The 92122-nt window shown below is 67.9% G+C and carries 80 protein-coding genes and 16 pseudogenes (1 of these 96 cut by a window edge); 51 read left to right on the top strand and 45 right to left on the bottom strand.

Translation table 11 applies throughout. The features are described from left to right. The 5 genes from OG206_RS32515 to OG206_RS32495 all read left to right on the top strand — a co-directional run. A partial coding sequence (locus tag OG206_RS32515; protein ID WP_327110825.1) for a DEAD/DEAH box helicase occupies nt 1-2461 on the top strand: 2461 nt, incomplete at its 5' end. Between the two features lie 292 nt (nt 2462-2753). Next, entirely contained in the window at nt 2754-3785 is a 1032-nt protein-coding gene (locus OG206_RS32510) for a YaaC family protein (protein WP_442805929.1), read from the top strand. 268 nt (nt 3786-4053) lie between these two features. Further along, a complete protein-coding gene (locus OG206_RS32505; RefSeq protein ID WP_327110831.1) occupies nt 4054-4989 on the top strand; it encodes an ABC-three component system protein in 936 nt (311 codons plus the stop codon). Then, nucleotides 4986-5252, top strand: coding sequence for an ABC-three component system middle component 6 (locus OG206_RS32500; protein ID WP_285573716.1), 267 nt, complete (start codon nt 4986-4988; stop codon nt 5250-5252). The genes OG206_RS32505 and OG206_RS32500 overlap by 4 nt, the downstream gene beginning before the upstream one ends. Further along, nucleotides 5230-6990, top strand: a complete 1761-nt coding sequence (locus tag OG206_RS32495) for an ABC-three component system protein (protein WP_327110834.1) — start codon at nt 5230-5232, stop codon at nt 6988-6990. The genes OG206_RS32500 and OG206_RS32495 overlap by 23 nt, the downstream gene beginning before the upstream one ends. 153 nt (nt 6991-7143) lie before the next feature. Here the strand turns inward: OG206_RS32495 and OG206_RS32490 are convergent, their stop codons facing one another. The 3 genes from OG206_RS32490 to OG206_RS32480 form a co-directional block, all read right to left on the bottom strand. Next, a complete protein-coding gene (locus OG206_RS32490) occupies nt 7144-7464 on the bottom strand; it encodes a hypothetical protein (protein ID WP_327110836.1) in 321 nt (106 codons plus the stop codon). A 6-nt stretch (nt 7465-7470) separates the two neighbouring features. Then, nucleotides 7471-7779, bottom strand: a complete 309-nt coding sequence (locus tag OG206_RS32485; RefSeq protein WP_327110838.1) for a hypothetical protein — start codon at nt 7777-7779, stop codon at nt 7471-7473. 141 nt (nt 7780-7920) lie between these two features. Continuing rightward, complete coding sequence (locus tag OG206_RS32480) at nt 7921-8754, bottom strand: hypothetical protein (protein ID WP_327110840.1); 834 nt, start codon at nt 8752-8754, stop codon at nt 7921-7923. 678 nt (nt 8755-9432) lie between these two features. Here OG206_RS32480 and tpg (OG206_RS32475) point away from each other — a divergent pair. After that, a complete protein-coding gene (tpg, locus tag OG206_RS32475) occupies nt 9433-9990 on the top strand; it encodes a telomere-protecting terminal protein Tpg (RefSeq protein ID WP_111381700.1) in 558 nt (185 codons plus the stop codon). A gap of 32 nt (nt 9991-10022) precedes the next feature. Here the strand turns inward: tpg (OG206_RS32475) and OG206_RS32470 are convergent, their stop codons facing one another. The 4 genes from OG206_RS32470 to OG206_RS32455 form a co-directional block, all read right to left on the bottom strand. Next, nucleotides 10023-11135 carry a hypothetical protein gene (locus OG206_RS32470; RefSeq protein WP_327110846.1) on the bottom strand — a complete coding sequence of 371 codons (1113 nt, stop codon included), beginning with the start codon at nt 11133-11135 and terminating at the stop codon, nt 10023-10025. Nucleotides 11136-11148: 13 nt separating this feature from the next. After that, nucleotides 11149-11892, bottom strand: coding sequence for an AAA family ATPase (locus OG206_RS32465; RefSeq protein WP_181493997.1), 744 nt, complete (start codon nt 11890-11892; stop codon nt 11149-11151). Beyond that, nucleotides 11892-13502 carry a Mu transposase C-terminal domain-containing protein gene (locus tag OG206_RS32460; RefSeq protein ID WP_442805931.1) on the bottom strand — a complete coding sequence of 537 codons (1611 nt, stop codon included), beginning with the start codon at nt 13500-13502 and terminating at the stop codon, nt 11892-11894. Before OG206_RS32460 ends, OG206_RS32465 begins: the two co-directional genes overlap by 1 nt. 137 nt (nt 13503-13639) lie before the next feature. Continuing rightward, the gene (locus tag OG206_RS32455; protein ID WP_327110850.1) at nt 13640-14947 is read right to left on the bottom strand and encodes an AAA family ATPase; all 1308 of its coding nucleotides are present in this window, start codon (nt 14945-14947) and stop codon (nt 13640-13642) included. A gap of 246 nt (nt 14948-15193) precedes the next feature. Here OG206_RS32455 and OG206_RS32450 point away from each other — a divergent pair, with 246 nt between their 5' ends. Further along, a complete protein-coding gene (locus OG206_RS32450; RefSeq protein ID WP_327122136.1) occupies nt 15194-15580 on the top strand; it encodes a fic family toxin-antitoxin system, toxin component in 387 nt (128 codons plus the stop codon). 106 nt (nt 15581-15686) lie between these two features. On the opposite strand, the gene OG206_RS32445 is transcribed toward OG206_RS32450, so the two are convergent. Beyond that, nucleotides 15687-15959 carry a hypothetical protein gene (locus tag OG206_RS32445; protein WP_327122135.1) on the bottom strand — a complete coding sequence of 91 codons (273 nt, stop codon included), beginning with the start codon at nt 15957-15959 and terminating at the stop codon, nt 15687-15689. A 194-nt stretch (nt 15960-16153) separates the two neighbouring features. Here OG206_RS32445 and OG206_RS32440 point away from each other — a divergent pair, with 194 nt between their 5' ends. Both OG206_RS32440 and mihF read left to right on the top strand, forming a co-directional pair. Next, entirely contained in the window at nt 16154-16687 is a 534-nt protein-coding gene (locus OG206_RS32440) for a hypothetical protein (protein ID WP_327122134.1), read from the top strand. 115 nt (nt 16688-16802) lie between these two features. After that, nucleotides 16803-17123, top strand: coding sequence for an integration host factor, actinobacterial type (gene mihF, locus OG206_RS32435; RefSeq protein WP_327122133.1), 321 nt, complete (start codon nt 16803-16805; stop codon nt 17121-17123). Nucleotides 17124-17298: 175 nt separating this feature from the next. On the opposite strand, the gene OG206_RS32430 is transcribed toward mihF, so the two are convergent. Beyond that, the gene (locus OG206_RS32430; RefSeq protein ID WP_327122132.1) at nt 17299-17670 is read right to left on the bottom strand and encodes a hypothetical protein; all 372 of its coding nucleotides are present in this window, start codon (nt 17668-17670) and stop codon (nt 17299-17301) included. 242 nt (nt 17671-17912) lie between these two features. On the opposite strand from OG206_RS32430, the gene OG206_RS32425 reads away from it, so the two are divergent. Both OG206_RS32425 and OG206_RS32420 read left to right on the top strand, forming a co-directional pair. Further along, the gene (locus OG206_RS32425; RefSeq protein WP_327122131.1) at nt 17913-18734 is read left to right on the top strand and encodes a TIGR02391 family protein; all 822 of its coding nucleotides are present in this window, start codon (nt 17913-17915) and stop codon (nt 18732-18734) included. A 934-nt stretch (nt 18735-19668) separates the two neighbouring features. Then, on the top strand, nt 19669-20319 hold the full coding sequence (locus OG206_RS32420; protein ID WP_327122130.1) for a GNAT family N-acetyltransferase: 651 nt from the start codon (nt 19669-19671) through the stop codon (nt 20317-20319). 572 nt (nt 20320-20891) lie between these two features. Here OG206_RS32420 and OG206_RS32415 read toward each other — a convergent pair. The 4 genes from OG206_RS32415 to OG206_RS32400 all read right to left on the bottom strand — a co-directional run bounded on the left by OG206_RS32415 (nt 20892) and on the right by OG206_RS32400 (nt 25375). After that, the gene (locus OG206_RS32415; protein ID WP_327122129.1) at nt 20892-23075 is read right to left on the bottom strand and encodes a HEAT repeat domain-containing protein; all 2184 of its coding nucleotides are present in this window, start codon (nt 23073-23075) and stop codon (nt 20892-20894) included. Nucleotides 23076-23359: 284 nt separating this feature from the next. Further along, nucleotides 23360-23716, bottom strand: coding sequence for a hypothetical protein (locus OG206_RS32410; protein WP_327122128.1), 357 nt, complete (start codon nt 23714-23716; stop codon nt 23360-23362). After that, entirely contained in the window at nt 23701-24768 is a 1068-nt protein-coding gene (locus OG206_RS32405; protein WP_327122127.1) for a hypothetical protein, read from the bottom strand. The genes OG206_RS32410 and OG206_RS32405 overlap by 16 nt, the downstream gene beginning before the upstream one ends. After that, entirely contained in the window at nt 24743-25375 is a 633-nt protein-coding gene (locus tag OG206_RS32400) for a helicase associated domain-containing protein (RefSeq protein ID WP_327122126.1), read from the bottom strand. The genes OG206_RS32405 and OG206_RS32400 overlap by 26 nt, the downstream gene beginning before the upstream one ends. Nucleotides 25376-25457: 82 nt before the next feature. Between OG206_RS32400 and OG206_RS32395 the strand changes: the two genes are divergently transcribed. Beyond that, on the top strand, nt 25458-25742 hold the full coding sequence (locus tag OG206_RS32395) for a hypothetical protein (RefSeq protein WP_327122125.1): 285 nt from the start codon (nt 25458-25460) through the stop codon (nt 25740-25742). A gap of 76 nt (nt 25743-25818) precedes the next feature. Here OG206_RS32395 and OG206_RS32390 read toward each other — a convergent pair whose 3' ends face one another. From OG206_RS32390 to OG206_RS32690, 3 genes and pseudogenes are all read right to left on the bottom strand, one after another. Next, the gene (locus tag OG206_RS32390; RefSeq protein ID WP_327122124.1) at nt 25819-26223 is read right to left on the bottom strand and encodes a hypothetical protein; all 405 of its coding nucleotides are present in this window, start codon (nt 26221-26223) and stop codon (nt 25819-25821) included. Further along, nucleotides 26220-26702, bottom strand: a pseudogene (locus tag OG206_RS32385) (transposase); the annotation flags it as partial. The pseudogene OG206_RS32385 and the gene OG206_RS32390, both read right to left, overlap by 4 nt. A gap of 212 nt (nt 26703-26914) precedes the next feature. After that, nucleotides 26915-27460 (bottom strand): annotated as a pseudogene (locus OG206_RS32690) (DUF4158 domain-containing protein); the annotation flags it as partial. Nucleotides 27461-28013: 553 nt separating this feature from the next. Here OG206_RS32690 and OG206_RS32380 point away from each other — a divergent pair. From OG206_RS32380 to OG206_RS32330, 11 genes and pseudogenes are all read left to right on the top strand, one after another. After that, nucleotides 28014-28442: a TnsA-like heteromeric transposase endonuclease subunit gene (locus OG206_RS32380; RefSeq protein WP_327122465.1), complete on the top strand. Its 429-nt coding sequence runs from the start codon at nt 28014-28016 to the stop codon at nt 28440-28442. Beyond that, nucleotides 28435-30513, top strand: a complete 2079-nt coding sequence (locus OG206_RS32375) for a Mu transposase C-terminal domain-containing protein (protein WP_327122123.1) — start codon at nt 28435-28437, stop codon at nt 30511-30513. Before OG206_RS32380 ends, OG206_RS32375 begins: the two co-directional genes overlap by 8 nt. Further along, nucleotides 30507-30911 (top strand): hypothetical protein, encoded by a 405-nt coding sequence (locus tag OG206_RS32370; protein WP_327122122.1) that lies wholly within the window; start codon nt 30507-30509, stop codon nt 30909-30911. Before OG206_RS32375 ends, OG206_RS32370 begins: the two co-directional genes overlap by 7 nt. A 30-nt stretch (nt 30912-30941) precedes the next feature. Then, nucleotides 30942-31454 (top strand): hypothetical protein, encoded by a 513-nt coding sequence (locus OG206_RS32365; protein ID WP_327122121.1) that lies wholly within the window; start codon nt 30942-30944, stop codon nt 31452-31454. Further along, on the top strand, nt 31438-32325 hold the full coding sequence (locus OG206_RS32360; RefSeq protein ID WP_327122120.1) for a hypothetical protein: 888 nt from the start codon (nt 31438-31440) through the stop codon (nt 32323-32325). The genes OG206_RS32365 and OG206_RS32360 overlap by 17 nt, the downstream gene beginning before the upstream one ends. 12 nt (nt 32326-32337) lie before the next feature. Continuing rightward, nucleotides 32338-32748 (top strand): VOC family protein, encoded by a 411-nt coding sequence (locus tag OG206_RS32355; protein ID WP_327122119.1) that lies wholly within the window; start codon nt 32338-32340, stop codon nt 32746-32748. 94 nt (nt 32749-32842) lie between these two features. Further along, nucleotides 32843-33025, top strand: coding sequence for a hypothetical protein (locus tag OG206_RS32350; RefSeq protein ID WP_327122118.1), 183 nt, complete (start codon nt 32843-32845; stop codon nt 33023-33025). Nucleotides 33026-33151: 126 nt separating this feature from the next. Further along, nucleotides 33152-33625, top strand: a pseudogene (locus OG206_RS32345) (helicase associated domain-containing protein); the annotation flags it as partial. A 165-nt stretch (nt 33626-33790) separates the two neighbouring features. Beyond that, nucleotides 33791-34519: a hypothetical protein gene (locus tag OG206_RS32340; protein WP_327122117.1), complete on the top strand. Its 729-nt coding sequence runs from the start codon at nt 33791-33793 to the stop codon at nt 34517-34519. A 47-nt stretch (nt 34520-34566) separates the two neighbouring features. Then, a complete protein-coding gene (locus OG206_RS32335) occupies nt 34567-34779 on the top strand; it encodes a hypothetical protein (protein WP_327122116.1) in 213 nt (70 codons plus the stop codon). 37 nt (nt 34780-34816) lie between these two features. Beyond that, on the top strand, nt 34817-35143 hold the full coding sequence (locus OG206_RS32330) for a helicase associated domain-containing protein (RefSeq protein ID WP_327122464.1): 327 nt from the start codon (nt 34817-34819) through the stop codon (nt 35141-35143). Between the two features lie 77 nt (nt 35144-35220). On the opposite strand, the gene OG206_RS32325 is transcribed toward OG206_RS32330, so the two are convergent. Next, on the bottom strand, nt 35221-36063 hold the full coding sequence (locus tag OG206_RS32325) for a hypothetical protein (protein WP_327122115.1): 843 nt from the start codon (nt 36061-36063) through the stop codon (nt 35221-35223). Between the two features lie 1291 nt (nt 36064-37354). On the opposite strand from OG206_RS32325, the gene OG206_RS32320 reads away from it, so the two are divergent. Further along, complete coding sequence (locus tag OG206_RS32320) at nt 37355-39043, top strand: SpoIIE family protein phosphatase (RefSeq protein WP_327122114.1); 1689 nt, start codon at nt 37355-37357, stop codon at nt 39041-39043. Between the two features lie 95 nt (nt 39044-39138). Here the strand turns inward: OG206_RS32320 and OG206_RS32315 are convergent, their stop codons facing one another. The 7 genes from OG206_RS32315 to OG206_RS32285 form a co-directional block, all read right to left on the bottom strand. Continuing rightward, nucleotides 39139-39387 (bottom strand): hypothetical protein, encoded by a 249-nt coding sequence (locus OG206_RS32315; RefSeq protein WP_327122113.1) that lies wholly within the window; start codon nt 39385-39387, stop codon nt 39139-39141. Continuing rightward, nucleotides 39377-39781 carry a restriction endonuclease gene (locus OG206_RS32310; RefSeq protein WP_327122112.1) on the bottom strand — a complete coding sequence of 135 codons (405 nt, stop codon included), beginning with the start codon at nt 39779-39781 and terminating at the stop codon, nt 39377-39379. Before OG206_RS32310 ends, OG206_RS32315 begins: the two co-directional genes overlap by 11 nt. Before the next feature lie 422 nt (nt 39782-40203). Then, a complete protein-coding gene (locus OG206_RS32305; protein WP_327122111.1) occupies nt 40204-40596 on the bottom strand; it encodes a carboxymuconolactone decarboxylase family protein in 393 nt (130 codons plus the stop codon). Nucleotides 40597-41431: 835 nt separating this feature from the next. Then, nucleotides 41432-42817 (bottom strand): MFS transporter, encoded by a 1386-nt coding sequence (locus OG206_RS32300; RefSeq protein ID WP_327122110.1) that lies wholly within the window; start codon nt 42815-42817, stop codon nt 41432-41434. A gap of 466 nt (nt 42818-43283) precedes the next feature. Beyond that, a complete protein-coding gene (locus OG206_RS32295; RefSeq protein ID WP_327122109.1) occupies nt 43284-44735 on the bottom strand; it encodes an aldehyde dehydrogenase in 1452 nt (483 codons plus the stop codon). 216 nt (nt 44736-44951) lie between these two features. Further along, nucleotides 44952-45836 carry an SDR family NAD(P)-dependent oxidoreductase gene (locus tag OG206_RS32290; protein WP_327122108.1) on the bottom strand — a complete coding sequence of 295 codons (885 nt, stop codon included), beginning with the start codon at nt 45834-45836 and terminating at the stop codon, nt 44952-44954. Between the two features lie 85 nt (nt 45837-45921). After that, nucleotides 45922-46761 (bottom strand): oxidoreductase, encoded by an 840-nt coding sequence (locus OG206_RS32285; RefSeq protein WP_327122107.1) that lies wholly within the window; start codon nt 46759-46761, stop codon nt 45922-45924. Between the two features lie 171 nt (nt 46762-46932). Here OG206_RS32285 and OG206_RS32280 point away from each other — a divergent pair, with 171 nt between their 5' ends. Together OG206_RS32280 and OG206_RS32275 are read left to right on the top strand one after the other, a co-directional pair. After that, nucleotides 46933-47478: a TetR/AcrR family transcriptional regulator gene (locus tag OG206_RS32280; RefSeq protein ID WP_327122106.1), complete on the top strand. Its 546-nt coding sequence runs from the start codon at nt 46933-46935 to the stop codon at nt 47476-47478. A gap of 409 nt (nt 47479-47887) precedes the next feature. After that, nucleotides 47888-48185, top strand: a pseudogene (locus tag OG206_RS32275) (transposase); the annotation flags it as partial. Nucleotides 48186-48916: 731 nt separating this feature from the next. Here OG206_RS32275 and OG206_RS32270 read toward each other — a convergent pair. Beyond that, nucleotides 48917-49432 (bottom strand): DinB family protein, encoded by a 516-nt coding sequence (locus OG206_RS32270; protein WP_327122105.1) that lies wholly within the window; start codon nt 49430-49432, stop codon nt 48917-48919. A gap of 120 nt (nt 49433-49552) precedes the next feature. Between OG206_RS32270 and OG206_RS32265 the strand changes: the two genes are divergently transcribed. Next, nucleotides 49553-50509: a transposase family protein gene (locus tag OG206_RS32265; protein WP_327122104.1), complete on the top strand. Its 957-nt coding sequence runs from the start codon at nt 49553-49555 to the stop codon at nt 50507-50509. Nucleotides 50510-50595: 86 nt separating this feature from the next. Here OG206_RS32265 and OG206_RS32260 read toward each other — a convergent pair whose 3' ends face one another. Both OG206_RS32260 and OG206_RS32255 read right to left on the bottom strand, forming a co-directional pair. Next, a complete protein-coding gene (locus tag OG206_RS32260; RefSeq protein ID WP_327122103.1) occupies nt 50596-50895 on the bottom strand; it encodes a transposase in 300 nt (99 codons plus the stop codon). A 1167-nt stretch (nt 50896-52062) separates the two neighbouring features. Further along, nucleotides 52063-52265: pseudogene (locus tag OG206_RS32255) on the bottom strand (transposase); the annotation flags it as partial. A 137-nt stretch (nt 52266-52402) separates the two neighbouring features. On the opposite strand from OG206_RS32255, the pseudogene OG206_RS32250 reads away from it, so the two are divergent. Continuing rightward, nucleotides 52403-53601, top strand: a pseudogene (locus OG206_RS32250) (IS3 family transposase). A 235-nt stretch (nt 53602-53836) separates the two neighbouring features. Here OG206_RS32250 and OG206_RS32685 read toward each other — a convergent pair. The 3 genes and pseudogenes from OG206_RS32685 to OG206_RS32240 form a co-directional block, all read right to left on the bottom strand. Beyond that, nucleotides 53837-54412 carry a transposase family protein gene (locus tag OG206_RS32685; protein ID WP_442805928.1) on the bottom strand — a complete coding sequence of 192 codons (576 nt, stop codon included), beginning with the start codon at nt 54410-54412 and terminating at the stop codon, nt 53837-53839. A 133-nt stretch (nt 54413-54545) separates the two neighbouring features. Beyond that, nucleotides 54546-54638: pseudogene (locus OG206_RS32680) on the bottom strand (transposase family protein); the annotation flags it as partial. 235 nt (nt 54639-54873) lie between these two features. Continuing rightward, nucleotides 54874-55680, bottom strand: a complete 807-nt coding sequence (locus tag OG206_RS32240; RefSeq protein WP_327122102.1) for an SDR family NAD(P)-dependent oxidoreductase — start codon at nt 55678-55680, stop codon at nt 54874-54876. A 436-nt stretch (nt 55681-56116) separates the two neighbouring features. On the opposite strand from OG206_RS32240, the gene OG206_RS32235 reads away from it, so the two are divergent. The 3 genes from OG206_RS32235 to OG206_RS32225 all read left to right on the top strand — a co-directional run bounded on the left by OG206_RS32235 (nt 56117) and on the right by OG206_RS32225 (nt 60790). After that, nucleotides 56117-57496: a CoA transferase gene (locus OG206_RS32235; protein ID WP_327122101.1), complete on the top strand. Its 1380-nt coding sequence runs from the start codon at nt 56117-56119 to the stop codon at nt 57494-57496. A 486-nt stretch (nt 57497-57982) separates the two neighbouring features. Further along, a complete protein-coding gene (locus OG206_RS32230; protein ID WP_327122100.1) occupies nt 57983-59758 on the top strand; it encodes a PP2C family protein-serine/threonine phosphatase in 1776 nt (591 codons plus the stop codon). Between the two features lie 660 nt (nt 59759-60418). Continuing rightward, nucleotides 60419-60790, top strand: a complete 372-nt coding sequence (locus OG206_RS32225; RefSeq protein ID WP_327122099.1) for a hypothetical protein — start codon at nt 60419-60421, stop codon at nt 60788-60790. A 77-nt stretch (nt 60791-60867) separates the two neighbouring features. Here OG206_RS32225 and tpg (OG206_RS32220) read toward each other — a convergent pair. Beyond that, nucleotides 60868-61302 (bottom strand): annotated as a pseudogene (gene tpg / locus OG206_RS32220) (telomere-protecting terminal protein Tpg); the annotation flags it as partial. On the opposite strand from tpg (OG206_RS32220), the gene OG206_RS32215 reads away from it, so the two are divergent. Then, on the top strand, nt 61283-61522 hold the full coding sequence (locus OG206_RS32215) for a trypsin-like serine protease (protein WP_327122098.1): 240 nt from the start codon (nt 61283-61285) through the stop codon (nt 61520-61522). The pseudogene tpg (OG206_RS32220) and the gene OG206_RS32215 sit on opposite strands and share 20 nt — an antisense overlap. A 56-nt stretch (nt 61523-61578) precedes the next feature. Here the strand turns inward: OG206_RS32215 and OG206_RS32210 are convergent, their stop codons facing one another. Together OG206_RS32210 and OG206_RS32205 are read right to left on the bottom strand one after the other, a co-directional pair. Next, a complete protein-coding gene (locus tag OG206_RS32210) occupies nt 61579-61989 on the bottom strand; it encodes a hypothetical protein (RefSeq protein WP_327122097.1) in 411 nt (136 codons plus the stop codon). Between the two features lie 41 nt (nt 61990-62030). After that, on the bottom strand, nt 62031-63095 hold the full coding sequence (locus OG206_RS32205; RefSeq protein ID WP_327122096.1) for a transposase: 1065 nt from the start codon (nt 63093-63095) through the stop codon (nt 62031-62033). Nucleotides 63096-63389: 294 nt separating this feature from the next. Here OG206_RS32205 and OG206_RS32200 point away from each other — a divergent pair, with 294 nt between their 5' ends. Then, nucleotides 63390-63569, top strand: a complete 180-nt coding sequence (locus OG206_RS32200; protein WP_327122475.1) for a hypothetical protein — start codon at nt 63390-63392, stop codon at nt 63567-63569. 141 nt (nt 63570-63710) lie between these two features. Here the strand turns inward: OG206_RS32200 and OG206_RS32195 are convergent, their stop codons facing one another. Further along, nucleotides 63711-65129 carry an MFS transporter gene (locus OG206_RS32195; RefSeq protein WP_327122095.1) on the bottom strand — a complete coding sequence of 473 codons (1419 nt, stop codon included), beginning with the start codon at nt 65127-65129 and terminating at the stop codon, nt 63711-63713. Nucleotides 65130-65201: 72 nt separating this feature from the next. Here OG206_RS32195 and OG206_RS32190 point away from each other — a divergent pair, with 72 nt between their 5' ends. Then, nucleotides 65202-66188, top strand: coding sequence for a GlxA family transcriptional regulator (locus tag OG206_RS32190; protein WP_327122094.1), 987 nt, complete (start codon nt 65202-65204; stop codon nt 66186-66188). Between the two features lie 43 nt (nt 66189-66231). Here OG206_RS32190 and ectA read toward each other — a convergent pair whose 3' ends face one another. Continuing rightward, nucleotides 66232-66765: a diaminobutyrate acetyltransferase gene (gene ectA / locus OG206_RS32185; protein WP_327122093.1), complete on the bottom strand. Its 534-nt coding sequence runs from the start codon at nt 66763-66765 to the stop codon at nt 66232-66234. Then, nucleotides 66762-66923: pseudogene (locus tag OG206_RS32180) on the bottom strand (ectoine synthase); the annotation flags it as partial. The pseudogene OG206_RS32180 and the gene ectA, both read right to left, overlap by 4 nt. Nucleotides 66924-67018: 95 nt before the next feature. On the opposite strand from OG206_RS32180, the pseudogene OG206_RS32175 reads away from it, so the two are divergent. From OG206_RS32175 to OG206_RS32160, 4 genes and pseudogenes are all read left to right on the top strand, one after another. Beyond that, nucleotides 67019-67720: pseudogene (locus OG206_RS32175) on the top strand (IS3 family transposase); the annotation flags it as partial. A gap of 12 nt (nt 67721-67732) precedes the next feature. Next, nucleotides 67733-68173: pseudogene (locus tag OG206_RS32675) on the top strand (transposase); the annotation flags it as partial. Between the two features lie 20 nt (nt 68174-68193). Then, a pseudogene (locus OG206_RS32165) lies at nt 68194-68400 on the top strand (IS30 family transposase); the annotation flags it as partial. Nucleotides 68401-69003: 603 nt separating this feature from the next. Next, nucleotides 69004-71565 carry a hypothetical protein gene (locus OG206_RS32160; protein ID WP_327122092.1) on the top strand — a complete coding sequence of 854 codons (2562 nt, stop codon included), beginning with the start codon at nt 69004-69006 and terminating at the stop codon, nt 71563-71565. A gap of 134 nt (nt 71566-71699) precedes the next feature. On the opposite strand, the pseudogene OG206_RS32155 reads toward OG206_RS32160, so the two are convergent. Further along, nucleotides 71700-71825: pseudogene (locus OG206_RS32155) on the bottom strand (IS5 family transposase); the annotation flags it as partial. On the opposite strand from OG206_RS32155, the pseudogene OG206_RS32150 reads away from it, so the two are divergent. Next, a pseudogene (locus OG206_RS32150) lies at nt 71817-72361 on the top strand (pentapeptide repeat-containing protein); the annotation flags it as partial. The pseudogenes OG206_RS32155 and OG206_RS32150 sit on opposite strands and share 9 nt — an antisense overlap. Nucleotides 72362-72689: 328 nt before the next feature. Here OG206_RS32150 and OG206_RS32145 read toward each other — a convergent pair. Continuing rightward, a complete protein-coding gene (locus OG206_RS32145) occupies nt 72690-74078 on the bottom strand; it encodes a replication-relaxation family protein (RefSeq protein WP_327122091.1) in 1389 nt (462 codons plus the stop codon). A gap of 1513 nt (nt 74079-75591) precedes the next feature. Here OG206_RS32145 and OG206_RS32140 point away from each other — a divergent pair. The 3 genes from OG206_RS32140 to OG206_RS32130 all read left to right on the top strand — a co-directional run bounded on the left by OG206_RS32140 (nt 75592) and on the right by OG206_RS32130 (nt 76856). After that, complete coding sequence (locus tag OG206_RS32140) at nt 75592-76032, top strand: hypothetical protein (RefSeq protein ID WP_327122090.1); 441 nt, start codon at nt 75592-75594, stop codon at nt 76030-76032. 181 nt (nt 76033-76213) lie between these two features. Continuing rightward, the gene (locus OG206_RS32135) at nt 76214-76348 is read left to right on the top strand and encodes a hypothetical protein (protein WP_327122089.1); all 135 of its coding nucleotides are present in this window, start codon (nt 76214-76216) and stop codon (nt 76346-76348) included. A gap of 37 nt (nt 76349-76385) precedes the next feature. Further along, entirely contained in the window at nt 76386-76856 is a 471-nt protein-coding gene (locus OG206_RS32130) for a hypothetical protein (RefSeq protein WP_327122088.1), read from the top strand. 161 nt (nt 76857-77017) lie between these two features. On the opposite strand, the gene OG206_RS32125 is transcribed toward OG206_RS32130, so the two are convergent. Then, nucleotides 77018-77272: a superinfection immunity protein gene (locus OG206_RS32125; protein ID WP_327122087.1), complete on the bottom strand. Its 255-nt coding sequence runs from the start codon at nt 77270-77272 to the stop codon at nt 77018-77020. Nucleotides 77273-77700: 428 nt separating this feature from the next. Between OG206_RS32125 and OG206_RS32120 the strand changes: the two genes are divergently transcribed. Next, entirely contained in the window at nt 77701-78084 is a 384-nt protein-coding gene (locus OG206_RS32120) for a hypothetical protein (RefSeq protein WP_327122086.1), read from the top strand. Between the two features lie 529 nt (nt 78085-78613). Continuing rightward, a pseudogene (locus OG206_RS32115) lies at nt 78614-80140 on the top strand (ISL3 family transposase); the annotation flags it as partial. 26 nt (nt 80141-80166) lie between these two features. On the opposite strand, the gene OG206_RS32110 reads toward OG206_RS32115, so the two are convergent. Genes OG206_RS32110 through OG206_RS32100 form a run of 3 tightly spaced genes read right to left on the bottom strand, consistent with a single transcriptional unit; the run spans nt 80167 to nt 84063 of the window. Further along, the gene (locus OG206_RS32110) at nt 80167-80655 is read right to left on the bottom strand and encodes a protein-tyrosine phosphatase family protein (RefSeq protein WP_327122085.1); all 489 of its coding nucleotides are present in this window, start codon (nt 80653-80655) and stop codon (nt 80167-80169) included. A gap of 1 nt (nt 80656) precedes the next feature. Continuing rightward, complete coding sequence (locus OG206_RS32105) at nt 80657-82996, bottom strand: tyrosine-type recombinase/integrase (protein ID WP_327122084.1); 2340 nt, start codon at nt 82994-82996, stop codon at nt 80657-80659. Beyond that, complete coding sequence (locus tag OG206_RS32100; protein WP_327122083.1) at nt 82993-84063, bottom strand: tyrosine-type recombinase/integrase; 1071 nt, start codon at nt 84061-84063, stop codon at nt 82993-82995. The genes OG206_RS32105 and OG206_RS32100 overlap by 4 nt, the downstream gene beginning before the upstream one ends. 196 nt (nt 84064-84259) lie before the next feature. Here OG206_RS32100 and OG206_RS32095 point away from each other — a divergent pair, with 196 nt between their 5' ends. After that, nucleotides 84260-84910: a hypothetical protein gene (locus tag OG206_RS32095; protein ID WP_327122082.1), complete on the top strand. Its 651-nt coding sequence runs from the start codon at nt 84260-84262 to the stop codon at nt 84908-84910. Nucleotides 84911-85507: 597 nt separating this feature from the next. Further along, nucleotides 85508-86056, top strand: coding sequence for a hypothetical protein (locus tag OG206_RS32090; protein WP_327122081.1), 549 nt, complete (start codon nt 85508-85510; stop codon nt 86054-86056). Here the strand turns inward: OG206_RS32090 and OG206_RS32085 are convergent. Next, nucleotides 86004-86852 carry an IS5 family transposase gene (locus tag OG206_RS32085; protein WP_327122080.1) on the bottom strand — a complete coding sequence of 283 codons (849 nt, stop codon included), beginning with the start codon at nt 86850-86852 and terminating at the stop codon, nt 86004-86006. The two genes, OG206_RS32090 and OG206_RS32085, sit on opposite strands and share 53 nt — an antisense overlap. A gap of 214 nt (nt 86853-87066) precedes the next feature. Then, nucleotides 87067-87468: a hypothetical protein gene (locus OG206_RS32080; protein ID WP_327122079.1), complete on the bottom strand. Its 402-nt coding sequence runs from the start codon at nt 87466-87468 to the stop codon at nt 87067-87069. Between the two features lie 717 nt (nt 87469-88185). On the opposite strand from OG206_RS32080, the gene OG206_RS32075 reads away from it, so the two are divergent. The 5 genes and pseudogenes from OG206_RS32075 (at nt 88186) to OG206_RS32055 (ending at nt 90987) form a co-directional block, all read left to right on the top strand. Beyond that, nucleotides 88186-89067: a hypothetical protein gene (locus OG206_RS32075; protein ID WP_327122078.1), complete on the top strand. Its 882-nt coding sequence runs from the start codon at nt 88186-88188 to the stop codon at nt 89065-89067. Beyond that, nucleotides 89019-89699 (top strand): restriction endonuclease, encoded by a 681-nt coding sequence (locus OG206_RS32070; protein WP_327122077.1) that lies wholly within the window; start codon nt 89019-89021, stop codon nt 89697-89699. The genes OG206_RS32075 and OG206_RS32070 overlap by 49 nt, the downstream gene beginning before the upstream one ends. A gap of 280 nt (nt 89700-89979) precedes the next feature. Further along, nucleotides 89980-90141, top strand: a pseudogene (cutA, locus tag OG206_RS32065) (divalent cation tolerance protein CutA); the annotation flags it as partial. After that, nucleotides 90119-90430 carry a hypothetical protein gene (locus tag OG206_RS32060; protein ID WP_327122474.1) on the top strand — a complete coding sequence of 104 codons (312 nt, stop codon included), beginning with the start codon at nt 90119-90121 and terminating at the stop codon, nt 90428-90430. The pseudogene cutA and the gene OG206_RS32060, both read left to right, overlap by 23 nt. Nucleotides 90431-90603: 173 nt before the next feature. After that, the gene (locus OG206_RS32055) at nt 90604-90987 is read left to right on the top strand and encodes a hypothetical protein (RefSeq protein WP_327122076.1); all 384 of its coding nucleotides are present in this window, start codon (nt 90604-90606) and stop codon (nt 90985-90987) included. 50 nt (nt 90988-91037) lie between these two features. On the opposite strand, the gene OG206_RS32050 is transcribed toward OG206_RS32055, so the two are convergent. Next, nucleotides 91038-92122 carry the 3' portion of an ATP-grasp domain-containing protein gene (locus tag OG206_RS32050; RefSeq protein ID WP_327122075.1) on the bottom strand. Its footprint extends 187 nt past the window's final position, so only the last 1085 of its 1272 coding nucleotides appear in the window; its start codon lies beyond the right edge, outside the window — the gene reads right to left on this strand; it ends in the stop codon at nt 91038-91040.

Here is a 92122-nt window from a genome sequence, read left to right as displayed (position 1 = left end):
GCCAACCCTGGACCTGCTCGCGCAGACCGCCCAGGCGTGGCGGCTGGTGGGCCACCGGGCTCCGATGGTCGCAGTGTGCTCGCTGGAGAACGACGCGGTGCTGAACGAGCTGGGGGTGCGCACCACCACGAACCCGATTCAGCTCGCCCTGTGGGCCGGGACCGGGCCGGTCGTCGTGCTCGCCACGTACGCCTCTCTCGTGGACCGCGAGGACACCGACGCACCCGGGGGCCAGCGGAAGGTTCGCGGGCCGCTGGAGACCGCTCTGGCGGGCGGAGAGCGCCTGTACGGGCAGCGCATGGCGGGCTTTGACCTTGCGATCGTGGATGAGGCACACGGAACCGCTGGTGATCTTGGTCGTCCGTGGGCGGCGATCCACGACAACCAGCGGATCCCGGCGGACTTCCGGCTCTATCTCACCGCGACCCCGCGCATCCTCGCCGCGGCCCGCCCGCAGCGGGGCGCCGGCGGCCAGGAGGCGGAGATCGCGAGCATGGCCGATGACCCGGACGGCACGTACGGCGCGTGGCTCGCAAAGCTCGGGCTCTCGGAGGCGATCGAGCGGGAGATCCTCGCCGGGTTCGAGATCGACGTCCTGGAGATCCGCGACCCCTCCCCCGTCCTCGGGGAGTCCGAGGAGGCCCGGCGCGGCCGGCGCCTGGCCCTGCTGCAGACCGCGCTCCTGGAGCACGCCGCGGCGTACAACCTGCGTACGGTCATGACGTTCCACCAGAAGGTCGAAGAGGCCCGCGCGTTCGCGGACAAGCTCCCGGAGACCGCTGCCGAGCTGTACCTGAACGACGCCTCCGACGCCGACCTGGCCGCCGCCGACAAGCTGCCGAAGTCCTCGATCGACGCGGAGTTCTACGAGCTGGAGGCCGGCCGTCACGTCCCGCCGGACCGGGTGTGGTCGGCGTGGCTGTGCGGCGACCACCTCGTCGCCGAACGGCGGGAGGCGCTGCGCCAGTTCGCCAACGGCATCGACGCGGCCGGCCGCCGGGTTCACCGCGCCTTCCTCGCCAGCGTCCGCGTCCTCGGGGAAGGCGTCGACATCACGGGCGAGCGGGGAGTGGAAGCCGTCTGCTTCGCGGACACCCGCGGCTCCCAGGTCGAGATCGTCCAGAACATCGGCCGTGCGCTCAGGTTGAACCGCGACGGCTCCACGAAGGTCGCCCGCATCATCGTGCCGGTCTTCCTGGAGCCCGGTGAGGACCCGACCGACATGGTGGCCAGTGCCTCGTTCCGCCCCCTTGTAGCGGTCCTCCAGGGCCTCCGCTCGCATGACGAGCGTCTGGTCGAGCAGCTCGCTTCCCGCGCGCTCACCAGCGGCAAGCGCAAGGTGCACGTCCAGCGCGACGACGACGGGCAGATCGTCGGCGCCGGCGGCGAGGGCGACGGCGCGGACCAGGAGGACGACGACACACAGGCCGCCGCCGAAGCCGCCCTACTCCACTTCTCCAGCCCGCGCGACGCCGCCACCATCGCGGCCTTCCTGCGGACCCGGGTCTACCGGCCGGAGTCCCTGGTGTGGCTCGAGGGCTACCAGGCCCTCATCCGCTGGCGGAAGGAGAACGAGATCACCGGCGTCCACGCCGTCCCGTACGACGTCGAGGTCGGGGCGACGAAGTCGTTTCCGCTTGGCCGGTGGGTGCACCAGCAGCGCAAGGCGCTGCGGGCCGGGGAGCTGGAGGAGCGGCGCAAGGTCCTGCTGGACGCCCCGGAGGCCGGGATGGTCTGGGAGCCGGGCGAGGAGGCGTGGGAGAACAAGCTCGCCGCGCTGCGGTCCTACCGGCGGGCCATGGGGCACCTCGCGCCGCGTCAGGACGCGGTGTGGGGCGAGGGTCAGGCGATGGTGCCGGTCGGGCAGCACATGGCGAACCTGCGCCGGAAGGGCGGCCTAGGGAAGGACGTGGATAGGGCAGCGGAGCGCGCGCAGCAGCTGGCCGCGGTCGATGAGGACTGGAACTGCCCCTGGCCACTGGACTGGCAGCGGCACTACCGCGTCCTCGCCGACCTGATCGACGCCGACGGTGTCCTGCCCTACATCGCGCCGGGCGTCGTGTTCGAGGGTGATGACGTGGGCAAGTGGCGATGGCGGCAGCAGGAGCCGGGCACCTGGGCGCAGCTTCTCCCCGAGCAGCAGGAGCGGCTGTCGAAGCTGGGCGTGCAGCCCGCTGAGAGCGCGTCTCCCGCCCCGGCGGCCGCTCGTGCGGCGAAGGGCCCGAGCAAGGCGCAGGCGGCGTTCCAGCGGGGCCTGACGGCCCTCACGCAGTGGGTGGAGCGAGAGGGCGTGGACCGGCCCGTGCCAAGGGGTCACAGCGAAGAGATCGCGGTCGACGGCGAGGCGGAGCCGGTGACCGTGAAGCTGGGCGTATGGATCTCGAACACGAAATCGAGGAAAGACCGGCTGGACGCCGACCAACTCGCTGCGGTCCGGGAACTAGGCGTGGACTGGGTGTGACACGCCCCTCGCCCGTCGTTGACCTGGGAGGTCAGCGAAGTGGACGCCTCGGGACGTCGTGGCCCTGGGGCCTTCGTCTTGTCTTCCGGTAGCGAAGAGAGGTGCAACACGGGCTGCAACACAGGTCCCTTGACGGTAGTTGACTCATGTTTGCGCAGGTCAGGGCTGCAACGCACAGGCGCGTTGCAGCGCTGGTGTTGCACGGTCGAGGGAGGGCGTTGCAGTCGTTGGTCTCTTCGGCCACTGTGTGAACTCCCTCCAACCCCTGCCAACTGTTGGATAGCGTCCCTCCATGTACATGGAGATAGATCCCCTTGAGGCGTGGGAGAGACTGCGGGCCAGTCGTTCCAGCCGACCGGGTAGAGCGAGCAGTGGGGCGCGGGCCAAGACGTACGCCACGGCTTTGGAGCAGGCGCAGCAGATGTTCAAAGCCGCCGAGGTCGTGGGCCCGCAGACCCGTCCCTTGCTGGTGTTCTACGGACTGAGTCAGGCTGGCAGAGCGATTGCGGCTGCGGCCGTCGACCTGAAGGGCGAGGACTGGAACCTGACCTCTCACGGCATCCATGCCTCGGGCTACCACCTGGACTTCGCCGACATCGAGATCCGAACGGATCCCGCTGGCACGGCCGGCAGCTTCGTACGGCTCAGCAAGCTGCTGCGGTCACCGGTCTGGGGAAGTGACACGGTCGTGCGGCTGGAGAAAGTCTGGGACACCCTTCCTGTCAACTTGCAGTACCCGCTCACCGACCGGGAGCGGTTCACGCCTCTGTACGCCAGCACGGACGTGATCAGAGGCATTGATTTCCACCCGCTGCTCACCGTTGAAGTCGGCGACATCTTGGACCGCGTCGTGGACGCTGGCAGCCGCACGGCTCTGGATGAATTCCTGCAGAGCTATCCCGGCGCCGCCGGGTATGACGACTTCGCCCGTCGCCGGGCGGAAGCCGATGCCGGGCCGGACTTCGAGCGGCACCAGCCGAATGCCGGCTTGCTGGCCATGCACTGGGAGATGCCCGCGGAAACGGGCACCCGAGAGGAGCGCCTGGAGCGCCTGTCCGAGATGACCCGGAAGTACGCCGGGCATCGCTACTTCCTCCCCGCCGTCGCGGGCCTGCCGCGTGAACTCCACCCGCTGATGGCGTGGTGGGCGGTGCTGTACGCGCTGTCGATGCTCGCCCGCTACCAGCCCGCCCAGTGGGCGAACCACATCAACGTCGACGGCAGCCGACACGCGGTGCCCATCGAGAAGATTCTGGAACGGGCCATGGAACATCTGCCCGTCCTGATCGCGGACACCATCGAGGAAGTTGCCGCCTGGTCGTAGACGCTGAGCGGCATACTCCCGCCCCACCGACCGGCAAACTCCTCTCTCACCCCGACAGCACGAGACGAGGGCCGTGGCCGGATCTCGGTTCCAGTCCCTCGTCCGCGAGGGGTCTCCTACACGAAGAGTCGGCGCGACAAGCTCACCCGCTCCTCGGGGAGCCGGGCACGGACTGGGCGTGAGCAACCACAGGATCTGATCAAAGGGTGTTGGGTCGGGTCTAGTTACACACAGCTACGCTGACAGCTCTGTGCGCAAGGGGGGGTTCATGCTGTTTGAGCAGCGGATGTATGCACACGTCAAGTTCCTCGAGTTGATGGCGGAGCTCTACGAGAACGAGTTCGAGGACTTCTTCCATCGGCTGATGTGTTTGCGCTATCCAGACTTCCTCGACGTGCGCACGGCTGGCAGTCTGGGCGACAGGTCGGCCGATGGCCTCAGCCTGCATTCGCGAAAGCTGTACGCCTGCTACGCACCACAGACCGTGAAGCCGGACAAGATCCGCAAGAAGTTCGACGGAGACCTCTCCGGGGCGGTCACCAAGCGAAACGGAGAATTCGACACCTTTGTCTTCGTGCACAACGACAGGCGAGGTGTGCATCCGGAAGTGACATCTCTGCTGGCAAGCGCGCGGAACAGTGTGCCTTCGCTGCGATTCGAACAGATGGGCACCCGGCGGCTGTGGCACGAGTGCATGCAGCTTGATCAGATGGCGGCCGAGGACGTCCTCCGCTGCGAGATACCCATCAAGGACACGACTTTCGGCATCGGGATGGAGGACCTGGCGCCGTTGCTGAAGCAGCTGCAAGACATCCGCGCCGAGTCCAACCCCCTCATGTCCCTGCCCGACGTGCCGATAGAGAAGCTGGACTTCAACCGGATTGAAGGAGCGGATCGTGAGGACCTCCTCCGCGGCATGCGACAGAGCTACCTGGTAGACGCCTTCTACGCCGGCACCCGGAGCGAGCTGGAGCACGACGAGGTCGCGGAGGGCTTCCGCCTGTACTACCAGCAGGTACGTCGCGACTACAGCGACGCCGACGACGTCCTTTGGCAGCTCAAGATGTACTTCCTGGGGAACGCCCAGCCCCGGCCGAAGGTGCTGCGCGCCGCCCTTGTTGTCCTGGCGCACTTCTTCGAACGATGCGACATCTTCGAGACGCCACCCGCCGGCTGGCAGCCGAACATCGGGCTGACCGCATGATCACTCCGACGAAGGGAATCGCTCCTGACCGCTGCCTGCTCGCTGTCGGCGCGCAGGTTCTCCTCCAGCTCGATGAACCGCGGACCGTCAGCCAGGCATGGGCCAGGCTGAAGAGCTGGCGCGCTGATCAGGCCCATACCTCGCCGGTATCGTTCGAGTGGTTCGTTCTGGCCCTGGACATCCTTTTCGCCATGGGTGCTGTGGAGCTGGCCCAGGACGTTCTCATCGCAAGGAGTACAGATGCTGCGCCGTCTGAGCGCTGACGACGCGCGGTTCAGAACAGTGGAGTTCTCGCCGGGACTGAACCTGCTGGTCGCGGACACCACCTCGTCGTCGGCCGAGACCGACAGCCGTAACAGCGCCGGCAAGTCCAGCGTGATCGAGCTGATTCACTTCCTGCTGGGGGCAAAATCCTCCGGGTCCCTGGCCACGAACAAGGCGCTGCGCCACATCACCTTCGGCCTCGCCATGGACTGGCCGTGGCAGGACGATCCGCTTGAAGTACGACGGCGCGGAGACAATCCCAAGGTCGTGTCGCTGAGTCGGGACGTATCCGGCGTGCCGGCCGACACGCTCTTCACGGACGGTCAGGACGTCGAGCTGTCCGTGGAGCAGTGGAATCGCGTCATCGAGCGGGATCTCTTCGGGCTGGAGGGTGACCATCCCGGAGTGAGCGGTCGCACGCTCCTGTCGTTCCTCATCCGCCGTGTCTCCGCTCACGGCTTCAACGAACCGACCCGGACGTTCTCCCGGCAGGCCGCCGCCGAGGCATCGTCGAACCTGGCCTACCTCCTCGGGCTGGACTGGCAACTGGTCAACGGATACCGCGAGCTCAATGCCCGCAAGGCGACCAGAGACCAGCTGAGGAAGGCAGTCAACGATCCCGTATGGGGACGGATCGTCGGGTCCACGGCCGATCTGCGAGGCCAGATCACTCTCGCCGAGGCACAGGTCGAACGGCTGCGGACGCAGGTTGCCGCCTTCCAGGTTGTCCCTGAATACGAGCGCCTCAAAGACCGCGCAGACCAGGTAAGCCGCCGGATCAAGCAGCTCGCCCAAGACGACGTGATCGACCAGCACAACCTCGAAGAACTCCGGGGCGCGGTCACCGAGACCACCGACGTCGAGGTGTCCTACCTCGAGCCGGCCTACCGCGAGCTCGGGGTCATCCTCAACGACCAAGTCCGGCGTCGCTTCGAGGACGTCAAGGCGTTCCACCACTCCGTCGTACGCAACCGGCGCAGATTCCTGGAGGAAGAGATCCAGGAACTCACCGATCGCTTGGCCGCCCGGCGTCAGGAACGTGCCGACCTGGGCGAGGACCAGGCTCGCCTCCTGCGCGAGCTGGCGGAGGGTGGAGCTCTGGAAGCGCTGACCGCCCTACAGACAGCCCTGGGCCGGGAGGAGGCCGCTCTCGGTGCTCTTCGCCACCGCTTCGACGCAGCGCAAGCCCTGGAAGCCAGCGCCCGCCAGATCACCGCCAAGAGCGTTGAACTGCAACAGGCCGTCGACCTCGACCTCCGAGAGCGCCGGCAACAGACAGACGAAGCAATCCTGCTGTTCTCCCGGTACGCCCAGCGCCTCTACGGCGAGGGCCGCGAAGCCTATCTCGCCATCGAGGCCGGCCGGACCAGCCTCAGCATCACGCCCCGCATCGACGCCGACGACAGCCGCGGCATCAACAACATGGTCATCTTCTGCTTCGACCTCACCCTGGCCGTCCTCGCACACCGCCACGAGCGCGGCCCCGACTTCCTCGTCCACGACAGCCACCTCTACGACGGCGTCGATGAACGCCAGGTCGCACGAGCTCTCGCGCTCGCGGCCGAAGTCACGCAGGAAGAGCACATGCAGTACATCGTCACCCTCAACACCGACACCCTCAGCACCGCTGCCCAGCGCGGATTCAACCCCGAACCTCACATCCGTAGCCCCCGCCTCACCGACGACGAAGAGGGCGGCCTCTTCGGCTTCCGCTTCAAAGCCGCAGGCAAGGCGTAGCCACTCCCATACCGCACGCCCGGCCACGCTGCTCAGTCTGCCGCTGTGGCCGGGCCTCCGACGGAGAGATCTGACGTCGCTCACCACCTGCTCGGGTGCCGGACAGGCTGAAGGGGGAGATCAGCAATTGCTGATCTCCCCCTTCAGCCTGTTCTACGGGTGGGGGCCGATGACGAGGACGGTGATGACCGAGATGGTCTCCCCCGCCGCGTTCCTCTCGTCCGGCCCGTACATCCAGTAGATGCGCCAGGCGCTGGGGTTGTGGTTCTCCACGTAGGAGTCCCAGACCTTCTCCGAGGCGTGCCCGGGGAACTTCTCGTACTGGTGGGAGTGCAGGCCGGGGTGACGCGGGTTGGCCTGCAGGCGGGCGAGTGCGTTGTTGACCTTCTTGAGCTTGGCCGGGTCGGCCTTCGAGCCGACGGTCAGGCGGTTGAGGGTCTCGTCGGCGTCTTCGGTGAAGCGGAGGCTGTGCACCTGGTCCTAGTCCTCGTCGTCCTCGTCCTCGTCGAGGTAGTGCGAGAAGTCGCCGCGGTCGATGGTCTTGCCGGCCTTGGCCTGCTCGATCCCGGTGCGGATGCGCTCGGCGAGGTGCGGGTCGTTCCACACCTGCATCTCCCGCTCCGGGATGGAGACGACCGGGGTCAGCAACAGCACGCCGTCCGGGTTGCTCTCGACCCGGTACCGGCGGCCCGCACGAGCTCCGGCACGGCCGAGGGAAACTCGTCCGCGGCTGTCGACCTCAGTCTCGGCGACGGTCTCGAACTCCTCGCGCTCGTGAATGGCGGTCATGTGCGTGCTCCCTCGGTTCCGCCGGAGGGCTCTCCACGGCTCATGCCTCCTTCGAGCAGGAGGCACGCCCTCCGGCGCTTACTACCAAGGTACCCGCATTGGGGAAAGTGGGTAACGCCCACTTTCGTGATTCTCTTCTCCTCAATGCCCAAGGGCTTGGGCATCACCTGTGGTCGCGACGGTGCTCTGCGTGGAGGGCGCCTTCTTCTGCGCGGAGCGTGCGATGAACGGGTCGAGCAGCACGTAGCGGTTGACCTCGGCCGTCCCGGTCGGGCTGAGCGGGGCGGCGATGTAGGTCTTGTGGGCCTGGAGCACGCCCTCCTTCGCCAGCTGCCGGAAGCCGCGCTCGGCGGTATCGGGCGACCACCCGTACCACTCCTTCATCCGCTCAGTCGGAAGCTCGAAGAAGGCCAGCTCGCAGCTGGCCGTCAGCAGCATGGCCAGGGCCGGGAGGCCGAGCTGGTCGATCAGGCCGGTACGCCAAAGCTCGAAAGGGATCTTCAGGTAGGCGTCGCGGTTCTGGTTGCCGGGCCGGGTGTACGGATCGAGGCTTCCGTCCTCGCGCAGCAGCGTGACCTGGATGTCCCAGGTTCCCTTGGGCCGCTCGTAGGTGATCAGGCGGCGTTCCTCGAGACGCTTGAGGACTTTGGTCACCGCCGTGCGGGCGGAGGCCGGCGTCGCGTCCTCCGTGGTGCCGAAGGCCCTGGCCCACACCATGCCGGGGAGGGTGGTGCTCCACCCCGACTCGGCGGTCTCGGCGCTGGTGACCGCGACGATGAACAGGTAGGCGCGCAGACCGCGCACGTCTCCGTTGGTGACGAACTCGGCCAGTCGGCTGGACCGGTCCGCCTCGTCTCGCTTCTTCTGCACGAACGCCCGCCGGATGGGCGCGAAGTCGCGCGCGGCCCGCTCGAGGAGGGCTTCCCTCGTCTGGGCGGGAGAGGCGACCGGCTTCTGGGATGTCTGCTGCTTCACACCACAGAACATGCCGGACGGACACCCCGCAGGGCAAACAATCCAACTTCCGTAGTTCAGACGCTGTAGCGGGTGTCTGGAGGATACGAGTGACGATGACATCTGAACGATGACAGTGACGAGCTCAATGTCAATGACACTAGTAGGTGAGGTTCAGAAGGCGCAGCGCTGAACCCGTGGGTCCCCGGCACGGGAACCATCCTCCGAGGCAGAAACTGCCGCCCGCTTCGCCAGAAACCCGCGAAGGCCCCCTGAGGGGCCCAGGGGCCCCTCTCCCGCCCCCGGAACGTGCCCTCCGCCATCGGGCCCGCACAGGGGCCCTGTAGCCGCTCCAGCCGGCGCCGCCGAAGGCAGACAGGATGCCGATCTCGCTCGCGGACCGATCGTCCCGAGCGCCCGAGGCCTTGCCCTGAAGTCGCCCCGGATGCCGGCGGAGCTTAGCTCACCCGCCGCGCCCTGGGCTCGGTACCAGAAGGACAGCACTGGCATGCCGGTGGCGTCTGTCGTGACCCGTTCCTTCGGCTTATCGCTGATGCTCACCCAGAGGCTCGTAGCCTGCGTCAGCCAGCACTGTCTGGAGTTTGCAGAAACTGGCAGGCAGGGGCAACCGACATGGGAGAACTGACGCAACGGACTGCGTGTGTCGGCCCTGCCGGCTGGCCGCTTCGAGAGGCGGGCATGGGACAGATCGAGAAGGGTTTGGAGCGCGCGTTGCGTACCCGGCCCGTTCCCTCCAGCACCGGGGCCCGCCTGCGTTTTCTGCTGGCAGCGCATCGGGGTTCCACCCGGCAGGTGGCCGCCGTGCTGGGGGTCTCGCAGCGCACCGTGCAGCGGTGGGTGACGAGGAAGCCAGGAGCGCGTCGTCCCCCGGGTCCAACACAGGTGCGAGCGATCGAGGAAGCGGTCCTGGCTCGGTGGCAGCCGCGAGTACGGGCCCGTCGGCGTGCCCAGGCCGAGGCGGAGGGCTTCGTCTTCCATACCAGGGCGCGGTTCGGGTTCGCGGCTCCTGCGGGGTCCTCGGACGATCCGCGGGTGCGGTGGATCACCCAGGATCTGCCGGGAGAAGTGGCCCGGGAACTGTTCGCCGCCCGGGACGCCGGCGCGGGCGAGCAGCAGCAGACGGTGATCCTCGCCCGTGCGCTGGGACACACCTACTTCCGCGAATGGGGCCGCCGGGCCCACGGTCTACACATCGTCTTCAGCGACGTCGAGTTCGCCGACTTCTCGATCGACTGAGACTGCCCCTTCGAGCGACCGCGTCAGGGTGTTCAGCGTCGTGAGGGCCTGACGCGACTGATCGGCACCGCTTCGTACCGCTCGGCTTCCTGCCGCTCGCGCCAGTCCCACTCCACACGGCCGACCGGGCCTTCGCGGCGGGCTGCGGGCGGCTGGGGCGGGCGCAGCTTGGCCGTCTCCGCCACGCGCAGCAGGTGCGCACGGTCATCTGGCGCGGCGAGCAGTTCCTGGTCCTCGCCGGAGACGAGCCGGGTGAAGCAGGCCGCCGCTCGCAGGAAAACACCCGCCCAGGGTGGTACGGGGTGGGCGGCGCAGCCGTCGGTGTAGCGGGCGCGGTCATGGAGGGCGAGCGTGGCCGCGGCGGTGTCGTAGTCGCGGGGGCGTGCGGTAGCGAGTTGCTGGAAGGAGGCGCCGGTGAAAAGCGCAACGGCAACGGCCGCGGCCAGGCGAGGATGTGCGGTCGCCGCGTGCAGTCGGCGGGCGACTTTCTGGGCGGTGTGCGCGGTGAGAGGCACGGGCGGTGGGCGGTGCCGCCAGATGATCGAGGGCGGGGCGCACGGATCGATGCAGGGGCGGGGGCTGTCGTAAGAGATGAGGCGTTCCAGTGCGGGCAGGGTGAGCCACCGGCCGGCCGTCCCGGCGGACTCATCTGCGAGCGGGGGTTCGGCGATAGGCATGCCGTAGTAGTGGCGGCGGGCTGCGTCGAGGTCGGTGGTGAGGGAGTAGTCGGCCGTCTGGAGGGCCCGGTACAGGGCGGCGGGAAGGCGGGGACGGTGGCAGACCAGGGTCAAGTGGATACCCGTGAGGGCACGCAGCTCCAGGAGTCGCATTGTGCGGTGGGTGGTGAGGCGGTGGGCGCGCAGGACGGTCAGCCGGGTGACGGGCAGGGCGGTCATCCAGGCCGTGACGGCTGCCCAGGCGGGCTGACGACCGCCTGGAAAGCGGCCGGTGAGCAGGGGCGGTTTGTTCAGGGCGGCGAGAAGGTCGTGGGCGAGACCGGTCTCGCTGCTGGTGCCCGGTCCGGGGTGCAGGGTGACCCGGCCGGACGGCGGATGGTGGGCGGCCAGGGCGGTGTGGGTGTGGATGACGTCGTCATCGCGGTCGATGACCACGGTGACGGACGGCGGCCGCGTGGCGGGAGGCATGGCGGTGTGGTGGTCAGCCAAGGCGGCTGAAGGCCCAGCGCAGCAGTTCCTGATCCACGCGGGGGCGGCCGGTGCGTGCCAGGGCGGTGCGGGTGTGCGCGGTCAGCTGGGCCCAGGCGCGGAAGTTGCCGTGCGCGGCATGCTGGTCGGCGAACGTGATGTCGTCGGGGTCGGCATCGGCCCAGATCGGGTGGAACAGCGGGATGACGTCGAGGACCTCGCTGGGAGTGAGGCGGGTGAAGTGCTGCCAGATGAAGATGCGGGAGGAGAGCATCGGTTCGCGGCGCAGCACGGTGTGGCAGCCCTCACCGCCGACGAAGATGATCGCGAGCTGGGTGGAGGGTTCGTCCCACAGGTAACGGAAGTACTCGAACGCCTCCCCGTTGAGCCACTGGGCCTCATCCACGAGGAAGGTACGGGGGCGTTCGGCCAGAGCGGTCTTCAGCAGACGGTCGAATTCGCTGGGGTGGCGCGGTGGCTCGCCGGCCAGGTCGAGCGCGGTGAACAGTTCGTAGCGCACCGCTCGGGCGGTGGGACGGGCGCGGAAGGTGACCCGGCGGACATCCTCGCCCGGTTCGAGTTCGCGCAGGCAGGTGTTGACGGCGAGCGTCTTGCCGAAGCCGGCGCCGCCGTGGATACACATCATCGCGCGGGCAGCGACCGTATCGCCGATGTTCTCCCGCGCGGTGAGCAGAGCGCGGGTGGTGACCACGGAAGCGTCGGGCAAGTCGACGTACTGGTAGGTGGCCGCGGTCATCAGGCATCTCCATCTTCGTCGGTGGGGGGAGGTGCGGCCCGCCCGTCGCGGCCGCCCTGGGCGGAAGTGCCAGCACTGCCGGACGGGATCGGGGCGGGCATGCCTGGCGTGGTCAGCGCGGCCAGGGAAGCAGGGGTACGCCAGTCGGCCGGGGGCGCGGCGGGCGGGATGAGGTCCGGCATCGCCAGACCCGACAGGTCGGTGCCGGCGGCCTGGGCGAGCTCGGCCTCGGCCTGCGCGGTGGTCAGCGCGCCGAGCCGCCGGGGCGCCTCCGGCTGGTTCACGGCTGCATAGCGCTCGCGCTGTGAGGCCTGAAGGTCCTTCTTCAGGCGGCGGGCGCGGGCGGCCCGTGCCCGCCGTACGGCGCTGACCTGTTCCTCAGTGGCCTGGTCTGCCAGATCCGCGGGACCGAGGTAGCGGCCCGTGGTGGCGTGGTAGACCTCGATGCGGTGGTCGTGATGGGGCATGAAACGGACCCGGACCTGGATCCCGGCCTGCCCGGTCATCCACGGACCCACGTAGTCGCGGTTCTTGAAGCGGATACCGCTGCTTGTCAGCATGCGGGTGCCGGCGTCTTCCAGGGTGAACGTCCACAAATCTGCGGCCGGTACGTCCCGCAGCGGGGTGGGATCGTCCTGCCACGCCTCAAGCGGAGTCTTGCCCCGCAACGGCGCCGGACGGTGCTCGGTGTTCCACCACAGCGTCCAATCCAGCAGCCGGGCGGTGAAGTCCTCGAAGCCAAGCAGCACCTCGTCCTTCGGACGGGAAGCACGCTTACCGGGGCGCGGCTGGCGGGCGTAGCCGGGCAGCGCGGCCAGGAACATGCCTTCTACCGCCCGGTTCAGGCCCTCCACCGTGCCCTTGAGGTGCGGGGTGTAGGCGGGCAGGTCCTCCACCGTCACGTCCAGGAGATCGAACGCTGCGGTCACCGTCCGGGACAGGAAGTCCTTGCCACGGTCCACCCGCACCTTCTCGGGCAGGCCGCCGAACGGGCCGTAGGGGTCCTCGCGCAGGACAGCGGAGCGCAGCGCGGCCAGCACCGACTCCCGCGACGGATGCACCGGTGTCACCGCGACACCGGTGATCGCGTTGGTGGCGCAGTCGGTGAACCAGGTGATCCACGGCCTGCGAGCCCTGCCCTCGACATCGACCAGAACAGGTGCCTGCATGTGGTCGGTCTCCCACACCTGGTTCCGCCAGCCCCGCGGCCTGGCCAGGAACACATCATGCTTACGCGCCGCCCGCTCTCCACCCGCGAGCCCGGCCCGCTCCCCCGGCGTCAGATCACGGCGAATCGCCCGGTGCAACGTCGTCAGCGACGGCGCGTCTGCAGGCGGGGACTGCCTGGCAGCGCGCAGGACCAGCTCGCGATGAACCGCCCGCACGTTCCCCTTCCACAACGCCAGCAGTCCACGGATCTCGGGCGTGACCGTGAACCTCGCATCGGCCCGGGAGCGCGCACCGGGATAGGCGGCTGCAGTCTCATCGCTCTGAGCAGCGGCCAGCCAGCGCCACACCGTGCGCTCCGACGCCCCCAGCGCGTCCGCAGCCACTCGTACATGACCTGCTGTCAGGTTTCCCCCGGCCCGCAGGGCGAGCAGCCTCCGCACCGCAGGGCCACGCATTGCCGTCCTTGACGCCGCGGGCAGTCCGCCGACTGCGCGGACCGCGTCACCGTCCTCCATGTCAGCTCCCCTCACGCGGTTGGGACATCTACGTGTGCCGGCCGCCGGAGCGTGCGCTGGGTTCACAGCGGCGGCGCGACCCGCTGGCACAGCCGCCCCAGCAAGGCCCGGTCGGCGACCGCGTCAGCGGTGGTGAGCAACACGTTCTGCAGGTGTGTGGTCAAAGCGGCCCAAGTCCGGAGCGTGCCGTGTGTCGACGTCTGGTCGATCCATGTCAGGTCCTCGGCCGAGACAGTGCGCCACAGCGGATGGAAGCCGGTCACCACGGCTGTCACTTCCGTTGCGGCCAGACGTGGAACCTCCTGCCACGCGCCGATGCGTGACGCCAGCTGCGGCAGCCGGGCCAGCGCCCGCTCGGTGCCCGCCCCGCACAGCACCAGCGTGACCCGTGTGCCCGGGTGGTCCCACAGGCTCTGTAGGTACTCCAGGCACGGCACGGGCAGGCGCTGTGCCTCATCGACCACCAGCACCCGCGCCTCGCCCAGAGCCCCCGTAACTGCGGCGTCGGCGAGCGCCGATGTGTGCGGGAAGCGGCCCGGCAGTGCCAGAGCATCGAACACCGCCCGCCTCATTCCGGCCACCGACGGGCGCACCGGCACCGGCACCCACGTCACCTTCCAGCCCGCAGGCACTGCGCGGAGCGCCATCCGCACAGCCGCGGTCTTGCCCCGGCCCGGGTCACCGAACACACACACCGCGCCCTCGGCCGCCATTGCCTGCCCGACCGCCTCGGCCACCGCCCGCACCGACGACGTCTCCACCAGCCGAGCCCCCGCCGGCAACGCCACACCCTCCAGCGTGCCGCTCTCCCCCGACGGCACGCCCGAGACCGCCTCCGGCGCAGGGTGCGGCGGCCGGCGCGCAGCCACCTTCGCCGCGCCGCCCTCCCGCGGCCCGGCCAGAGCGAGGTCAGCCAGCGCCTGCCTCGTCTGCTGCTCCTCCCGCTCCCTGCGCACCACCGCACGGTCCGGCAATACCCTGCCGGCCTGAAGGTCCCGGTGCACCACCCGGTACAACGACGCCAGCGAAGGCACCTCGCCCCCGACCCGCTTCAAGTACCGGTGCAGCACCGCCACGTTCCCGCCCGCCTGCGCCAGCACCTCCCACGCCTGGTCGGACAACTCCAACCGGGCCCGACGCCTGCGCTCCACACGCCCCTCGGTCCGCGCCGCCTCCAGCCACCGCCACACCGTCCGTGCAGTCACCCCACCGACCTGTGCGCCCGCACGCACATGCGCCGTCGTCAACGCCCCGGCCGCATCGAGCTCCATCAGCCGCGCCACCAGCACGGGCCGGGACACCCTCAACCCCGCCGTGATCTCACCCCACACGCCCGGCTCGCCCACCGAAAAACCCTCCGCCGCAGACACCGACCCCACCACCGTGCAGCCGCGCAGCCCTCTAAAGGATCAGAAGTGCCGTTCCCGAGACAGCGGAGTGGAGTGGGGTGTACCGCCCCATGACAGCCATGAAGGCACCAGGTACCGCCCCGTGTCAGTGACCACACCCTCCCTCAACACCCGACCAGCGGAAACGGCTAGTCCTGACGTCCCGTCACTGACACCACACACCGACACCAACCCGGCACATCGCAAGCGGGAGCAGGGGCATGCCGCGTGACGCAGAACGAGCCGCTTCACCCGTTGGACGTGACCTTTCTGCTGCACGCTGCTGAGCTGTTGCCGGGTGATCCGCAGGGGGACGATTACGGCACGCTGTATGCGGCTGTGGCGCGGGTCAATGCGCGGGCGCTGGAGCATGACATCTACGGGTCGGTGTACTTCAAGGCTGCGGCGTTGTTGCAGACGCTGGTGCGGCTGCCATGTCTGGAGCACTCGAACGAGGCTTATGCGTGGCATTGCGCTGAGGCGTATCTGGCTTTGAATGGCTGTCGGCTGGAGTACCTGCCGAAGGAGGCCGTCGCTCTGGTGCGGGACGCAGCGTCCGGGGCGATGGGGGTAGGTCTGGTGGGGCGTCAGTTGTGTTCTTGGGGTTTTTCCTGACGGGCAGTCGGCGTGTGGGCGGCTGTGAGGACTGTCACCTGTCGGTTGCCGTCCGAAGCATGTGCGGGTGCCCCCGGTCCCGCGAGGGGTCCGGGGGCATTCCTCCTTACTTGTTCTGCTTCTTGTCCCGGGTTGCCCAGGCGATGGGGAGCAGGCCGACGATGCCTACCCACGCCGGTGCCAGGAGCATCAGTCCCACCGTCAGGCCTAGGGCCAGCGCCAGGTCGTGCGAGTAGTAGTCGTCTGTCTTCTCAACAACCCATAGGTAAGCCATAGTCCAGGCGGGTGCGAGCACCAGGGCTTTCAGTACGGCGCCCCGGTAGGCGTCCTTGACGAGGGCTGGCGCTACTTGTACGAACCTACAAATTTTCTTAAGCATCAAATTTCTCCTTGAGTTTTCATTGCCTCCCTTAATTGGTCCGTGATACTATGTCAGTAGCTGGACACTTAAGGTAAGTTGGTGTGTTATATGTGACGTTTTGCCACTAAGTCCAGTATAGCACATAGTTGACTCTCTGTCATGTCCGCATGTGCGAACACGTGTTGGGCGCGGCCTCGGTGATAGAACCGAGCATGGACCTGATCACCTCTGGCATAGCCACTGCCGGCATCAAGGCTGCTGGCAGTCCGCTCGGCGCCCTGATAGGCCGTTACCGGCCCACAGGTATCCCCCGGCTCGGCAGTAAGGAAGACCGGGCAGGCGCTTACCACCGGATGCTGGACACCTCCACCCGTGGCTTCGCCCACAGCTACCACTTCGCCAACCTGCACCGCGAAGCCGGACGGGCCTCACACAAACTGCTCGCTGCCCAGATGCCCACGATGTGGGAGATCAGCAGCGACCTGATCAGCGCGCTCAACGGTGTTCGCCTGTGCGGCAGCATCCAGTTCATCGACGCCGCAGAGAAGCTCGTCACGGCCGCCAGCGACCTGGACCTCAACGAGAAGAAGGCGGACCGCTTCCAGCTTCAGGCCGAGGCAGTGGTTGCCGCCCAGAAGACGTTCCTGGACACCTGCCGGGAAGAGCTCTCCTGCAACGCCCGCTGGTACCAAATCCTGCGCAAGCGCAAGGAGAAGCGCTTCCTCCAGCAGAGCGCAGTCGGCTGACCCCGCCCGCACAGCCCGGCCTCGCGGGCAACAGTGACCGGATCAGGGACCGCACCGCCCGTACGCGGAGCGGTCCCGTCGGCCATGATGGATGCCCCACCGACGAAGGAGCGCCATGCCGACCCCTCCGCCCACCCTGACTCCCGAGCAGCGGGCCGAAGCGCTCGCGAAGGCCGGCCGGATCCGCAAGGAGCGCGGCGAGATGCTCACGGCGTTGAAGACTGGACGTATCTCACTTCTCGACGTCCTGGACCGGGGCGACGACACCGCCCGGCAGACACGCGCGCTTCAGCTCCTGCGGTCCCTCCCTGGCGTTGGCACGGTGAAAGCCCGCCGTCATCTCGTGGACCTCGGCATCTCGGAGACGCGAAGAATCCGGGGTCTCGGTGAACGGCAGCGCGCGCGCCTGATCGAACTGTTCCCGCCCCGGGACTGACTGGGGGCTCTGCGCTTCCCGCCCGGAACTGAGCGGGATCCGGCGGGCGGCGGCGAAGGGGCGGACGCCCCCGGAGCTCACCCGGCTGAACAAGACGTCGACTCCGCCCGGAGTCAATCAGCCTGCTGCTCGCCCGCAACGACCGGATTGAGGCGGGCGCGCAGGGAGGGCTGCCTTACAGACGGCTCAGCCGCCTTGCCGCCTCATCGGCGGCCTCGGCCGCATCGCGGTGTTCAACCGGGCCCCAACGGTCGCTGTAGTCGTCGTCCTGGTGCCATTCATACGTCAGGCGGGTCAACTTGTTCCACTGCCGCAACCGGGCTTCAAGGAGTTCCTTGGTGAGCGGAGTCGCGGCGAACACGGTCCGCGTGTCCTTCGCCTGAGATGTCAGCAGGTACGCCACGGTGCCCAGGGCCCGGTAGGCCTCGCTGTCGTACGGAAGGCCATTCTTGGCTTCTTGAAGGCGGGGGGTGAGGTAGCGGACGAGTGCGTCGATGTCGCCAAGGGTGAGATCCTCGGCGGTGAGAGTCGAGTACAACGTGGTCACAGGCACAAGCCGGTCCGTTTCGCTCGGGAAGCCGGTACCTACCGTGGCCGGCCTCCTGTCCTGGTTCGTCTCACCGATCAACGACCAAGAAGCCCATCCGACGCGCTCCACTTCCGCCGGCCAGGGCTGCCTACAGGGACCAGAGGATTCCAGGATGCTTCCTGGATCCGTCTGTTCGCATCGCATCGCTATGTCATCCTGATCGGCTGGCCTGCGCAGGACGGGTCTGGGAAGGGTGTGCGATGACCACTGCGAAGAAGACGTTCGATCCCTGGCCCGCCGCCACGGTTACCGCTGTCGCGGACATCCTCGCCGACACGGACGAGGGCCTGTCTGTTCGCGAGATCGGCCTCCTTCTTGAGCGGATAGGCATCGCGGACGCCGACGGGCCGAACAAGCGCGAGCGCCTTGCCCGGGCGCTACTCATGCGGCAGAACCGCGACCGGGCCTCGAACTGTGTGGTCAGGTTCATCACCGAAGCGATGGCACCTGTGCGCTACGCCCGGCAGCCCGAAGTGTTCTCCCGGCGCCGCGACGACCTCAACGAAGTCCTCGTCCATGTCGGGCTTCGTGTCAACGACGCGGGCAAGCTGGCTCGCGGAACAGCCGCCAGCACCCTCGACGAGGCCGCTCGGCACGCCAACTCCCTGCGCGCGGAACTCCGCCGGCGTGGGACGCACCCGAAGGTCCTGGAGTACTGCACCCAGGAGATCCTCGCGAAGAACGCCTTCCACGCCAGCCTGCAGGCGGCCAAGTCCGTCTTCAACCGGCTGCGGCAGCTCACCGGCGAGCAGCTCGACGGGGCGCGGCTGGTCGACGCCGTCCTGATGCCCGGCGCCGCCGGGGCGCCGCGGGTCGCCATCAACACCGGCGTCACGGCGACGGAGCGGGATGAGCAGAAGGGCTTCGCCTCGCTGATCAAGGGGTTGGGCAGCATGTACCGGAATCCGGCGGCGCATGATCCCAGGCGCAGCCGCCCAGTCGGCGATGAGGAGCTGTTGGAGCTGCTGACCACCTTGTCGATGGTTCACCGGCGCCTGGATGCTGCCCGTACACAGCCCTGACCGTCCGCGAGGCCTTGTTATCGGCCGTCGGAGGCGCTCGGCTGCCCCGTGGCCAAGGCGCGGCCCGTCGCCGGGTGAGAGCCGTACACGGCGAGCTCGTCGGCCAGGTCGAGGCGATCGCCTGCGACTTCCCTGCGGCCGAACTCCCGTGCGGGTGGCTGCAGATGCAGGTGTCGTCGGTTGGTGGGCAGGCATCCGGTCGCGGCTTACGATCTGTCCTTGAGCGTTCAGACCGTGATCGAGGCCGAGGCATTCCCCCTCACTGTCTCTGTGGGGCCGGATTTGATGCTGATGCAGCCAGTGAGCCGGAACGCTGTCGAAGGGCTGGACGAGGCGTACACGGAGGCCTGCCTGGACTTCACCTCAGGCATCCAGACCACCGGCACCACCATCGATGCTCGGTGGAAGGTCGCGCCTGATCACAGCCATGTTCTGCTGCTACTTCACGGCAGGACGCCCAAGCCCTTCGAGCTCGCGGTCCGCTTCACGCTCGAGACAACCGGGGAGCGGGACCGGCGCTTCTTCGTGGAAGTGGCGCAGCACGCGGGGTCAGTCTGTGGATCTACCCCGACAAGGAGGATGCCGCGCGCGCCGCGGTCGCGCTGCAGAAGCAGGACCTGCTGCTCTTCGGCAGCCTGGGCATCGGGGTCGAGAGCGACCTGCACTGCCGCACCTTGCACCGGCTCGGCCGAGAGCCCCGCCCGGCCACCTGACCACCACCCCGGCCAGCAAGGCTCGCGGCCGCATCAAGCCCGCTCGCGGGCGAAGGGCCATGGCAGCCCCGTGCGCTCGCGAGGCGAAAGAAACGCGTCATCGTTGTCGCCTTCAGCGGCGTGATGACCGCTTTGGTCCTCATCACCAAGCGTCCTCCTGGCCTACTGGTAGCCGTGTTGCCGCACCGGCTCTCACAGACGTGCCCGGCTGGTGGGGCCGCATGGCCTACTTCAGACCGAGAGGACGCTCGTGGGACGCAACAAGCCCGGCAAGCCCCGACGAACTGCCCGACAGCATTAAGATCAGAGAGACCCGGCCCGGGGAGGGCAAAACGTTCACCGAGCTCGCCGCGCTCGCCATGGAGGGACACGGCGACTTCGACGACCGCGAGGCCATGTACGAAACCGTCGACGCAGCAGGGCCCTTCACCAGCCAGTTCGGCGCCGGACGGTTCGTCTTCCTGGTCGCCGAACATACGCCCACCGCGCGCATTGTCGGCGCCTGCTCCAGCATCCCGCCCCTATCCGTCCTCGGAGGCATGGAACGGGACGGGGCAGACCCCGTTTCCCTGGCAGCGACCGCTATGGCTTACGCCAAGCTCCGGGTCCTGGCCGTCGCGGACGACTGCCGGCGTCAGGGCATCGCCTCCGCACTGATCACCAGAGCCATGGCAATCCACCGTGAGCACCGGGCGTTCCTCATGTACGGGCAGTTCACCGCCGGAAACGCCGCCCTGGCACGGTTCTACCGACGCCACGGCTTCACCATCCATGCCCCAGGTGAGCCGGTCATCCTTCCCGGAAGTTCCAGGTACCGCGATGTCGGTGCCTCGCCGCTCCCCGGCGAGCAGATGTTCTCGCGCTCGATCTGACCCCGACGGCCCGGCTGCCCCCTGACCGGCGGACACGACACCTGGTGCGGTGCGGCCTGGGTGGGATTCGTCGCCGCTTCTGCCGGTCAGGCCCTGGAGGCCAAGCAGACCGCCTACGGCGACGCGCAGTACCTCGATCAGCTTTCCGCGGATCACCAGCAGGAGGTCATCGAGATCCGCGCGGCCCGGAGAGAGGCCGACAGAGCCGGAGATCTGATGTTGGCGGCCGTGTCCCGGCAGCCACGGGCTACCGGTACACGGCCAGGCAGTCACCATCGGCAGCACGGCCGGCTGAGACACACCACGAGGTCTGCCGCTGCGGGGCGGGCCTCTTGCGACTGCGCCCGAGGACGAGCATCAGCCCAAGTCGGGCTCCTCGGTAGTCCCCCACCCGACGTCGCGCTGCTGGGCGCCCCTGCCGTTCGTTCGTGGCCTGGCCGGAGTCGATGTACTGGGTCACGGTCTCTCCGCGTGGTGCGCGTGTGGCGCCGCCTTGCGCCGGTGAAGTGACCGTATGCGCAGGTCGCTTGCCGATCCAGATCTGCAGGCCTTGTGCACCGGTGTGGCCGGGCCTATTGCCCCCTGGCCGGCGCCGGGTCCGGAAGGTCTGTCAGGCCTGCGAGGATGGCCCGGCAGGTGTGCTCGACCTCAAGGTCGAAAGCGACGCCGTTCGACCACATCTGGTTGCCGCGATGAGGTTGCTCAAGTGCGGCCTGGATCTGGGGCAGGGCGGGACGTGCGGCCGTACCCATGCGATCGAGGCAGGCGATGACGTCGCGTGCGGTGGAGCCGTTGTCCTTCCAGGCGGCCAGCAGGGCCGGCACGACGGCGCTGGCCTCACTTGTGCCGCCTATGTCCCACAGGGCGGATGCGACGTGGACGAGGGTCCACGAGTCGTTCAGTACGGCCGAGCCGTTCCGCTCGTTGCGCGCGTTCTGTTCGACCCGCTCGCTCAGGATCTGCCGCAGGCGCGGCAGGGCGGCTGCGGCGCCAGGGCCGATTCGGCCGGCGAGGTCGATCGCGTGGAAGTTCCGGTGGTCGTCGAGGAGGCGGTGCAGCAGCGGCATGACGCTGTCGGGGCGGCGTTCGAGTTCCCAGACGGCGCCCGCCGCAGCTGTGCGGAGGGAGACATCGTCTGCGTCGGTGAGGGGGCGGACGACGTCCAGGGCGGATGCGGCGTGGGGGCCGAACGACGCGAGCGCTTTCAGGACAGGCTCTGCGGTACGCCATTGCTTGTGCCCGACGGAGGTTTGGACCGTTTCGGCGAGGGCGGGTACGGCCGCCGGATCACCGAGGTTGGCCAGTGCGGAGGCGAGCGTCGCAGGGCTGGCATCGGGCCACTCAAGGGAGTGGTCGACGTCGGCGAGGCGCCGGATCAGCCGGGGCGTGAGTTCCACGGCGCACTGGGGCAGATGGCCCACCGCGCCCAGGGCGCGCCAGGCGTCGGTGTCGGTGTCCAGCGCGGTCAGCAGGCTGGGCAGGGCCCGTTCGTCCTTGAGCCCTGCCAGCGCCACGACGGCCAGTTGGTGGGCTCGGCGGACGTTACGGTGCGGGCTCGCCCACGCATCCGGGTGGTGGGTGGTGACGTAGGTGGCGAGGGCCTCGCGGGCCGGTTCGGCAAGGGTCGCCAGGGAACCGAGGGCCTCGGCCGCGGCTGCGGCGGTGTAGGCGTCGTCCGGGAGGAGGCAGTGGCCGGTGAGCCGCACCAGGCGGGTGTGATCGCCCCGCAAAGAGGTGATCAGACTGCGTGCCATGTCGATGGCGTCGTAACGGATCCCCGGGTCCGGGCTGCACAGCTGCACGGTGAGCAGAGCCGTTCGGTCCTCGGCGCGCGCACCCAGTGCTGTGTGGAAAGCCGTCAGCAAAGGGGTGGTAGCGGCGTGGACGCGCCCGTGCCGTTCGAGGTCGGCGAAGGCGGCCGCAACGTACCCGGGGACGTTCGGGTCGGGATCGGGCTCGGCCTCGCACGCACACGGACGGGACGGGTCCCTGTCCCCCTTCTCGACCTCGACGGGCTGGGGCGCGGGAGTGAGCCGGCTGAGCAGGTCGATCGCGGTCGGCACCGTCTGGTCGTCGATGGAATCGGGAGCGCAGCGGGCCCGGTGGACGAGCGCCGTCAGACGGGTGTCCGGATCGGTGGTGTCGTTGTCGGCCAACGCATCCAGCCACGCTCGCGCCGGCGCAGCGGCTGCGGGCAGGCGGATCGCCAGGTCGGCCATCGTCCGCACCACCAGACCTCGCTCGGCAGTCCCGCTCTCTTGCCCGAGGCGGTCCCGCAGAAGCCCCGCCGCCCGTCCGGCGTCGTCCAGGAAGAGCCCGAGACCCTCGATCGACGCCCGGCGCACCTGCGGGTCGGGGTCACCGGCATAGGCGACGAAGGCGTCGGCGTGCTCGCGCATCAAGTTCGCGGTGTCCGGGTAGATCGTGGACTCTTCACCGCCCTCGCCGCAGATGACCGCGTAGTGCTCTTCGGCATCGACCGCTTCCCGCCCGATGCTGAGCAGCAGCGCGACGACGTCCCCGCGGCCAGGAGTCGCAGGGTCGTCTGCCATCGCGAACAGGAACGGCACACTGGCCACCGTGCTCGAATACACGCTCCCTTGATGGAGCGCTGCGCTGTAGAAGTTGCCGAACGCCTCCTCACGTATGTCGGGGTCGGGCGACACCATGCCCCGCAGCCACCCCGGCACATCATCGGCCGCCCCGTAGGCGTGTCCCAGGGACGCCCAGTCGGTCCTGTCCAAGTCATTGATCATGACCGGCACTATGCACGGCAGCACTGACACCCGGAACAGAACCGACCCTGACATCGTCCTGCGGCAGGACCCTGCCTCAGCGCTCTGGGGAGTCGGGGCGGGGCGGGTCCGCCGGCTCGTGGTGCGTGGGAGGACTGGCAGGCGTACGGGATGGCCGGGCCGTAGGAAACGGTCCAGGCAGCCCCGGGCGGAGCCGAGTGCCAGCCCGCCTGAATTCCGGCGGCAGGCTGCCGCCGGGACGCCGGGGGTATTGCGCGGGCGGGCGGCGGAGTTCCCTGCGGGGGTTAGGTGGCGGTGATGTCAGCGGGCTGACTGCTGGGCGGGGTGGTGGTGAAGAAGGCGCGCAGGGGGCGGCCGATGTGTTCCTCGCGTCCGGTGCCCTGGGCGGCGGCAGCGAGCAGGGGTGCGAGGTCGTCGGTGTCGGAGGGTGTCAGGACGAGCCAGCGCAGCATGATCTGCAGGGTCAGGCGCCTGAGAGTGCGCAGTTCCTCCTGCTTTTCCCTCTCCGTCTGGTTCTTGATCACCTTGCCGTGGACGTAGAGGGAGCGAGCGGTGTAAGCGTCATCGATGACGGTGTGAGCATGTTCCTGTTGGGCGGGGGTGAGGAACAGTGCGGAGGCGCGGGTCAGCAGGCTGCGCACGATTCCGCCACGGGGGTCGTTGGGGCTGCGGAGCAGGGCTTCCAGGGCGATGACGTAGTGAGAAGCAGTTCGTCGGCGTCCACTGGCCAGACGGCGTAGTCGTTGTAGGTGCGCTGGTAGGCGGCAAGGAGGTGTCGGGCGGCGCGGTTGAGGCGCCGGGCACGCTCTTTGGGGAGATCATCCTCATGGTTCTCGCCAGCCATGACCATGTCGATCTTCGACGAGATCGCGGTGCAGAAGGCGGTCAGGGCCGGAAGGTGCGTGGCCGGGACGTTAAAGTCGCCGGTCTCCCGGACCTCGGACTCTTGCGCTTTTCCGTACGGGTCTGCGTAGATCTTGATGGTGGTCGGGACGTCTCTGGGGTTCAGGTCGAAGCGGCGTCCGCGTGCGACGCTGAAGGCCGATTCCACGCGCAGGAGTTCGCAGTCCCACAGGATCAGTGGCAGGAGGGCCTGCCAGTGCTGGGCCTCTTCGCGCGGACCGGTGAAGTCGAACCAGGTCGGCCGGCGGGTGACCGTGCGGCCGGGGTCGGGGACGTGGAGGAAGGGCGCCTCGGTGATCAGGTCGAGGTCGAGGCTGTGGGGCTGCAGGCCGTGGAGCGCTGGCATCGGGACCGTCTGGCGCAGCTCCTCCAGGGTGAAGGTCTGCAGGGTGTACCGCCCCAGCTGGATCCGCGTTCCGCGGGGGAGCTCGGTGTTGAGGAGCAGCCATCGTTCGGGGACCGGTGCCGGGCCGGTGCAAAAGGCGACGAAGCTGTCGGCGACCTCAGCCAGTGGCACGTCCGCGCCTTGGGCGATCAGGCGGCTCGCCTCGCCCAGACCCGACTCCCCCAGCAGCGTCCGGTAGTCCGGTTTCCAGTCCCCGTCGGCCTTGGCATAGAGGTCGAGGTGTTCGTCCCGTGGTGCCGCGGAGGCCACCACTTCCTCCAGCGCGTCCCACTCGGGTCCGCCCGCCAGCTCCGCGTCGGTGATCGCTTGCGGGACCGGCGGCAGGGTGCGGGCGTACTCGAGCCACAACAGTGCGGCTTCACGCAGGGGGAGATGGGTGCTCATACGGCCTGAAAGTAGTTGGCCGCCGTGTCTGCGGGCAGCGAGTTTCCCACATTGGGGTGGTGGAGGGGGCGGCAAGGTGGCCGTGAGCGCGGTGGTAGTCGGTGGCGGCGGTGAGGCGGGCGCGCCAGGCGGCCTGGTGTTTGTCCCAGATCATGCCGAGCGCTTCGAGTTCGGCGGTGAAGTCCGGGTCAAGGTGATCGGCGTTATAGGCGTCGCGTATGGCGGTGATGAAGCGGCCAAGGTCGAAGCCGGCGGAGTCCAGGTGGTCGGTGGGGACGTCGAGGTGGCCGTGGGCATCGTGGAAGGTCTGGGCCGCATTGAGAGGGCGGTTCGTGACTCTCTGAGAAGATTCGTCGCCGTGTCCGCCACATCGAGGAGGGAGTATTGTTCGAGACCGACGTGGTCGAGAACTCCCCGGATTGGCAGACGACTTGGTGATGGTCGAAGAGCTGGAAGTCGCGCTGCCTTCGATGACACGGTGGCGTGTGCCAGGTGGACGCAGCGTGGACTGGGCCGCCCTCGAGGCGGGCCTCGGGACTGCGCTGCCCTCAGACTTCCGCTCTCTGGCGGAGGCGTACCCAGTGCTTGTTATCGATGACTTCCTCATGGTGTCCCTTCCGACGCCCGGCGCCGAGGCGCCATGGGCGTCCGAGTGCAGGGACGACGAAATCCTTCAGGATCTGTACGAGATGGGCGACACTGAGGACTACGTTCCCTACCCGCAGCCGGGAGGCCTGATCTCCTGGGCGTCGTCCAATTCGGGGGACACCTTCTATTGGAGGACGAGCCCTGCGGATCCGGACGCATGGCCGGTGGTCGTCCGCACGGACAACGCCGACTGGATCGAGTTCCCGGCCGGTGCTGTCGGGTTCCTGGCCGGCGTGTACGGCCGCACCATCGACGTGCCGGGCATGCCCGGCAACTTCCCCAGCGACGACCCGAAGGTGCTGGGCCTGAGCGACCGCATCGACTGATCGGCGACTCAGAGGGCGGTTCGAGTGATGTCCGTTTCGAGTTAAGGCTGGTGCCGTGTTGTGAGTCGCCGCTCGGTTACTGCTTCGTGGCGAAGCTACCGACGTCGTCCTCGCTGAGGAGGTCCAGTTTGACCAGGCGTTTCAGCTTGGCGCGGGTGCCTTCGATGTTCTTCGGCAACAGCTCGTGGTCGAGGGCCTCGCAGATGTCGCGGGCTCGGAGGGGGCCGGTTGCCTCGTTGAAGACGGCGAGGATGCGGGGGTAGTCCGGGTGCTCCGGCAAGTCCTGTGAGACGGCTTGGGTGGGGATCCGGTCGGCGAGGGCGGTGACGGTCTTGCGGGTGATCGCGAGGTGCTCGAGGTGGATTTCGGCCTCTCGTAGTCGGGCCCGCAGTTCCTCGGCCTGGGTGCGGAGGTCGTCGGTCAGGGTCCGGGCCGCGTTCTCCTGAAAATCCAGTGCTTCGAGCAGGGGTTGGATGTTCATGCGGTCACCGCTTGCGGGTTGCGCCAGGTGGGGGTGGTCGTGCCGGTGAGCCGGCGGGTCATGGTGTGGGTCATCGCCCAGTAGACGCGGGAGGCGGAGGAGGCCGGGTGGTGTTCGTAGTCGCGGACCAGGCGCCGGTGCAGTATCAGGATCCCGTAGGTCTGCTCGACCCTCCAGCGAATCAGCTGCGGGACGAATCCCTTGTCCTGCGGGTTGCGTTCAACGGTCTCGACGTCGATACCCATGCCGGTGCCGTGGACGGCGACCTGCTTCTTGAAGCCCTGGTCGACGAGCGCCTTGCGGACCGTGCCGTCGGTATGTTCGGCGACATGGTCCAGCAGGGCGATGCCCGCGGCGTTGTCGTGGGTGCTGGCGGCCAGGACGATGACGGCGATGACCAGGCCCAGAACATCCACCGCCAGTGCCCGCTTGCGGCCCGGCACCCGTTTCCCGGCAGCTCCAGCTGCCGCACCCGCTGCAGCTTGTTCACCTCCGTCAGCAGGCTGTCCAGGCCCAGCGCGCCGGAGTCCGCCTTCAGCTCGGTGAAGAACGTCCGGCCCCCGCCCGCGCTCCCCTCATCCCCGTCGTCATCAGCCACCAGGTCATCCAGCCGGGACCGCGAGGCCGCAGACAACCGCTCCACCGTCGTCGCGCAGAGACCCTCCTCGAAGGTGTTCACCGCCGATGCGGCCAGCCGAGTCACCTTCGCGGGTGCCGGCGGCTCCAGACGTTCGTTGCGGCACCGCGCGACCACCGCTTCAGCCAGCCGGTCCCGGTTCAGCTCCACCGGGCACAACTCGGCAGCCAACCACTGCGCGAGCTGGACCTGGTCCTCCTGCGTGCACTCGCGGAACCCGAACACCACCCGGACCTCCATCCGGTGCCGCTTGATCGCCCGCCCGGACCAGTCGTAGGCGCCCCACTCCTCGGCCGGCACCCTCACCTGCTGAGCCACGTACGACACCGCAGCGGCGGGGACCTCCGCCGCATCCTCCGGAAAACGCGCCTCCACCTCGAAGAAGTTCAACAGCAGCGCGAAGCCCAGCCGGTTCGCCCCCGACTTGTTCCGAAGCCGCTCCTGGTCCTCCTCCAGCAGCGTCCAGACCTCGATCAGGTCCTCCGGTTCCCACTCCCGACGCACGCCCCACTCCTCTCCTCGATCACCACAACGCGACCAAGGTGACGCGAGCACAACAGAGACAGGACCAGAACACCGGAAACCGTGACAACAGCCCATCAGATCGGCTACAGAGAGCTACTTGTCACTTCGCGGCAGCTTCGGGAGTAGAGGGCCTTACCGCGTGTGTCCTGTCGCACCGCGGTTGTCGGATTCTCACCGCTTCTCGTTCGTGGTGGCGGATTCTCATTGCGTCGCGCACTGAGCGATGACGTTTGCCCCGTACGTGGGGTTTGATCTCACTTCCCTGGTCCGGTTCTCGCTGTACCTGTCACGGTCGTTTTCGGCAGGTACGCGGAGCCGGGGGTGGCGATGGATCTGGGTCTGGTCGATGTCGAGTGGGCGGACGGTGAGGGTGGCGGGCTGCGGAAGTCCGTGCTGGAGGCGGTGTCCCGGGTTCGGTTCGAGTCGGTGCTCCCGGTGCGGCAGTTCCCGTCGTATCGCGGGCAGCGGCACTTCACGGGCTGGTACTGGGCTGCGACAACGCAGTCGCTGGTGGGGTTTGAGTCGTGGCTGGAGCGCGACGGGGCCATGCTCCTCGATCATGACCGGCGGGTGGTGGGGCTTGCCTCGCAGCCGTTCCGGGTGACATGGCAAGGAGAGAAAGCGCCGGATCTCGCATACGCCGGACTACTTCGCGCGTCTGGACGACGGCTCGGGCCTGGTCGTCGATGTCCGGCCGGCGGACCGGGTCGGCCCGGAGGACGCGGTGAAGTTCTCGGGGACCGAGGCGATGTGCCAGGAGATGGGCTGCTGGTCCTTCGCGCTGGTGCACGAGCCCGATCCGGTGGAGATGGCCAACGTCCGCTGGCTGTCGGGCTATCGGCATCCACGCAACCGGGTCGGCGACGTCGCGAGACGGCTCATGGACGCCTTCGACGACCCGCGGTTACTCATAGACGGTGCCCAAGCAGTGGGGGACCCGCTGTCCGTCCTGCCGACGCTTTACCACCTGCTGTGGTGTGGGGACCTGAGCCTTGACCTGGCGGTGCCGCTGGGAGACGGCTCCATGATCGGCTGCGCGGCGGTGAGTCATGGCTGAACTGGCACCACGCGGAGTTCTGCGGGTCGGGGACCGGATCCGGTTCGAGTGCCGGAACCAGCAGGTCATCGGGCTGGAGGGAACGGCCTTGCGACTGCTCAGCGACGAGGGCGACACCAGTGTCATGGCTGCCGGCTACGTGATGGCGGCCGCCGATTTCGAGGTGCTGGACCGGGGGCCGGAGGCGGTCCCGGAACAAGTCCTGCCGCCGTTTGCGTTGGTGGACGCGTTGCCGCCGTCGGCCGTCGAGCAGGCCCGGTTCTGGAAACAGCACGTGGTGGAAGTACTCACCGGGCTGCCTCCGGACGCTCCGGAGGGCACGACTCCTCGGCCCGAGTACGACCCGGCCTGGCGGACGCTGATGGAGCGAGAAGCTGCCAAAGTCGCCGAGCTGGCGGCCGGCGGGCAGCAGATAAGCAAGCGGACCTTTCTGCGGATGCGGCAGCGCTACGAGGCCGAGGGATTGTGGGGACTGGTGGACGGCCGGTCCCGGAAACCGCCGGCCCCGGTCCCCGGCACCGGACGGACGGACGAGCGCGTGGTCGAGGCGGTCACCGAGGCACTGGCCGGGCAGACGGACCTTTCGACGGGCGACCGCAAGCGGCTCATGCTGCAGGCCGAGCAGATCCTCGCCGCGAAGCACGGCGAGGAAGCAGTGAAGCTCCTGCCGACGAGGGCGACCTTCTACCGGCTGGTGAACAGCCTCGCCAAGAACAGCGAGTCCTTCGGGCCGGCCACGGTCCGCCGTCAGCGGGCTCTTCGGCCCGTGGGGCCGTTCACCCCCTCCATGGCCGCCCGACCCGGGGAGATCGTGCAGATCGACTCCACGCGGCTGGACGTGATGGCGGTGCTGGACGACGGAGTCGTGGCTCGTCCGGAACTGACGATCGCGGTCGATGTCACGACGCGCACGATCTGCGCGGCCCTGCTCAGGCCCGCGGGCACGAAAGGCGTCGACGCCGCGGTGCTGCTGGCGAGGATGCTGGTTCCCGAGCCGATGCGGCCGGGCTGGAGCCAGACCCTGGCGATGTCGGACTCGATCCTGCCGCACCAGCGGCTCATGGCGGTGGACGCCCGGTTGGAGAAAGCAGCGGCCAAGCCGGTCATCGTCCCGGACACCATCGTGATCGACCACGGAAAGGTGTTCGTCTCCGACACGTTCTCCTCCGCCTGCTCGCTGCTGGGGATCTCCCTGCAGCTCGCCCGGCCCAGGACTCCGACGGACAAGGCGATCGTGGAGAGGACGTTTGCGTCGATCAACTCGCTGTTCTGCCAGTACGTCGCGGGCTACACCGGCTCCGATGTCACCCGCCGCGGCAGCGACCCGGCCTCCGAGGCAGTCTGGACCCTCGCCCAGCTCCAGGATCTCCTGGACGAGTGGATCATCTGCTGGCAACAGCGTCCGCACGAGGGTCTGCGCAACCCCTATATGGCGGGGCGGACACTGTCGCCGAACGAGTCGTACGCCATCGCCGTCGCCCGCGCCGGATACTTGCCCGTCGCTCTGTCGGCGGAGGACTACATCGAACTGCTGCCCGCGGTCTGGAGGGCCGTCAACGACTACGGAATCAAGGTCAACTACCGCCCCTACGACAGCCTCGAGCTCAACCGGCTGCGGAGGCAGCTGTCCGGGGTGACGGGCAAGCAGGATCTGTGGGAGGTCCACTACGACCCCTACGACGTCTCCCGCGTCTGGGTACGGCGAAGCGACAGCCGCCGGTGGATCGAAGTCCCGTGGACCCATCTGCCTATGGTCCGGGCCCCGTTCGCCGACTTCACCTGGCGTCACGCACGCCAGCTTCTCGCCGACCAGGGACGCGACGACACCAGCGAGACGGCCGTCGCCCAGGTCCTGGCCAAGCTCCTGCGCAGGTCGGGGAAGCCACCGACCGGATCGGAGCAAGTCATGGCCCGCACCCGGGCAGCCCTTGAGGCCACCGGACTGCCTGCACTCCCGCCCGCCCGATCCGACGATGCACAGGACAGCGAGAACGAGGAGCCGGAAGAAGCACCGGTCACCCCGTTCGGTGTCTTCAACCCCCGGGAAGAGGAGGGAAATCCGCTGTGGTGACGCCGCCCGATGCCCATGACGACGAGCACAACCCGCTGACCACCAAGGACGGCTGGAGACAGTTCATCGACGCCGCCCCGGTCTGCCCGACCATGCTCTCGCTGCGGGCCTTCAAGGCCCTGACCGAGAATAGGCGGCTTGCCTACAACGAGCCCCGGCTGGACTACCACTCCCAGCTCGTGGTCGTGGCCACCCCGACCGTCCGCAACGTGTTCACCACCGGACGGCGCCTGGTCCTGCTCAACCGGCACCAGATCTCGGGCCGCCGCGGGCTGAACCGGCAGTCGCCCTGCGGCGGCCGGGCCGAGCCGTTTACGGACCAGGAGTTCGTGGTTGCGGCCGAGCTGGGCGATGGCAGTCGTCTTGCCGGTCCTGGCCTGGCCGGTGACGCCTGCTGATCAAGATGCGTGTCGAGCTCGCCCTGGTCGATGAGATCCACAACCTCAACCTCGCGACCCAGGCCGGGGCCGAAGCCTCTGACCAGCTCAAATACCTGTCCGAGAGGATCCCCGCCACCTTCGTACTCGCTGGCATCGACGTCGCCCGCGAGCGGCCTGTTCAGCGGCGTCCGGGGCCAACAAATCGCCGGCCGCTACACCGTCACCGACACCGAACCATTCGCCTACGGCACCACCGCACAGCGGCAGAGCTGGCGGAACCTGATCGCCTCGCTCGAAGACGCCCTACGACTCCACCGGCACAAGACAGGCAGCCTGGTCAAACTCGACGGCTACCTCCACGAACGCACCGACGGCGCGAACGGCAGCCTCTCCCAACTCGTCCGCGGTGCTGCCCTTGAGGCCATCATCAACGGCAGCGAGACCATCACCCGCAAGACGCTGGAGACCATCGAGGTCGACCAGGCCGCCGAGGACGCCCGTCAAGAACACCGCCGCAACCGTCGCCCACGCCGCCGGAGGCCGGATGCCGGCGCAGCCTGACCAACTCCGCCAGCTGCCCATCGCTCTCGGGCCCATCCACAACGAGACCCTCGGGTCCTATCTCCACCGCCTGGCCGTCACCAACAACCGCCCCGCGGGCTTCCTCGCCCGGCTCCTGGGCCCGCTGCCGCCGGAGTTCTCCCCACTCAGCAACACCACCACCGGCTGGACACCCCACTCACCCGGCCGTCTGGCCACACTCTCCGGACGTCCGAAGCCTCAACTCGCCAGGGCCCTGCCCGCGCTCGCCGACTTCCTCAGCCCACACAGCCCCGGGCCGCGAACGGAACAGCTGATCAGTCGCCCCTGCCGCTGCTGCACAGCCCGCCGCAGCCCCACCGCTTCCGTGGTCATCACTCTCTCGCCCGCCCACGTCCACCTCTGCCCGCGACATCAGCTCTGGACCCGCTCCACTCACGACATCCCGCTCGTCGCCCTGCCCGAAGTCATCGAGGCCCAGCGTCGACTCGACCGACTCGCCCGCCGCCACCGGCAGACCGGACGAGCACTCGACATGGCGCGGAAGATCGTCGAGGACTGGTCCGCCTCCGGAATGCCGATCGACCTTGGGAAGGAGTGGACCGATCGCCTCGACCGAGTCGAAGCTCTTGCCGTCAGCAAGAAGATCTCGGCTGAGGACCGCAGTCGCCTCGCGGCGTTCCCCGAGATCGTGATGCTGACGCACCTGATCCTCGACCCGCCCACAACCGCCCTCGACCCCAAAGAGCTCTACCTGGCAACAACCGCCGAGCTGAGCCGACGATTCGCGCGGATCTACACCACCCTCGGAACCCAGGACCCCCTCTACCGAAGGTTCTGCCTCTATCGAGATCGCGACTGGCCTGTCTCGAACTCGGGTGCGAGCTCGTGACAAGATCGGGGGATGCTGCGACTCACCGATTTCATTATCGACTGCCCGGACACGATGAAGCTGGCGGCCTTCTACTCCGAGGTGACGGGCCGTCCGATCAAGGAAGGCAGCTCCGAGGACTGGGCTGGCATCCAGTTCGGCGAGATCGAGCTGGCATTCATCCGGGTGGACGACTACCGCGCTCCGCAGTGGCCCGACAGCGAGCACCCCAAGCAGTTCCACCTCGACTTCGAAGTGGACGAGATCAAGTCCGAGCAGCTCCGCGTCCTCGACCTCGGCGCGACGCTGAGGCAGGACTTCATCGGCCCCAACGGCTACGGCTGGCAGGTCTACACCGACCCGATCGGCCACCCCTTCTGTCTGTGCCGCAACAAGGGCGTCATCTGGACCGACCAAGGCCCGATCTGGCCCAAGCGCGACTAATTAGTTCCGGTCATGGAGAAGAGCGACATCACGATCAAGCTCACCCCCGACGAGGCCGGCCCTGGTCCTCTCGGACTGGCTGGAGCGAGTACAGATGACAGATCTCAGCCGCCTGGTCGACTATCCGGCCGCATGGGCCCCGATCCACAAGATCGCGGGAACACTGGACAAAGCGCTTCCTGGAAACTTCGCCGCCGACTACGCCGAACGTCTGGAAGCGGCCTGGCACCGTCTCCGGACGGCCACGGGCAGCCTTGCCGAAGAGCGAGACGGCTGAGCTGTCCTTGCCCAACACCAGCGCGCTTCCGTGAAAGCCATGCCGTTTGAGAACGCCGGCCCGCGACGTTCTCAAACGACATGGCAACCCAGCAGGTCAGCGGCCCACGATCTGTCAGCTGCACTGCGACAGGACAGCGTGCTGGCGGACCTGGTCGACGCTGACGGTGTTCTGCCGGCCATCGCACCCGGGGTGCGATTCGAGGGCGATGACATCGGGCGGTGGCTGAAGCGGCAGAAGAACCCGGGCACCTGGACACAGCTTCTCCCCGAGCAGCAGGAACGGCTCTCGAAGCTGGGCATGCAGCCCGACCAGGCGCCGTCCCCCGCCCCGGCGGCGGCGCGTACGACGAAGGGCTCGAGCAAGGCACAGGCAGCGTTCCAACGCGGCCTGACGGCCCTCACGCAGTGGGTGGAACGGGAAGGCGCCCACCGGCCGGTACCCCGAGGCCACAGCGAAGAGATCACGGTCAACGGCGAGACGGAACCGGTGGTCGTCAAGCTCGGCGTACGGACATCCAACACCCGCGCGAGACGCGACAAGCTCACCCAGGAGCAGTTGGCCGCGCTACGGGAGCTCGGGGTGGAGTGGGCCGTGTAGCGTCCGGTGCTGGTTTCCATAGCAAGTCGCTTCCGCATCGGCAGACATCACCCTCGGAGAGCATGTGCACATGAGAGAAGCACGCAAGAGAATCATGGCCGTTTCCGGAATGCTGGCGGCTGTCGTCCAGGACGGCTTCGAGTTCCCGGCAGGAGTGGGCTCTCGGTGATACCCAAGATCCAGAGGGCGCGTTCGGGTGGCCGGACACGGGTCGCCCTCTGCGTTCCCGTCGTACTGATAACTCTCGTCGCCGGCGCGGTGGGAACCGCCTCCTGTGGCCAGGGCAGCCCCGGCGTGGCATCGCCACCAGCGCCGAGGACAGTGACGCCTCGTGCCGAGCCGTCCGCAACACAGACCCTGCCGCAGGCCTCCGAACTGCCCAAGCATGCGGTGACCAGCGACAAGAAACCCATGCTCAGCCCGGGCAGGACGATGGCCACGGGATACACCGGGAACGATTTCCTCACCGGACTGGCAAAGGACTGGAAGGTCCGACTCGAAAAGCCCGTCGAGCAGGAGATGCCCGGTGGGAAAATGAGGACGTACGTTCACGGGCGCGGCAAGAACGGGATGGCCATGTCAGCCGGCTACGCCGATCACAAGAACATGTCCTCCCTGCTGTGCTACGCCGGTACGAAGGAACCAGGCGATTTCGAGTTCCTGGCTTCCTGCACAGGTCTCGACGTCGCCGGAATCGACCATGCCAAGGCGTCCTCGTGGCTCGACCGGGCAAAGAAGGAGACCGACTCCTTATGTAAGAGGCAGGTGACCAAGACGGGAATCGAACAGAAGTACGTTGTCAGCGGAGTGTTGGTCTCGGGCCCGGTGAGGATGCTTCTGTACCGCACATACGAGCAGTACTCCCTGAGGATCCTCGGAGGCGCAGCGGTGTAGAGGCACCAGCAGGATTTTGGGGTCAAGGTCTCTCGTCCACCTCACATGTGGAGTGGGCAGCGCAGGACCCGGAGCGGGCGGCACAGCGCGCGGCGCAGCTCACCGCGATCGAACCGAACTGGAGTGGCCCCTGGCCGCTGAACTGGCAACGCCACTACCGGGTCCTTGCCGACCTCGCCGACACCGAGACCGAGACCGACGAGGTTGTGCCCGCCATCGAACCCGGGGTGCGGTTCGAGGGCGACGACCTGTGGAAATAGCTCCAGCGCCCAGAAGTAGCCGGTCACCTGGGCGCAGCTGTCGGGCGAGCAGCAGGAACGGCTCTCGAAGCTGGGCGTACAGCCCGCTGATGCCCCGGCTCCCGCCCCGGCAGCCGCTCGTACGACGAAGAGGCCGAGCAAGGCTCAGCAGACATTCCAACGCGGCCTGACGGCCCTCGCCCAGTACATCGCCCGCGAAGGAGAGTCCTCGGTGAAGCGGACTCACCGGGAGAAGGTCGTCATCGACCGCCAGGAGCACGACCTGGCGCTGGGGATTTGGTACTCCAACCAGAAGCAACGCCGCGACAAGCTCACCGCAGAACAACTGGACGCACTACGGAAGCTGGACGTGAGGTGGGCGTAGCTGAGCACGCGCGTGGGGTTGGGTGAGACGGAAGATGGTGCTGCGCCGGACACTCTAGGATGGGCCGCTCGCTCAGTTCAGACCCGGCTCGCGTCCTCATGGACGACCCGCGCGGAGCGGCCGGGATCCTCACCGGGCAGGCCCGGCGGGAGCACCGGGGCCAAGGCGCGGAACACCGCCGCCATGTGCCGGTCGTCGTATCCGGCGAGGGTCTGGCTGGCCTGGAGCAGCAAGCCGCCCGCACGCAGCGGGCGCACCGCGTGGAAGGCGCCGGTTGCCTCCAGCGCGGTTGGGCCGCCGAGCCGGTCAGCCAGTTCGGCGGGGACGCCAGTGACCCAGGAATAGCCGCGCAGCAGGGTCCGTGACTCCCGCAGGGAGCGGCGGCGCGGGCGCTTGAGCGCCGACTCCAGATCGGTGGTCTCGTGGAAGTTGCGGTGGTCGATCCGCGCGAAGGCCGGGTTGGCCTCGTCCAGGGCGGCGGCGAGGACGACGACCAAGCCCGCGCACCACGCGGCGTCGGCGACGTGCTCGGCGCCCCGCACCGCCGCCGACAACTCGGTGTGGCTACCGCCGCGGCCCGTCTGCGTGCCCCCCACGCGGCCCACGTCGTCGACCCAGGCGCCGCCGTCGTCGCGGGAGGGCGCGTGGAAGCCGGCCGCGGCGTAGAACGGCGACGGCCGCAGCACGTCGGCCAGTTGGCCCCAGTTGGCGCGAACGTCCCTCACACGGACGTTCCGGCCGCCGGTCATCGACTCTGTGACCAGGGCCCAGGACGCGGCCGACTCCTCGTCCCCGGCGGGGAAGAGCCGTTCGGTGGCGGTGCGGAACCAGTGGACGAGGAGGTCGCCGCGGGGCGCCGCCGCATGGTCGTCGAGCGTGGCCCAGAGGGTCACGTCCATGGTCGAGGTCTCGTCGTCCACCCGGTGCGTGCCTTTCTCGATGGTTCGGGACCCTTGGCCGTCGGCCCGACCCTACCGGGGCGGGACGGCGGCCAAGGGTGCTGGTTTCGGGCCCGGTGAGGATGGTTCTGTACCGCACATACGAGCAGTACTCCCTGAGGATCCTCGGAGGCGCAGCGGTGTAGAGGCATCAGCAGGATTTTGGGGTCAAGGTCTCTTGTCGACCTCGCATGTGGAGTGGGCAGCGCAGGACCCGGAGCGGGCGGCACAGCGCGCGGCGCAGCTCACCGCGATCGAACCGGACTGGAATGGCCCCTGGCCGCTGAACTGGCAGCGCCACTACCGGGTCCTCGCCGACCTCGCCGATGCCGACGGCCAGCTGCCCGGCGTCCTCATGGACTGGATTCCCGAGCTACGCCTTGGGTTCTCGCCCCTTCATCCAGCGCAGCATCGCCTGATCGACGCGCCGTACCGCCCCCCCGGGGGCAGCGCGCACATTGACGGCCAGGTGACTCCATCTGCGGGACGTGCGGGTCCCGCCTGTTTTGCATGGTGGGCTCCGCGTGCCAGGGTCCGCGGGGAGTCGCACCCTGGAGACATGGCCGCACTGGTAGTCATCCCCCGCGACTGGAGTCTCGCCCTTCTGGTGACGCAAGCGCAGAGGCTGGCCGTCGGTGTCAGCAGCGCAGGTCAGGCCGGTGGGTGTATCAGCTGGTCTCGTGAGGGCTGCGTTCGTCAGCGGAGGCAGGTGAAGTCGTGGAGGAGCCTGCAGGATCCAGCGCCGACTCCGGCACTGCCGTAGAGCGCCTGGATGCGTTGATGGCCGACCTGATCATGGATACCGGTGCGTCAATCGGTTTGCTGTACCTCTTGCCGCCCGGCGAGCGGGTGATGTCGCTGACGCTGCTGTCCGGCGCTTCACGTCAGCTGGCCGCGCCCTGGGCCCGTGTCCATGTGGACACATCCACCCCGGTCGCGGACGCCATGCGCCAGCAGAGACTGCTGTGGCTGAGCAGCCAGGAGGAGGTGGCCCCGCTGTTACCCGCAGCTGGGCGTCGTGCTGCCCTACGATTTTATGCTGGCTGCCGCGCCGCTCGCCGAAGGCTCCTCTACGCGGGGCGGGCTCGCACTGCTGTGGCCCGTTCAGCATCCGCCGCAGCTCAGCCGGTACGAGAAGGAAGCAATTACCTCATTTTGCCGGAACGCGGCATATCTACTTGGGCAGGCAGCCGATCACGGCCAACCACTACTGCCTCCGGAGGAGGCGCGGGTCCTGTCCGCGCCGGCGCACCCGGCCGACCCTGTGCACGCCATGGCCGCGCTTCGCTTCACCGAGCGGCTTCCCGTCGGCTGCTGCGCCCTCGATCTGGACGGCCGGCTTACCTTCATCAATCCCGCCGCTTCCGATCTCCTGGATACGGGCGCCGCGTCCCTCATGGGTAGGCGGCCGTGGGAAGTGCTGCTGTGGCTGCACACTCCGCTCTTCGAAGACCGCTGCCGGTCGGTGGCGATCACCCGCCAGCCCGCCTCGTTCACCGTAGTGCGCCCCCCGGACGTGTCACTGCTCTTCCGGCTCTACCCCAGCGACAGCGGGATCAGCGTCGCCATCACCCCCACTGCCGGCGATGGGCTTACCCCGCTTCCGCAAGGGCCGCCATCGCGTGAACCGGCCAGCGCGATGGCGCTCTACCACCTGACGCACCTCGCGGCAGCTCTGGCCGAAGCTGTGAGCTGCCAGGACGTCGTCGAACGGGTAGCCGACCAGGTCGTGCCGGCCTTCGGCCCTCAGGGCATGGTCCTCATGACCGCAGCGGAGGGGCGGCTTCACGTCCTGGGTCACTGCGGCTACAGCGACGAGTTCATCAACCGTGTCGACGGCACTCCCCTGGCCGACCGTACCCCCACCACGCAAACCATGGCCACCGGCGAGCCGGCCTTCTTCCCCACCTTCACCGACTTCCAGCAGCACTACCCCCAGGCGCCCCGTCACGAGAACAGAAATTCCTGGGCCTTCCTGCCCCTGACCGTCTCCGGCCGCACCATCGGCGCACTGGCCCTCTCCTACGACCAGCCCCACCCATTCACCCCAGCAGAGCGCGCCACACTCACCTCTCTGTCCGGCCTGATTGCCCAAGCACTCGACCGCGCCCGCCTCTACGACACACAACACACCCTCGCCCGCACCCTCCAGGCCGGCCTGCTGCCCCGCGCTCTGCCCCGCGTCCCCGGCCTGAACGTCGTCGCCCGCTACCTGCCCGCCGACCACAGCACGGACATCGGCGGCGACTTCTACGACCTCATCGAGACCGCACCCACCGCCACAGCCGCGATCGGCGACGTCCAGGGCCACAACACCACCGCCGCCGCTCTCATGGGACAGATCCGCACCACCGTCCACACCCACGCCACTACCGGCACACCCCCGGGCGACCTCCTCGCCCACACCAACCGCCTCCTCATCGACCTCGACACCGGGCTGTTCACCAGCTGCCTGATCGCCAGCATCGACCCCACCCGCCACCGCGCCCACCTCGCCACCGCCGGACACCCCCCACCCCTGCTCCGCCACCCCGACGGACACACCGAAGTACTCCGCCTGACACCCGGAATCCTGCTCGGCATCGACCCCGCCGCCGACTACCCCACCACCGACATCGACCTTCCGCCCGGCGCCGTACTCGTCCTGTACACCGACGGCCTCGTAGAAGTCCCGGGCACCGACATCGACGACACCACCACCAACCTCGCCCAGCACCTCGCACAAGCCCAGACCCACGACCTCGACGCACTCGCCGACACCCTTATCCGCCACGCCGGACGCCTCGGCCCCCGCCACGACGACATCGCCCTCCTCCTCATCCGCCCCCACGAGACCAACCACCGACAACACAACGCCACCCACTACGACGTCGGCAAAACCGTCAAACGCCCCGAGACCCCTCAAGGCCATCGGAGGGTCTGCCAAACAAGCGGTGTAACACGGGTTGTTAAGGGTTACTGACGTGCTGCGGAGAGCCGACCGTCGAAGGTGATGGGGAAGGCGTTAAGCGCGGTCTTCCAGCGCAGGAGGCAAAGGGCTGGCGGGGACCTCGCAGGTCAGCGCAGGAAGCCGAAGAGGCCATTCCTCCTGGCTTCCTCCCGCTCCTCTGCCTCCTCAGCGGCGCGGGCCGCGGCGTCCTCCTGCTCGCGTTTCCTGATGCTGGTGCAGACGCTGCAGTCACTGCCCGTGGGCCGGGTCTCCCAGTCGTCGTTGGGCCGGACTGCGCGGCCGCAGGTCGGGCACGGCCACGCCGCCGCCTCCCGCCGGCGCTCGGCCTCTTCCTCCTCCAGGCGCTCACGTTCCACCCGGGCATGGTGCTGAAGACGGCGCTGCTCCTCGCGAACGTCGTAGGCGCGGGAGTCGTCGGTGCCGGTCCACCAGATGCAGGCGCTGAGACCTAGCGAAGTCGGCGGCCGGCTTGGTGAAGCGACCGTTGGTGACCAGCACGACCACATCACCCTTGTGGACCGGGCGTCCGGTGCCGTTCAGCACCTGCAGGTCCTGCGTCCCGACCCCGGCTCCGGCGCGACCCGCGCGGCGGTGTTTGCACTGCATGACCCAGCGGCGCCCAAAGGGGTCGGTGGCCTTCACGTCCGCGCCGTTGTCGCCGGCCCCGCCGACCTGTACAGCGTCCGCGCAGCCGTCGCGAAGCATCAGGTCATCGAACTGCCGGTGCTGCAACTGGTCCAGGCTCTCCATCGGATACCGCACGGCCTGCGCTTGTACCTGCTGTTGCCTCCCTCCTGCACACGAAGCCGGAACCAGCAGAAGGCACCCGCACCAGCCGTCAGCAGAGTGAGCGGCAGGAACCAAGGGGTGGGCGGCGAGCCAGTCCATCACCGCGGACACCAGCCACACGAGGACGGCGACACCGACCAGCGCCTCGGTACCGATGTAGGCCTGCTTCCGTCTACGCGACCGGGACGGGGAACTGCCGGAAGGCCACGGCCGCGCAGGAGGGCGTCGGGCGCGCAGGAGGGCGTCGGGCGGGACGGCGCCGGGTGCTCATCGGCTGCTCCGGTCCCACGGGATCGGGTACTTCACCGTGGACCGGGGCGCCGACCGCGCTGGTGCCATCCGCACCTCGGAAACCTGATCGGACAGGAGACCGTTACCGGGTGTCAGGCGCGGCCGGAGGAAGCGCCCTCGGCAAAGACCGACAGGGCGACTTGGTACGTTTCAAAGGCGCGGGCCACTCCTGCGTATGCCGCGAGGTGGATGAAGAGGTCGACCATCTCGTCCTGGGTGACACCGTTGTTGAGCGCGATGCGCAGCTGCCCGCGCAGCGGTTCGAATGCGCCCAGCGTCGCGGTGATGGCGACGGAGACTAGGGCTCGGTCGTGCGTCGACAACGCGGTGCGGGTCCAGGAGTCCCCGAACGCGTGCACCGTCGCGACCTTGCGGAAATCCGCCCCGGAGGTAGGTTCACTGGGGCTCATCGGGAGCTCCAGGCGCTGCCCCAGAAGTTCACTTGCGGTATCCAGCGCCCGCTCGTAGGCGTCGTCCGTGGCCATCTCTACTCCTCGCCAATCGATCGTACGGGGCAGTGGCCAGTCGTTCCGACCACGACGCCGTTCACGGCTCGGCTGCGGATCAGGGTCGTGCGCCTCTCCCCAGTCGCCGCAGTTCGCGCCGCTCTGCGTCACAGGGCGACGGGGCGGCGGTTCACCGCACCAGGGCTCGTTACCACGCCCGCACAGCGTGCAATCCTTCTGGTCGGCTGGATGAACCGTCCGGGCTAGAGCTGGAACGAGAGTCTCGTCGCACTGCGACGCCAGCACCCCTCCAAGCTCACCGAGTGGGGTGTCCCTTGGCGAGTTTTCAGGTTCGTACCAGTACATCCAGTTCGAGGGCGGCATTCCGCCTTGCACTCAGCGCGCCGGGGTGGGGCCACTGGGAAGATTGTCACTTGCTCGCAACGTGCCCTGGAGTAATCCTGTTGTCCAGTGGACAATGGTTCTTTGCTGGTCGCCGTTGGCGGGACGACTCCGCTCAAAGATCCCACCTGCCGGTCCGCCGCTCACGCGATCGTTCCGATCGAGCGAGCCATGTGTTCGGAGTCTCCCGCGCCCAAGGGCCTCGGTCCCGTACGTGGCGCATTCGGGAGCAGGTTTCCGCGGGATCGGGGCGGGCCGGGAGCCACTGTGCCCGGGCAACGGACACGGAACAGTCGAGGGGTATTGGGTATCCCAGCGGGCTTGGGGGATCTCCGTCGCTGTGAGTCGGTGGAGACGAGTGCGAGAGCCATTGGCGCGGCCACCGCACTCGTCGGGAATTCAGTCCTTGCCGGTCAGCGTCACCACCCTGGCGGGGGTTTCGGCGGTGTGGGAGTTGGTTACGGCCTCGGCCTCAGTGGCGGCTGCGCGCGGCAAGCCGGGGCGGCACCAGGGTGGCTACGAGGGCGGCCGCGACAAGGAGTCCTGCGAGGAGGGTGAAGCCGTGGGTGTAGCCGGCGTTGTAGGGCAGGCCCGAGGGCTGCAGCCGACTAGTGACCAGCAGACTGGTCAAGGCGGTTCCGATGGAGCCGCCGATGGTGCGCAGGTTGGCGTTCATGCCCGTCGCGGCGCCGGTTTGCTCGGCAGGGACGCTGTGGACGATGAGGTTGGCCATCGAGGCGAAGGCAAGCCCGATGCCGAATCCGAACAGGCCCGCGACGAGCGCGACCTGCCACTGCTGCTCGCGCCAGAGCGAAAGGATGCCGCAGGCGACTGCGGCGAAGACGGAACCGGCGACAAGCAGGCGTTTGGACCCGACGATGGGCTCCAGGCGGCCGCTGAGAATGCCGGAGACGAACATGGCGATGAGCATCGGAACCATGAGCAGTCCGGAGCCGGTGACGCTTGCACCGAATCCGTATCCGGCGGATTTGGGCGTCTGGACGAACCCGGGTAGGAATGACCAGATCGCGAACATGCCTGCGCCGAACAGTAGACCTGCGGCGTTGGTGGTCCATACGGCGGGCAGGCGCATGATGCGCAGGTCGATCAGGGGGCTCTTGGAGCGGGATTCGGCGAACAGCCACAGCGCGCACAGCACAATGGCGGTGGCGAACAGACCACTCACCTGGGTAGAGCCCCAGCCCCAGCGGGTTCCCTGGGTGAGGGGCAGGAGCAGGGCGACCAGCCAGCCGGACAGCATTACCGCGCCGATCCAATTGACCGACCCGGCCGCCCGTTTCGGCGACTCCGGGACGTAGCGCAGGGCTATCAGCGCGGTCAGGGCGACGATGATGACGGGGATCCAGAAGAGCCAGTGATAGTCAAGCGCGCTGACGATGGGGCCGGCGGCGACGATGCCGAGGCCGCCACCAGCGGCGATCACGGCGGACAGGTTGCTGATGCTGGAGCTAACCTTGTCGGGCGCAAACTGGTCGCGGATGATGCCGAATGACAGTGGGAAGAGGGCACCTCCCGCGCCCTGGATGATCCGGGCGATGATCAGCACACCGATGTTCGGCGCGAGGGCGGCGAGCAGGCACCCCGCAAGAACAGCCAACAGGACGGCGATCATCGTCCGCTTCTTGCCGAGAAGGTCGCCGACGCGGCCCAGGATCGGCGTGAGCACTGAGGCGGACAGGAGGTAGGCGGTCATCACCCAGGTCACGGTGGACTGGGAGGTGTGCAGAGCGTGCTGGACCGTCGGCAAAGCTGGTGCGATTAGCGACTGCAGCATGGAGAAGACGCCCGCACCGGTCGCTAGGACCGCGAACGTGAGGCGGGAGGAGGGACGGGGCATGGGTGACTCTCTCTGAGACGGGCGGCCTGGTGGGGGCCGGACGTTGTCGTACCGGCATGTACGAGGGGCACACGCTGGTACGGCGACGGCTGCGTGGCAGTGTGGCGGATGCTTGAGGGGAGGTGGCCTCGGCCATCGAGAGGTCGGGCTGCCGGTCGCACGCGCTAGGTGCGCCTCGGCCGCACGGCGCACGGGCGTAGGGCCACTTGTCCAGCTGACGCGGCCGTCCCCGCAGGCAGACGGCGACCAGCCTGCGGGGACGGCCGCGTCACTCGCCACGTCATGTCGAGGTGTAGAACCTCGGTATGGGGAGGGCCTTCACCCCGATGACCTTTCCTTGCTCTGACACGGCCTTTCCTTGTGTCCGGAAGGCTTTTCGTGTCGGGTGGCTCACGGGAAGCGAGGTCTGACCGTGGAGGATGCGGTCGGACCTTCACTATCCAGTTCGGCCCGTACCGCTGGGGTTTTACCGGGCGCGAGTGATCGACTTGTGCTCCACGTAGCCGGTCAGACCGACCTTGCCGTACTCGCGGCCGAGGCCGCTCGCCTTGTAGCCGCCGAAAGGGCCGTCGAAGCTGATCGGCGATCCGTTCAAGGTGACCGTGCCGGTGCGCAGACGGCGGGCGACGGCCAGGGCGCGGTCGGGATCAGAAGTCCAGATGCCGCCGGACAGTCCGTACTCGGAGTCGTTGGCGATGCGGACGGCATCGTCATCATCGTCGTAGGCGATGACGACCAGAACCGGCCCGAAGATCTCCTCCTGCGCGATGCGCATGCTGTTTTCGACGTCGGCGAACACGGTCGGGGTGACGTAGTTGCCCTTCTCCAGGCCCTCAGGGACCCGCGGGCCGCCGGTCACCAGACGCGCCCCGTCCTCGATGCCGATGTTGATGTAGTCGATGACGCGCTGCTGCTGGTCACGGCGAATCATCGGGCCGATGAAGGTGTCGGGGGCGGAGGGGTCGCCGACCTTCAGCGATTCGACCATCTCCTTCACTGCGGCCACAACCTCCGCGTAGCGGCCGCGGGGGGCCAGGATGCGGGTCTGCAGGATGCAGGCCTCACCGTTGTTGCCCAGCGAGCCGAACCGCAGACCCTGCATCGCGGCCGTCACGTCCGCGTCGTCCAGGATCAGCGAGGCCGACTTGCCACCCAGCTCGAGGCCCACTCGCTTCAGCTGTTCGCCAGCTATGGAAGCGATACGACGGCCGGCCCGCGTCGAACCGGTGAAGGAGATCTTGTCCACCCCGGGGTGCGAGACGAGGTACTCGCTGGTCTCACGGTCCGCAGGAAGGACGCTGAGCACGCCCTCGGGCAAGCCGGCCTCGTGCCAGAGGTCCGCCAGCAGGGCCATGCTCAGTGAGTTCTCCTGGGAGACCTTCAGAACGACGGTGTTACCGGCCAGCAGGGCCGGGATCAGCTTGGCGGTGGCTGCAGAGAATGGCGAGTTCCAGGGGATGACCGCGGCAACCACACCTATCGCCTCACGGCGCACGATGGTGTCGAAGGCCACCGACGGGTCGGACGGTGTGAGGACCTCTTCCCAGCCGAACTCCTCGGCCGCCTTGAGGTAGGCATTGACCTGGCGGGTCAGGAAGGGCTGGCCGACCTTGGTGAACCAGCCGGCGGAACCGTTCTCTGCGGAGATCACCGCGGCGATCTCGTCCGCGCGGGCGGAACGCAGCGCGTCATAGCGACGCACGACCTCCTGACGTTCCTCCGGCGTGCTGTGCGGCCACGGGCCGTGATCGAAGGCCTCGCGGGCCGCGGCTACGGCCTTGTCCACGTCCGCCGGGGCGGCCTGCGCCACACGGCCGAGGACTGACTGGTCATGCGGGGAGAGGATGTCGAGGGTCAGCTCTGGGGCGCTGGGAGCCACCCAGTGACCACCGATGTACAGATCGTTGCGCACGGTCATGTCTGTCATTCCTTCAAGTGCAGTTTGGGGGGAAGGGAGGAAAGCTCTGGAGAAGACGCGCGGCGGGTGCGCGTCGCCGGTCGGTGCTGCGCAGGAGAGGAGCTGCACGCTCTACGGCGTGCGCCCTTCGCACAGAAGTTCGTTGTGATGATGTCGCCGGTCCTCCCGCGGCGGCGGCCGCGGCTGCGGGAGCTGGCGGGGCGGGCGGACCGCCGGTCAGCTCTTCTTGGGCGGGCGGACCATTTGGGCGACCGTGGAGTCGGCGAAGTCGCCGAGGCCGTCGAGGTCGGTGGACACGCTGAGGTCACGCCACTTCGCGTCCTCCGCTGCACGCGCATCGGTGATCTGCGGAGCGAGCCAGGCCGCGTCGGAGCCCAGAAGGAGCCGTGTCGGCGGGGCTGCCTCCTCAATGAGGCGCAGGATTACGGCGGCCATCTTGGCCGGGTCACCACGCTGCACGTCGGGGTTGTTGTTGTAGGTGCGGGCGAAGAAGCCTACTGTTTCCTGGTACTCGTCGTGAATGTCGGGCGTTGGCATCGGGGCGGCCGCCCAGGGGGTCTGGATGCCGCCCGTCTCGACCAGCGTGACGCGGACCCCGAAGGGGGCGACCTCACGCGCGAGGATCTCGGTGAACCCGCCCACCGCCCACTTCGACGACTGGTAGGCACTCAGGCCGGGCTGGTTGCGGCGGCCGCCGATGGTGGAGAGGTTGATGATGCTGCCCGAACGTCGCGGGCGCATCACCGGAAGCACGGCACGCACCATGTTGACCGCGCCGAAGAAGTTGACGTTCACATCACGGTGGAAATCATCCTCGGGCATGTCTTCGATCGAGCCGACGCTTCGGACACCTGCGCTGTTCACCAAAACGTCGACGGCTCCGAACTCGGCGACCGCGTGGGCGACCGCGTCACGGGCGGAAACCGGATCGGTTATATCCATGGCGCGTACACGCAGCCGGTCACGGTGCTCATTGGGGACGGGCACTGTGTCGGGTGCCAAGTCGGTTGCCACCACGTTATGGCCAGCGGCGAGCGCCGCCTCGACGACGTGGCCGCCCAGTCCTCCGGCCGCACCGGCTATCAGAAAGGTCTTGGACATTGCTTCTCACCTCTGCTGGGAATCGGTGGCAGGGCGGGCGGGGCCGGTACCTCGACCGGGCGACCGCCGGGCCCGCACGGTGCCGTCAGGCGGTGGGGTAGTCCGTGGAACGGCTTACCTCGGCCCACTTGTTGGCCTCGGCGAGACGGCCTTCCTCCGAGCTGATGGCGATGCCAAGGGCGTCACTGCCGAGCAGCAGCCGGCGCGGGGGCTCCTCGGCGTCTACCGCGCCGATGATCGCGCGGGCCATGCGGTCAGGGTCACCGGGCTCGTTGCCGGCGTAGTCAGCGAACCGGGCCAGCCACAGACCCACACTCTCCTCGTAGTCGGGGGTAATGGGACCTGAAGGCTTCGCCGCACCCGCGGCCCAACCGGTGCGGATGCCACCCGGCTCAATGATGGTGACCTTGACACCGAACGGAGCCACCTCGTTCGCCAGGGCCTCGGAGAACCCTTCGACGGCGAACTTTGCGGTCTGGTAGGCGCTCAGACCCGGCGTACCACCCACACGCCCGCCGATCGAGGAGATCTGGACAATATGCCCGGACCGCTGGCGGCGCATGACCGGAAGCACCGCCCGGGTCACGTTGACGACTCCGTACAGGTTGGCATCAACCTGCGCGCGAAACTCTTCCTCGGGAAAGTCCTCGATCGAGCCGCTGGTGGCGTAGCCGGCGTTGTTGACGACGACGTCGACCGAGCCGAACCGCTCCACCGCTGCGGCTACCACCTCCCGGGAGTGGGACGGAGAGGTGACGTCCAGCGCCACCGCCTCCAGCTGTTCCGGGTGCTCGGCCTTCAGGGAAGACAGTGCCTCCGGATTGCGGGAGGTCACCACGACGTTGTCGCCGGCCTCCAGGGCTGCGAGCACCAGCGCCTTGCCCAGGCCCTGCGAGCCCCCAGTGATCAGCCACGTCCTTGCCATTGCGCTCTCCTCGTTTCGTCACTTGCTTCACCGCTCCGGAATGAGGCAGCAACTCCACTGTAGAAGGAATGGCGCTAATTGCAACAGACATGATGCATTAACTGATCGTGTTGCATCTCACGTGAAGATGGTTGCCCGGTAAGTGAAGCTTTCGGATAGGCTCGCAGGACCATGAGAGCTGACGCTGCACGTAACCTGACTGCCGTCCTCCATGCCGGAGCTCGGCTCCTGGCCGAGGATCCGGGCACTTCCATGGCGGCCATCGCCGTCGCCGCCGGGGTGGACCGAACTACCGTCCACCGCCGCTTCGCAAACCGAGAAGCCCTGCTCAGCGCCGTCTTCCAGGCCAAGCTCGACTCCGCCGAACGTGTTCTGGACGAAGCCCGGCTGGTCGAGGCCCCCCTGCCGGTCGCCCTTCACCGCTACCTGGAGGGGATCATCCCCGTCAGCCGCGAATGGCCTCTCGACACGCGCGTCATGATGCAGAAGGACCCTGTCGCCCGTGTCCGCAGGCAGGAGCAGAGTGCGCGCCTCGACGCTTTCATCCATCGCGCGTTGGATGAGGGCTATCTGCGCTCCGACGTTGATCCCGCCTGGGCGCGGACGATCCTGGACGAACTCGTCGACGCTGTCGCCCACCGGTTCCCCGATCTGGAACCTCCGCAGGCCGCCGATCTTGTCGCCGCCACCCTGCTGAACGGCCTCAGCGCGGCCTGACACCTCCCCGACCGCAGATCTTGACGAGCCGCGCCCGGGTTCCCCCGCGCGCCCCTACGTCACCTGCGCGCCGCAACCACACATCACCGCCTTCCTGCCAACCCCCACCGCAGAGGCGTCAGGGATGGAATCGCGCTGCTCACGCCCGCATTTGAACAAACGGCAGGAAACACCATGGCCCTCGAACTCACAGGCCGCCGCACCCTTGTGACGGGATCCAGTTCCGGCCTCGGAGCCGCGATCGCCCGACTACTGGCTCCTCGATCAACAACAAGCCGTCCGCTGCCTGCCCCCACCCCACAACAATCACGCCCCGCACACCAAGAAGTCCCTGCTCATCGAACAGGGACTCCCCTTGCCACAACGCACTGAAGCGCATCCACCTGCTCTCGCACATCGCCAAGGCCCACCCAGAATTACCAAGGCATGGGCCGACAGCGGTTATCGAACCAAGGCCATCGACCACGGCGCCACCCTCGGCATCGACGTCGAAGTCACCCGCCGCGACCCTGGCCAGAAGGGCTTCAAGGTCATCCCCTGGCGCTGGGTCGTCGAGCGGACATTCGGTGGCTCATGAATCACCGCCGCCTCGCCCGCGACTACGAAACCCACCCGCACCGCTCCGAAGCCATGATCGCCTCGCGATGATCGACCTGATGAGCCGCAGGCTCACACGAGAGTCGACTACGAACTGGAAGCACTCATAGCCGCCGAGCCACGCTGACCCGCGCGTCCTTACCCCTCAACGCCTGCGGCCAGCGGCCATCAATGACACCCGCCATATCCCGGCAGGCGCCACAAGCGTTCTCCCGCCCTGGCAGCCACCAGTAATCCGACGATGACATGCCGGCGACCTGGATTCCGCACAGCGTCCTGTCGAAGATGCCGAAAGCATGGGAGACGTCGGCGGTGAGGCCGTCCGCGACGGCCCGCTCCCAACGCATGTCCACGGGCAAGTACGGCGGCCGCGGCCGCGCGACCTCGAACCACTCGCCACCCACATGGGTGGAGGCGTAGCACCAGGAACAGCCGCAGTGCGGGCCGCAGATTCACTGAGCCACCCAGCCAAAAGCCCGCTCACCCGAACCGCATAACACAAGGTCAGGCGGACGCCCAGCGGGACCCTGGACGGATCCCCGGGCATCTGTCCAGGGATCCCCGCCGCGAGCGGCTGCTGTGGCGCACCGTGTGGCCCGACACGCCCCGCGAGGGACACCCGCCGCTGGCCCTGGTGTTCACCAAAGCCGTCAGCGCTGAGCGATCAAGGCCGGCGGCGCGGCCCTCCAGGCCATCCTCGACGGCCGCCGCGCTTCGGCCAGGGCGGTGGTCACCGGTCGACGCCCAGGCGCACCCTGGAGACGTGACGGGCTCTCCCGCGATTGGTCGTGAGGCGTGTTGGCCTGGCCCCTGAGACAAGGACCCGCTACGCGGAGCCGCGCTAGTAATAGCCCTTCGTGCCGTCGAGCAACTCCCGGACGATGTCCGCGTGCCCCGCATGCCGCCCCGTCTCCTCGACGAGGTGGATCAGCATCCAGCGGAGGTTGGCGCTGCCGGATCGGAAGCCGGGGTGTCGGCCGATGTCGTCCGGGGAGGCCGTGGCAACGATCTCATTGCTGCGAACGCACTGGGCCTCGTACTCCGCGAGGAGCTCGGCGAGGGGGCGGCCGGCGGTGTGCCAGTCGGCGTCCTCGCTCGACTCGTCGAACGACGGGTTCTGCTTCTCGTCGCCGCCGAGGAACAACACCTCCAGCCACATGTGCTCGGTCCAGCGCATGTGGGAGATGAGACCGGCCATCGTCATGACCGGTGAGGTCGGGATGACCGGGCGGTGCGCATCCTCGTCGCTCAGCCCCTCGCATTTCCAGCGCAGGATCTGCCGCTGCAGGTCCAGCCAGCCGATGAGCGCGGTGCGTTCGTCCGCATGGAGCGGGGGGCGTTCCAGTTCCGATGTCATGCCGGCGCACGCTACCGGGGCGGTCGGAAGGGGACACCTGGATTTACGGGCTCTGCCGCGATTGATGATCTTCGTCACGGTTGGGACATCGGGATGGTGGTGCGCGTTATCCGAGTTGTGATGGCGCATCCCGCGTTCTGCGGTGTCCCGGAGTGGCTCTTGGGCGAGCTGGTCACAGAGCTCGCTGCGCGCTGGGAGGCCCGCTGCGAGTCCGAACGCCATGGCCGTCGTCAGGGTTCGCGCCGACGTGAGGCGGGGGCCGGGCCGAAGTACGAGCTGGTGTTCACCGACAGGCTGCTGGCCACGCTGGTGCACCTGCGGACCGGGCTCATCTATGAGGCGCTGGGCGTCATCTACCAGGTGGGCAAGTCGACGATCGGCCGGGCGGTGGCAGAGGTGAGGCCACTACTCGCGGCCCGCGGGTTCGCGGTGCCGCAGCGCCCCGGGCTGCGGCTGCGCACATTGGAGGACGTGTTCGCCTATGCCCAGGCCGAGGGGGTGACCCTGCGGATCGACGGGTTGGAGACCCAGGTGAGGCGCCCCAAAGCACACCGGCCCGGCCGACGTGCGTTTGTGTCGGGCAAGCGCAAGCAGAACACGGTCAAGACGACCACGATCAGCGATGGGCAGGGCCGGACCCTGTGGTCCGGAGCGGTGCGTCCGGGCCGGATGCATGACCAGACCTGCGTGCGCACCGAGAGCATCGCCGAGCAGTTCTGCCTCCACCCCGGCGTGAAGGCAGAGGTGGACGACGGCTACCGGGGCCTTGCGAACGAGTTCCCCAACCAGTTCTCCGCCCCGCCACGACGACCGAAGGACCTGGACGACCTGCCGGTCACCGAGTACTACGGCTGGCGCGAGCGCAAACGCCGCCAGTCCTCACGCCGGATCTGCGTCGAACACGCCAACGCCGAACACCGCCAGTGGCATCCGCTCCAGAGATACACCGGGCGACGTGACACCTACGGCGAAACCCACGCAGCGATCGCTGGCCTGGTCTCCGACCGCGCCGCCAAGCGCACCACCCAGCGGCAGACGAGCACCGAACTCGTGCCCGTCCGCCCAATGACCTGCTGAACCAACCACCAGCCGAACCTCCAGGGTGCTGCACAGCCGCTTCACGCCGTAGCGGCGCTGGAGGTCGGCGACACACTGGAAGCGGTTCACCAGCGCGTCTCCCCGGCGAAATACTTCGCCGCTTTGCGCAGGATCTCGCGTTCCTCCTCGAGCTCGCGGACCTTCTTCCGCAGGGCCGCGTTCTCCGCCTCCAGCGGAGCCGGCGGCTGGGCCGACTCTTGCGTCCGGCGTCCCCGGGGCCGGCTTGCTCCAGCCGCCCTCACCCAGTTCCGCAGCGTCTCCGGATTGATCCCCAGATCGGCGGCAACCGACCTGATCGTCGCTTCCGGCCGCGACTCGTACAGCGCGACCGCGTCCGCCTTGAACTCCGGCGGGTAGTTCTTCATGACCACGAGATGTCCGTTCTCAGATCCTCAGGATCCAGTGTCTCGTGTGTCCAACATCAGGGGTCAAGGCCCGACTTCTGTGTCCCGGTTGGCTCAGCCTCGGCCACAGCAGATCCCCGGTTTGGATCACCGGTGTGCCCATACGGGTCGCTTCCGGGAGTCCCCCGAGCGAAAGATGCTCGGTGGGGGTAGGTCGCTTCGCGCAAGGTGAACTTGGGATCTGTGAGGAGATCAGCTGTGTACGCAGTAATTCGGCGTTACGAAGGAGTGACTGACTCTGCCGAGGCAGGACGCCGAGTGGATGAGGGATTCGTGCCTCTCCTCCGCCGAGTCCCCGGATTCGTGGCCTACTACTGGGTGGACGCCGGGGACGGAGTGATGGTCTCTACCAGCGTCTTTGAAGACCAGTCCGGGGCCGGAGAGTCGATCGAGCGGGCGGCGGACTTCGTAAGGGACAACCTCGCGTCGCTGCTCCCCAACCGTCCTCAGGTCACGGCCGGCACGGTTGTGGCTGCTGGGTAGCGACCTACGAAGGGTGCCTCTGAATCCCAGCCACCTCCACTCCGACGACCTGGCCCTTCACGAAGTTCCGGTCAGAGCCCTGAAGGCTCTGACCGCGATTTCGGGAAGGGCAGGGTTGGCGGCTCTGCGTGTGTCGGAGGATGGGCTTCAGGAGTCTCTCGGCTTCGCTACGGACACCAGCGTAGTCATCGGCCGCCAGTTCCTGCAGTTGCTGGATGAGTCGGCTTTCGCCTTCCTCGGTCATCCAGTTGGGGTCACAATCCACTGCTGCGCTGAGTTGGTCCAAGGTCCACGTGTCTGCCGCACAGGAGAGGGCTGCCAGGACGGTACGCAGCCCCCGGATATCTCCTCGAGCCAACAATGCCTCCGACGTCTCCTGGGTCACCGCCGTGTCCTGAGCGTCTAGCAGCAGCTGGTGGAGAACGTCGGCTACCTCTACGAGTTCTGCCGAAGCTGCGAGCCGCCGACCCGCATCAGCTCTCACGGACCACAAAGGTGAGTCCGCATCCTCCATTCCGCATCCTCCATTGCTGCAGTCAGCTCTTGATCGGGACCGGTCGGTGTCATATCCCCATCATGACAGCGCAAGGCTCCGCTGAGCTGGGACTTTCTCCTCCCCCACCCGAGGGCGGCGTCCCATTCTCGGATGAGGATTCTCGTCCGAAGGAGAGCGAAGGAGGCCGGCCGTACATTGCTCTCTTGAGCGTTTTGACCCGGTTGACGTGGCCTTCCACGACGCCGGAGCTCCAGTGGAGGGTAAGTCCGGCGGTGACGGCGTCGAGGTCTTGGCGGAGGAAGCCAGCAAACCCGCTCATTGGTTTGGGGGCGTCCTGCTCGGCTTGTCGGATCCATTCGAGCAGGAAGGGTCCGTGGCGATTGCGGACCAGGTCGGTGAAGGCTCGGGCGAGGTCGCAGGGGGCCTTGACCCCGGATCTTGGACACCGGAGAGACTTGGATCTTGATGGTCCAGGAGAACCGAGTCCCCGTGGGGATGAAGCACTATCCCGCCGAGTTCAAGGCGGACGCGGTCGCGTTGTACCGGTCGAGGCCGGAAGCGACGATTAAGTAGGTCGCCGGTGATCTCGGGGTGAACACCGAGACACTGCGGAACTGGATCCGGGCCGCCGACGGGCGCCGCCCCGGCGCCCACTCCGCACCGACGTCCGCTTTGCAGGCCGACGGCGACGGTGTTGAGGCAGAGTTGGCCGCAGCCCGGAAGAGGATCCGTGAACTGGAGGAAGAGCGCGACATCCTGCGCAAGGCGGCCCGGTATTTCGCGACGGAGACGCGCTGGTGCACCGCTGCCAGTTCGTTGACGACCACCAGCGCCGGTTTGGCGTGAAGCGGCTCTGCGACATCCTTGGCATCTCCCGCTCGAGCTTCTACTACTGGCGTCGCACCGCGGCCGCAAGGGCAGTCCGGCAGACCGTCGAGGACGGGCTTGCAGCCCGGATACGCAAGGTCCACCAGGACTCCGACGGCACTTATGGAGCCCCCAGGATCACCGCCGAGCTCCGTAACGAGGGCGGCCAGGTTGTCAACCACAAGCGGGTCGCCAGGATCATGCGGACGATCGGGCTCCAGGGGTCCGTCTGCGCGGCCGACACAGCACCACCGTCGGGGGCCAGGCGTCGCCGAAGGCGCCGGATCTGATCGGCCGTGACTTCACCGCGGCCGCGGTGAACACGAAGTACGTCGGCGACATCACATACCTGCCGCGAAACCGCTCTATCTCGCGACCGTCATCGATCTCGCCTCACGACGGCTGGCCGGGTGGGCCATCGCCGATCACATGCGAACCGAGCTCGTCATCGACGCCCTCGCGGCCGCCGAGCGGACCCGCGGGAGCCTGGCCGGTGCGGTGATGCACACCGATCACTGCTCGCAATATACGAGCAGGGCCTTCGCTGAAACCTGCAGGTCAGCAGGGGTCCGGCAGAGCATGGGGGCGATCGGGACCAGCGCGGACAACGCTGCCGCGGAAAGCTACAACGCCGCCTTCAAGAGGGAGACACTCAAGGGCCGCAAAGGCTGGTCGAATGAGGATGAGGCACACTCGACGCCTTCCGCTGGCTGACCCGATACAACACCCGACGCCGACACTCCCGCCTCAGTCAGCGGTCCCCGATCGCCTACGAGAACGACTTCCAAGCAACAGCGACTACGCTGGTCCAAGCCGCATAGACGTGTTCAAAATCCGGGGTCAAGGCCCACGGGGCCGAGGCTAGGGATGCTCGCCCGGTTCCGGCACCTCAATTTCTGCATGTCCACACAGTCACCGCCAACGCAACCTCTTCGAGCCGGACCTCACGCCTTGATCTGATAGGTCCCACCCTGCGTCAACCCCCGAAGGATTTACGAGCTCGAGGACTTACGACCTTGGGAGCGATTGAGTCGGGACGGGCTGGCTGGTGGGTGGTCAGCAGGTGGCTTTCCGGACGAGCACCAGGTCGGTGCTCAGTTTGCTGCGGGTTTGCCGCTGGGCGGAACGGTCGGAGACCAGTCCGGCGATGGCGAGGTGCGTCTCGGTGTAGGTCTCGCGGCGGCCGGTGAACCGCTGTAAGGGGCGCCGCTGCTTGTACTCGGCGTTGGCGTGCTCCACGCAGATCCGAGCTGAAGACTGCTGGCGCCGCTGCTCGCGCCAGGCATACCGCTCGCCCGGCGGGGCATCGTCCTTCGGTTTCTTCGGCGGCGCGCTGACCTGGGCTGGGAACTCGTTCGCCAGGCCCCGGTAGCCTCCGTCCACCTCTGCCCTCACTTTCGGATAGTGGCAGAATTGCTCGGCGATGCCCTCGGTACGCACGGCCGTCTGGTCGTGCATCCGGCCCGGCCGCACCACCCCGCTGAACAGCGTGCGCCCCTGCCCGTCGCTGACGGTGGTGGTCTTGATCGTGTTTTGCTTCTTCCTCCCGGAGACGAAAGCTTTTGCGGCCGGGGCGGCCCGCGAGCGGGCGTCTGACCTGTACCTCAGTCCCGTCGATGCGCAGGTCCACATCCTCGGCGTCGGCGTAGGCGCACACATCCTCCAGCGTGCGGAGCCGTAGCCCCGGCCGGTTGGGGACTGCGTAGCCGCGCGTCGCCAGCAGCGGGCGGACCGTCCGGATTGCTGCGGAGACGGTGGAGCGGTCCACCCCATACAGCTGGGCCAAGGCAGCGTGGGGCAGTCCGAGTCGAAGGTGGACCAGCGTGATCAGGAGCCGGTCGATGAAGATGAGACGCACCTTGGGCCCCGCGCCGGCTGCACGTCTGCGATCTCCGCCTCTTCGCTCACGCAGGAACGACTCATGGGCGGCCTGCCACCGCGGGGCGAGTTCTTCGAGCAACTTGCCGAAGTGTGGGCGCGAGACCCCGGACAAGGCAGGATGCGAACAGCCGCACGGACCCAGGTAAGCATCACAACTCACCAACCCGTGCCGCCCATCGCACGTCACGGCGGCCGAACCAACCCCGTGTAAGTCAGAAGCTCTTGTGGAACCCGGCGTCAATGGCGAAGTCGGCACCAATGGTGCTTGCCGACCGTGGTGAAGCCAGGAGCAAGATGGCGTCAGCGACCTCTTGCGGATCGATCAGACGGCCTGTCACCTGCCCCATCATCTGCGGGGCCATGGTCTCCAGGACGGTCTCACGGTCGGTGCCGGCCATTCCGGCGATGACGTCTGCGGCTCCCCCCTTCTCCGTCCACCACGCGGTCCGCACCGCACCCGGGGATACTGTGTTGACCCGGATCCCCTGGGGGCCGAACTCCTCCGACAGTGCCTTGGTGAGATTGGACAGTCCTGCCTTGGCGGCTCCGTACTCGATGTTGACGCTCGCGGGCTGACGGGCCATACCGGTGGAGACGTTGACGATGGAACCGCCACCGCGCTCGATCATCCGGGGAATCGCGGCGCGGATCATACGGACGGTCGAGAACAGGTTGAACTCGAAAATGGCCTGCCACTCGGCGTCGTCACCGTCGAAGAAGCCGGTGCGAGGCATGGTGATGCCGGGTGGCGGCCCGCCCGCGTTGTTCACCAGGATGTCAAGCACACCGAAGTGTGCGATCGCGCGATCGACGACTCGACCCGCTGTATCCGGGTCCATCAAGTCGGCCGACACATGGAGGAGGCCGGCCCCCTTGAGGTCCTTCAGTTCCGGCGTCATCCGACGAGAGACTGCCACCACCTTGGCGCCCTCTTCCAGCAGGGAACGGGTGACAGCCAACCCGATGCCCTTGGACGCGCCGGTAACGATGGCGACTCGGTCTAAAAGCTTCAGGTCCACGGTTGCCCTTCTCTTGAAAGCGGATTCCCATCCCGCAGGGCACAGGAACGCACCCTTTTCCGAGCGGGTTCGAGAACTATGGTGCTCCGTCCCCAAGGGTCGTGCTGGCAGGATTCCGACATCACGTTCTGGGCAGGCACAGGCCTCAAGCACGCAAAGCCGGGGGCTGCCAGCAGCGCCGAAATGGTGCAGCGGTCTCCGCCGTAGAGTCCGACCAAAGCGGCGTGGAACAGTCCGAGCCGAACTTTCACCAACGTGACCTACCGTGCGACCTCACATCCACCCGTCGTTATCGCCCCCAAGGTCGTTAGCGGATGAGCGTTGTGGTTGTCGGGCGTGCACTTGGCAGGGGCCTGCTTCTCGGGCCTTGCCAAGTGCCGGGTGCGTGGCGGCCGGGACCTTTCCCGTATGTGGCACTCGGTGCCATAGTGCGGGTGTGACCTCTCCATTCTTCGCAGGTGCTTCGCAGGCTTGGGCGGCACTGGGTGCCGATCCTTCTCTACTCGACCGGCTGTCCTACGGTGGGCCGTCCGGAGGGCTGCCGGCGCGGCTGCCCGTGATCGAGCTGGCGCGGGCCGCCGTCGCGGTGTGCTCGCTCGCGGCCGCCGAGCTCGTTTCTGTGCGCACGGGGCGGCCCGTGCCCCGGGTGCGGGTCGATGACGAGTCGGTCGCGACGGCGTTCCTCAGCGACCGGCTGGTGCGGGTCGACGGGCATGCGTGGTCGACCTTCGCGCCGCTGTCCCGGTTCTGGCGGGCGGCCGACGGATGGGTCCGTACGCACGCCAATTACCCGCACCATCGGGCCCGGCTGCTCGCCGCCCTCGGGGTGCCGGGGGATGCCGGAGCGGAGGCGGTGGCGCGGGCGATCGAGGAACGTACCGCGCTGGAGGTGGAGGAGACCGTGTACGCAGCGGGTGGTCTGGCCGTCGCGGCACGCGGCCCCGAGGAGTGGGCCAAGAGCAAGCAGGGGACCATGGTCGCGGGACAGCCGCTGCTGACGATGACGCGGCTAGACGACGCCCCGAAACGGATGCGCGGTGCCGTCGCGCTGCCGTGCGCGGGGCTGCGCGTCCTGGATCTGACCCGGGTGCTCGCCGGGCCGGTCGCCACCCGCACGCTGGCGCTGCTCGGGGCGGACGTGCTGCGGATCGACGCCCCACAGCTGCCGGAGAGCCAGGAGGCCCACAACGACACGGGGATGGGGAAACGCTCGACCACCCTGGACCTGGGGGACGCGACCGGCCGCCGGATGTTCGAGGAACTGCTCGATGAGGCTCATGTGGTGGTCACCGGTTACCGGCCGGGCGCACTGGACCGGTTCGGGCTGACGCCCGAGGCGCTCGCCGGGCGCCGTCCGGGCCTCGTGATCGCCCAGCTGTCCGCATGGGGTCACTACGGGCCGTGGCGCGAGCGGCGCGGCTTCGACAGCCTGGTCCAAGTGGCCACCGGCATCGCCGAACTGGAGGGCTCCGCGGACTCGCCCGGCGCGCTGCCCGCCCAGGCGCTCGACCACGGCACCGGCTATCTGCTGGCGGCCGGGGTACTGCGCGCGCTCGCCGAGCAGCACCATACGGGCGGCACCCGGCTGGTCCGCCTGGCCCTGACGCAGACCGCGCACTGGCTGGTCCACGACCTAGCCCCCGCCTCGGACGAGGACGACGGCTTTGACACCGGCCGTCGGCTGACCGAGACGGACAGCCCCATGGGCCGGCTGCGACACGCACTGCCGCCGGTGTCGTACGAGGGAGGCCCGGTGAACTGGGCACGCTCACCCGGACTGTGGGGCACGGACGCCGCAGTCTGGGGCGGCGCCTGACGGAAACCTGGCCGCCATCCACAACGTTCAAACCCGCCAACTGAAGCGCTCAGTCACAAGTGGGTTCCGGTCCGTCCGCAGTGCGCAGGGCCAGAAGTTGAGCTCGATACAGTCGATGTCGGTGAGATCCACCTGGTAAGTAAGCAGAAGAAGAGCCGCAAGCACCGGAGCGTCAACCGCACACCGCGGCCCATGGGCCGGCAGAACGACGACCTCCACGACTCCGGGTACGCCTGCCTGCCTCACCGTCGCAAAGCCCCTCTCCGGTGCACCGAAGCAAGGCTGAGCTCGTCGACGGCCGGGCGTTTCCCGCCACCGCGCGGATGCACGTCGATGGGGAGCAGATGAAGTTCGATCTCATCGCGAACATGTACGCCGTGTGTCTGGGTCGGGAGCCCGGAGCAGTTGGCCTTCCATTACCCGAGGCTCGCTCTCGTCGTACCCGAACACGCGGTAGCCGCCGCGCCTGTCACTGACGGTGATGCCGTGCGGGGGGCTGTCTGCCTGCTGTGGCCCTCCTCGCACCCCGCGAGTCTGGGACGGGAGGAGCGCAAGGAAATCAGCAGCTTCTGCCGACGGGCGGGAGCGCTGCTGGGCTCCGCCGGAAACGCGGGGCGCCCGCTTGTGGCCGGTACCCGTCCCCGGGTGGTCGAACCGGTCCGCCCCCACCAGCCGTCCCGGGCCGAGGCCATGGCCGCACACGATTTTGCCTCCCGACTGCCTGGGGCGCTGTCCCTGGACCTGGAAGGCCGGATCACCTTCGTCAGTGACGCGGCGGCCGATCTCCTCGGAGCGGGGGCCGCCGAGTTGCTGGGCGTACGTCCGTGGGAACACCTGGCATGGTTCGGCGGGCGTACCTTCGAGGACCGTTTCCGTGCAGCCGTCATCGGTCGCCGGCCCGGGCACTTCACCACCACGAGGGCACCGGGGCGAAGGCTTTTTGTCCGCCTCTTCCCCGATGCCACGGGCGTGAGCGTCGACATCACCCTTATGCGGTCCGCACCGTCCCGCGACCCGGAGGAATCCGCGTACGCGCGGACTTCTCCGGGGGCGGCCGGGGCCTCCACGCTCTACCACCTGATGCACCTGGCGGCGAGCCTGACCGAGACCGTGGGTGTTCAGGACGTGACCGAGCGGGTCGCCGACCAACTTGTTCCCGTCTTCGGCGCCGCGGGCCTGGTCCTCATGACCGTCGAGGGAGGACGCCTGCGCATCGTCGGTCACCGAGGTTACGATCCTGAATTCCTCGCCCGCTTCGACGGCGAACCCCTGTCCTCGCACACACCGCCTGCGAAGGCTCTGACCGACCAGAAGCCCCTCTTCTTCGACACTTTCGAGAAGTTCCGGTCCACCTACCCGGACGCCGTCGCCTACAGCGGCAGAGACGCCTGGGCATTCCTCCCCCTGGTGATCCGCGGCCGTACCGTCGGACTCCTGGTCCTGTCCTACGGCAGGAGCAGACCCTTCCCGCCTTCCGAACGCAACCTTCTGAGCTCAGTAGCGGGCCTGGTCGCCCAAGCACTGGACCGGGCCCGCCTCTACGACGCCAAGCACCACCTCGCCCACGCACTCCAGCACGACCTGCTGCCCCGGGAACTGCCCGCCCTACCCGGTCTGCGGGTCGCGGCCCGCTACCTGCCCGCCAGCCACGGCATGGACATCGGCGGCGACTTCTACGACATGATCCGATGCGACGCCACCAGCGCCGCAGCGGTCATCGGCGACGTCCAAGGCCACAACGTCCAGGCGGCCGCTCTGATGGGCCAGCTACGCACCGCCATCCACACCCAAGCTGCCGCCGGCACCCGCCCTGGCGAACTCCTGGCCCGCACCAACCAGCTCATGTGCGACCTGAACCCGGGCCTGTTCGCCAGCTGCCTCTACGCCCACCTCGACCTGGCCGAACACCGGGCCGCGTTCGCCACGGCCGGACACCCACCACCCCTGCTGCGCCTTCCCGACGGCCAGACCGAAGCCCTCCACCTGCCCGCCGGCCTGCTGCTCGGCGTCGCACCTGACGCCGAGTACACCACCACGGACATTTCGCTGCCCGCAGGCTCGACCCTGGCCTTCTTCACCGACGGCCTCGTTGAGAGCCCCGGCATCGACATCGATCACGCCGTAGGCGAACTCGCCGACCGCCTCGCCCACTCCCCCACCCACGACCTCGACGCCCTGGCCCACGTCCTCCTCCAGCACGCCCTGCGCACCACACCCCGCACCGACGACATCGCCATACTGCTGATGCACACCACCGGCTGACCGAAACACCCCGGGCCGGACTGCTTCGGGCGTCCTGCCGCATGTGTGCGCCGCAGCAGTCCCGAACTCGCCGACCGAAGCAATCAACCCGGGCATGCTGGAGGGCGTTCACGTCAGCTCAAGCTGAGGCCGCGCTCCCCCAGGGCAGCGCGGAGCACACGCAAAGCCTTGGGGCCCACGCCGTGCAGGGCCTTCAGCTCCTCCTCGCACGCACCGGCGAGCTGGCTGAGCTCGTTGTATCCCGCGACTGCGAGAGCGCGCGAATCGCCGGCGCTCCCATGCCACGAGGAAGCCCTGTGTCAGCTTCGGTAGATTCCATGATGCGATCGTGACACGTGGTCGTCGTCCCTGCTGCCGAGACGGACAAGCTCAGCCCCGCGCCGGATCACTGGCCGACGTGAACCACTCGGGGCGCATCGGAGGCAGTAGGCGCGAGGCTCGACCAGAGCGCGGACCTGTGAGTACTCGTTCCGCCAAGTCGACCGCTCAGCCGCCAGGTGAAGCGCTCAGTCACACTTGAGCCGAAGCACGATAGTTGTCACCGGTGGAGCCGAATATGCTGGCAGAACAGCTGGGTCGAAGCACCCTGGTTGTCACCTGGGAGGCAGGCTACTTGTCACAGACGCTCATTCAGCAGCCGTTCTGTCACCAGGTGGAGGCGTGACGCGCGACGAGCTCGCCAGGATGCTCGGCGAGCAGACCACGGCATGTGGACCCGCACGCGACGCGTTGATCACCGGCGGAACCTTCATCGTCTCGGACGGCCCTACTCCTGCCGACCACCTCGCACGCATCTACCGGAGGCGGCTCCGTCTTACCCAGAAGCGCGGCCAGCCGACACTGGCTCTCGCTGCCACCGTGGACCTCTTGTTCCAGGCGGCAGAGGAGCCTCTCCGCATCGGACGCATCAACGCGGCAGACACATCCTGGACGTTCATGCTCTTCCTCAACGCCAGTGCTACCGCAGTACTTGCCTGCACCGGCGTTGCCAGAAGCAAGCCCCCGGATGAGCCAGCCACCGGCGCGAATTGACAACGCGCCTGCCTTGGTGACAACTATCGCGCCTCGGCTCAACACTTGCTCCTGCATGCCGCGATAAACGGCTGCAATTAGTAGTCCAGATCCAGATAGTCAATGTCGTTGATGGCCACGTCTGAAATTCCGAGGGCGCGGTTTCCGCCGTCCTGGAAGTAGATGTCCTGGAAGCCTTCGGCGATGATTGTGCGCATCTGCTGGTCGCTGGCGCCGGTGTTACGGGCGTCGAAGAGGCGTTGTGCGTAGGCGGGTGGGAGGGGGACGGTGAGACGTCGGAAGCGTCCGTCTTCGGTCGTGCCGACCGGTGCGGAGTACCCGAACTTGGCCCTCATCTCCACGGTGATGCCGCCCGAGGCGGCGGCCTGCTTCTGCCGGCGCTTGCGCACCAGGGGTTGCCAGCGTGCCCGGACCGCGTCGTCGATATTCGCGGCGACGTCGGCGCGGGGATGCTTGCGGGCGCCGCGCCGGTAGCGGTTGACGGAGTCGGCGGTGACACCGATCTCCTGCGCCGGCGTCTACAGCGAACCCGGCGCGCCCTTCGACACCACGGGCAGGTTCTGCGCAGGCCTGGCCAACGGCGAGAAGGCTGTCTGTAACAGCGACGCGGGCGGCCCCGCGGTCCTGGGCGGCGTCGTCGTCGGCATCACCTCCGGCGGCGGTCCCGGGTGCGACCAGCCTTCCCCCTGCAGCAGCGCCTCGTACTTCAAACGGTGGCTCGAGTCGCAGTGAGCCACTGATGCTCCTATTGGTAGTCAAGGGAGGCCGAGAACCTGGTGGTGGTCCGGTCAGGTTTGGTAGGGGTGAAGGGCGACGCTCTCGGATCGGACGTTGATGTCAACCCAGGACTCGTCCAGGCCGCTGGGGATCGGTGTTGCCAGATCGAACAGCACGGACCAGGGGCCCATCTGTAGATGGGCGGCGCCGTTTTCCGTGAGGTGGAGGAGGCCGCGCATGATCACCCGGTCGCCTTCCTGTCGGAGTCCCGCCTCGACAGAAGGGGCCGGCCGGGTGTTCTGGCCCCAGTGGACGTCGTCGTCGACGGTCCATTCGACAAGGTGTTGGCCGTCTGCCTCTTGCGGGGCACCGCCCCAGAGCACCACCACGGACCCGATGGGGGTATGAACCCGAACTGTCATGGGCCGCTGCGAGGTCTGCGGCAGGCTCTGGGTGCGGACGAACATCGCCTCATCATCCATGATGTGGCGTCTTCGGGACGAGGAGTTGTTGGGTGGCTGCGTTAAGCGGCGGTGAGCCAGTCGCGGTAGGCATCTGCGAGGGCGTCGTCGCGGCGTGTGCCGCGTTCGAGGCACGAGATCACCGCAGGCCAGACGTCGAAGTGTTCTGCGACGGTGGTGCGGGTGATGTTCTTGGCCTGGCGTGCGGGCCGGAGGTCGGCGATGTCCGGGACGGCGACGGGCGTGGTGAGGTAGCGGAAGATCTCCCGGGCGATCGCCCTCTTGAGCAGGCGGATTATCTCCTTCTTGGTGCGTCCGGCGGCGGTCTGACGGGCGACATATTCACGGGTGCGGGCGTCGCTGGACACGCGGACGAGAGCGATGCGGTAGAGGGCTGAGTTCGCTCCGCGGTCGCCGCCCCGGGAGAGACGGTGGCGGTTGGTCCTGCCGCTGGAGGCGGGGACGGGTGCAACGCCGCAGAGGGCCGCGAAGGATGCCTCCGTGCGCAGGCGGTCAGGGTTGCCGCCGGCGGTCACCAGCAGCGGGGACGCGGTGTCGGGGCCGACACCGAACGCAGCACGCAGGCCGGGGTTGTGCTCGGTGGCGGCAGCGCCCGGGGCAGTGGTGAGAGCGTCGTGTTCCGCACTGAGGGCCTGAACTCGGCGGGCGAGGCTCTTCAGAGCCGTCAGGAGAGCGACGCGCGGTCCATCGCCCGTGGGACGGAGTCGAGAGATCGCGTCGACCTGTGTCTTGCCGCGCAGAGCGGTGTACTTGACTCGGATGTCATCCGGAGCAGTGATGAGGATGTGCGCGATCTGGTTCCACGTGGCGGTGCGGGCGTTGACGGCGGACCGTGCGGCGTTGTGGAGGGCGCGTATCCCGCTGACCGGGTCGGCACGGGTGAACCCCAGGCCGTAGGAGGAGGTCCCTTCGACACCGACGGCCGTCACCGTGCCGTGGGCGTTCAGGAACGCGACCGCCGCGGCGTATCCGGCCGACGTGGTGGGGAACTCGGCGTCGGCGACGTGGCCGCCCCGGTCGGTGATGACCGCGACATGGATCGTGTCCGCGTGGGAGTCCACTCCGCCGAACACCGCATCCAGTTCGGTGGCGGGTGCGATCGTCACGGTCATCCTGTCAGCTGCCTTCCCGGGCCCGAGGTGACGCCGGCCGGGTGGGTCAGACAGGACATTGAGGGGGCCTCTGGCCAAGCTCCTATCAAGTCACGTTCCACCCGGCCGGAGCCATGGAGAACGGGTCCCGGCAGTCGGACAGAACAGTCGCAGGACAGCCCAGCAGGACGTCAGTCAGACCCTGAGCCACGACCACCGGAACCCGCTACGAGTATCAATGTCAGACCCCTCTCGTAGCGTTTCATCTGTGACCGGCACAGGGGGTGCCGGGGCGGAGGGGAGACGTCTGTGTACCGGCAGGGCGACGTACTGATGGTGGCGCTGGACGAGTCGGAGGTGCCCGCGCACTTCCTCGACGCGCCGGGTGAACTGCGGGACGGCCGGGGGAGGCTGGTCCTGGCGCTCGGCGAAGTCACCGGCCACGCCCACGCCGTGCAGGGACCCGGCAGGCTGATGCGGGAGGCGTGAGCTGCGCCCAGGTGGCCGGGAGCTCGATCTTCGCTCAGTGGGCGGCCAACGTCCCGAATGCGGGGGAGAAGTGTGTCTTCGGACCGCTTCGGGACGCAGCTCGATCCGGTGCTTCGGACAACGCGACGGACGATATCGGTCTCACGTTGTGGTCTGCCTCGATGATGCCGTCTCGCGGTAGAAGGGCACCGAGGTTGTAGCGTATGTGGAGGGGGCGCGACGGATGACAAGGGAGAGCAGTGCGGCTGCGGCGCAGGCGGCGCCGAGGAGTACCCAGACGAGGTCGTAGCTGCCGAAGGTGTCACGGGCTACGCCGCCTAGGAAGGCTGCGAGCGCGGCGCCGATCTGGTGGGAAGCGTTGACCCAGCCGAAGACGATGGCGCTGTCCTCGCCGTAGAACTCGCGGCACAGGGCGATGACGGGTGGGACCGTGGCGAGGTCGAGGAGGCCGAAGGCGACCACGAAGACCATTATGGCCGGGCTGACTGTGGCTGCCATCGTCAGGGGGAGCAGGATAAGTAGGACTCCGCGCAGGGCGAAGTAGACGGCGAGCAGGCGGCGGGCGTCCATGCGGTCGGTGAGCCAGCCGGAGGCGATGGTGCCGGCGACGTTGAAGATGCCGATGAGTGCGAGCAGGGTCGACGCGGTGGTGACAGCCATGCCGTGGTCGTGGGCGGCCGGGGTGAAGTGGGTCCACATGATGCCGTTGGTGGTGGCGCCGCAGATCGCGAAGGCGGCTGCGAGCAGCCAGAAGGGGGCGGTGCGTGCGGAGTTCCGCAGGACAGTGAGGGTGCGGCGGGCTACCCCGGTGACGGGTGCGGGCTTGGGGACATACTCGGTGCTGCCGTAGGGGCGTTGGCCGATGTCGGCAGGGTGGTCTCGCAGGATCAGCCAGACGATCGGGGCGATGGCCAGAGCGGCGAGCGCGAGGGTGACCAGGGCGGGGCGCCAGTCGTAGTGGTCGATAGTCCAGGCCAGTGCGGGCAGGAAAACCATCTGGCCGAAGACGCTGCCGGAGGAGAGGATGCCGGTGACCAGGCCGCGCCGGGTGGTGAACCAGCGGTTGGTGACGGTGGCGCCGAAGGCCATGGCCATGGAGCCGGTGCCGAGGCCGATGAGGAAACCCCAGAAGAGGATGAACTGCCAGGAGGCGCTCATCAGCGTGGTCAGCAGTGAGCCTGCCGCGACGGTAGTCAGGGCGACGACGACGACACGGCGGATGCCGAACCGGTCCATGAGGGCGGCAGCGAAGGGTGCGGTGAGCCCGTACAGGACCATGTTCACCGAGGAGGTGAGGCCGATGGTGCCGCGTGACCATTGGAATTCGTCTTGGAGGGGGCCGAGGAGGATGCCGGGCATCGTGGAGAAGGATCCGGCGACCACGATGGCAAGTGCGGCGACCGCGGCGACCCACCGTGCTCGTTGATCGGTGTGGCGGCTCTTGTCCGGGCGTGCTGGTCGTTCTCCGGATCGTTCGGAGCCTTGCTGCGTATACGGGTTCGGCTCCGGACGGCTGGTGTGCTCCTGCTGGGTTCGAGGTTGTCCGGTGTCTTCTTCCATGTGGTCCATCCTTCGTGTGGTGGTGCCCCTCGAACCACTGGCCAGCTGGACATGTAGTGAAACGATCTGGCCATGGGTGCTGTGAACGAGGAACCGGTGCACCGGGTGGTCACGCTGGTCCGCCCGGGTCTGCTGCCGATGGAGCTGGGTATCGTCCATCGGCTGTTCGGCACGGCGGTCGGCGACCACGACCGGCCGTTGTACTCGGTGGTGACGTGTGCGCCGGAACCGGGCGAACTGACCACGGACGCGGACTTCACGGTGAACGTGGAACACGGGCCTGAGGTTCTGGAGAGCGCCGATACGGTGCTCGTTCCAGCCGCCATCGAGGACTACGGCCCTCAGGAACGCGGACGGCTGGCGGAGCCGGTGCGTCGGGCACTGGAGCGGGTCCCGGCCGACGCGCGGGTGGCCTCGATCTGCACCGGGTCGTTCGTGCTCGCGGCGGCGGGGTTGCTCGCGGGGCGACGGGCGACGACGCACTGGAAGTCGTGCGACGAGCTGCGAAGCCTGTACCCGGAGGTCGACATCGACCCGGATGTCCTCTACACGGACGACCGGGGCGTGCTGACCTCAGCGGGGGTCGCCGCCGGCATCGACCTGTGCCTGCACATGATCCGGAGCGACCACGGGGCAGACGTGGCGAACACGGTCGCCCGGCGCACTGTCGTACCCCCGCACCGGGAGGGCGGGCAGGCGCAGTACATCGAGCAGCCGGTCTCGGAGCCAGGTGGCAGCTCGACCTCCGCCGCACGCGACTACGCACTGGGTCACCTTGGCGACCCGCTGTCTTTGGAGGACTTGGCCCGTGAGACGTCGACCAGTGTGCGGACGTTGAGCCGGCGGTTCATCCACGAAACCGGGACGACACCGATGCGCTGGCTGGCCGGCCAGCGGCTGCAGCTCGCGCGGCAACTGCTGGAGCGGACCGACGAGCCGGTGGACAGGATCGCCGCACGGGCCGGCTTCGGCACAGGGACTGCGATGCGCCAGCACTTCCGTGAAGTGCTGGGTGTGTCACCACGCGCGTACCGCAACACGTTCCGGGGAACGAAGTGAGCGGTACACGCGCGGTGCTGTCCTCAGGCGGCAACGTGTTGCGTTAGGTGGCTCGGGGAGCGAGTGGGCCAATTCGGTAGAGCACTTCGTCGTGGTGCCCGCCGGGGAAGAGGTCGCTCGAGAAGAGGATTCGAGTGTTCACCTCGGCCGAGTACCACTTGGCGATCTTCTTCAGGACCATGATGATGGCCTTGTTGTCGGCGGAGACGGTGGCCTCGATGAAGCGAGCGCCTTGTTCGACGGCGCGGTCGGCGGCGCGTTCAAAGATCTGCACCCCGAGCATCGGGATGCCGTGGCGTGGCTTGGCAGCTTCCTGCCACACCAGGTAGGTGTCGGGTTCGTCAGGGCGGAAGTATCCGGTTAGGAAACCGACGACCTCGTCCTCGACGGTGGCCACTAGGGACGTGGCGGCGAAGTCCCGGCACCACAGGGCGTAGTAATAGGGGCTGTTGTTGTCAAGAGCGTCGGTCTGGTCGACCATCTGCCACAGGGTGTAGGCGTCTTCGATGTGCGGGGTGCGGTACTGCGGGCGTGTTGGCGTGCCCCGCGTGGCGGTGCTGGTGGTGAGGGTGGTCATGCGGTGGCCTCCTCGGTGAGCAGCGGGTAGACGCCGTTGGTGTCGTGGTCTTCACGTCCGGTGACGGGCGGGTTGAAGACGCAGACGAAGCGTGAGTCGACCTTGGGGCGCAGGGTGTGCTTCTCGCATCCGTCGAGGAGGTACATGGTGCCGGGTGAAGCTTCCCCTTGATCGTGGACACCTGGAGACTGGGATCTTGAGGTTCCAGAGGAAGTAGCACCAGGTGGGAAGCAAGTAGACGAAGCGGTACACCGAGGAGTTCAAGCGAGACGCGATCGCGCTCGTCGACTCCTCGGGCAAGACAGTCACCGCCGTCGCCCGGGAGCTCGGCATCAGCTCCGAGTCCCTGCGCGGCTGGTACCGCAAGGCCAAGGCAGACCGGGGAGAGGGCGCCCCCGGGGAGCTGACCAGCGCCGAGCGCGAAGAGTTGAAGCGGCTGCGCAAGGAGGTCCGCCGAACAGCAGCAGACGATCGAAATCCTGAAAAAAGCGACAGTCTTCTTCGTGAAGGACAACGACCGGTGAGCGAGCTGTACCGGTTGATCCACACGGAGAAGGCGACGTACCCGATCGTCCTGCTGTGCCGAGTACTGAAGGTCGTCCGCTCTTCCTACTACGCGTGGCGCGAGGGCGAGGCCGCCCGCCGTGCCAGGCAGGCCGCCGACGACGCGCTCGCACACGAGATCACCGTGCTGCACATCGCTTCCCGGCACACCTACGGCGTCCCCCGCATCCACGCCGAACTGCGCCGCCTGGGCCGACGGGTGAACCGCAAGCGCGTCGCCCGCGTGATGCGCGAGCGCGACATCCGCGGCGTCACCCGGCGCAAGAGGCATTCGCTGACCCGGCCGGACGCGAAGGCCAAGCCGGCACCGGACCTGATCGGCCGCGACTTCCATGCCGAACGCCCCGGGACCAAGCTGGTCGGCGACATCACCTACCCGCCCACCGCCTAGGGCTGGCTCTACCTCGCCTGCTGGCTGGACCTGGCCACCCGCGAGGTCGTCGGCTACGCCATGGCCGACCACCACCGCGCAGAGCTCGTCGTCGACGCTCTCGAGATGGCCCACGGCCGGGGCGGTCTGGAGTCCGGCTGCGTGGTTCACAGCGATCGCGGCAGCGAATACACATCGACCCAATTCCGACATTGCATAAGAGAGTTGGGGCTACGGCAGAGCTGCGGACGCACCGGATCATGCTTCGACAACGCCGCCGTGGAGAGCTTCTGGGCCCTCCTCAAGGAGGAGATCGGCACCCGCATCTGGCCCGACCGGGCCACCGCCCGCGCCGAGGTCTTCTCCTTCATCGCGACCTTCTACAACCGCCGCTGCCTGCGCAAACACAAGACCTTCGGCTACCTCACCCCGGCCGAGGCCAGGCAGCGGCATCAGCACACCCTTGCGGCATAACGATCACGTGTCTGAGATCACGGGGAAACTTCACCTGGGACCAGGGCCGCGAGCTGGCTCTGCACCAGGACATCGAGACCCTCACCGGCTTCCGAATCTACTTCTGCGACCCTCACTCGCCCTGGCAGCGGAGCACGAACGAGAACACCAACGGCCTGCTCCGGCAGTACTTCCCCAAGGGCACCGACTTGTCCGTGCACACCGCCCGCAACCTCCGGGACGTCGCCCGAGCGTTCGTGGGGGTTCACCGGGCAGGTCGGACGGGGTGCGCGCACGGTGGTGAACGGTGGAGGCCGTCAGTGCACTGGACAAAGACCAGGACAACGGAGGGTGCTGAGCAGATCGGATTCGAAACTGCAACCCTCTGGTCCGTAGGCGCGTTTCACCCCGGACCGTAAGGTGCCGACCAGCCATTCAGCGCCGACGATCCACGGTCGTGGACCGGTGTCGGTCCACCGCTGTGTGCCGGTGTGCGTGGCTGTTGATGTCAGGCGTTGATGTCAGGGTGTCGTCCGCTTTTCGCTGGTCAAGCACCGTTGGCCCATGTGTCGACTTCTTACGACGGTGTCCTACGTGGTGAGCGGGTAGGTCTTCAACATGGGCTCTCCAACTTCACCGAGGGACGATCAAATCGGTGAGTTGCCCCGCAGTTGGCATCCGACCGCGGTCTGCCCCGAGCCTGACGACGCAGCCCCGAACCTCACGACGCAGCAGTACAACCAAAAGGAGAGGTCAGCGGTCTCACGTGTGTCCGGCACCCACCCGTCGGCCGTCCTGTCAGCGACAGGCGTGGTCGTGCGCTGCCTGTCCACACTCTCTCCAGGAGCACCATGCGCCTCAAGCAGGTCTCGCTCGCGGCGGCGATATCCGTCGTCGCGGGTCTGACCACCGCTACCGTCGGCCTCACCGGTCCTGTCGCTTGGGCCGACGCCGACAACACGGCCGCGCTGCCGCTGTCGCACTACGCCCACATGGTGGTCGACGGCGCTCACCAGCACCTCTTCTTCAGCCAGGGCGCCGGCACAACCGGCATCGTGGTGACCGACCTGTCCGGCAAACCCGTCACCACCATCGACGGCGAGCAGGGCGCTGACGGCCTCGCGCTGTCCGTCGACGGCAGGACGCTGTACGCGGCCCTGACCGACGGCGACGCGATCGCCGCCATCGACACGGCGACGCTCACCGAGACCGGCCGCGTCGGCACCGGCACCGCCAGCACCCCAGTCTCCGTCGCCGTGGCTGGCGGCAAGGTCTGGTACAGCTACACGGCCGACGACGGCAAGGGCACCGTCGGCTCGGTGGACCCCTCCGCCGCCGACCCCGCGCCGACCCCGCAGCCCGTCATTCCGCACTGGTCGGCCGCCCCCCTTCTCAGCACAGGCGGCGGGGTACTCGCGGTGCAGGACGCCCAGTCCTCCGTCACCCACGTCGCCACCTACGACGTCTCCTCCGGGACCGCCGCCCTCAAGGTCGACATGGGCCTCGGCGGCGCCGCGACGGGCCCCGTCCAGGTCACCACGGACGGCACGAAACTGCTCGTTCCGCAGTCGACCTCCGTGTACGTGTACAGCACGGCGGACCTCAGCGCCGCCAAGCCCTACGGGTACTACACCGGCGGGGTCAGCTCCTCCCCGGACTCCGTCGCGGTCGACTCCGACGGCACGATCGCCCTCGGCAGCACCGCGGGCTCGGGCGCGGGCGCCTACGTCTACGCGGCCGACCAGATCGCCGAGAACCACTTCGCCTTCCCGGCCGGCACTGTCGCCCCCGACGGCCTCGCCTGGGGCGCCGACGGCCGCACGCTCTACGCCGTCACCCAGGACAACGGGTCCTACACCCTCGACGTCCTCGGCGACGCCAAGCTCACGGACACCCAGCTCTCCCTGAACGCCCCGTCGCCGTATGCGATCGCCACCCAGCACTTCACGCTGAACGGAACGGTGGGCGGCCGCGGCTTCGTGCCGGCCGGCGCCACGCTGAAGGTCACCCGCGACGGCACCGATCTGCCCGACGCCACGGTATGCGCGGACGGCTCGTTCAGCATCACCGACACCCGCCAGGACGAGGGCACATACACCTACGAGGTGACCTACGCCGGCGACGCGACGCACCGGCCCGCGACCACCTCGCTAACGGTGGGGGTGTCCAGGCTCGGAACCTCCATCCCGTACCCGGAGTTCAGCTCGGCGGCGCCGCACAAGGTGGCCTTCACCGGCACGGTCATGACCGACCTGAGCCGCGGCCCCTTCGCACAGGGCGACACCGTCCAGGTGACCCGGACGAACGAGGACACCCACGAGTCGACGCAGCTCCCCGCGGCCCCGGTCGACCCGGCCACCGGCCGGTTCACGGTCACCGACGACCCGGGGACAGCCGGATGGTTCACCTACCGCCTGTCGTTCGGGGGTGACATCACGCACCAGCCGGGCTCGAACGACGTGAGCACCACCATCGCTCCCTACGCCCCGGCCCTCACGCTGAAGGCCCCCACGACCGCCACGCGCGGCGCCGCGCTGAGCTTCGGCGCCGTGCTGGGCGACGGCCCGTACGACAGCGGCGAGACGGTCACCGTGACCCGCACGGACGCGGCGCACACCACGACGCCCGTGACGTGGACGGCCCCCGTGGCCGCCGACGGCACGATCATCGTCAAGGACACCCCCTCCACCGGCGGCGCCAACACCTACACGGTCAGCTACGCGGCCGACACCAACCACCGAGCGGCCAGCGCCTCCGCGATCGTCCAGGTCTCGCGCGCCACGACGAGCCTGTCCGTGGCCGCCAACGCCTCAACCTACGCGTACGGCGCGACGGCCACCGTCACCGCCCACCTGGGCACCACGTACAACGGCCGTACGGCCTCGCTCTACGCCACGCCCGCCGGCGGCAAGAAGACGCTGGTCAAGACGGGCACCGTGGACAGCAAGGGCAACCTGACGGCTACGTACAAGCTCGCCAATAACACGACGTTCACCGCGTCCTACGCGGGCGACTACCGCTACGCCCCGGCCTCGGCCACCCGCGCCGTGAGCGACCAGGTGAAGGTCGCGCAGGCCCTGAGCGGCTACTACACGACCACCACGTACAGCGGCACCACCTACCGCGTATACCACCACACGGTGCAGCCGACGGTGACCACGACCGTGTCGCCGAATAAGTCCCGCCAGTGCGTGCACTTCCAGGTCCAGCAGTACTACAGCAGTGCCTGGCACACGCTCAGCACCTCGGGCTGCTTCACGCTCGACTCCAAGAGCGCCGTGGCGGCGCAGCTGAGCCTCTCCCACGCGGTCAACCAGAAATTCCGGGTGCGCTCGGAGTACGTCCACAGCTCGAAGGACACCACCAACGTGAGCACGTGGGGCGGCTGGCAGTACCTGACGGTCAGGACCTGAGCACCTGACGCCACAGGCCTGAATCGGCCGCATGACAAGTGAGCTGGCGCCGGTCCGGACACCCGAGAACAGGGTGTCCGGGCTGGCGCCGTCACTTCAGAGGCCGTTGTCTTTCCATACTTGATCGACCGGTCTTCGCAGGTCAGGCGGCGGGTCATGAGCATCGTCATCGACCAGCGGATCATCGCTTCGCTGCTGTCGGGCCGCCGCTCATAGTCGCGGGCGAGGCGGCGGGAGCGCAGCAGCCATCCGAAGTCTCGCAGGTGACCTTCAGAGGGCGCAGCTGGCGCGAGGAGCCAGAGGCGGCCCGCACGATGTGCGAGGTTTTCCCGGTGATGCGGAACCTGCACGAGTTGCTGCGCTACATCGCGGAAGCCCTGGATCTCCACGCCGCCCGGCCCCTCCGCCGCGATCTGCGCCGCGCCCACGACAGGCTCGACGCGATGACGCGCGCCACGGCCCAGTCGCTGCTCGCCATCGACGTGATGGCGTTGCGCGCCGAAGTGAACCCGCTGCTGTTGCGGGCCAGTGAACTCGCCCGCGCCTCGGTGCCTGGCAAGAAGAAGGACCACCGGAACGCCGACCTTATGGGCAAGCGCATGGCGAGGGCCAAACTGCGCGGCGCCAGTATGCGCGGCGCCTACCTGATCGCCGCGGACCTTCGGGACGCAAACCTGTGCGGGGCAGACCTTACGGGAGCCCTGTTTCTCACCCGCCCCAGCTCAATGCCGCTCGAGGCGACCAGGCGACCTGGATCCCAGCGGCGTTGCAGCGACCGGGCCACTGGGCCGGGTAGCGCACGGATCCCTGTCGCGCGCTCCGCAGGGAGCGGCCCCAGTGCACCGGGCCGAACCCGGTCCTCCGGCCTGCCACGCCGAGGCCGGCTCGACGATGTCACCATTAACCTGACTTGGCGTCAACTGAGTCGCGGTAGTCCAATCGATCCTGAGTGCGATGTGATCGATAGGACTACAGCCTCTCACCGCCCGGTTCCGGGTCTGCCAAACAAGCGGTGCAACGCGGATCGTTGAGGGTTGCTGACGTGCTGCGGAGCGCCGGCCGTCGAAGGCGTTAAGGGCGGTCTTCCAGCGCAGGAGGCAAGGGGCTGGCGGGGACCTCGCAGGTCAGCGCAGGAAGCCGAAGAGGCCGTTCCTTCTGGCTTCCTCCCGACCTACCTCCTCCTCAACGACCCGGGCCGCGGCGTCCTCCTGCTCGCGCCTTCTGATGTTGGTGCAGATACTGCAGTCGCTGCCGCCTGGGGGTGTGGTCTCCCAGACGTCCTCCGGCAGGACTTCGCGGCCGCAGGTCGGGCACGGCCACCCGGCTGCCTTCCGCCGGCGCTCGGCCTCTTCCTCCTCCTGGCGCTCGCGTTCCGCCTGGGCGTGGTGCTGGAGGCGGCGTTGTTCTTCGCGGGCGTGGTAGGCGCGGGAGTCGTCTGGGTTGTCGAGGGCCTGCTCGAGACTCTCGAAGGTGGGGTGTCCGAGGGTGTCGAAGGCGGGGTGCCCGAAGCGCCACCAGACAGGGCCGTGGGGTCCGTGCAGTTGGAGGCGGGTGAGGGTGGTGGCCAGGACGGGGATCGTGCGGGCGTAGTCCCGGTAGCCGTCCCGGGAGGCCCGGTCGTACGCGCTGCCGCTGTGCCTGCGGCCTTGCCAGCAGGGGGTGGACAGGTCGTGGATGCTCTTCATGCGGTTCCTGGCGGTGTCGGGGCTGACGTTCTTCGCGACGACCAGAGCCAGGGGTGGGTAGCCGTCGCGGGGTGAGTCGTCCCACCGGGTCGACCAGAACGGCACGTCCACGCCCTGGTGGTCGTTCACGGTGCGTGGGAAGAACCGGCGGTAGTTCTCGACCTTCCTGGCGACCACGGCGGCGGGTTCGGTGTGGTTGTCAACCTCCACGAACATCACCGGCACACCATCCTCAGGCGCGGTCAGCACCGCGTCCGCACGCAGGCTGCCCCGGGCCGGGGTGGTGAACGTGCCCGAGACCGGCAAGGGCACCTCGGTCTCCCACCCGCGCAGATGCCCCAGGCCCGGCGGACGTGTCGGCAGTGGGCGCACCTGCTCAGGGGCAGGGGCAGTGGTGGGGGCTGTGCGGCGGGCGACGGGTTTCGTGGGCAGGGGTGGTGACTGGCGGAACGCGTCGATCGTGTTCGTGACGGCGAGGGCGTGCGGGGCGCCGGCCTTCGCCGCGTCCCTCGCGGTGCCGCCCATCTCCTTCACCGGACGCCCCACCTCCGAAGCGGCCGACGCGAGGCCGGCGGTGGTCAGGTTCCACAGGTCCCGCCACACCGGCCGCCCCGCCGCCGACATTTGCGAGGTGCGGCCCACCGACTCGACCAGCCCGACCGAGCGCAGGTCCTTGCACGCGTTGCGGACCGTCTGCACATCCGCCGTGCCCGGCAACACCAACTGCCGCAACTGCTCAGCCGTCGCGACCTTCACGATGCCCAACGCGAGCAGCACCAGGCCCCGCGCCTTCGCCGTCGACCGGTACGGCCACGCACTCTTCCCCACGCTCCCGCTCCCCCGCCCTCTCCGCCCGGCACCCCCTGGTGCCAGTTGCGCTGCCGGGCCGGGACGGCAGCCCCGCGGCCCGCGCCGCCGCGCCCCTCGTCAGAACCCTTCACCGCCTCACCCAACAGCGGTTCAAAGGGGTTTCGACGCGGTGGGCAAGCCTTGAAAGGGCCTTCCACCTGCGCAAAGACCGGGCCGAGCAACGATGATGACCGTAGGGGAGAGTGTAGGGGCAACGGTAGGGACAGGTGTGGGGATAAACGTGAGGGGGCGCCAAGGCTTGCCCAACTCACCACGGGCGCGCAGCGTTCGCTGTGCACAGGTGCGCAGCAGGCGTAACCGACGGGGCTGGGGCGGTGACGTGCACGGTGCTCCCGTGCGTGGCTGCGCCGTGCGGCCGCGCGTGGGCGTGAGGGTGGCAGTGGTTGCGTGCGCTCCGTCCAATCCGGCCGACGAGTGGGCGCCCAGCCTGCTGTGGCTTCCGGAGAGCTTCCGCTCGTCTCCACGGAAGCCGCAGCGTCAAGGCTCGTCTTAACCAGAACCGTCAGGGCTTGGGCATGGCTGCTCAGCGCGACGGTCCGCGGTGCTCCCCACGCCCCATCGCGCCGAAAACTCGCCACGCCTCCCGCCCGCACTCACCACGAGCTGCCGCTACTCACCACGGCACGTCACAGCACCGCCCGCGCCGTGACCGGTCACTGCCGACGGTGACCGGTCACAGGTGCACGGGCCGGTTGCCGCGACCGTTCAGCCGCGCACTCGGCACGCCTCCGGAAACCAGCGCAGGGCCGCCATGGCCGACTGCGGCGCCTCTGGATGTGAGTAGCGCAACTACGCCTCATGACCGAGAAGGCGTTTGGGCATCATCCACGGGTGGACCGGGCCGCCCGCCCGGGGCTCAGCGATTACGCGCGCCGGCCTCTGCTTCAGCGGAACCTTCTTCCCTGGCCAAGGCAATGTGTGAACCAAGTTTGTGCAATGGGTTCGCGCAGCAGCCATCTTTCGTGAGGTCGCTCGGGCTCAGCGTGAGAATGTGAGGCCCCGTCGGGGCGGCTCAAGTTACGCCCTTTCAGCGGACCGTTTTTTGCCACGCACATCACCCGGGGGATCCACTGCCGAAGCACCGTGTGCCCTGATCGAGCTGCCGTCCGTCCGTGACCGTGGTCGGTGTGGCCGTACCTGGCGGGACGACCTATGCGGAGCAGGGGGCGGCCACCGCAACCCAGCCCGCCTCGATGGGCTCTCAGGTCACGCCTACGAATCGTGCACCACCCCGTCCATGGTCAGGATGAAAGGTTGGTGTCGCGCCGGCGTCCACGAAGGAGCGACGGCCGGGTGCACGGCAGAACGGGGGTGCGGATTGCGGAACCGCTCCAGAGCGGGTGAATACGGTCAGTGCGACCCGCGGGAAGCGTCCGCCCCCGGTCCCATTCGTTCTCCGGAACGCACCACCGCCCGACGCGGAAGTCGCCTCGGGCTCTCTCCGAACCCGATCGACGTACAGGAGTTACACATGAACCAGCGCCGCATTCGCCAGGTACAGGAGGCAACTCGTCCCCTGCTCAACCCCGCCGACACCATCGACCACGTGGGCCTCACGAAGGTCGGTTCGGTATCGGTGCGGCGCCGACTCGCCACCACCGCGGCAACAGCGATACTCAGCGGGGGTCACCTGATAGCCATCGCCCAGCCGAGGCCGATGTACTTCGCGCTCACCCGCGAGCGCATGCTGTTCTTCGATCCCCACGCCGTGACCGGCTCACCCGGCCCCGTCCAGATGCAGCTGCCCCGGGAGTTGCTGTCGACGGCGCCCCTGCGCAAGGCCCTGCTGGGCCTCGGTCTTCAGACCGTGCTGACGATCGATGGCGCCGACCAGGCATTCGCGCTGACCTTCCCACCCGTCGCGAAGCCCGACGCCCGAGCACTCGACGCCCTCCTCCCGCGTACCCGCTGACTTGAGCTGAGGCCCCGAGTGGCCCGGGGCGTCAGACCTGTGGTGCTCGCGAGGTCACCACGTCCACGGCAGGCCGGCGGAACAGCTGCGCAAGGCGAACTCTGGCCCGCCGTGGAAACATGCACTTCACTTCCGGGGGGTGAGTGAGAGTAGCGAACACCCATGCGGAAACAATTGCCCGATGACACCTGATGAACCCGCCCCCAACCGGCCGACGGTGCCTCTCGTGATCGCCCCCACCGGTGAGCTCGACGTGGACTCCCTCCCCGTGCTGCAAGCCGAGATCGAAGCAGATGGAGTCGATCGACGAAAATGATGTCCGGCTGCGCCGGGTCGTCGGGGGGAGGGCTCTGGTGAGTCGTGCGTGGATCATGCGGCGCACCGGGGCGGGCCGTTCGACTGTCGCGCGGTGGTACGCGCTGCGCGACGAGCAGCCGCCGGAGCGCCGTCACCCGGATCGGGTGATCACCGTCGAGCGGGTCGACTACTACGACCAGCAGGCGGTAGAGCGGTTCTGGGCTGCGCACCAGGAGGGCGTTGGGACGGGCAGGCTGGGCGTCTCCGGGCGTAAGAGCGGTGCGGGGCACGGGAGGGCCCGGGGTGGGCGTCCGGTGTCCCAGGAGCGCGCACAGGCCGTCGAGATCGCGCTGACGGAGCTGCGCCGGGCCGGAGGCTACGAGCGGGGCCTGGCCGCCCGGCTGGCCCGTGCCCACGGCGGCGGCGCGTGGATCTGGGAGCGGGCCGTCACCGACGACCGGACCGCGTACGCCGCCGAACTCGACCAGGACGACGAGGCGCAGCGGCCGGCATCGAAGCCGGAGTAGGACCTTGGCGACGGCTTGGCCGTCGCCGAGCGCTCGGTCGTTCGGCACGGAGCGGCGCAACGGGCCGGAGGAAGGGGGTGGTGCGCCCTGCCCGGTGCCGCTGTTCGCTGCGGCGGCTGCCTCCAGGCCGTCGCGGTCCCGTGGCAGGCCGAGAGTTGCTTCTATCCCTCGGTGACGATCCGGGGCCCGGAGGTGTTCAGGGGCGCAAGGTCAGCTGTCCGGGTCCGCATGGTCATCGCCATGTACAGGGCCACGAACCAGAGCAAGCCCGTGCCCCCGCCGATCAGGCTGACCACGACGACCAGCCACAGGCGCTCCACCTTTCTTCGGTAGGCAATGATCGACGGCACGAACAGGATGATCAACGCCACTGGCACAAAGACCAGCAGCTCAAGAGGAGTTAGATTCGCAAGCATGCCCGGAGCGTATTTGTACCTGTGAACACCCGTTCACCTGCGGTGCCCAACGGGCCGCCGCAGTCCCCCGTGAAGCCAGCGCAGCGCCGCACGGGTTTCCCCGAGACCACGCCCAACACCAGCCACTTTTTCCCCACAGCGGGGTGCTGCCCTGTGCGCAGCATCCTCTTGGCCGTGGATGTGGACAGCCCGCGGCTGGTCCGTCATGCTGCGTTGTCGATCATGAACCGGTGGTGGGCATATCACTGTGCGAGGGGTAGGTAGTCGTGGAGCAGTCGCAGGTCAGGGCCATGCCGACGGAGCGGATCCGATACCGGTATACGAGTCTGCAGCACCTCTTGGCTGTTCTGCCTCTCCTCCTCGTCTGGGGCACGGAGGCGTGGGATTGGATCACCTCGAAGCCATCCGGATCTGGGATAGCCGACTCAGTGGGGACGTGGTCCGTCCTGGTGCTCTTGATGCTGGTCGCCTGGCATTACTTCGGTGTGACGCTCACGGCGTCGGCGGCCGTCGTACACAACGTGCGTCGGCGCACGATCCACTGGCCGGACGTCCAGGCCATCCGAGTCGAGAACTTCCAGGGAAACCACGTCGTGGTGATCTACGAAGCAGGCGGCCGCCGCACCCGCCTGCGGACACCGGCCACCGGGTTCCTCAGTTGGGACCGCAGGTTCGACGAGAAGTTCGCCACCATCGACGACTGGTGGCAGCAGCACCGTGGCCCCGACTGGACGCCCACCCCCGCCACGGAAGCACCGGCAGGCAGCCCACCGCTTCCCAACACCACCCCTGACACGCCTCCCGCGAAGTAAGCGGCCGGCACCGCACCCCTCTTGCCGACGAGCAGGCACACAGCGGCTGCCAGCATCCAAAGAGCGAACTCAGGCCGCCAGAACCAGCCCGCGCGGGGCCAGCGGCGATCAACGCGCGGTCCGGACAACTGGCCTGCCCGCACCTACCGTGGAAAGCGCCGAACACGGAAGCGACGCCGCCGAACGGCAAGGGCGCCCGTGGGGCGCGGCGGCCGGCGTCACTGCCGGAGCAGGTCCAGCGCCTGACCGCCAGCCCGGAGCAGCGCGACGGGCCGGAGGACAAGGGTCAGCGCAGCGCCGCCCGCCTTCCCCGAGACCACGCCCAACACCAGCCACCACACCACCACCCCATAGCCAGGCAGCCAGGTAGAAGAGGGGAAGTCTGAGCACTGGCTCTGTCCGCGAGAACGGGCTCTGGCTCAAATTCCGTGACATGCGCACTCTGAGTAACGGTTCCTGGCTGTGTTGGCTCCAGGAAGTCGCCTGAAAATGATCAGTGGACATCTCGGGCGGTTGACACTTCGGGGCTGTGGAAGAAGTAGCGCTCCGGCTGGAGGAGTTGCTGTTCCCGTCGATCGCGGACGTGGCGGTGGTGGCGGTGGACGTAGACAACGGGACGGTGCGGGTCGAGGCTCGCAGAACAGCGTCCGGTTCGGTGTGTCCGGGGTGCGGGACCTGGTCGAGTCGGGTTCATAGCTCCTACCTGAGGTTTCCGGCGGATGTGCCCAGCGGAGGGCTCCGGGTGGTGCTGTGTCTGCGGGTCCGCCGGTTCGCCTGCCGGGACGCTTCGTGCCCGCGGCGGACGTTCGTTGAGCAGGTGCTGGGACTGACGCGGAGGTACGGCCGGTGGACCGAGCGTCTGCGTTCGACACTGGCGGCGGTGGGCCTCGCCCTTGCTGGTCGGGCGGGCGCCCGAATGGCTGGCGTGTTCGGAGTGACCGTCAGTCGCAGCACAGTGCTGCGACTGATTGAGGCGCTGCCCGAACCGGAACTGCCGACCCCGCGGGTGGTCGGCGTCGATGAGTACGCCACGCGCAAGGGCCGCCACTACGGCACCGTGCTGGTCGACGTCGAGACTCGACGGCCGGTCGACCTACGGCCGGACCGGGAGACATCGAGCCTGGCCGCCTGGCTGGCCGAGAGGCCAGGGATCGAAGTCGTCTGTCGGGACCGAGCCCCGTTCTTTGCCGAAGGCGCCACTGCTGGGGCACCTCAAGCAGTGAAGGTCGCGGACCGACGGCACCTCTGGCACAACCTCAGCGAAGCCGCAGAACGTTGTGTCGCCGACCATCGTGGGTGCCTGCGCGGCACCACGCCCGAGCCGCCCCGGCAGGTCAAGGAACCGGAAGAGCCGGCTGACCCTACTGGCTCGCCGTGGCCGACGGGCCACCGGTTCGCCGACAGAACCCGGGCCAACCACGCTGCGGTCCACGCGTTGCTGGCCGCCGGCAACAGCCGCCGCGCGATCCAACGCCAGCTCGGCATGACCTACCGCACAGTAAAACTCCTCGCCGACGCCACTACCCCGGAAGAGCTCTTTCACGGCCAGTGGCAGGGCCGCCCCTCCGTTCTCGACGAGTACAGGCCCTACCTGGACGACCGCTGGAACCAGGGCTGCACCAACGCCTGGAAGGCATGGGAGGAGATCGTGCTACTCGGCTACAAAGGCAGCTACCAGCGAGTTCGCGCCTACTTCCGAACCAAGCGCCTTTCGGCCGACCCGGTCACCGCGCCCCCGCCCTCACCCCGCACGGTCGCCGGCTGGATCCTCCGGCACCCGGAGTCCCTCTCCGAGGGCGAACAGCTCCGGATGAAGGCCGCCTTGGCCCACTGCCCCGACCTGGAAGCCCTCACCAGACACGTCCGTTCGTTCGCTCAGATCCTCACCGAACGACAGGGCCAACGGCTGCCCGAGTGGCTCGATGCCGTCCGCCACGACGACCTGCCCGGTCTCCACACCCTCGCCGCGGGCATCGACCGCGACCGTGACGCCGTCGTCGCCGGCCTCACCCTTCCCTGGAGCTCCGGAGTCGTGGAAGGGCACGTCGCCCGCATCATTATGTGGAATCTGAATTGTCAAGATCATGGAGCTTTGCGCAGTTGCATCGTCCACTCGCGCTGCTCAGCGGTGTCGGGGACGGCGAGCCCGCGAGCACGTTCGATCAGGTTCCAGGAGATGTCAGGGCCGATGCCGCCGAGAATGAGGAGTGCGGCGGCAAGGAGGGACGAGCGTCCGATGCCGGCTCGGCAGTGGGTGACGATATGTGCGCCTTCGCGGAGTTGTTCGGCGAGCGTGTCCAGGGTGGGAAGGACCGTGGCGAGCTCGGGGACCGTGCGGTCGGTGATGGGGACGGCCACGAACCGCAGCCCGGCCGCGGCAGCTGCCTGCGGCTCCTCGGCGAGGCCGAGGTCTTGGAGTTCGGGCCTGGTGAGTGCGCAGACCAAGATGTCGACGCCAGAGCGTCTCAGCGCGGTCATCTCGTCTTCGAGCCAGTCGCCGCCACGGGGTCGGGCCATGGTGCTCACCCGTCCGGGGCCGGGGAAGTCGATGGTGAACAGGTTTGGTCGCATGTCAGCAGTGCTTTCGGTCGGTGGGGTCGGGTGCTGAGTGCACGGCCAGCGGCAGGAGCCGGCCGGGTTCGGCGCGGAGTTCGTTCGGTGTCGGGCCGGCCGGCGTGGCCACTTCGGCGAGGCGCTCAAGGAGGCGATCGAGTGCACTCTGGCCGTCGTCGACGGCGGCGCGTTCCTCGTCGGTGAGCGGAATGCTCACGAGCATGCGCTGCAAGTTGGCCTTGGCTTCGACGAGCTGGGTTCTCGTCGATTCCTTGGGCGTGTAGAAATCGCAGCGGGCGCAGGCCATCCGGTGCTGGCACTGTTCGAAGAACGTGTAGGAGCACAGCCCGTGACCGAGATCGTAGTACTGCCATGGTTCGCCGGTGGCTGCGGCCCCGGAGGCGACCGCGTCGCGGTCGACCAGGACCTCGATCGTGCGGACGTTCCGCTCGAAGTAGCCCGCTTCGGAGTATGCCTTGGACAGGGTGTTCGGTGTGATCTTCGCGTAGTACTGGGTGGATTGCGGTGATCGGTGTCCGAGCCAGGCTTGCAGTTCGAACAGCGTCATCGGTTCCTTGGCGTTGTAGAGCTGGCTCGCGATGGTGGACCGGGCGCGATGGCTGGTGATGTTGCCGCGGACGTCGGCGGCGGGGACGCCGGCTTTGCGGCAGAGCATCGGGATGATCGTGTTGTTGATGTAGTGGGTGGAGACGCGGCGGGCCCGGATGGCGAACAGCAGGTCGACGCGCTCGCCGGTGCGGCGGTCGGTGAACTTCGGTTGGTCGGGACGGACGGCCTGCCAGGCGTCGACGGCTTGGCCGAGGATCGGGTCGACGGGCTTGCTGAAGGCGGTGCCGGTTTTGTGGGGTGGGACGTCGAGGAGGCAGATGGTGTCGCGGGCCAGGACCTGCTGTGAGTCGCCGGTGATGGGAGCGCCGTCGTGCTGCCAGCGGATGCAGCCGACTCTCAATCGGGCGATCTCGTTGCTGCGTTGACCGGAGAACAACCAGGTCAGTGTGACCGCGCGGACCATTTCGAAGGGGTAGAACTGCCCGGCCTGAGACTGTGGGAGGTCTGCGGCTTCCAGGTTCAGGCCCGCCCACAGAAGCTTCGCCCAGACCTCATCGGCGATGACCCGCGGGTCGGGGCCGAGGAGGGCTGTGATGCTGCGAGGGATCGCCAGCGCGCGCAGGGGGTCGAAGCTGCGGGGCAGCCACTCCCATTCCTGGCAGTCCCTGAAGAACGTCCGCAGCGCAGTGATCTGCCCGGCCTTGGTCGCCGCTTCGAGCGGCTTGCCGAGACGGTTTCCCAGGCCGGCTGTCCGCTGAACGTAGTCACCGACCTTCATCCGGTCCACTGCTGCGATCCAGGTCGCGCAGATCTGACGCGTCCAGTCTTTCGGGTCTGCAGCCTCGGGCTGTTCAGCGGCGATCCACCGACCCACCCTGAGGAGGGCGGAGCGCATGGCGCCGCGGACGCCGGGGCTGAGCGTAGAGGTGGCGTGCCAGCGGTCGACCCACTGTTCCCACGTCTTCGCGCCGCCGGTAGCCCGTGCCGAGTGGCGGCCGGTGATGGGCTGGGGAGGATCACAGAATCCGAGCTCGGCAACCGCCCGCTGCGTGGCGTGCAGTGTGTAGCGCTGTGAGCTGGCCAGCATTTTCTCGCGCCGGACCAGGTCGAACAGTGCGGTGTCGAGGTCCTCAAGATGCGGGCTCCGGCTGAGGAGGAGGAGTTGGCAGACGACCATCGGCAGCAGAGTGTCGTCGTCCCGGCCCAGTTGGTATCCCCAGGAGGCGAGGACCGCTCGGATGCGGGCGATCTCGCTGCTCACCCGGTCGCGTCCGAAGATCCGCCAGGACAGGGTGAGCCGTTGGAAGCTGCCGAGTCGGTGGAATTCGTTGAAGGAGCCCAGCAGGTAGGCGTGCGCGGCGAGATAGGGGCGGACCTCGTCGTTGACCCAGCCCGGCCTGTGCTGGTGGAACTCGGCCTGGTTGCGGCCGAGCAGATGGATCCACTCCTGCGGGGTCCATCCCCAAAAGGTCTGGCCGGTCTCCGCGCAACGTGTCAGCAGCACGGCGATCACGTCGAGCATGGCGCGTCGACGGTGCGGGGTGGGTGGCGAGTCCAGGGCGGCGTTGACCGCCTCCAGCGGGACCAGCAGACGGTGGATCACCGGCCAGCCGGCAGCGGACGGATCGTGGTCCTTGAGCCGGCGCAGATTCCGCACCCCGAGTTCGCTGATGGCGTGGGCCTCAGCGGGCCGGACCTCGACAGCAGTGTCGTAGCGGTCCGGGATGATCGGCCAGGACCAGCGTTCGGGTTCGTTCTCCGCAGGCAGGGTCAGCCGAGATGCACTCACCGTGCCACCTCCGGCGATGTGCCGTTCGGGGAAGTGAGCGCCTCTATTCGCCAAGCATGGATGTGCTCCATACCGCGGGCGAGCTTGTCGGCCAGGTCCCGACCCGACAGATGGATGTACTGAAGCGTGGAGTCGGTGTGACGGTGTCCGGCGAAGGAAGCGATCGCGTGCAACTCCCAACCCATCCGGGCCAGATCGGTCAGGCACAGATGCCTGGTGGTGTGGGTCGAGAACCGCGGGACACCGGCCGCCAGGGCGATCCCGCGGACCACCTTCGACCAGGTCCACAGGCTCAGCGGCTGGCCGTAGTTGCGCCGGGATTCGGAGAGGAACAGCGGCCCCCTGGCTCGGCTGACCGTGGCCCGGTGGGCGAGGTAGGCCGACATCAGTACGCCGGTCGACGCCGAGTACGGCACCACCCGCTCCAGCCGGTTCTTCGTCGTCTCCGCCCGCACCCTCAGCGTCCGGTGGGCCGGGTCCAGGTCATCTGTCCGCAGCGAGCACAGTTCCTCTCGCCGCAGTGCGGAATCGTAGGCCAGGGCCAGCATCACACGGTTGCGGACCGACTCCTCTCGCGCGACCTGCAGGATCCCCAGCCACTGCTGTTCGCTGGGGATCCATGGCAGCTTCGTGAGCCGCGGCACCAGTCCGCGCTGCTGCCCGCCCTGCTGGCGCCCAGGGGTGTAGCGGCCGCGGCCGACCGGGTTCGATTCGCGCAGACCCTCCTCCATGAGGAAGTCGTAGAACAGGCGGACCGGCACCAGGCGCTGCTGGATGGTGGCGTTGGCCAGTCCCGACCCCGAGTCGATTGCCACCACGTTCGCCCCTCGGCGGTGCGGCCGCGATGTCAACTCCCGCACATAAGCTGCAATGTGGGCGCGGTTAGCGGTGACCGGTTCGACGTTCTCCCGTTCGCACATCGCCAGGTACTCGGCCAGTCCGCGGGCGTAGGCATCGATCGTGCGGGGCGCACGTCCAAGATCCGTCCACATCATTAGCCAGGTCGCCGCCTGCTCGTGCCGGCCAAGTACCGGCCACTTCTCCGTCAGCACCGTTGTGCCGTTCAAGCCATCTCCCAAGTCCGTGGTTGCACCGGGGAGACATGATCACCCCGGACAGATTCCACGTAACTTTTAAGATGCTCAAACGCCAGATGTTCGGCCGCGCTGGCTTCGACCTACTCCGGAAACGCGTTCTCCTGGCGTGACGAGCCCCGAGAGAAAATGCCAGGCGGGCTGGACCGCCCGAGGCGAGAATGACGCCGTGTTGATCGTGAATGCCGTCCTGGAGACCCCAGACACCGTTGACTTCTCTTTCTGGCCGGTGGCTGACCTGCCTCCGTACCAGCTCATGGCTCTGTCGGGCAGTATGCCCCCGCTCGACGTCGGCACCGCGCTGGCCATGCTGGCTGACTACAACTCGCGTTCAGGTGACGACGATTGCCCCCTGACGGACGCCGGCGAGGCGATTCGCCACCTGCTGGAGACAGACAAGGTCATCGCACCAGGAGGCTTGCGCGTCCACGACACTCGAACCAACGTCACCGTCCGGCCAGGATGTTGTTGCGGCCTGGAGGACTGGCGCGAGTGGCTCGACATCGCAGACGGAGAGCCCCTGTGGCTCGGCCATGACCCTTCGCCAAGGCTTGAGCACGCCGACGAGGCCGTGCAGCTGTGGCCGGACGGAGCAGACGCTCAAGAAACTCCTTTGGGGCAGCCCATCGAGATCATGGTGGCTGACCTACCGGCAATCCTGCATACCGTGCAGGAGGAACTGCAAGGCTTTCTCTCTCTCACCAAGCAGTGGGCCACTCGCCACGTTCCGACTCTCGCCGAAGACCTGGTAGCCAGACTCGACGAAGATCTGGCCATCAGCGCACCACTGCCAGATTCCGGCGGCCAACACGCAACGTAACCGATCACGAAATTTGTGCCAGAGCCCGAGAACGGGCTCTGGCTCAACTTCCGTGATGGGACGCCGTCCCCACTCCTGTCCACGTCGGGCGACCCTCTGGCCTGCAGGTTTCCCGTGCTCGCCGGGCCGACGCAGTAATCGAAGGTTCGTCACCACGGAAAGTGAGCCAGAGCCGGTTCTCGTGAACAAAGCCAGAGCACTCACCACGCGAAAAACGGTGCCTGACCTGTGGTTGTGCAGGCGTCGGGCGTCATCGTGCGCGCGGGATGTTGGGGGGATGTTGGAACCAATGTTGGGGGGGATGTTGGGGGGATGGTGCGGGCCCCGTTCGGTGTCTGGTCGCTGCGGTGCCCATCGGGCCGCCGCAGCCCTCAGAAGCCAGCGCAGCGCCGCCCCGGCTTCCCCGAGACCACGCCCGCCCAGCAGCCACACCACCCACCCCCACACAGCGGGACAGGCCAGGTAGAAGAGGGGAAGTCTGAGAAGCCGTATCTCAACCGAACGTGATCTTTGAGTCTTCGCTGGTCAGGAATGGTTTCGGTGGGACGAGGGAGAGATCCTGCGTCCTGTTTCCGTCTGATTGTCGAGGTGCGCGCGGTGGCGTCGATTCTGGGTTTGCTGGAGGAGCGCGAGGCGGCTGCTCGTGTGCGGGCCGAAGAGCGCCGGGAGGCCGCGGCGTTGGCGGCCGCAGCGCTGGAGGCCGCTGAGGTCGAGTTGGAGCGACGGGTGATCGCGCGTGAGGAACTCGTTGATGCCCTGGCCGTGTCCGCAGCCGAGACCGCCGTCGTCACGGAGGACGGAGAGGAGAAGGTTGCGCCGCCCGAGCCCGGCCCTGAGCCCGTGGCCGCGTCGGTGCCGGGGGCTGTGGTGCCTGCGTGGCGGGAGGGGCTGTCGGTGCCAGTCCTCTCGCCGGACAATCAGCGGATCTTGAATGTGCTCCAGGACCGGCCGGGCCCGGAGCCGGTGCGGGCCAAGGACATCGCGGAGGCGCTGGGGATCGATACGACAGTGCCGGCGAAGGTCGAAGGAGTGCGCTCAAAGGCGAAACGCCTGGGCGAGCGTGGCTGGTTGCTCCTGGAGGCATCGGGGATGCTCAGTGCCGGACGGCGGCTCGTCGCCGGGCCAGCCGGCGCCCCATTCGCGTGATCATCGAGAACAGGATCATCGCCTCGCTGGTCGCGGGCAGGGTCTCGTAGTCCCTGGCCAGACGCCTCGAATGCATCAACCAGCGCAGCGTCCTCTCTACCACCCACCGTCGCGGTAGCACCACGAACCCCTCCATGTCGTCGGTACGTTTGACGATCTCGAGGGTGAGCACGAGCTTCTCCCGGCACCAGTCGATCAGGCCGCCGGTGTAGCCGCCGTCGGCCCAGACCAGGGTGATGTCCCGGTGCAGGTCCCGCAGCCGGGCCGGCAAGGGGAGGGCTGCCTCGCGGTCGCCCATGTTCGCGGCGGTGACCGCGACGACTAGGATCAGACCGAGACAATCTGTGATCACGTGACGCTTCCGCCCGTTGACCTGCTTACCTCCGTCGTAGCCGCGCGAGGCGGCGGGCACCGAGGCGGCCGCCTTCACCGACTGCGTGTCGATGATCCCCGCGCTGGGTTGCGCCTCGCGACTTTCCCGCTTTCGAACGTTCTCCCGCAGCCGGTCATGGAACTCGGCGATCAGCTCGTTCGCGCGCCAGCGGCGGAAGAAGGCATAGACCCGGGCCCAGGCGGGGAAGTCCACCGGCATCGACCGCCAGGAGATCCCGCCCGCGACGAGGTAACGGATCGCATCCAGCATCTGACGGTGGCAGTAGCCCTCAGGCTGCCCGCCCCGGCCCTCCAGCCAGGCCGGGACCGGGAGGAGAGGACGGACCGCCGCCCACTCCTCGTCCGACATGTCCGACGGGTAGTGCGGCTTCCGGGCGGGGTGATCGGCCGCGTCGCCGTACACGTGCGCGAGGCAATCGCACGACAAGTCGGACGAGTTGAAATGGGCGGGCGCAGGCGCGTACAACTGCGGCAACAGGGCCTCCGGGTACTCGGTTAAGGATTCGCATCCCCGAGCTACCAGGAGGCCCTGCCTTCATGCACCAGCCGTCCGGAAATCATTCACGCGGGAAACCTGTTCGACCCGCACGTTCCAAGATCGGTCGAGATGCGGCTTCTCAGTCTCGGGGCCCGTCCGTGCGGCTGAGCACGCCACTGAGGCTGGCCCGGAAGGGATCCCGCCGAGTATGGGGCAGCGGCACCTCGACCAGCTTGCCGTCGTAGAGCATCCACAGCCCGAAGCAGTCGTCGTCCTCATCGCGGATCATGACCTGTACCGACCACGGGTAGGGCCAGGGCAGCGATTCCAGGTGGGCCAGCAGCCCGGTCCAGTTGTGACGGATGAACTGGATCACCCAGGCGTAGCACTCCTCGGACCGCACGCCCAATCCGGCGAACACGTAGTCGTCGACCCTGGTGAAGCACTGGTGCCACTCCCGGTCCTCGTCGGGACGCGTCAGCGGCTCCATCACCTCCTCCGCTCTCCGCGCCAACACGATGACCTCGGCGTATCTACTCATGCCCAGAGTATGAAGGTGTCCAGGCTGGCTGCTTCCGCTTGTTCGTAAGAGGCCCGAGCTACCGAGAGTCCCTGCCCTGATGCACCTACAGCCGGAAGACCACCCCAGGAACCCTGTTCGACCTCCACGTTCCATGACCGGTTGAGATACAGCTACTGAGATTCCAGCGCGTACTCCACCCACTCCTGCAGCGGCCTCGTAAGGTGCTCAGGCATGTCCTCGAAGGGACCGTCATGTTCAGGAGCCGCAACAAGGCCGGCACGAACGGAGAAGCGCGGGCGGGGCGTGGTCGTCATGCCGGAACGGTAACCGGACGAGGCAGCACGTCGCATAACCTTTCTGGGCGTTCTGGCACGACCGCATCCCCACTTGTGCATGGGGCGGCCGGTCCCATTGGGTCCCTGCAGGTCCTGGTTCCCGACCCCGCCCCGGCAAGAGCCGCTCAGCAGTGTTTGCACCGGATGGCCCAGCGCCGCTCGAATGGATCGGTGGCCATCACGCCTGCGCCGTTGTCTTCGTCAACACCAGCCCCGAGTTCCTGGCCCGGCACACGTGCACCCGCCCACAGCAGAGCGGCCAAGGTGGTGGGGTGGTGGCTCCCTGCGCGGGAAAGCAGTCATCCTGTGCGCGCAAATCAGGCCGTGGAGCTGATACGGGTAATACACGGCTTCCCGTGTGGGCAGTTCTTGTGCTTTGACGTGGAGTGGGGGCCGGTAAATGGCGCGCAGGAAGTCGTTGGCGGCACAGGTACTGCAGGTGTACCAGCAGCGCCAGAAGGCGAAGGCCGCCGCTGCCAAGCGGGCTGAGGCAGAGATAGCGCGCCAGGCCCGGGCGGCGGAGCGTGACGCGGCCGAGCGGGCCAGGGAGAACGCCCGCAGGGACCGTGAGGCGGCACAGGCGTGGACCCGTGCCCAGAAGGAGAAGCAGGCACAGCAGAGTGCCGACTCGCGCAGGGCTGAGCAGATCGTGCGGGATCTTGAGAAGCGGGATGCGGCACGGGCGAAGGAGCTGGAGCAGAAGCGGCGTGCCGAGGCACGCGAGCAGGCCACAGCCGATCGGCGTGCGAAGCAGCAGGCCGTTGAGGGGATGCGGCGGGAAGCCGCTGCGCGGACGGCCGAAGTGGAGGAGCGGCTGAGAGTTCTTGCCTCGGTTCTGCGTTCACGTCCTGCTGGGCTGCACCAGCTGCCGCTGGAAACGGAGCGTGCCTTCGGCCAGGGTGATCTTGAGGGGTTCGCAGTCGGTGTGGAGGAGGCGCCCGGCCCCGTCGACTACGCGCAGGGGCTCGGTGGGACGCGGCGGGTGGCTTTCGCCCCGGAAGCGAGGGAGCTGGTGGTAGAGGTCGAGCTGCCGGGGCAAGCGGTGGTGCCTTCGGTCAAGCAGTACTGGTTCAGGGCGTCCGCTCCCCCGGCGGTGGTTCCGCAGCCGCGGAAGGAGGCCGAGTGCAGGACTCTGTACCGGGATCTGGTGCCGCGGCTCGCACTGCGGGCCATCGATGAGGCTTTCGCTGTGACTCCGCCGACGCTGGTGGACGGGTCGCGTTCAACGGGAAGGTGCGTGCCAAGGACGGGGCCACTGGGAAGGCGATCGAGCCGTGCCTGATCAGCGTGCGGGTCAGCCGAGAGAGCTTCGCGGAGCTGGTCCTGGACGAACCCGAGCTCGATCCGGTCGCCAGCCTGCATCATCTCAACGCGATCGTCTCCCAGCACCCGTATGACCTTGTGCCGGTACGGCCTGTCGTCACTTTCGATCTGTCCCGGTACAAGATCGCCCCGGAGCGGGATGTTGTCGCCGGGCTCGACAGCAGGCCCGACCTGGTCGCGATGGACCCGATTGATTTCGAGCACCTGATCCGGCGGCTGTTCGAGAAAATCGGGCTGAAGTCGTGGGTGACTCAGGCATCCCGGGACGACGGCATCGACGCGGTCGCAGTCAACGAGGAGCCGCTCATCGGCGGGCTGTGCATCATCCAGGCCAAACGCACCAAGAACGTCGTGTCCGCCGAGACGGTGCGCTCGGTCGCGGGAGTTGTGAACGACAAGGGCGCGTCGAAAGGCATCGTGGTCACCACCGCATGGTTCGGCAGAGCCAGCTGGGACTTCGCTCCACGCAAAAGGGTCGAACTCATCGACGGCCGCCATCTCAAGGCACTGCTCCTGGAACACCTCGGCATTGATGCCCTCATCGGGCTGCCCAAGCTTCCGCCTAACTGGCAAACACGAGACGTGAGCTGACGCAAGCGGGGTGGTCAGGGACGGGCGACGGCTCTTCGGCTGCGGCTCACGAGGACTGGCCACCGGAGGGCGGTTCAAGGATGACAATGCCGCGGGGAATGACCCTGCGGTCGCGGAGGGGGATTTCATGAGCGAGGGCCGAAGGGCTCGGGCGCCGAACTGAGTGGCATCCGCTCGTCCGGCCTGACGAGCTTTCGCTGTTCGGGAATGCTTTCCTCTGGCGCGAGAGGAGGCCAAGAAGCCCTGGTGAGGCGAACGCCCTGCTGGTTAGGCTCCGACTATGACTGATTACGTGCAGGTATCGACCGCCACCGAGACGAAGCAGCAGGCAGTGGACCTCGCGGGCCCTGCTGTCCAGCGTCGCCTTGCAGCCGGTGCGCAGATCGTGGGGCCGGTCACCAGCGTCTTCTGGCACCTGGGTGAGTACGGCACGGGCGAGGATCCAGGTCATCTGCCTGGCCCTGCTGGTGTTCTGCCTCATCGAGCGGCAGGTCAGACGGGCCCTGGGCCCCGAACAGACCATAACCGGGCTCTACCCCGACAACCGCCGGGTCCGTCCCACCGGCCGAATGATCTTCTACCATCTCGGCGAACTCACCCTGCGGATCGGCCACATCACCGATCCACCCGCCGTCCAGATCACCCGTGGCGTCCAACTCCACCTCCTCGATCTCCTCGATCTCCTCGACACCGACATCGGACAAACCCGCTGGCCACAAACCTGTGACTGAGCGCTTCAGCTGCCCCGTGAGTGCGAGAGCCGGCCCTGTGCCGAGCACAGTTTGCCGTCACAGACGGCGGCGGCGTACGGCGACCGGCGCGTCCGCACCGGCCGGCGCCACAGACATCACCGTCACAGAGGCAGGCACACGGCCCCGGTACCGGACGCGGGCAGACTACGCACATGCAGCTCCCCGCCGAAGCCGTAGCCACCACTGTGTTGCTGGAGGTCGTAAGGATCTCCGAACTCCCGACAAAACGGGGCGCCCCGTATCCCGGCAGGGCGGGCGCTCACTTGATCGGGAGCGAGGCAGCCGGCGTCCTGGCCTTGATCGAGAGCCTGCCCGGCAGCGAGCAGTACCGCTGCGGCTTCTCGCCGGGCTGGAGCGTCCGGGCGTACGCGGACACTCTCGACCTGGCTCTGTTCGAGGCGGCGTTCTGCTTCAGCTGCCATGAAGTCCGCATGCATGGAACCACCGTCTCACCCGCACTGGCCACGCAGTTCTTCTACGCGGGCGCCCCGCAGGCGCACGCCCTCCTGACTCTCTTCCGCGAGGCAGCCCCGTAGCCGGTCGGCCCAGTCACCACAACTGAAACGGTGACCTGCGAAGTCCGGGTCTAGACGGCATCCGTAGGCAGGTCCGAATGCCCGTCCGTGTCGACCTCATACATGCCTGCGCCGTCGAGGAAGCGCAGTGTGTTCAGGTCCCGCCTCAGGACGGCCTCGACAGAGTGCCGCAGGGTCAGGGTTGCCGGGTACCCCAGATCCCACGTCGTGGGAACAATCGGATCGCCGGGCTTCACGATGAGATTCAGGTCATCGAAGCTGTCCAGCGCTTTGACCTCGTCGAGCGCACGGTAGCGCGTCAGACGGCCAGCGACCGGCGATGCGAGTGCCGCCCAGGCGAACGCGGTTCGCCGCCGGTACGCCGATCCCGCACGGGCCATGAACCGCTCCGGCCTGACGTAAGCATCGGCGGCCCATTCGAGCTGGCCCTCGCCTATGACATCCGCGACGAAGTAGGGAAGCCCGGATGGACGGGCGGCCGCCTCGACCAGTCGCGGGCCGTCGGGCGTCAGCTTGATCTCCACGTGCGCCGCGCCATAACGGATACCCAGGGCGTCAAGCACTCGATGGGCGAAGGGCACCAACTCGCCCACTACGGGGTCGTCCGAGTCGAGGAGAATCTGCGCGACGACCAGGTCCCTGACGCCATTTGCGCTGATGCGATCCGTGCTCCACACATCGGTGACTTGATGCACACCGTCGCAGCTGGCGGTGTTGACGATGTATTCCGCGCCCACCAGATACTCCTGGGCGACGACCTCGGTGATCTTCTCCCCGAGGACGGACGTGCGGTCCCTGACGGCCCGCAGAGCGGCGACCGACTCCTCAGGGCGATCACAGAAGCGGACTCCCTCGCCCCGCCCGCTTCGCAGTGGCTTGACTACGACCGTGCCACCGGCAAGGGCGTGCCAGGCGTGCAGTTCCGCTTCGTCGTTGGTACGGATCTGTCGCATCGCGGGGATTCCCAGCGATCTGATCCGCTCGATCTGCGTGTACTTGTCGCGGCGAGCCGCGCTGAGCGCGGTTCCGTTACCGGGCAGGCCGAGCCGTTCGGAAAGCGCGTCGGCCAGCTCCACGCCGGATTCCCGGCCGGGCAGCACAGCGCACGGCTGCAGCACCGCCAACTGCTCGGCAA

The sequence above is a fragment of the Streptomyces sp. NBC_01341 genome, from assembly GCF_035946055.1.
GTDB lineage: Bacteria > Actinomycetota > Actinomycetes > Streptomycetales > Streptomycetaceae > Streptomyces.
This window is presented reverse-complemented; position numbering and strand designations above follow the sequence as displayed.

Excerpts from the sequence above, each read along its gene's own strand:
- OG206_RS32510 (WP_442805929.1), top strand. The coding sequence starts at position 2,754 with ATGTACATGGAGATAGATCCCCTTGAGGCGTGGGAGAGACTGCGGGCC.
- OG206_RS32505 (WP_327110831.1), top strand. The coding sequence starts at position 4,054 with ATGCTGTTTGAGCAGCGGATGTATGCACACGTCAAGTTCCTCGAGTTG.
- OG206_RS32500 (WP_285573716.1), top strand. The coding sequence starts at position 4,986 with ATGATCACTCCGACGAAGGGAATCGCTCCTGACCGCTGCCTGCTCGCT.
- OG206_RS32495 (WP_327110834.1), top strand. The coding sequence starts at position 5,230 with ATGCTGCGCCGTCTGAGCGCTGACGACGCGCGGTTCAGAACAGTGGAG.
- OG206_RS32485 (WP_327110838.1), bottom strand. The coding sequence starts at position 7,779 with ATGACCGCCATTCACGAGCGCGAGGAGTTCGAGACCGTCGCCGAGACT.
- tpg (WP_111381700.1), top strand. The coding sequence starts at position 9,433 with ATGGGACAGATCGAGAAGGGTTTGGAGCGCGCGTTGCGTACCCGGCCC.
- OG206_RS32470 (WP_327110846.1), bottom strand. The coding sequence starts at position 11,135 with ATGCCTCCCGCCACGCGGCCGCCGTCCGTCACCGTGGTCATCGACCGC.
- OG206_RS32465 (WP_181493997.1), bottom strand. The coding sequence starts at position 11,892 with ATGACCGCGGCCACCTACCAGTACGTCGACTTGCCCGACGCTTCCGTG.
- OG206_RS32445 (WP_327122135.1), bottom strand. The coding sequence starts at position 15,959 with ATGCTTAAGAAAATTTGTAGGTTCGTACAAGTAGCGCCAGCCCTCGTC.
- OG206_RS32440 (WP_327122134.1), top strand. The coding sequence starts at position 16,154 with ATGGACCTGATCACCTCTGGCATAGCCACTGCCGGCATCAAGGCTGCT.
- mihF (WP_327122133.1), top strand. The coding sequence starts at position 16,803 with ATGCCGACCCCTCCGCCCACCCTGACTCCCGAGCAGCGGGCCGAAGCG.
- OG206_RS32425 (WP_327122131.1), top strand. The coding sequence starts at position 17,913 with ATGACCACTGCGAAGAAGACGTTCGATCCCTGGCCCGCCGCCACGGTT.
- OG206_RS32420 (WP_327122130.1), top strand. The coding sequence starts at position 19,669 with ATGGCCTACTTCAGACCGAGAGGACGCTCGTGGGACGCAACAAGCCCG.
- OG206_RS32415 (WP_327122129.1), bottom strand. The coding sequence starts at position 23,075 with ATGATCAATGACTTGGACAGGACCGACTGGGCGTCCCTGGGACACGCC.
- OG206_RS32405 (WP_327122127.1), bottom strand. The coding sequence starts at position 24,768 with ATGAGCACCCATCTCCCCCTGCGTGAAGCCGCACTGTTGTGGCTCGAG.
- OG206_RS32400 (WP_327122126.1), bottom strand. The coding sequence starts at position 25,375 with ATGAGGAAGTCATCGATAACAAGCACTGGGTACGCCTCCGCCAGAGAG.
- OG206_RS32395 (WP_327122125.1), top strand. The coding sequence starts at position 25,458 with ATGGGCGACACTGAGGACTACGTTCCCTACCCGCAGCCGGGAGGCCTG.
- OG206_RS32390 (WP_327122124.1), bottom strand. The coding sequence starts at position 26,223 with ATGAACATCCAACCCCTGCTCGAAGCACTGGATTTTCAGGAGAACGCG.
- OG206_RS32375 (WP_327122123.1), top strand. The coding sequence starts at position 28,435 with ATGGCTGAACTGGCACCACGCGGAGTTCTGCGGGTCGGGGACCGGATC.
- OG206_RS32365 (WP_327122121.1), top strand. The coding sequence starts at position 30,942 with ATGAGATCCACAACCTCAACCTCGCGACCCAGGCCGGGGCCGAAGCCT.
- OG206_RS32360 (WP_327122120.1), top strand. The coding sequence starts at position 31,438 with ATGCCGGCGCAGCCTGACCAACTCCGCCAGCTGCCCATCGCTCTCGGG.
- OG206_RS32355 (WP_327122119.1), top strand. The coding sequence starts at position 32,338 with ATGCTGCGACTCACCGATTTCATTATCGACTGCCCGGACACGATGAAG.
- OG206_RS32350 (WP_327122118.1), top strand. The coding sequence starts at position 32,843 with ATGACAGATCTCAGCCGCCTGGTCGACTATCCGGCCGCATGGGCCCCG.
- OG206_RS32320 (WP_327122114.1), top strand. The coding sequence starts at position 37,355 with ATGGCCGCGCTTCGCTTCACCGAGCGGCTTCCCGTCGGCTGCTGCGCC.
- OG206_RS32310 (WP_327122112.1), bottom strand. The coding sequence starts at position 39,781 with ATGGAGAGCCTGGACCAGTTGCAGCACCGGCAGTTCGATGACCTGATG.
- OG206_RS32305 (WP_327122111.1), bottom strand. The coding sequence starts at position 40,596 with ATGGCCACGGACGACGCCTACGAGCGGGCGCTGGATACCGCAAGTGAA.
- OG206_RS32300 (WP_327122110.1), bottom strand. The coding sequence starts at position 42,817 with ATGCCCCGTCCCTCCTCCCGCCTCACGTTCGCGGTCCTAGCGACCGGT.
- OG206_RS32295 (WP_327122109.1), bottom strand. The coding sequence starts at position 44,735 with ATGACCGTGCGCAACGATCTGTACATCGGTGGTCACTGGGTGGCTCCC.
- OG206_RS32290 (WP_327122108.1), bottom strand. The coding sequence starts at position 45,836 with ATGTCCAAGACCTTTCTGATAGCCGGTGCGGCCGGAGGACTGGGCGGC.
- OG206_RS32285 (WP_327122107.1), bottom strand. The coding sequence starts at position 46,761 with ATGGCAAGGACGTGGCTGATCACTGGGGGCTCGCAGGGCCTGGGCAAG.
- OG206_RS32280 (WP_327122106.1), top strand. The coding sequence starts at position 46,933 with ATGAGAGCTGACGCTGCACGTAACCTGACTGCCGTCCTCCATGCCGGA.
- OG206_RS32270 (WP_327122105.1), bottom strand. The coding sequence starts at position 49,432 with ATGACATCGGAACTGGAACGCCCCCCGCTCCATGCGGACGAACGCACC.
- OG206_RS32265 (WP_327122104.1), top strand. The coding sequence starts at position 49,553 with ATGGCGCATCCCGCGTTCTGCGGTGTCCCGGAGTGGCTCTTGGGCGAG.
- OG206_RS32260 (WP_327122103.1), bottom strand. The coding sequence starts at position 50,895 with ATGAAGAACTACCCGCCGGAGTTCAAGGCGGACGCGGTCGCGCTGTAC.
- OG206_RS32685 (WP_442805928.1), bottom strand. The coding sequence starts at position 54,412 with ATGTGGACCTGCGCATCGACGGGACTGAGGTACAGGTCAGACGCCCGC.
- OG206_RS32210 (WP_327122097.1), bottom strand. The coding sequence starts at position 61,989 with ATGGATGATGAGGCGATGTTCGTCCGCACCCAGAGCCTGCCGCAGACC.
- OG206_RS32195 (WP_327122095.1), bottom strand. The coding sequence starts at position 65,129 with ATGGAAGAAGACACCGGACAACCTCGAACCCAGCAGGAGCACACCAGC.
- OG206_RS32190 (WP_327122094.1), top strand. The coding sequence starts at position 65,202 with ATGGGTGCTGTGAACGAGGAACCGGTGCACCGGGTGGTCACGCTGGTC.
- ectA (WP_327122093.1), bottom strand. The coding sequence starts at position 66,765 with ATGACCACCCTCACCACCAGCACCGCCACGCGGGGCACGCCAACACGC.
- OG206_RS32160 (WP_327122092.1), top strand. The coding sequence starts at position 69,004 with ATGCGCCTCAAGCAGGTCTCGCTCGCGGCGGCGATATCCGTCGTCGCG.
- OG206_RS32140 (WP_327122090.1), top strand. The coding sequence starts at position 75,592 with ATGAACCAGCGCCGCATTCGCCAGGTACAGGAGGCAACTCGTCCCCTG.
- OG206_RS32135 (WP_327122089.1), top strand. The coding sequence starts at position 76,214 with ATGACACCTGATGAACCCGCCCCCAACCGGCCGACGGTGCCTCTCGTG.
- OG206_RS32125 (WP_327122087.1), bottom strand. The coding sequence starts at position 77,272 with ATGCTTGCGAATCTAACTCCTCTTGAGCTGCTGGTCTTTGTGCCAGTG.
- OG206_RS32110 (WP_327122085.1), bottom strand. The coding sequence starts at position 80,655 with ATGCGACCAAACCTGTTCACCATCGACTTCCCCGGCCCCGGACGGGTG.
- OG206_RS32080 (WP_327122079.1), bottom strand. The coding sequence starts at position 87,468 with ATGAGTAGATACGCCGAGGTCATCGTGTTGGCGCGGAGAGCGGAGGAG.
- OG206_RS32075 (WP_327122078.1), top strand. The coding sequence starts at position 88,186 with ATGGCGCGCAGGAAGTCGTTGGCGGCACAGGTACTGCAGGTGTACCAG.
- OG206_RS32055 (WP_327122076.1), top strand. The coding sequence starts at position 90,604 with ATGCAGCTCCCCGCCGAAGCCGTAGCCACCACTGTGTTGCTGGAGGTC.